We start from the raw sequence: 115343 nt of genomic DNA, 5'->3' as shown, positions 1-115343 counted from the left end.
GAGTACTTGTGTCGATGGAAACATGGGTAGAAAAAGAAATGCTTCAGGAAATAATACTCACCTATCAAAGTGTGAAAATGATGTCTCGTTTTATGAAGTAGATAGCTTTTTTCTTATCCTTGATTTTGCGCGTCTTATGGATGCGATATACAATGTCTTTGCACATTTGAAGCAATGGTTTTCAAAAATTAGCCACCTACATCTCCTTAAAATATGAAATTGAATTGATAGCGATCAAACTTGATAGCTTTTAAAGAATGGATTTTTGTTATAAAATCATCTAAGCTGCATTGCAAAGCGACACTATATTTTGTTTTAATGATTGTGGAATTTTTATTTTTGATGAAAAAACCATCAATTCTTGAGCTTGTCTCTTATTTTGTAGAGAATACCGTATATTAAATTCTATTTTAGGATATTGATTGTACAAGCATTTAATTTCTTCTACGTTGTCATAGGTAATTAACCAAGGCACATTTACATGTCGTGAGATGATATTTTCTAAATCACGATGATCTTTAGCTTGATAAAACGAAGTATACAACCCTCTTCCTTTCTTGAAATATGGAGGATCTATATAAAGAAAAGTGTTTTCGGTTCCATTCGTCGCATAACGTCGCAAAAATTCCTGCGCATCCAGTTGCGTTAAATGTATCCTCTCTTTTTGTTTACTTATGCGAAGAATGCGTTCAATTATATTCTCTTTATTAAACCGGCAATCTATTTTATAAGTACCGATTTGTCCTTTTCCTCCAATTGGACCAGCATTTTTAATGATTCCTGATCTATTTGTGCGATTCAAAAAAAGTGCTGCAAATCCTGTGCTAAGTACATCTGCGTTTTCAGGAGAAATTTCTTTTTGTGTGTACCATTCTTCTAAACTAATGGTAGTTGTGTTAATTTTTTCTATTAATTCTTCTGTCTTGTGCAAAACACAATGCCAAAAACTCCAAATGAATGGGTCAATATCGTTAATGTGAATATCTTTAACATCACCATTTAAAAGAAGCTTTAGAGCAAGCCCGCACCCACCAGCAAATGGCTCTCTATAGGAACAGCCATTTAATGCATTTTTCTCAAATATTTCTTTGACTTTTCCATAAAGTACAGCCTTGCCGCCCAGATACCTTAATGGAGAATAAGTGTAAGCCATCTCTGTGGACCCTACTAGAACAAAAATTATGTTATCATATTTTATTCGTATTGGACAGCATTAGCTATAAGATTTGAAGAGTTTTCTGCAACTTTTTTTTCATATACTTCATTAATTAATTGTATTAATATTGGCTTTAATATCTGGATATCATTAGCAACATCTGCATAAGTCAAAGGTACTGCAAGAAAAGCGTGTTTCGCTGTATTGGCTTGTTCTCTAATCTTTTTTAGAGTATCTGAAATACCTCTTTGATTTTCATTTATATACTGCGTATCACCAAGTTTGGTTGTTAATAATGAATGTCCCTTTAAAAAATCATCAAAAGGTAGCTTTCCTTGACGCCCTAAAAGACCTGTCAGCCCTTCAAATAAACAACTAAATGCTATATATATATAAGAGGTGTATCAGCATTGGCGCCTAATTTTTTGATTGAAGAATATATACTGATGGGTTTTATAATATCTAATTTCCGCAACTGATCTGCAATTTCTTCATCATAGATCTGACGAAATGATTTTTGTTTTTGATAATTTTTATCTTCATTCGCATCATTTGGAAATAGACTATATTGTCTTTTAGAATATTCTGTTTCTTTTTTACCGTTTTTAATCTTGGTTTTGTTAAAATCATTTTTAGAATAACTTGACTTAATCAAACCAAATTGCCGAGATAATATTTCAAAATATTTTTCTCTATTTTCTTTATTATTGTAGTCACGAGAATTTAACTTATTTCCAAGGATATCTCGTACAAATTGTTTCAGAAAATTATCAAGTGCAGAATTTTCTTCATATGAACATGAAAAGGTAACTTCGTCTATCTCCTTATTATAATAGATTCCAGTATATTCAAAAAAGTAGATCCGGAAATAAAACGCGTCACATTGGTAATCTTATAGAATTGTGAAACATCCTCCAACAAAAAATCAAATAATAGATACGCAAATCTATTCTCATTTTTTGGAAAATATCGTGCCTTATGTATGGCATTCCATGGCTTGACACCTTTTCCGTTGTTTTGCCCGGAATGTTTTGTCTCTATCCAATGATTAGCCTTTTCTCTATCGGAAACAATCACGCATTCTATAGAATTTATTTGAACTTTACGGCTTACACTAAATTTGCTAAATGTTTTTAAAAGAGGCTCTGGGGTTAAATTAGGATTATCAAGAAGTTTGAGCGCAACAAGCCGCCGATTACCTTCAGCAACAATGTACTTTTTTTCATCTTGCAATACTATAAGCTTTTCACATGGAGAAATCCCATTTTCAGCAATATCTTTGGCTAATTCTGATATCTGTTCTGTCTTGCAAAGAAAATTTATAGCATCCTTTTCTGTTGCACATCTAGGAATTCTAGGTTTTTTTAGATCAAGCTTAAGTTTTTTTAAAGAAATTTTTTTAGTATTTGCCATTGCATTCCCGGGATCAAAAATATCGAATCATAGTATTTACATAAAAACATACTATATTGGTATAAAATGTAATCTTTATATAAAACAATTTCTTCTCTAGCTTAAAGACTAGTAATGTTTTACGAACATCATCCAATCTCCTCCTTGTCCTTTAAGGCATAGGAAAAATGAATGCTGCAACAGCTGTCCTATTCAAATACTTACATAATTGGAAAAACTTTCCGAAAAATCCTCGAGGATAAGACATGCCATTTATAATTTTTATCCCTCCCTGCTTTTAAAGCGGGGAGATGAATTGTGTTTTAAGCTAAGCAGCTTCCACAACGAAACTTTCTAGAATACGCTTGGCTTCTTTTGTAACTGATTTGTAATGCTTAAGCTCTTTTTCGATTTCATCTATTTTCAAAAGACGACCAAAGATGATACCCATAATTTTAGGATAATTTGTCAAAACATATTGGCGAAGATAGTTAAGATCATCAAAGTCATGTCTCAGCTGTAAAGCTGATTGCACCTCAAGCTCTATCCAACAATCAATGATCTTAGAACGCAATACAGTACTGTATCCAGAAACAAGAATTAAACATTCACGCTTGGGAAGGTTGTAACAGTTTTGCGTCTTTCCCTGCCTATCTAAATAGGTGCCTCCAAATTTGGGGAAATCTCTTTCAGAGTATAATTCTTCAAGTATTTTCTTAATATCACACATAACATGGTCATGTCTTTTACCACATAATTCGGCAATCTCACGACTCGACAAAGTATTGTATAGTGTAACCACACCCGACAAGACCTTGATATGCTACAAAGCATGCAATGAGTCAAAGTTTTTAAATTTCGGCGAGAAGAGATTATTTCGGCAACCAATCCGCTTGGTATTTAAGGTGTTTCTTAGGCACCTGAATCGAAAATACACATTACAGAAATAATGTCAAGTCGCTCCTGATATAAAGGACGCCCACTGTTCTAAGAGGACACGTCGTTGTTCCAAAAAATCCGTTCGCATGTAGGCCTTTGTCACCGAACTCCCAACTGAATGTGCAAGAACAAATTCTGCAATCTCAAACGGTGTTGACGTTGTTTCTGCTATCCAATCCCGTAAGCTTGAACGAAAACCATGGGGTCTATAATTAAAACCTTTTTCTTTCATGAATTTAGAAAGTGTTACATCAGATATAGGCTTTCCAGAACTCCCTGAAAATAAAAAACCATTTTTTTCTATTTTTTTTGCTTTTTCAATAACAGCAAGCGCTTCAGCTGTAAGCGGCACACGAAAATCAGAAACCTTTCCAACAATCCCCTTCATATTTTCTTTTGGGATAATCCATATTGATCCATAAATCTCTTCTGACCGAATATGCCTAATTGGCATAGAACGAACACCCGTCAAAATAAGAAGTTTTAAAGCTAGGTTTGATACAAGCTCATCATCTAAAGATTGAAAAAACTTAGGCACTTCTTTCCATGGCATTGCTGGAATATTTTGGGTATTTTGAATAAACTTTCCTAATAAAGCTTTTGCTTTTGGTATCAATTGCATATCCACATCTATACCAAGTGCCGCTGCATGTTTTATAGCTATATTCAAGCGGGATAGAGCTTTACTTGCTGTTTCGTTTTTTGTCTTCCAAATAGGAGAAATGCATCCTTTTATATCAACTTGCGTCAGTTCAGTGATTGGCATATCACCAAGTTTAGGAAAAACATGTAACTCAAGAGGTGTTAACCACCTTGCTGCTTTTCCTTCATTTTTCAATTCGTTTTTTTTCGCTTCAAAAGCACTAGAGGCAATTTCTCGTAAAGAAATACCACCCCCTGCCCGACGCAAATTTTCTTTTTGTTTTTGGCGAATTGGGTCAATTCCTTGATCCAAAAGATCACGACAAGCTGAAGCCTTGAGCCGTGCTTCTTTTAAAGATACATTGCTACAAGAACCTAATCCCATTTCTCGTCGTTTTTTATTGAGATCAAACCTAAAAACCCATCGTCCTCGATCTGGGGCAGTTTTGATAAGCCATAAACCAGCTCCATCAGCATATTTGCCTTTAGATAGATTTTTTACAGATAAGACAGACAATCTATCACGTGTTCTTATTCTTCGAACCACCTTTTGAACCACCTTTTGAATTGCGCTTGGAGCGCTTTCATCTGGTACCAAGATTATATATAAAAGGCAATTTAATAAATAAAATAAAATAAAAACAAATAGTTATTAAACAGAAAAAAAGATAAACCGCGCTATCAGGTGATATTGTAGAAAGTTCTAAGGAAAGAAAAAATTGGTGCACAAACGGTGCACGCCCGCACCATTTCTAGAATTTTAAAATCAATAAGTTATCTACGATAAACAACAGATTTCCTTTTTTGCAGCTATTGCAACACTATTAAGTGGAATTGTAATTTTGCAAAATTGCGAATCAACTTAAATACAGTGAATCACTTTTGTATTTATCACGTATTATAAACATCTTTCATATCAGAAATAGCTTTGAACAATGATATTCGTTTCTAAAAATGATGGCATTTTGATTTTAACGATAAAATCACTAGCTTTGTAGTTTGCTCTTCCTTTTGCAAAGAATACTTTATACCAAATTCTATTTTAAGAGCTTGATTATACAAAAGCTAATTTTAACTACATTGTCATAAGTAATTATCTAAGATACATTTATGTACTGAGAAATAATATCTTTTAAATTTCGGTTGTCCTCAAATTGATAAAATGATGTGTTACAGTTTTTTCTCCTTTTTAATATAGAGAATCTATATAAAAACCATTTTTATTTGTTTCATAACGTAATAAAAAACTTCCACGCATTTAACTGTGTTAAACGAATTTTTTATACAGTTATATCGCGAACACATTCAATAATCTGCTCTTTTTTAATCTGCAATCTATTTTATAATCCTTTTCTTCCAATTGGACTAGCATTTTTTATGCTTCTAAATTTATTAGTGCAATTTTAAAAAAGCACTACAAATTCTACAAACAATACATAGTTATTTTAGAAGATTTTTTTTTGTTTGTACTATTCCTTTAAGTTAATGGCAATTAATTCTATTTTTTCTATTAACTTCTATTGATATAAAAATTCTGAAGAACTTACATGATTTTTTATTTTGTACTTCATCTACTACGCTCTTCAACAAGGAATTTGACATCTCCATGTCATTACAAACATTTAGATAATTCAACTACGCTGCTATTTTAGCGTATTTAATCATATTTGCTTGTTATCTAAAATTTTGTAGAGTATTTAAAACTCCTTTTTCTCAGTCATATATTGCTTATTGCCAATCATTAAATTAATATTGTAATAATGAACGATTCCTTTAAGAATTACTGATTTTTTTCATTATGACATCCTAAAAAATTAGTAAGTCCCTCGAATAAGCAATTCAATGCTACATACGCAAAAGATATATCGCGTTCGGAGGATAATTTTTAGAAGAGAGTATATAATAGAATATTTAATAATTTCTAATTTATTCAGTTTATTTTGAATTTCTTCATTGTAAAGTTTTTTACTAACTTAGGTTATTATTTCTGTTCTCATCACCTTTCCGACAATGCTTACTAGAAGAATTTTGTTTGATGCATTATTTTTTTTCTTAGTAGATCTTTGTGCTTTTCCTTTTTCAATAAAAAACAATGAGTTAAATAAAACATATTTCCGAAATAAGTTCTCTAAATAGCTTTTTAGTTCAGAGCACAGAAAATCACCTGCTTTTTAAGATATCTTGTATAAATTATTCAAGCATTCTCATAATGACTCGATCTAAAAGATCAGCAATATTTTTTCTGTATTCAGTTCAAAATCAATAGACTTTAGCAGTATAATTTCCCATTCTTTATACCAATTGATAATAATAGATACATCAGTATAAAAAAACTCCTTGAAGCGCTTCAAGTTACATACTCTCCCATGTGAGTTCGATTTTAGAAATCAGTTCTTTGTTTTGGCGATATATTTTTACCTAACAGAATCACTATATACTATAAGCATTCAATAGCTAAATTATGCAGGGAAGAAGTTGTTTCCATAACCCTTGCTAGTAATTCAATATTCCTTAGGCGCTTGCTTCTTAGCACATATATACATTGTGTATACTTTATCAAGTAATAAAATACCCCTTTAACAAGGGAGCTATAAATACCCCAAGAAGGCTTAAGCCCAAGTTTATATTTTTTTCAAAATTGATAATTTGATCAAAGATTTATATTTACCTTATCAAAGATTTATATTCATAAATCCTTTTTTTGTGTGGCGAACAAGATACTCTTTTATTATCTATCACGGCTGAATTCCGGTCAAACCTCTCAAAAATAACTTCACCCTTCTTGTTAATAATTTCTTGTTTAGCTTGCGGATTTGATTTTATATACTCATTAAGACGAGTTACGCTCTGCGTATGTTTGTAAAAAGTGACTGGAAGATACTTATCTAGCTGTTCATAAGATACAAAAAAAGTATCTGATTTACATAAGACACTGTTAATATTATCTCTGTGTAGTCTTTCTAATTTATCAGCTTCACAATAAAGCTTTTTAGCTATAGCCACACTAAAAATCCCACATTCAGAAGCACTCCGTTGAATATCCATTTCAGCCATAGCAAAATGACAATTAGGGAATTGACTCTCTTCAAGAATGTCTTTTACTCTCATTGCTAGTACTGCCGGCTTCATATGCTTGAACGCTGTAGGCTCAAATAATATTAAAGACATCCTATTATTGATAGTTTGATGATCAATTACTGCAAAATGGATTGCATCATCTCCTAAATTAACTATCAATCTAGAAGATTGAATCTTATTATCTATCGCATTTTTTATTAATATGGGAATATCCTCAGGTGTTGCAGAAAATTTAAGGCTCATCAATGGATATTTTTTGTTTGCTTCCTCTATCAAAGCGGGCATCATTGCAAGATCCAATCCTCCATAAATCATATCATACCAACTACCATGCTTAACGTCATTCTCTAAACGCATAATAGTGCTTTTTAATGGTTCAGCATTCCAAAATATAAAATTGTACTTTTTTCTAAGTACAGCTTTTTCTTTTTTTTCAAACACAACATCATTTTTATTTTTTGTTGAACGACGAATTTTGTTTAATAAATCTCTTAGTTTGGGCATATATTAATTTCCATATTTAGAATTATCATTCTATAACTAACCTTATTGAATGACTTTAAAATGTCGTGCATTAGTTTCTTTTTCATTCTTTAAAATGAGGCAATAAGATTATTTGGTAAAAACTAAGCTGCTTTTGCAATAAATTGTCTACGTTTTGTTCGTAAGCTTTTAATATGAGATCTATAATTTTAGGAAATGCTACCTTCTAAAGAAAGATCTGAATTTTCAGAATCTATCACTTAGTTTTCAATAGAAAACGCTACGGCTTTCGGTATTGAAAATTAAATCGCACGCTAGAACGTCTTTGTGCTCTTCTTCAAACGGTTTTTGACCATCCAATAAATGCCCCATCGCGCCAGAAAGTGTATAATGCAGAAGAGCTTGATGAATTTCTTTATCTTGAACTGTCGTGACAAAATTACCTAATGAACGCATATGCTTAAGCGTCTGCTTTATTTGCTGCATTGCACGACAAATTTCCATCTTTTGCTTTGGTATTGAGGAACGCCCTGTCTGAAGTTCGTAACAAATTGCAACCCATTCTTGAGCCCAGAGATTATCAGCCTCCCTATCAACATCCGCTAGAGGCATAAAAGCACTTAAACTACCATCACTTTCTCCAATATCATAGTGGCGGCCACTTACAGCATGACACAAAGTAAATAATGAACGACCTTTATCAAAAACTTGTTATATACGCCGGAAGATCTTGCCATTCTTATCTGCTGCTTTTGACCAATAACGACATGATTGCGCAAGTAAAAAAAGCAAGAAGGATTAATTTTCCTGCACCGCTTGGTCCAAAAATAAGAGTGTGCCCAACATCATCAACATGCAAATTAAGATGAAAAGGGGCAATCTGGTATTCGAAGAGTAACGGCTTCCCCTACAGATTCAAATTTGAAAAGTTCAAAAAAAATGATCTTCGGGGGAGCTCAGTGGATGAACATGAAACGCCTTGAAGATGTTTTTCCAAGCGATGGGGAAATAGTTATCGGGGAAAGGTATAGAGTTGATGAAGATATTGTCAAAGATGTATCCTTCAACCCACAAGATAAAACAACATGGGGAAAAGGAGGAAGTCATCCATTATTAACATATAAACTTGATTTTGATTCAACTCATATGCTCTTTTTTGCTGGTTCAGGAGGATATAAAACAACAAGCAATGTTATTCCAACTTGCCTTAAATATAGCGGTCCAATTGTTGTTTTTGATCCATCAACAGAAATAGCTCCAATTGTAAAAGAAAGACGGCAGCGCATCAACAAAAGGACCGTATATGTTCTTGATCCTCATGGAAAATCAACAAAAACTTTTAATCCTTTAGATTGGTTATTAGATGAAACTATCCCATACCGTCTGAGTGTCATTAGCATTAGCAGCTGCATCTGATTCAGCAAGATAAATAATTTCTTGATCTGCTCCTTGCGCTCGCAATTCCTCACGTTCAGCATCAGTCATATAACTTTTTGGCATTTTCTTTTTCATCAAAATCTCCTCACCATTATTTGGTATATAAATTTAAACAATATAAAATTTCATTTTCTACTTACTTAAAGCTCCATTTCTTGACTATTTTTTGCTCTATATGGAATTGCACTTGGCTTTTGAGATAACCTTTGTTCTTTGTCTTGCGAAAGACGAGATCTAACAGAAGAAATCCTCGTTTTATCATTAGAATTAATATTTCGACTATTAAGAGTTACTGCTCTTTGACGAAGTTGATTAGCAGCATAACGCTCATCATTAATATAGCGATCATCAAGTGAAGTAGTGGGATCATCAACAGCATATTGATCTTGAATATTAGCAAGCGTTTGAAATCGTTCAATAGTAATTCTTGCTTCTATTTCAGCTACTCTCATTTTTGATAAAAAATCTTTTTTGGCTTTTTTATTACCATGCACTCTTTTGTAATCATCCCAATCAGAAAAATCTCGTTCTTCTTCCTGAAACTCAGGATAAATCACTCCTCCACCAATATCTAACGCTGCACTATAAGCTGCTGTAATGCCAACATTCGTAGATTTTTTGCCATGAGAAAGAAATTTATCTTGTGAAGCATGATCATTATCTGCAATAAATAAAATCATACGATCTGGATATTGATCGCGCATCACTTTAGCTACATTTCTTAAATTTCCAGCGTCAAAAGCAGCTACAACAGGCATATGAATCATCTCTGCTACAGCAGAAGCTGTAGCATATCCTTCTGCAATAAAAATAGGTTTTTCTAAATCATCATTAAGAGCAGACATTCCACCACTCTCAGCCCCTACAATCGTAAAACTCTCATGCTTTTTGCCATCTTTCATAAAAGACTTAAAAGTAGGATTAACTATTTGCAGGGTTGTTAAATTGTTTTCTTTATCTCGTAATGGAATAATTAAATCGCCAACTAAAAATGTTCTAATATTAGGATGACTTTGCTTTATTTTCTTGGCCTCCTCAGGGGATTTCGCAACTCTCACACCTTGCTCCTTAAGATCATCTGGAAAATCCTCGGGAACTTCTCTTAAATCGTCTGTTTTCATAATGCCCTTAAGTTTGCAATAAGCATTATCTGGAGTTGCTCTTTTACTATTTTCCCATATACGTGAAGCAAATATCGCAGCATTTTTTTGTTTTTCAGCAATTTCTTTTTCTAAAATTTCTCTCCGTTCCTGAATTTCAATGGCCAATTTCTTTTTTTCTTCTACAGAAAGAGAGGAAACAATTTGCTTAGGTTTCCAATAAAATTTTTCGCCAGTGCGAAAATTTTGGATATATCCTCCTCCTGAAGGAGAGGAATAACCAACATAAGCCCCACTTTTTTGACTTTTTTTATCATTTTTAACAGAGACTCTATGCAATTTTCCATCCATAAGTGGATCATCAACAAGTAAACCTGCCGAGTAGAGTGCCTCTTTAAATTGTTGTTCAATTGATAAAATTGAGTTTGAGTGTGCATGCTCAAAAGAAAAACGGGAAAGACCTATTTCAGCTAAATTTGTACCAGCAGGAACATACCGAGATTTAGCTTCTTTATCCCATTGAGCACCAGCATTTTTAGCCTCTTCCTTTTGCGAATAAGGAACATTCAAGTAAATTTTCTTCTGATTATCCGGTCCATGTTTATGCCTTACTGGTAGCAATGACTCTTTTTCAACATCGACAACTTTGACAGTTTCTAATTCCATGATGAAAGTTTTAATTTTTTCAGCAGCATAAGAAGCTCTAAAAATTTCTTTTGGATCTTTTTGCATAATCTCAATCCATGAAGAAACATAGGAAGAGTGAGGTGCCGGATCATAACCTACATTAAACTGTTCACCGATCATAAGAGAAGCAATAGATGCCCGAAGTTTTTCCTTAGCATATCCAGAAGAACCAAAAGGATATATTATATCACGATTAAGTCTTGAGGGGTGGCCCGTCCAGTGTCCAATTTCATGTAATGCAGCAGCATAAAAATTATCCATTGAAATAAACTGATGTTTTTCTGGTAAATAAATAGTATCAACGTCACCACCACGATAAAAAGAACGGTTTCTAGTTCCTATATCAATTTTTGCGCCTGACGCTGCTAAAAGTGCTTCTATTCGTGCATACCTTGTTTTTTCTGAAGGAAGAGGATGTAATTCTAAGGGTGGGAGTCCATCAATTTGTTCAGCATTAAAAACTTTTCCGAAAAAAATACAGAATTGATCGACTGTCTCGCTCCGTTTCCAATAAAGAATGTTTGTAGCCTGCATTCCTTTTTTAATTTTACAGTCCATTTCATTCGCTTGCTTATATGTAAGCCAACGAGGGTCGGTATATTCTTGACTTAAAAGCCAAAGACTATTGACTCCCTTATAGATATCACCGGTTTTTGCATTATAAGGCATCTTCATACATCCTGGAGAGAATGATTGTTGCCATGGTGCTCTTCCTTGTTGAAGTTGCATAATTAAGCGATCTGTTACTGTTTTTTCATACTCAGAAATCATGCCTCATCCTCTGCATCTAAAAACATATCAATATTCGATATATCTGTAACATTGGATTCCCAAGCCTCTTCTTCTGAGAGAGCAGTTTCTTCAAAAACACCATAGCTTTCTGCTTCTTCTCGGCTTAATACAACTTGGACTCCAGGTACATAAATATCATTCATATTCCTAGAATAGACAGGACTTACTTTTATTGTTGTTTTTTTTGTCATAAAAATCTCTCTTTCAAAAAATTAAAATAGGTTCTGCTGAACCTATAATGTTGACTATTGGAACCGCTCCAAAATAACGGCTATCAAAACTGACAGGATCAAAACTTGAAATAAACCAAGCATATCCCTCTTGCACTTGGTATTCTCCCTTGGGGAAAGAGGATAATCCCTCTTTTTCTTGGCTATTTTTTAATAAGCTCCCATTAACACTCACACCTTTTTCCGTTATATGCACCACATCACCAGCAACAGCCACTAAAGGTTTTAAAAAAGGAATAGAACCACTAGGACAAACACCAGAGTGAAGATAACCTTTGTCAACAAACATCTTGACAAGAGGCACATCTGGAGGACAGACTTCCATAAACCTCCCCTTTTTCAAATCTTTTTGAAAATAATTAACCTTCCAAAGTCCTCTAGGCGCAGAATGTGAATAGTTAACTCTAAACCCTTGTGAAAGAGCAAAAAGGATACAGCAAGCACTTGCAAGAAAACACAAAGTAAAGCCAACAACAAATTGCTTAATCAAAAAACAAATCCTTCCTTGTCTTTTTTTACTTCATTTCTCTGATGTAAATAATCCGTAACAGGGGGAGGAATCTTTGAAGCGCTTGAAAAAAATGGATCCAAAAAATAAAGAATCTGAGTGCCTCTAATCACGCTATTCCCAGCAACAAAAATAAGTATTTCACCTGGCTCAATAATATTTCCTGAATGATCTTTTTTAGCACCCGGCAAGCGCATAATTTCATCAGGAGTCATTAAAGAACGACGTGTTTCTTCATAAGAGGTTGAAACTTGCTCAAGCGCCATACCAAAACGTTTTCCAGAAGTGGAAATTTTTTCCCTAACAATGGTTGTCTCCCCTGCCATTTTGCTCATCCACTCCGCTGTTTCAACCTTATTAGGGGCATAAGCAATGCGAATATGACAATTAGAAATGATGCTTTCATTCGTTGTGTAAATCTTGTAAAGCTGCTGTACATCTTGGGTAATAATGTAAGCTTTCAGTCCATATCCAGCAATATAAGCAAGGGCTTTTTCAAACACTTCCAACTTACCCAAAATTGGGAACTCATCAAGCATCAAAAGTAACCGATGTTTATGAATTGTCTTTGATCTTCCATCATCGAATTCCATTCGATCTGAAAGAGAGAGAACCATTTGTGTTAAAAGTAATCGTGCCAATGGCTTCATACGATCTAAATTACGGGGTGTAGTAATAAAATACAGGGATACAGGATCTTCTGAATCCATCAAATCGCTGACGTAAAAGTCGCAATATTTTGTATTCTCCCCCACAATGGGATCTCTATAAAGAGATAAAGCATTATTGGCCGTTGAAATAATTGATCCTAATTCACGTGCTGGTGTTCCAGCCATACGCCGACCAACACCATTAATAACAAGTTTTGCTTCCTGATCAGCTTGTTTGAAAAGAGGATTTTCACTTTTTATCTCAAGAGATTCCATTTCACGGAATAAAGAAGAAAGTGCTTTAGGATCCCCATCATAATCAAAATTATCATCGCCTTGAAGAACAGTTGAAAAATCTCCTACCCCCGTTAGCATGTGGGCACAATCTTGCAAACAAGGTAAGCGGCCAATCTCTTCTGATTTGTAAAGAGCATGAAGAATAAGACCATTTAAGAGTTCAAAAGCTGCAGATCTAAAATGATCTCCAGCAATCCCTTTACCATCATCATCAATAACCATTAACGCTATATTTTGAGTATCGGCCACCTGATGACGAGTTCTAAAGCGAATTTCTCCTAACGGATTCCATGAGCATCCAACATCTGGTTCTGCTGGATCAAATCTTAAAATCTTATTCCCAGCATATTGTTTCCGCCATCCTGCTGTCATAGCGTAATTCTCACCTTTTGCATCAAGAACAAAAAGACTATGCGGCCAACTCAAAAGAGTAGGAACCACAAGACCAACACCTTTTCCAGAACGCGTAGGCGCTAAAGCTATAATATGCTCGGGACCATCATGACGTAAATAATGTAAAACACCTGTTTTATGATCTTTAAATGCTCCACAATAAACACCCCGCCCTTTTTGCTTCTTTCGAGGCAGAAGACCCGTCTCTTGAACTTCATTAAAAGTCGCAAAATGCGCTGTCCCATGAAGATCGTTTGTACTTTTATTACTTCTTGACCAAAAACCTGCCCAAAGAGAAAAACCTGCAAGACCAATCAAAATGCCAATACAGAATAAAACAAATGTCAAGTTACATTGATGAGGTGCATAATCATAAAATTTAAAAATCCAAAAAAACCAAGAAAAAGATAAATAAAATCTAAAAAAATGAGAACCAAGAGAAGGATTATAATGAAAAACATGTGCTAAATACTGTGTACAACACTGATTAAGAGCAACAAAATATAAAGAAAATAAAAATACAAATATTAGCCGAGAAGCGCTTTTTGATGCGTGTGTAGACTGGCCCCCCAATTTTCCATCCCCATAAAATTCCAGTATTTACTGTACAATTCTATATACTAAAAATACAAACAAACCAAGTATAAAAACTACACTCCTTGCCGTTATCGTTTCACGCGGATGCATGAGCGCTCCTGTTCAAACAAATTAATATTTAATTATTTTATTGTATTTGTGGATACATTTTAATATACATTCGTTATGACAATAAATATCAAAATTCATGGCATAAATTGGGATGAAGGTAATTGGCCCAAATGTGCTAAACATGGAGTTTCTAAAAAAGAAATTGAGTATTTATTCACCGAACCTGGAAATCTCGTCATAAAGAACGACCCAAACGTTAAAGAAGAACGTTTCAGAGCCATTGGAAGAACCTATAATGAACGATATATTTTTTTAGTTTTTACCTTAAGAACAATAAAGAACGAACTATTTGTACGCCCTATTAGCGCTCGTTATATGCACCAAAAGGAGATTGATTTTTATGAAAACCTCTAAATTAAAACAAATGCCCGTTTTTAAGACAGATGAAGAAGCAGAAAACTTTGTTGATACTGCTGATCTTACAGATTATGACTTAACTGGTTTTAAGCCTGTTCATTTTGAATTCTTACCTAAAGAAGCGTCTATCAACATTCGATTGCCTCAAGCGCTTATGAAGGCTTTAAAGGAAAAAGCTAAAAATCAAGCTATTCCTTACACACGCTATGTTAGGCATCTGATTGAACAAGATTTACGAAAAAGTAATCGTGGTTAGTCTATCCTTTATAGAAAATAACAGAAAAGATAAAGCATGAACAATAATCATTATATGTATCGTGTTTTATGGTCACCAAAAGATATTATTTTACCTGCGTGGCAAGGTCATCCAATGGCAATTCTTCCTTTAAGATAAACAATTAAATATTTACTAAATATTTTGTACGTAAATAGTAAATAATTACTATTTATTATGCGCACAATTATTATTTACATAAACTTGAATGAGACGATTAAGAAAATCACCACCATCCTCATTAAGTTCATCAGCTAAAGACCAAAAGCTATCCTTTACTGCAGGTTCAAGCGCAAGTGTTAATCTCGCTGTTTTTAGACTACGTCGTCTACGTCCACTACCTTGTTTTATTTCTATGCTATGACGCGTTGTAAAACCATTTTCTTTGCTTATCGCATCTAAGCTTTGTTTGTTTATTTTTTGCGCTTTTGTGAATGGTTTTAAATTTTCAAAATTTGGCAACGAAATTTCCGCCCTTTTTGTCATGCTACTTGATCCTTTAATAAATTTTCACTATCCAATATTTGTATAACAGCATTAGCAAAAATCATTGCATTTTCTTGTGCTGCCTTAAGATTAGTTACATCAGAGGACGATAAATTAAAAAGTGATCCCCCTATCTGAAAAAGAGCGCTGTAAGCTCCTCTTTCAGTTAATGAAGCAGGTAAAACAGGAATATTAGCTTTTTCTAACGTTTTTTCTATATGTTGTGCTTCGCGACTATTCAAAGTATTTGTCATTGAAAAGACAATACGAAAGGGTATTTTTCTTTTTAAAAATTGACTCTGTTGTTCTATTAAAGCAATGATCTTACCTATTTGATCTCCATCAAGTTGCTTTTTTCTCATAGGAACTAAAACAAGATCAGCTCTTCCTATAGCAAAAGCAGCTGCAAGATTAGCAGAACCTTCAAGATCAACAATCACAAATGGAAATTTCTCTACAGCTTCATCAATGCATGAAATAATATTCTGTTCTGTAATATCTCCAGAAACTTCTATGTTATCTGGCATAATATCCATAGACCTTTTCATCCACATTACAAGTGGTTGATTTGGATCCGCATCAATCAATTTTACTTTAGATCCAGCTTTTGCAAAAACATTAGCTAACACTAATGCCATTGTTGATTTTCCAACGCCACCTTTTGTTGAACACATAGTAATGACTGGCATAAGATGTTCCTTATTCAATGAATAAACACTAAATAATTAACATATATTTATTACTTATTTATTAAATATTACGTATTTTGTACGTAAATAATAAATATTTATTGTTTATCTTAAAGGAAGAATTGCCATTGGATGACCTTGCCACGCAGGTAAAATAATATCTTTTGTGACCATAACACTAAAATTATAACCAGGACGGATAGTGATCGTTGGCTGAATATTGAGGTTTTTTACGGGTCATTTCAATACCAACCTCGCCCCATTGCCTACCAAGTTCTGCTGCTAATGTTTCTTTTGCTGTTTCTATTGTACTGTCATCACTCCCTATCTTATGTGTTTTTTGAGACATTTGTGAAGCTCCTGAAATAACAGAAAGCATGAGAGCGTTTCCAAAAACTTTTAAATAATGATTATTCACTTTATCCTTAAATCCTGCATAACCAGATTGATCAGATCCTGGCATATTTCCAAGTGATAATGAAGAGCCATCCGGATAAATAACTCTTGACCAAGCAATCAGTACGCGTTTTTGACCGGTAGATACTCGGCTATCATATGTTCCAATAAGCCTTGACCCCACAGGAATTAAAACATTTTGACCAGTAGCTGAATCATAAACGCTTTCTCTTACTTGCGCTATAATTTGTCCTGGCAAATCGCTATTCACACCACTTATCATAACGCCAGGAATAATAGTTCCAGCCTTAATTTCAAGGCTAGCTTGAATAGCTTCTTGCCTTGTATTTTTTAAATAAACTTCTGCTTCTGGGGATTGCGACAAAAAAGCAATTTTTTGCGCTTGCATGTTGGGATCAACTCCATCGTTTCCTGTATATGATGGTGAATTTTTCTCTGCCCCATATCTATTAAATAAACTTTCAGAAATTTTTGTTTGAGAATTATTATTTTGAGTTTTAGAAGCAAGTGTTGGCTTTGTATTCAATGTAAAGGAAATTGCAGAATCAGCTTCTAAAGCAGCTTCCATTTTAGTTAAACGTCGTTCTGTAAGATGTATTAAGAATCTTTTTTGCGCTTCTTCTGTTTCATTAACAACTTTATCAGATGTTTTCTGTTCTGAAGAATTGTCAACTAATTTTGATGTTTCTATAGGCTCTAATAATGGAGGATCCGGTAATTTTGCTTGAACATAATCATTGCTTTGTGGACGAATGGGTAAGGGTGTTTCATCTACCAATAAGATTTTTTATCCTCCACAATGACGGCGTTTGCCTTTTGGCGCAGTATAAAAGTATAAGTGATACCAATAAGTGCAAAAACAATAACTCCTATAGCACCTATCCATGGCATATTGTTAAGACGACGAATTTGTCGTCCATCCGATTTTGAAGTAAAAAAATTGGGAGAGTTTTCAGAAGAAAAGTCTATCTTTTCTTTCATTATTTCTCTCCGTCATTTACACGTGTTAAAAAAGCTGATGATGACACAATATCTCCCGCTAATGAACGAACATAATAACGTGTTACTTCCGTTAAACCATATCGAGCAACTAATATTATACCGTCATCCATTGACATCACTTTATAAGATAAAGTCATACCAGTGTTTTTAGATTTTTCTAATTGATCATTATAAATGACACCGTAACCATTTTGCTGTAAAATACTGATAAGCAGAGGAGTAAATTGATCCTGTGTGTTATTTAACTTTATAATAAATGTTGTTGATGCTGGTGGTAAGGGATCTTTAAGATAACTAACAAGATCATTAGCAATAAATTGAATATCTTTTTCCGTAATATTTTGATCAATATAATTTACTAACGATGTTTGTTTACTATGAATCCCCATCGTAGAACAACCAGCGACAAATACAAAGGAGAGGAATAAGAGATATTTAGACATTTAAATCCCCTTTGTAATTGTTACTCTTTGTTGTTGACTTCCTACACCGGAAATAAGGGCAACTTTGGTAATAACCGTATCAACAACATATCGATTGCCAATAATGCGGTAGTTGATTAGTTTTTCACTTGGTTTTCTAAAAAGACGACCATCGTTACCAATAGCAATTAAAGCAGGTGCTTCACCTCTAATTCCATCACCAGGCAATTCAATGTAGGTTTTTAAACCATCTGTATAAACCCGTTTTGGATACCATTTAATTTTTGGATCACTTATTTTTGGATCACTTATAGTAATACGAAAGTTGAAATCAAGTGCGGCCATATTTTGCCCTGTTGGCAATGTAGTACGGTGTTTATCTGTTGCTGCCTTATAAGCAGCCCAATCTTGATCTGTATCATCTGGATAAGAAAAAGAGAGAACAGGAATTGATGAATTTTGAGTACTAGCAAGTTTAATCATATAAGTCCGTCTATCTGTTGTGATAAAGAGATTTGTCGTCAGACCAGCATCTGTGGGCTTCACAACAACATAAGTTGTTTCTGTAGCTCCTGTTCGACTTATGCTGGGACTAATTTTCCATCGAGCTGTATCCCCTGCATGAAGACTATTGATGGTTTCACCAGCTTGTAACTGAATAGTACATATTTCTAAAGGCGTGCAAACAAGCGTAGGAAGAGTTGCCCCATACAGATATTTAACACTCCCATCACTAGAACGAATAGGCTTTGTTGGATTATTTTTCCATTGATTAGCAAGTTTAAGTCCTAAAGCTTCTTTTTCTGTAAGAGGGATTTTTTGTGGTGAAATAACACTAACATTAGATAATAAATCACTGGCTATTGCTGTCGATGTTACGAATGCAATTATTGTTACTATAATACATTTTTTTAACATAAAATCCCCGCTACATTGTTTTATTGCTATTTATTTTACATTTGCTAGAGTCTCGGCGTCCAAGCGAATTGTTTAACGAATAATCCAATTGGATTAGACATCATCTGTTGCTCAGTTTTAGGAGTTGCTAAAATAACTGTAGCTGTAGCTTGCCAGAGTTTTGTTTCATTAACAGCACCAGTTCGTGCTCTTGTCGTTTCGGTCCACTCGATTTGCCAAGTATCATTAGAAATAGCAATAACTGCATTCACTTGAACTTCGACTGTTTCATTAGCAGAACGAGAATAAGGATCATTTTGTTGATGATATTCAACAAGCATTCGATAAGCCGGTGATTGTGGCAAAGTCATTGAATATGTCTGGTTAATAAGATCTTGTTCCGCTCTCATATCTACATAGACAGTGCGTGCGCCAATTAACCAATTTCTCAATGCTGCTCGTATGTGCGTTTCATTGGGTTTTGATGCAATATTTGCTTTTGCAAAATGTGCTACTTCACCAACTGAATTGGTTTGTATGATATAAGGAACAACAGTTTGTTCATTTGCTTTCCAAATGAAAGCTCCTACCGACATACCTGTCACAATAATCATTCCAAAAGTTGCAAGACGCCAATTATTGGCAGCTTGAATATAGTCACCATACCTTTCCATCCACTCCTTACGTGCTGAAATATAAGGATTTAATGACTTTTCTTTTTCATGATTTTTTGTTTTCTTCACGTATGCCCCCCTAACAACGCAATATAATTTTTATTATGAATCATTTTTATCTGAATGGGAAGATGACAATATGTTTTTCCTCACTGAAAATTTTATAAAGCAACAGATTTACTTATAAAGAAGTATATTTAGATTTCTATTTCTTTGTTTGAGAGTTTTTGATAGCCATCTTTTGTAACTTTAATTTTTTCACCTATCTTCCAATATTGAGCTTGTATAAAAGCTCTTTTTGAGGCTTCTTTTATAAAAATTACCTTTTTAGCATTAATAGGCTCAAAAAGGAGAACACTTCTTTCTTCAATCCTCCTGCGCCCAACATATTTTAAAATATCTTCTTCTCCATTCCACATGACGTGTAGAAGATTTTTAGCATATTGATTACGCTTATTAAGCCATATCTTAATAGGATCATCAATATTGCTTTCACGAGACTTTTCTACCTTTTCTTTAAGTATATTAAGACGTGGATCAGAAAATATAGCATTTATACCATGAATACCTGCCAATTGAGCAACTTCTGTTTTAAATTTTTCGGTTCCGTTGAGGACAAGAGGTTGATCTTTAAATTTTTCAATGGCAATATTTAATGCTATATAAGCAGATCCTGTAGTAAATTTTTGCGCGTGAATTTTCTCCCCAGCATCAACAACAACGCCACCATCAACACTTTTGTACACAATGTTTCCGTTTTTAATAAAATGAGAAGTTAAGTTTTTATGTAAAAAATTTCCCGTCTTTTGAGCAGTTTTTGCCGTCAGCAAATTATTTGATAAAGAAGCACAACGCTCATTCATTGAGCACAGCACATCTACAGCATCTCTATTTCCAGAATTTGCTTGCTGATGAAGCCAATCACGCCAAGTTGGAAATCTAGTTTCCATTAGTCTTCTCTTAATTATTGCCTGCCTTTCTCTTAATTCTTTTTGACGAAGCTTTTTTTGCAGTTTTAATGCATTGCGTACTACAGCACGAAAATTTTTAGGAGCTAATCTCAGTAAAAAAGATTGTTGTTTGTACCAAACGGAAAGTTGATGATAGAAAAAAACTTTTTGCGCGTATAACTTTTTATATTGTTTTTGCCTTTCTAAATCACTGGCCTTTTTTTGTTTTTCATACCTAGAATATAAAAGAGCTTTAGTTTGATTATTTTTCCCATTAAAGAAAGGTGTATATTGTTTTTGCACATTTAGCGTCATACTCTGATAGGAGCCTAATTTTTTCTCAAGAGCAGATAAAGAAAGAGTTCTATTACAGCTACTTGCCTTAACCCATAAATCAAGATTGGTTGCTCCTATAACTAATCCGTTGCCTCTTTTTTTAAGAACGAGACCATGTTTTGCAAAATCTTTATGAAGTGCTGGCCAGTCCGAATAATGAAATTCTTTAATAATATTTCCGACATAAGTCGCGAGAGATTGCGTCCCTGTCTTATCTTCAAAATTCTTTATTTTTGACCGTTTTTTATTGTCATCATTTTTATCTTTGGAATATTGTTCTATTTCATGATCAAAACTGTGAGGAGTATTAATCAATCCATATTCTTGTTCAATTTGACGACACATTTTCATCAATGTACGTTTGTCAAAAAAAGGCTCATGATTACGAAAATTTTCAGGATTGATTTTATTAATAGCAATATGAACATGTAAATTATCTGTATCTTGATGAATTGCTGAAATTCGCTGATGCTTATTGTAACCTAAAGCGAGACAAAATTTGTCTTCAATCTCATAAAGTATTTCTCTTTCTGGTCTTTCTCCTATGGGAAAAGATAGAACCAAATGATATGTTTTATCTGCTTTTGATCTTTTATTTTGATGTTGAGTTTTTAAAATAAATTCAGTAGCCATAACAGGATCATCTGTATAACAATTTGTAACTCTTATCGCTGCTACTTTCTCACTATGTTGCGCATCTTTATCAATAATATAATCACATGTAAGTTTCCAATTCCTTGGCAAAACACCTCCATCGATATCCATAATATAGCGAGCTAAACGCGCCATATTTGATGTGGCTTTTTCTCTTTCAATACGTTTAGCAATCATAAAGAAGAGATTTTTTCAAAAATCTGTTTTTGAAGTTGACGAAAATCGCCCATCATTTGATTTATATCGCTTGGAACACCGCCTTTCCCATTATTTGTAACTAACCATAATTTCAATAAACCAGCTACTCGACCCAAATCACCTTGCCATACTTTTAAAATTAAAATTTTAAAAGTCTTTATAAAAACCAATATTAATATTTATTTTTTGGAAAAATTTAGTAAGATTTGGAAAGTTATTATAAGTTTTGGAAAAATTTGGAAAATAAATGAAACAAAAAAAAGAGTGGGGGAAAATGCGTGTGGTTTTTTTAGCCAACAAAGATTTAATCCTAAGCCTTATTGAAAAAGGGTATTCATTAAAAGAAATTTTAAGAAAAAATCCAACTTTAAATATATCTTATGATGCTTTAGCGTCGTATGTTCGAAAATATTTTAAAACTAAACCTGCAGCAATAATAACCCAAACCTCTCTCCCTATTTCTGTTGATCCTATTAAAAAAAATCAATGCCGCATGTATTTGAACACAACACAAACAAAAAACTAGAGGACATGATATGAGTAACATTCATATGACCTTACAAGGGAAAGGTGGTGTAGGGAAATCCTTTGTAGCCAGTCTTATGATGCAGTATCTCTTAGAAAGAAAAGTAGAAGTTAAAGGGATTGACACAGATCCAGTCAACCAAACTTTTGCAAGCTACAAAAACTTTAATGTAACGCATCTAAAACTTCTTGACCAAAGTGTAGTAATTCCACGTAATTTTGATACTCTTATGGAAGAACTACTTAATTCTAAATGCCAATATGTTATCGATAATGGAGCTACAACATTTTTACCTTTAGCCTATTATTTGAAAGAAAATGAAGCTTTTGATATGTTGGCTACTGCTAAAAAAAATGTAATCATTCATACAATTATTACAGGTGGTCAAGCATTGGGAGATACCCTCACTGGGTTATTTTCTATCTGTACACAAATTCCCCCCACAGCTAATATTGTTGTTTGGAAAAATGAATTTTTTGGTCCTATTGTCGCAAATGGAAAAAGTTTTGAAGAAATGAAAATATTTCAAGAAACGAAAGATAGAATCTCTGCGGTCATTACAATTCCACAGCAAACATCTAGTACTTTTGGTGAAGATATCAAAACAATGCTCGATAAAAAATTAACTTTTAATGAAATCACTGATTCAAACGAATTCAGCATCATGACTAAAAGCCGTTTAGCGCGTGTTAAAAACATGCTATTTGAACAAATATCTATTATTCCAGGAATTTAAAATGTCAATTGATATTGATGCCATTCGGCAAAAAGTAGCTAAAGAATTTAATCAATTGATTCCTCCAAATGATCCAATTCTTATGACCGTCCTTTTATCCGACACAGTTTTAAAAGCAGCTTTAAAAACACTTCATGAGCAACAAAGTATGATGATAAATCATATTCTAATAGCTCGTAATGCTATGGTAGAAGAGGAAAAAAAACGGCAGGAAAGTTAATAACTGAAGCGGCTACATACATAAAAAAAGAAATAAATGAAGAAATAAATAAAAATCTAAATTCTATTTCTAACCAAATACAATCATATGAAAAAAAATTATTTAAATTATCCAACAGTGAATTGAATATAAATAAAAATCTTAAAAGTTTTACAAAAGAAATAAAGCTTTATACAATATTTATTGGTGCTAGTTTATTTGCAAACATTTTATGTTTTTTTGCTATTTTAATTCACTATTACTTACCTTAAACTTTATCTTGTCTATGTTACTCTCTATAGTTGATAGTGCTAACGAAAACATCGTATCTGTTCTTTTTGGCTTCTTAAAGTGAATGACCTTTATCGTGTGAAAGATCTATACCAATAGCTTTGGCTTGCATTTTTTCGTAAAGTTTGCGCATCACTTTCATATTATCTCTTCGTACATCAATAATCGATTTTTCAGCTGATGTTAAACGAGATTTATCGAGATTTCCTAATCGTGTATAATGCGACGCCATAGCTTGGCGTGCCTCATCATAAGGTAAACCACCTTTACGATTTTTTGGTAAACTATAAGCCTCATTTATCGCCTTATATCGCATAGGATCACTAACAAGCTCCACATGCTTCTTAATAACATCTAATTCAGTTAATGCTGTTCTAAGACTAGCAAACATAGCTTTACTATTGGCATATCGAAATAAATCATTTTTTATGACTTTGTGTTCTGTATCAAGAAGTAACGATAAGTCACCACTACGACCAACATCACAAATATGATTATGCAAATCATTTCGTACATTACACAATTGCTTACTTACCAATGATTCATCAAGAATTTTTACATAGTTATTTTCACGAAAAAAAATCCGTTCTAACTTTTTAAACTTATCAGAAATGATGGCCTCCTATCGTCACACCTTTGTCTAACCAGTCTGGACCATATTCTTTATCCGCTTCTTTGGTGGAAAATCCCATATCGCGAATAAATTGTGCACCACATTGATGCTTAATAAATAAGAGTGTGTGAGCTGGAGGTTCAGTCATGGCCAACCATTCCCACGCGGTTTTGTCATCACCAACACGATCAGCTGCTTCTGATTCAGCGGTATAAATACCATCCTGAGGTAGTCCACCTGCTCTTAATTTTTCACGTTCAGCATCGGTCATATAACTTTTGGGTAATTTCTTTTGCATAGTAAAAGCCTCCTTATAGAGAAGATATAAAATAATTAATCTAAAAATTAAAAATGGACAACTGAATATTCATGACAGTTTGTCGGTAAAATCCTCAATATCCATTTGATATTTATTATCAATAAATGTTGGTTTTCTTTTTATTTTATCTTGTTTCATTCCATTTATTTGTTTTTTTAATCTGAAATAAGTAGCATGTGATATCCCTGTGTTTTCCTTAACAATTTTAGATGATACTCCTTGCTTAATCAGTGCAAACGCTATCTCTCTCTTTGGATGAGGTTTTCGACCAAATTTTATACCTGCTGCCATTGCAGCAACTCTTCCATCATTGGTTCGCTCTAAAATACGTGCACGTTCGGCTTCTGCTACAGCAGCCAAAATCTGAATAATCATTTTTCCCATGGTACCTTCGGTACTCAAACCATTTTCCAAAAAACGTATGGCAATCCCTTTTTTATAACAGGCATCAACAATATGAATCATGTCTGCAGTATTACGGCCAAGCCTATCCATTTTTGTACAAATGATTGTATCATCTTTCTCGGCACGGTTGAGAAGCCGTTGTAAGCCTTCTCGTTTATCTGTAGCTCCTGTCATCATATCAGTAAAAATACGATCGTCCCGTACCCCAACCTTTTTAAGTTCAGCTACCTGCAATTCTAATTTCTGATGATTAGTTGATACTCTCGCATAACCTAAAAGTGCCATTTTAGTCTCATAAATCGTTTTTGATACAGAATTAGTATCATAATATAAAACAATGATTTATGATACATCTTTTTGCTTCTTTTTGAAAAATATCAAATATTATAATATTTGACTTAGTACCAAAATGGTACTATAATTAATAAAAATCAGGATACAATCTATGAAAATTGTTAAAATCTCTACACTTCAAACTTTTTGTGTTCAATATCCTGATGCTGAACAACCATTAAAAGCATGGATAGATGAAGCTAAAAATGCACAATGGCGTTCTCCTCATGACATTAAAAAGAAGTATAAAAATGCAAGCATATTAAAAAATAATCGTGTTGTTTTTAATATTAGAGGTAATGACTATCGTTTAATTGTTTCAATCTTTTATCCAGCAGGTTGGCTTTATATAAAATTTATAGGAACGCATAAACAGTATGATGCTATTGATGCTAATACTGTGGAACTAAAGGAACTTAAGAAATGAATATCAAACCTATCCGCACTGAAACGGATTACCAAGAAGCTTTAGAAATTGTGTCTGCTATGTTTGACAATCAACCTAAAGAGAATACTCCAGAATTTGATCAAATGGAGGTTCTTGTGCTGTTAATTGAAGCGTATGAAGCAGAACACTATCCTGTTTATCCTCCTCATCCTATTGAGGCTATTAAATTTAGAATGGAACAAATGAACTTAAGTGCTAAAGATCTCGTTCCTGCAATTGGTCATTTAAATCGCGTTTATGAAATCTTGAGTGGAAAAAGAAAACTAACACTGCGCATGATTAAAAATTTGCACCAACAGTTTAATATCCCATTGGAAAGTCTAATAGCTTAACTTAATTATTTTCTTATGGAAACTGGCGTGTAATAGTTCGCTTTAACGATATGGATGTTGAATTAATTAATTATCTAGACTATCACTAAAAAGGAGTGCTTAACAATGATGAAAAATCCTCCACACCGTTCTATCAAACTCTCTGGACCGCTCACCAAAATCATGAATGAAAGGTGAGATCCTTAATGCAAAAACACTTTGAAAACATAATGCGGTAAAGAACACGTAAAAGAGACGTTTCCAGAACTTATTAAACTGTTAAACACATCAGGATTTAGTTTAGATGCTGAATAACTTACATATTACCAAAAAGTTCAATATTTTCAATTGCTTGATGTTGACAACATAATCAATAGTAACTATTATTATTTATGATAAATATAAAGGAAATACCGCTATGAAGACTGCTCTTTCTCCATTAGTTTCAGAGTTTGATACAATTGAGCAAGAACTGAGTTATACGGACTGGTTGCGTAACAAGGTAGAAAATAGTCTTTCTAATCCGCATCCTGTTATTCCGCATGATGAGGTTATGGCTGAAATGGAAGCGGTAATAGACCAGTTTGTTGCTAAATAGAAAAAGTTATAATGTTACCAATTGTTTGGTTAGATTCAGCTCGTAGCGATTTACGTCAAATTTTAACTTATATTGCACGTGAAAATCCATCTGCTGCACAACGAATGAAGAAACTGCTAGAAGCGTCTGTGCTGCCTTTATCTGAGCATCCATACTTGTATCAAAAAAGTGAAAGGGTGTTAGGTTTAAGAGAAATTGTAGCTCATCCAAATTATCTTATACTATATCGAGTAGCTGTAAACCAAGTTGAGATTGTTACTGTAGTACATGCTCGGCGTGAATTTCCTGTTTTTCTTTGATTTTTTATCTCCTTAAAGGAAAAGATTTTAAAATATATTTGTACAACGTCTTCTGAAAAAATCGAAGCAGAAGCAGGGAATGGTTGGCAATGGTGGAACTACCAGCTTATTCGCTATTAGGTCTTAAAAAATCGCATGGAGCACAATTTATTCGTGATATGGGTTTCCCTACCAAGGATGCTGATGAAGAATATGGTCCAGGCTGGTTAGATAAAGACATTATTATAGGTGGACAATATTATAGGTGGACAATATTATAGGTGGACAATATTTCTGATAAATTACAAAAGCTTTTCTTCCGGCAAAATATATATGTGTAAGATCTTGAGAAGACACTAACATCAAATAAAATAAATAATAAATATTTATTATTTACGTACAAAATATTTAGTGAATATTTAAAGAGTATTTAAATATTAAAATTGTTATCTTTTGTGCCATAAAAGTTTGTTTTTTTAAGTTAGAATGGATGTTCATTATACATCAACGGCAGATTTCTACAAAGAAGCTATAGGTATTTTTTATTGCTCAGATTCAATCATTATATTAAGATGCTTCTCTCTATCATGGTAAGGAGTTTTCTATGAAAAAAATGCCAAAAAGTTATATGACCGATGCTGAGCGTGAGGAATTACGTGCAGGCGGGCTTTCTCAAAATAGTATTTATATGGTTGAAGCAGAAGCAGCAGAAAAAGCTAATGATAATACAGCAACATGGCAGTGGTTGGCGATGGCTGAATATCCGGCGCATGCTCTTTTACATCTTAAACATCAACGTGGAGCACAATTTATTCGTGATATGGGATTTTCTACCAAGAGCGCAGATGAAGAATATGGCCCAGACTGGTTAGATAAAGGCGTTGTGATAGGGGGGCATCATTTCTGATAAATTACAAAAGCTTTTCTTACGGCAAAATATATACGTGCAAGATCTTGAGAAAACGCTAATATCTAAAAAATTACATGATGTCCGAAGTAATCTATATAATCATATTCGTGATGTTGGTAAAAGTAGCAATTTACCATTGCTTCTTGATACGGAACGTGATTTTATAAAAGATGATTTATTTCGTTATGCTAATAGCAAGGCTATGGTTAGCAGTCTTAAAATGGCTTTAGTTGAAATAGATGTTATTAAAGATCATGTAGTACTTGTTTCTGATCCTAAGCAATACCAATCAATAAATAGGGATCATAGCTTGCCAAAAAATCGTAAAGGTCGTTTACCTTATGATGAAGCGCGACAAGCCATGGCGTCGCATTATACACGATTAGGAAATCTCGATAAAGCGCGTTCAACAGCTGCTGAAAAATTGGTTATTGAAGTGCGTCGTGATAATATGAAGATCATGCGGCGGCTTTATGAGAAGATGCAAGCTAAGGCTATTGGTATAGATCTTAAAAATGATAAAGATTTTTCTCTTTAAAAAACCAAAGTGGGGATAAATTCTATCGAACAGGTATTTTTTGTTGCTCAGATTCATCTTGTAGATTAATATCTAAATTTCGCTTTATACGGGGACTTAGGCGTTATATTGGGGGGTAAATTGTCTATAACTGCATTGAAAAATGAGACGATTTCTGAACAAAAAAGACGGCTCATTGAGAAGATGCGTTTTGAATTTGGGCAGCAGGTATGCGGTTATCTGCAAGATCCAACAGTTATCGAAATAATGCTGAACCCTGATGGAACTTTATGGGTTGAACATTTAGGCGAAGCAAAAAAGCAGTAGGGATGATGGAAGCCCATTGGGCTGAAGCTGTAATGGGAACAGTAGCCACTTCTCTTGGTACTCAAATCACTAAAGAATGTCCTATTCTTGAATGCGAACTTCCGATAGATGGAAGCCGTTTTGAGGCGGTAATCCCACCCATTGTTGCAGCACCAGCATTTACAATTCGGAAAAAAGCAACACAAATTTTCACGTTAGATGATTATGTTGAAAAGAATATTCTTACTTCACAGCAAAGGTTACTTTTAAAGTATGCAGTGAAAAATCACAAAAATATCCTTGTTGTTGGTGGAACAGGAACGGGGAAGACAACTTTGACAAACGCAATCCTCAAAGAAATGACGGATACATTTCCGGAAGAGCGTTTTGTGATTATTGAAGATACTGCTGAGCTTCAATGTGCTGCACCTAATACAGTAACGTTTCGGGCTGTTGAATATATAGATATGACGCGATTACTCAAAGTAACGATGCGTATGGCGCCTGATCGCATTATTGTTGGTGAAGTAAGAGATGGTGCGGCTTTAGCCCTCTTAAAAAGCTGGAATACTGGTCATCCAGGTGGCATAGCAACGGTTCATGCTAATGATGCTTCAACCGGTTTAACAAGAATTCAACAATTAATAGCAGAAATAACGATCGCTCCTATGCAACACCTGATTGCTGAAACAATTGATGTTGTTTTAAGTATTGAAAAAACTTCTTCCGGTCGAAAAGTTAAAGAAATTATTGAAGTGTGTGGATACGACTACACAGCCAATAAGTATAAAACCAATCCAATTTATTAAAGGAGAAAACCATGCACGTATCTTCAATTTATACGAAGAATAATTTCTATAGTCAGATGACAGTTTTATTTACTATGGGAGTTGTTATTCTCCTATTTTTTCTTTTGGGAGATATTGCTTATGCTTCTGACGCGACAGCTGGAGGAGGTGCAGCTTTACCATGGGAAAAACCTCTTGAAACACTAAGGAAATCAGTTTCGGGACCTGTTGCTTTTGCTGTTTCCTTGCTGGGTCTTGTGGCGGGTGGAATTGCTTTGATTTTTGGGGGTGAAATTAGCGAATTTGTGAAGAGAATTATTTATCTTGTTCTTGTTATTAGTGTTATTGTTTTTGCAAATACTCTTCTTACAGGCGTTCTCTTTTCTGGTGCTGTTGTGCCTGCAAATGTAGTGGTTGGAGGATTATAATGGGGGGCAAAAGACAAACACAATTATTTCGTTCTCTTCATCGTCCTCAACAAATTATGGGAGGAGAGCGGGAATTAATGCTGCTTTCGATGCTTTTGACTGGTATTCTGATTGTTTCGGCTATGAATATTGTTGCAGCTAGTGTTGGTCTTTGTATTTGGTTTATTTGCCTTTATGTGCTGCGGAGAATGGCAAAGTTTGATCCTGTTTTGTCTCGAATTTATATCCGTCAATTGAAATATCGTCGCTATTATGCGCCTTTTTCAACGCCCTTTCGTGTTGCACAGTCAGTAAGGCCATATTAATGCTTAAATTAAAACATTTTCGTTCATCATTAGCAGGTCTTCCTGATCTTTTGAATTTTGCTGCATTGATTGATGATGGTATCGTTTTAGGCAAAGATGGTTCTTTGTTAGCTGGTTTTTTTCTTCGTGGGGATGACCCCATGTCAATGACAGATACAGAGAGAAATTACATAACGGGATTAGTGAACACATATCTTTCTCGTTTTCATTCAGGATGGGCAATATGGATAGATGCTATTCGTGTAGAATCCCCCAGTTATCCGGATGCAGCATTATCCCATTTTCCAGATCCTATTACGGCATTAATTGATGCAGAAAGACGTTCTTATTTTAAGCGTAGTGAGATGCATTATGAAACAGAATATGCTCTACTGATCCAATATCTTCCTCCGACGCGCAAATCATCTAAGTTAGGGGAAATTGTCTATGATGATGATAGCATCGAAACAACCACCCCTGCTGAGCGTTTGTTAGAAGACTTTAAAAAGAAAATAGAAGATTTCTTTATTGGTCTTGGTGATCTTCTTAAAATGCAACGCATGAAAACTATTACTTTTAATAATGGTAAAGAAACCTATAAAAGTGATCAGCTTGTTAATTATTTACATTATTCGATTAATGGGGAGGCCGTTACTCTTCGAATACCGGACTGTCCTATGTATTTGGATTCATGGCTTGGTTATAGAGATTTATGGCCAGGAGATACGCCACGGCTTGGAGATAAATTTATCACCTGTATTTCAATTGATGGTTTTCCAGCAGCGAGTTATCCGGGTGTTTTAGATGTTCTAGATGGTTTACCTTTACATTATAGATGGTCAAGCCGTTTTATCTTTATGGATCAGCATGAAGCTATTACAACCTTAAATAAATACCGATTAAAATGGCAGCAAAAGGTTAGAGGTTTTTTTTCTCAAGTCTTTAAAACCAATAAGGGAACCATTAATACGGATGCTCTATTGATGACCCAACAAGCTGAAGCGGCCATGAATGAAGCACGATCAGGTCTTGTTTCTTATGGTTATTATTCTCCAACTATCGTTTTGATGCATGAAGATCGTGAGGTTTTGGCGGAAAATGCCAGACTAGTAAAACGTGAAATTGAACATAAAGGCTTTGCTGCACGCATTGAAACAGTCAATACAATGGAAGCGTGGTTAGGATCAATTGCTGGGCAAACCTATCCCAATATTCGAAGACCATTAATTAACACGCAAAATCTTGCAGATATGTTACCTCTTTCGAGTGTATGGCCAGGATTACAAAACAATCCTTGTCCTCTTTATCCTGAGAACTCTCCTGCTTTATCTCAAGTGGTAACGACAGGGGCCACCCCTTTTCGTCTTAATTTACATGTTGATGATGTCGGCCACACTCTTGTTTTTGGACCAACTGGTGCAGGAAAATCAACGCTTCTCGCTTTTTTACTTGCGCAATCATGTCGTTATTGGTCAAAAGCGGCAGATAAGAATGGCAAGCATCTTCCGGCGTATATAACAGCTTTTGATAAAGGTCGTTCATTATTTACTTTGTGTCATGCTGTAAGTGGCCGCCACTATGATATTGGGGAAAGTGATGGGAGTTTAAGTGCTCTTATGCCTCTAGCAGATGTTGATACGGAGGCCGATAATCTCTGGGCTCAAGAATGGGTTGCAATTTGTTACGAACTGCAGACAGGGCGCTCTCCAACACCAAAGCAAAAGATGGAAATTCATCGTGCAATGCAGCAAATGAAGCAGACGCCTAAGCATATGCGTTCATTAGGCAATTTTGTCACGACAGTTCAAGATAAAGAAATTCATCAAGCTCTTCTGCATTATACACTTTCTGGTGCTATGGGGCACTTGTTAGATGGGCAAAAACCTCTTGAAGAAGAGCATAATTTCGTTGTCTATGAAATTGATGAATTGATGAAGTTAGGAGATAAAAACGCTTTACCGGTTTTGCTTTATCTTTTTAGGCGTTTTGAAAGAGGTTTAAAAGGACAACCCTCCATTCTTTCGCTAGATGAAGCGTGGGTTATGCTTGGCCATTCTGTTTTTCGTGAAAAAATCCGTGAATGGTTAAAGGAGTTGCGCAAAAAGAATTGTCTTGTCCTTATGGCTACGCAAAGCCTGTCAGATGCAGCACGTTCTGGTATTCTTGATGTTCTCCTTGAGCAATGTCCTACAAAAATTTTACTTCCTAATGAGGAAGCAGAAACGAGGGGTACTGAAGGAGCACCGGGAGCGATAGATCTCTACAGAATGATTGGTCTGAACGACAAAGAAATTCAAATTATCAAAACAGCCAAAAAGAAAAGGCAATATTATTATAAGTCTGTTCTTGGCCGTCGTCTTTTTGAATTAGGATTAGGAGAGGTTGCTCTCTCTTTTGTAGCGATTTCCAGTAAGGAGGACCTTGCTGAAGTTCAAAAACTTATCACTGAAAATACAGAAAACTGGCCTTTAAAATGGCTTACAACAAGGGGGATCACTTATGACCAATATTTGGAAAAAACTTAAACTTCTTTTTATTCTAAATTTTTTTTCTTTAATTTATTCTTCTCATACCTTTGCATTCGTTTGCACGAATTGTGCAACGGTTTGGAACCAAATGAATCAATATGTTGAAACTGTTCAAACGCAAATTAACACTGCAAAGCAGTTAGAACAACAACTCAAACAATATCAAGATATGATCAAGCAAGGGCTTTCCTATTCAAGTCCAGAATTTAGTGGTTTGCAAACCACCTTGCAACAATTGCAAAAAGTCTATCAAGACAGTCAGAGCCTTTCCTATAATATGAGTGATTTAAATAGCCGCTTTGAAAAGATGTATCCTGGCTATGAGAATTATTTAAAGAATACCGGAAAAATGAATCCTTCCCAAGATTATAAGAAGTGGGCTGAGAGTGGTCTTTCTAATTCACGTATTGCTATTGAAGCAGCAGGGATCAATACGAGTATGTTTGATGATGAAGATAAGCTGATGGAAAAACTCATTAATCGTTCAGCAAGCGCAGAAGGACGGATGCAAGCGATACAAGCAGGAAATGAAATTGCTGGCCAGCAGGTTAAACAATTGCAATTACTTCGAGAATTGGTGGCTAATAACACTACTTTGCAAGCAAATTACACAGCCAATGAAGTCGAGCGAAGAGCAAAAGATGATGCACATCTTGAAAGGTTTTTTAATGAGAAACCGACTTCTACAGATCGTGGACATGGATTTTAAGAAAGATATCGTGAAATGATAACAAACAATATAAAAAGCTATAAAATAGTAAAGAATATAAAATCTATTTTATTAATATTATTATTCCTTTGCATAGGATGTGTTTTTTCAGATCTCTCTTTGGCAGATTCTATAGATAATACAAAAGAATTTAATGGTTTTTTAGAGTTAATAAAACAACAGTCTGGCCAATGGTATTCAAAATTACACTATTATGGCTTTCGTCTTTTTTGGTTGCTAGCTGGGCTACAATTTCTTTTTACTTTTATCCCCCTCGTGTTTAAGCAAGCTGATATTGCTGAGTTTGTTGGAGAGCTTGTAAAGTTCATTCTTGTTATTGGTTTTTTTGCTGCTCTTTTAGAATATTCGCAACAATGGGGTACTGCGATTGTCGATAGTTTTCGTACTGCAGCAGCTCATGCAAGTGGAAGAAACAAAGAATTGTTTCCAGGAGATCTCTTGCATGAAGTCGTTAAAATTGTTGCAACTATGCTAAACACTAACACTTGGAATCCGCTAACTGCTGTATTAATTGCTCTTCAAGCATTTATTGTTTTCATATGTTTTGGTTTTATTGCTGCTTTTATGGCTGTTACGCTCGTTGAATCGTATATTATAATTAACGCTTCTGTTTTATTTATGGGTTTTGGTGCTTCACAATGGACGCGAGAAATAAGTATAACAACATTTCGTTATGCTGTTTCTGTTGGTGCAAAGCTATTTGTGCTGACACTTATAGTAACTTTGGTGACCGATTCTTTAGTGACATGGAGAAATGCTTATAATGATTCTGCAGCTTCAAGCTGGACATTGTTAGGACTCGCTTTATTGTGTGCGTATTTAACCAAATCTATTCCAGACATTATTGCAGGTTTAATTTCTGGTTCAAGCACTAGTGGAGGTGCAACGATTGGAGCAATGGCTGGTGTAGCAACTGGTGCAGCTGCTGGATTAGTCTCTGGAGGGATGATGGGTGCTGCAATGGGAGGTATGAAACAAGCAGGCAGTAGTGGTATGGGCGGAATAGGCGGTATGAGTGGTATGGACTCTTTGGGAGGTCTAGGTGGTATTTCCGGTAGCGGTATGGGAGGTATGGGAGGCATGGGAGGCATGGGAGACGCAGGAAATAGTATTAATGCTTCCCAAATGACGGGAAATCCTTTTAAAGAGAGTGGGAATAAACCTCAATATTATCCTGAAAATCCTCGAATAACAGGAGGAGGGAGATTGTCGAGAGGAACTGATCAAGTTAAAGATCAGTCTCTTACTCAAGGAATGGCCAAAGCTGTTGATGCTGGCTTAAAAGTTATAGGCACTTTATCGGCTCTCACAGTTCCAGGAATGGAAAATCCAGCCAATTTTAATTTCAATTCTTCTCCAAGTTTACCAGAAGATGATGATATGGAGAATTCTCAATCAAATGAAATAGAAACAAATGATATTGCTGCAAATACAATTTCAGCAGAACCAAATGAAGAAGATAAATGATAACTTTTGGGTTATCAATTAAAATAGAAAGAGGCTATTGTCTCTTTCTTCCTTCGCTTGCATTTTAGATTATCTCTTAAAATCCATGTCCACGGTCTGTAGAAGTCATCTCTTTTTCAGTACGCTTTAGGCGTTCTTGAAACGATTCTTTACGATTATCACATCCTACGACAGTTAATGTAAATAATGCCATTATACAGAATAAAATAATTTTTTTCATTTTTTCCCTCTTTATTATATTTTCACCAAATGAGACTTGGGCATTAATTATTTATAATAAAAACTTATAAAAACAGTACATAAGCTTTTTATAATATAGATTAAGCTTTTGATGACATATACTTAGAACGAAGAAAACAAAACTAGTTATGGAAACAACAAAAATAAAATATATCATTTCTTCTGTCCAACCTGTTGTGGACATTGATATGTGAATGGAAAATACTATTATTGCGACAAAGCTTACAGCCGATATGAAAGAGCTTAATATCGATAAAAAGGGAAAGAATATTTTTAATGGAGTATTAATCCATAAAAGAAAAAGTATAAGGAATTTCTTTATTGCTGAAAAAACGCTTCTTTTAATAACAGTTGTGATATTTTTCTTTTTATTTAAATTAAAAGCTTGGCTATTACTTTGGTTAAGCGCCATTCATCCCCCCGTATCATCAACTTATTTTTTAAATTCTAAGATTTCTCTCTCTTTATTATAGAGTTTTAAAATTTAGTTGTCACCATAATGTAACTACATTATAATAGCAAGAGAAAATAAGGTATTTTAGATGAAAGCTGATGCTATCGTACGTGCTCGTATTCCCAAAGAAATGAAAGAAAAAGCAACAAAGACACTGGAACAGATGGGCTTAAGTATGTCTGATCTCATTCGTTTAACATGTTTACGTGTTGCTGAGGAAGGTCGTTTACCGTTTGATATTACGATACCTCATCAGAGGATACATAAAGTTATTTCTGAACGAAAATAATAGTTGATATAAGAAGTATTTATTATTTACGTACAAAATATTTAGTAAATATTTAACTGTTTATCCATAACATTGTGAGATTTTATCATTTATGATGAGTTAAAGAAGGAAAATTAAAGTTTTAAATGTTGAGAACGTTTTTGAATAATATTGATGATTGCATCAAAGACTTCAGAACGCAAACCTTCACTCTCGAGTTCTTTTTTTAATTTTATTGCTTTATCATTGATTAAAACAGTCATTCTTTTTATTTGCTTTTTAAACGACAATTGAGCAGCTTTAGTATCCGAAACCAGTTTATAAAAATGACGCAAATATATATTTTTAGGTATATATTCTCCTCCTATTTTCATAGCCATTTTTTGAGATAAATTTGCATAAATAGCTGTGCTTAATAAATCATATGCAGGAGCAAGTTCTGGTTTTTTCCGTTTGTAAAGTAATGAAAAGTTTTTACCATGTGCATCAGCATTACCAATTAAATAATTAAAAATAACTATATTAAGGAAATTAAGTTGATCAACAGCAGGATGCAACGTGTGTTGAAAGATAATGTTTTGACACGCAGCAATACTAGGTCCTCCTTCACATTCATATTTAAATTCTGGAGAAATACTAAGTGCCTGACAAAAATCTTCTTGATGAATACGCAACACCACTCCATTGGAAGATATCTGACGATCATATCGAGTGATAAGATAATAAGGTGTATTATTTACAAAATGTAAATGCACTTCTGGCACATTAATGCCTACGATTTTTGCCAATTTCATACAGAAAAGTTCATTATGCGCACTATCATTAATATGTTCAATTAGCGGTTTCAAAATATGAGTAGTTGGTGCGCCTCCTTTAATGAGCTGAACATGGTTATCTTTAAAGCCAACTGCTAATTTATCTTGCGCTCCAGCAAGAGATAATCTGTAACCATCATCTCCAGCAAGCATTGGACGACGTTTAATACACTCAAGTATTTCTTTTAATTGAGCTTCATCGAGGGTTTCTATATCATTAGTTGGCAAATTTGGAACTTGTCCATGTGGATATAAAGCGAGAGCTCCAGCACAATCTCCACCAACAACTTTAAGTAAGGCAAAAGAATTTTGTTCAGAAAGACCTAAGTAAGTTGCTAGACGCTGTCTTACACTTTCATCAGGTAAGAGACCAGAAAAAAAAGCTTTTACTGGTTGACCTTTATAAGCTTCAACACGTGGAGGAAGAGAGACAGAAATACCTTGTAAGTCTTGTTGCAAATAGTCTCTATCGTAGAGAAAAATGAGATCTCCACTGTTTTCTTGATGCAATTGACCGATGCGTTTTGTATGCAAATAAACATCAAGTGTACGGGTCATAATTTTTCATTTCCAATTTTAATGTCAAGACCTAGCATTGCAAGCACATGTATGGCTTTTCCAACTTGACAAGATTCTTTTCCTTTTTCTAAATCACGTATAAATCGTACACCAACCTCTGATGTAGCGGCTAATTGCTCTTGCGTTAATCCTTGTTTTTTGCGTGTGTTTTTAACAATCAAACCCAATATTTTTATTTTGGTTTTCATCATAATCATCCCTTTCGGGATGATTTTATCATTTTTTGTTTTTATTGCAATAAAATAAACCCGTACGGGACGTTTTTTATTCTGTTTTAAAAAGCATCATATAAGTTTTGAAACAGCTATTCGTATTTTTGCGTGCTATAGCCATCCAATGGCAAATAAAATAAATAGTAATTATTTATTATTTACGTACAAAATATTTAGTAAATATTTAATGAATAATTATAGATAGTTGTTCGTGCTATTTACAGCTGTAGGTTCATGTCAATAACCTTAAACAGTATGTATGTTAAGCATATGTTAAATGTATGCTGTGTATACATATAGCATCTGTAAAACATAAGTAAGGCTTTTGTGTATGCCAACAATTGTATTTTGCTCAACAAAAGGTGGTGTTGGAAAATCAACATCAGCACTTATTCTTGCACAAGTTTTGGCTCAACATGGATCAAAAGTTAAAATAATTGATACTGATCCTAATCAACCTATTGCTGATGAGTGGTGGCAAAATGCTAGCACTCATGATCCACTTAATATAGATGTTCAAGGAGGGATTAATGAAAACACTATTCTGGACGTCATAGATGAAGCAGTTAGTACTCATAGTTTCGTTATTGTTGATCTTGAAGGATCAGCAAATATAACAGCGTCATATGCTATTAGCCGTTCCGATATGGTTATTATTCCTATGTCTGGAACAAAACTTGATAGTCGTGAAGCAGCAAAAGTTGTTTCTTTTATAGCTCGCGAGGGAAGAGCCAGACGGAGTAATATCCCTTATCGCATTATGTTCTCAAAAAGCTCTGTTATACAAACTCGAGAAGAAAAAGAAATTCGCAAAGAATTGACTGAAGCAAAACTTCCTGTTTTAGAACATGGAATGATGAATAAGGCTGCTTTTTCTTCTATCTTTAGTTTTGGATGTACTCTTTATCAGCTCAATAAAGAGGATGTATCAAATGTTGCGTCTGCTATAGAAAACGCTGAGCAAGTTGCTGCTGATATTGTGCAAGCATTAAAAATCGAAGGAATAATGTCATGATAAAAGAACGTAAGCCAACATTTTCAATTTTGAATAATTTATCCACTTTAGAACCTACAACAAAAGCTCTCAAACGCAATAAACAAGATATTGATAAGATTGCTCAACAAAGTGGTTTTACAACCCGTCATGGATCTTTTGAAAAGGTAAAAGAGTTTATTTTAACTAAATCTGGTTCTGTTGATGGACGTTCTAAGCGTCGCAGTATGAAAACAAACCGTATCACTCTTGCAGTACGGCCAGAGGTTGATGAAGAATTTCGTGCACTTGCTGAAGAATTGACGCCGCCCGGACAAAATCTTTTAACTCTCGGTGATGTTTTACAATTTTTAATCCATTTCTATAATAACTCTGGAAAAAATGATAAAAAGAAAAAATAGATTTTAAGTTTATCCTTTTCGATATAAAAATTCGTCCTTTATGATTGTAGAGGAGGTTGAAATGGAATATGACAAAGAGGACGTACTACGGGCTGGGTATTTTTTAGCGCCTGCGCTAAATCGTAGTTTGTTTGCATAGCTAGCCAAGCACGTGCAGTGCTTACACCAGCCATTTCAAGTCTAATAGCCAAATTATGGCTTTACCTATCCCAACAAATCTATCCATAATGCATATTATTACATAGATATAAGTAGATTACAAGTAAGCTGTTAAAGCCTTGAAATCGCAATTGTTCTCGCAGACGAACCCAACCAAGTTTGGGAATTCTTATCTTGGAACCTTGCAACTGTATTTGATCATTGGTTAAAGTAAAACGATCCTATCTATGAAAGAGAAGCTGGTTTAGTTGAAATAGCTAGACTCCTCCTCTCTGAAAACCATAGATCAACATCAACTGATCAATTTTTTACATCTATAGAAAAAAACAAGAAACGAAGCTTGAGATTATAGAGTCGATACTAATCTCATTGTGATTTTTAAAGGTCTTTACGGAATAATCAATGATGCGTGTTAAATAAGCGCCCCCCTACACTGATTCATGAGTTTGACACATGAGAACAATGAAGTACTTTAAGTAGTCTTCTCGCCATCAGCGCTATATTTTGTATCAATTTTTCTTTAACATAACTAAAAACTACCTTTGTCACGCTATTACACTGTTATTAAATAGATTCTAATCATGCAAATAAAATTGCAGACCAACACCTTCCTTAGTACTTCTAAATTTTTCCGCTTAAATACAAGCAAGAGCATTAACTAAGCCTTTCAAGCTTCCACACACTCTTTCTTTGAATTCAGCAATAAAAAACTAATCATAGCATTTTTCTTCATATCTCAAATGAAACAACATCTGACATTTAGACACCTCGATTTTGAGAGATCTTTTTCAAAATTCCTCCTATAAAATGAAATGAAAGAATATATTTTAACAAGCTATAGACATTGTATTTAAACGACTCATTCTAACTACCCGTAATTGCTTTTGTAATTCTTTGGCTTTCTTAACGACTTCTGTAATTTCTTTTGCTTTGCAGATTGGTATGTTAATATTTTGAGCGAGTTCTTCATAATTATTACTATCCATCGCTTCACGTTCATGTGGCGAAAGACGAGAATTAACTTTAACCATAAAATCACAAAGATCCGCATTAATAAGCAGATGAGCCTCTAATTTCAAAGCTTCTGGCCACATCTCTTCTGGCATATCAAGAAAGCGTTGCACTGTCTTGGCCGGCATTTTTACTACTTGCGCACAACGTTTTTGTCTTCTTTGATGCTCTTTAAGGATTTCACGTCTAGAAGCTTTTATAACACTTGCATAATTTTTAACTGCATCAACAAGTTTACACAAATTCTCAGTATGGTCAGTTTTTTTGCGTACGAAATTCTTTACACTAAATATTTTATTATTACGATACTCAGCGGAAGAATCCATAATCCATTTAGCAAACGTTTCTACCAAAATTGGCTGTATCCGAATTATGCGCATCACTCCATTCAATTCATCCGCATTTCCATAAATAATTCTTGCATAATGTTGGACTTTTTTTTGTTGCGCTTGCACAGAGATATGCTCTGTAAGCTTTTTAGTAATTTCATTTTTCGTCAAATTATCTAATTTTTCTCCTGGGATAAAAATTTCTTTAAATTCTTTAGTATCTAGAACTTTAAAAGTGACCTTATCACCAAGCTTGAATGTGCTGAATTGTTTCGGTGTAAAACAATCTTTACAGCAGCTTACATAAGCATTTTCTGTTTCTACTACAATGCGATCTAGATCAATGAATCTACAGACCCCCTTATAGAGCACACCTTCTCTTGCAGCTATAATAAGTTTGTCCTCCAACTGGACATTCCCAACTGCCTTCATCTCTTTCAAGTCTCTTATGCATTGCTTTAAAATTCCCACCTTTTTTAGATTGGAAATATCTTCAAACAAATGCTCCAAAGGCCTTATATCTTGATTTCTTATAGACATAACACTCACATATGTCATACGCTTTTTTGTCACAACAGAGAAATCAAGTTTATGGCCCGCAGCTCTGGCAAGCTTTACAAAAAACACTCGTTGTGTGCGTCCATTACCTTCTCTAAAAGGATGTATATAATTGATCATAGCAAACAGTTCTGCTGCTTCATGAATAAATTCCTCACGTGATAAGCCTTGTAAATTATTTTTCTGAGCAAGTGTTAGATCGAATAATTTTAAACTTTCCTCAATCTGTTTACCAGACGCAAACTTAACATCGGAATCGCTTTTTGACATGCCGAGCATCATAGCGGTCGTGCCATCTGAAAATGTAAATGGAACATTACGGGTGCACCCAGCCCATTCAAATGTATGCTGAAATAAACGACCATGCAAATACTTTAGATAGGAAGAATCAAATCGCTCTGGATTAGGCTCTTGCAGCAAATTAACAGCTTCTTTTGCTGTATCATGCGCATGTCTCACCTCTAACTTATCAAGGTCTGTGATTCCATATTTATTTTTCAGCACTACACTATTAAGATAAGTATAATGATAAGGCGAACACTCTTTACACATCTCAGGCTGTTCTAAGGTTACCACCATTTCACTTTTCTTCATAACAAATACCTTATAATTTATATCTGTAAAATTCCCCCATATATATCTTTATAAAATTTTAAATCTTTTAAGATAATAAAGCGCATCTTTCATTTACATAAAAATTCATGATTTATATCTCCTAATTCATAATACCATTGTAATTTCTTTGTGTTGAAAATTATAAAAATCATCAGATGATATTTTCATACACTCTGCTTCGCTTTTTAATACGCTGGTATAAAAAAGATACGTATCCTTATACTCTAATACTGTTTTGACACTAAACACTTATTATATCAGATTCTCTCTTAACTTATAAAAAATTGCATAAAATCAAATAAACTTCGCGAAATTAATAGACGTTAATCCATAATTTTCTTCATTCATATTAGCTAATAATACCTAAAAAATTTCATCATCTAATTAATGATTTATATTCAGTAATCCTTTTTCTGTGTATTGAAACAAATAACTTTTATAACATACACAGATAAGAGCCTCATCTTTGATAAAGCCTTTTAATAAGCTAATAAAATTCAAAATTTATAAGCTACACCAACAGAAAAGTCATTGATTTTATGGCTAATTTTAATCCTATTATTTATAATTTTCTTTTTACCAAAATCTGAATAATTGTATTCAGCACGTAAAACAAAATTATCAGTCATTGCAAAATCTAAACCACCACCAATTGTATAACCAGTCATTATCTTGGCATTAGAAACTGACTTAGAAACTCGTACTATAGAAGACTCTCTTGATTCTTCAGATAATGAATTACTTTTTAATGGCAAAGGAGACTTTGAATAAGTACTCTGAAAATGTGTATAAGAAACACCACCAGCAACATAAGGCATAACACGATCAACACCAAACCCGATACGCACCCGTGTAGCACCAAGCCATTTTTGTTGTAAAATTTGTTTTACAGCAAAATCTAGCTTAACAACATCCCTTACCTCAGCACCATCATAATTTTGTAAAAATTTATTAATATCAATAATTTTTATATCCTTTGCACCATACCAGCCTATATTTGTATCAAAGCCCAAAACAAACCCATTGTTAATATCAATATTTGAACCTGCATAAAAACCACTTACAATACCTGAAAGTTTAGGTAATGATTGATTTTTATTAATATCGTACTCTACGCCACTTTTGTCTATAAGATTGGAAGTAGTGTAACCTGAAAAACCACCAACTTTCCCACCAAAATAAAAACCCGTCCATGAAAAAGTAGGCAAAGAAATAACCGGTGCAATAATAGACGATTGATAAGGATACACAAAACCTGTCGCCTGCACTACAGATAGAAACTGACATATAAATAGATAAAATGCTATTAAATACTTCATAATACCCTCCGGTCACTAAAGCACAGAATGTTACATAATTTTTTCAAAGCCCAAAACAAACCTATTGTTAATATCAATATTTGAACCTGCATAAAAATCACTTATAATACCTGAAAGTTTAGGTAAAGAAATAACCGATGAAATAATAGACGATTGATAAGAATACATAAAACCTATTTTCTGCACTATAGATAAAAGCGGACATATAAAATTCTACATGATCACTAAAGCACGTAATGTAACATAGTTTTTTCAATGAATCTGCAGTAAAAATAATACAGTTATAAAAAATAATTAAAATATTGCTGAATTTATAACTTTCTATAGTTCTGTACTGAAATCATCAAGCATTAATTAATATTATTTTTTTTATTTTATTAATTACATATTGAGCTTTAAAAACTATAATCTAATAACAAAATAATTTTTTAAGTGATTGAGATAATTAAACAAAGCATTCCCTTATACTTTTAATTATTAAAAATTAGGAGCTTTTTTAATTTAAAATAAATATATTTATATTCCAACTGAAGTTAATTTACCTTTAGAAAAGACATTACCCACCAGATCTTAATTAAAATTGCAAAATTATTTTATTCAAATCTGATCTCAATTCATCTTTTCTAGATTTCTTTCCTAATATTGTTGTGCTTTTGCTGCAGAAAGCAATAATTTTAATAGCTAAGTAAGAATCTAAGCTATTGCATAATAAATAGTACTTTTCAACAATGACATAAAAGTCTTTAGATACTAAATACAATACATCGTTACAATTTCTTGAATAGATAATTTATACCAATAATTGAATGAAACGCTGAACAGTTTCATGCATCCCATATTCTAATGCATCAGCGATAAGCCCGTGACCAATAGAAACTTCATTAATCCAAGGAATTCGATTAACAAGAGCAGGAAGATTAGCAATTGTTAAATCATGACCTGCATTAATATTTAATTGTAATTGCCTTGCTTTTTGTGCTGCTAGAACTAATTTATCTAGCTCCTGTATTTGCTTTTCTTCATCATCAAACGCACCACCATAAGGTCCAGTATAAAATTCTACACGATCAGCGCCAATAGCTTTAACGATCTCAAGATCATCTAAAACTGTATTAGCGAATAATGACACACGAATATTTTTTGCTTTTAAGCGCTGAATAATAGGCGCTAAAAATTCTGCACTGCTAGCAAAATCCCAACCATGATCCGAAGTTGACTGATCTGGAGAATCAGGAACAAGAGTAATTTGATCAGCATATTTCTCTGCTAAATCTAAAAATGTATCACTTGGATAACCTTCAATATTAAATTCAGCACTAGGAAAAGCATTATTCATTAAAAAACGTATTTTGGGTAAATCAACAAAACGGATATGTCTTTCATCCGGACGGGGATGAACCGTCAAACCTGCTGCACCTGCAGAAAGTGCTATATATCCAATTTTTTCAATACTTGGCCATGGAAGATTACGCCTATTGCGCAAAACGGCAACAGCATTAAGATTAACTGAAAGTTTTATTGCCACACACTACCCCACTTCTATAATCTTCTGATATTAAGAAAAAACATATCTCAGCATAATATCAAACAATAAAATATTCTTGAGCTATCGAACAATTGTTAAGCGCTCTGCTGCCCGTGTAATTCCTGTATAAAGCCATCGTGCGTACATATCACGAAATGCAAAACTTTCATCAAATAAAACCACATTATCCCATTGAGACCCCTGAGCTTTATGGACAGTTAATGCATATCCATAATCAAAATCATCATATCGTTTTTTTAATTGCCACGAAATTTGATTATCAGGATTCTCAAAGATTGCTTTCAGAAGTTTAACTTTTGCCACACCACGTTCACTATCTTCTGGCTTAATAATAAGATTTATGCCTGGCTTAACAGTTTCTTTCTGTGAAGTCATAACTTTCCATAAAGAACCATTCAATAAACCTTTAGTAGGATCACTTCGTAAGCATACAAGTTTATCTCCAACCTGTGGACAATCGGTTGTAAATCCCTTTAATTCACGTAAACGTTTATTATAAAGATAACGCGTTCGATTAATACCTACTAAAAGTTGATCAGCTTCCAGTACTAATTGTTGGGTAACCTCTTTACGAGTAACAACACGCGCTAAACCATAATCTCCATAAGAAATATCGCGTCCCTCACGCACATCCATAGCCAAACGAATAATTGGATTATCACGCGCTTGTCTATGAATTTCTGATAACAGAAAATCTGGTGCACTTTCAGAGAAAAAACCTCCTCCTGATATGGGAGGTAATTGATCAGGATCACCAAGAACAAGAATTGGTGTTCGAAAACTCATTAAATCACGCGCTAATTGTTCATCGACCATTGAGCATTCATCAACAATAACAAGTTTAGCTTGTGCAACTGGACTTTGTCGATTCAATGCGAATGTTGGTGTAAGGGATGTTTTACCTGTTATTTCATCAGACACTTCTTCTTCGCCACGAGGACAATAAATTAATGAATGAATGGTACGAGCATTACTGGCTCCCTTAGAACGCAAAACTTGGGCTGCCTTACCTGTAAACGCAGTAAATTGAACAGGACCATCAACTGTTTCAGCAAAATAACGAGCAAGTGTTGTTTTTCCAGTTCCTGCATAACCAAAAAGCCGAAAAATAGGTGATTTCCCATTTTTCAACCACGCGGCTACAGCCTTTAATGCATTATCCTGTTCTGGTGAAAACTGCATAACCTATAAAATAAGATTCGTACAAAAAGTGCAAGCGCTCTAAAAACCAACATTACTTTAAGTAAAAAATTCTTATATGTATGACATTTCGTAAAATAAAACCTATTATTACTAAACCTGTAAGTATACTTACAACAGTTAAACATATTACACATACATAATTAAACAATTCTGAAATCTTCTCAATCATTTCACAAATAAAGCTACTAAAATAAAATATTTTAAATTTTAATTGTCACGCCTTTCTGTCTTCATACAATTATCTTTAAAAGAAATTTCGTCTAAAATATTCTCTTCTTTTTAAGCTATCTTCAAGCTTTCAATATTTTTATGCAGCGATAATCTTCCATTCCCCATTTAATTGGTTACGAAACCACGTCATTTGCCTTTTTGCATATCTCCTAGTTTTTGTTTTCACCGTCTCAATAGCATTCTCAAAACTTAAATATCCGTCTAAATAAGCGATAAACTCAGATAAACCAATAGCTTTCATAGCTGGCAATAAAGGAGAAAGCATAAGCTGCTTTATAATAAAAACCTCTTCTAAAACTCCTTGTTCAAGCATATGATCCAGTCTCTTATTAATGTTCTCATAAAGCTGTTGACGTGGTGGAATGAGAAGAATCTTTTCTGAACAATCCTTTGCAATCAAAGATGTAGTTTTTTGTTTTTGCCACCAACTAAGTGTTTTACCCGTCACATCATAAACTTCCAAAGCACGTATAATGCGTTGACCATCTTGCGCACAAATACGCTTAGAGAGTGCAGAATCAACCTGTAATAACTGACGATATAGATTCTCAGCACCTTCTTCTTGAAGTCGACGCCGCCATTTTTGTCGACAAACATCTGGAATATCAGGAATTTCTGAAATTCCTTGCAAAAGAGCACGAAAATAAAGACCTGTTCCACCAACAAAAATAAGTGACTTCGATGTTATTACATTTAAAAGCTTTTCTACATCACGTAACCATTGTCCCACAGAATAACTAAGAGAAGGACTTATATAACCATAAAGATAATGGGGAAAAATTATAGTATCATCTTCTGTTGGTCGTGCTGTCAAAATATTCAAGGTATCATAAATTTGCATTGAATCAGCATTAATAATAACAGCATTTTTTTCTTGAGCTATTTTTAATGCAAGTTTTGACTTACCACTTGCAGTTGGGCCCGCTATCAATGTGATTGTCCTTTGTATCATGACAAGCAATGCCTTCATTTTTTTCTGCAAACATCGCTGTTATAAGCAATAACAGACAAAAATATTAAACATCAATCCATTTGGATTAATACAACCCGCAATTCGCCATCCGGACGAGCAACAACAAATAAAGCATTTTTACGCCCAGCTTCACGTAATTTACGAAAACGTTTTTTAGCATCTTCAATTGTTGTGATCATGCTTTGATTAATATCAACAATCACTTCACCAACGCGAAGACGTTTTTTATCAGCTACACTATTTTGTGCAACAGATGTTATAATCAACCCATTAAGCTTCTCTGCAATTGAGTAACGTTGACGCAAATCAGCTGTCAGTTCCGATAACGTCATTCCCATAAATTGCATTTCGATCTTTTTAGGTACATTATTATTTTCTTTATCACCAGACTTTTCTATTATATTTTCATCCAAATCTGTTTCCACCAAACGACCAAGCTTAACTTTCACTGTTTTCTCTTGCCCATCACGCAAAACTATAACATTGACTACTTGCCCTTCTAAACCTTCTGCTATTAAACGCGGCAAATCATGTATATTTTTAATTTTGGTATTTCCAAAGCAAAGAATAATATCACCAACATGTAGCTGACTATTATCAACTTCCGCATTTTCTATTTTACCTGCAACTAATGCTCCAACAGTGTTATCGAGTTTTAAATTTTTCGCAATATCATCTGTAACCGGTTGAATTCGGATAGCTAACCAACCACGTTTTACTTCTCCAAAATTACGTAACTGGTTAATAACAGAAAGAGCCATATCAGAGGGTATAGCAAAACCAATACCTATCGATCCACCAGAAGGAGAAACAATTGCTGTATTAATCCCAATCACCTCACCATTTCTATCAAATAATGGACCTCCAGAATTACCTCGATTAATCGCTGCATCTGTTTGAATAAAGTTATCATAAGGACCAGCATTAAGATCACGATTACGTGCAGAAATAATTCCAACCGTTACACTACTACCAAAACCAAAAGGATTTCCTATAGCCATAACCCAATCGCCAATACGTGCGTTTTCTGATCTACCAAAACGTACAGCCGTTAATTTTTTTCCTTTTGGCTCAACCTGAAGTAAAGCTAAATCTGTTTTGCTATCTTTCCCAAGCAATTTTGCCTTTAACTTTGTGCCATCAGCAAAATTAACTTCAATATAATCAGCATCAACGATAACATGATAATTTGTAACAATAAGGCCTTTTTGTGCGTCAATTACAAAACCCGATCCTAAAGAACGCATTTTTTGAAATTGGCTACCTTTCTTATCATCTCCAGGTGTAAAAAAATCATCAAAATATTCTTGCAATAATGAATCTTTTGGAATGATTGGCAAAGAGGTATCTTCATCCTGCTCAGTCCCATCAATTGTTTGCGTTGTAGAAATATTCACCACAGTATCTAAAAGCGTTGTAACTAAATCAGGCACTGATAATGGTCCATCTTGTTGCAAAACAACATTAGACCAACTTATTGATCCCGATAAAAACACAACTATAGAAATAGCAGCTACCGTAGTAAAACGCTTGAGAAACATATTTTTACCTATAATACACATTTATATGAAACTAGCACGCCCTCTACAATATCACACCACTTTCATCATCAAAGGAAGAATTCATAGATTGAATTTTTCATGAAATAACATGATCTTACGATGACTTTACCTATTTATCAATCACCATCTTATTATCCAATACCTCTACAGGCGCAAATATCTTATTTGCTTGTGGCGGATTACGGAAATAAAAAAAGAAGTCTTCTTGTGGAGAAATCACCATCGAAGTATTCTCTAAATTCTTGTACTGTTCCATTGCTAACCAAAAATCGTAAAATGCCGGATTAACTTTTCGTGCATTCAATAAAAGACGAATACTTTCGGCTTGCCCTTCACCACGGGTAATTTCAGCGTCACGTTTCGCTGTTGCTACGATTTCCTCATATCTACGATTAGCTTCTGCAATAATGCGATCCCGTTCTTGCTGACCACGAGCACGAATATCTTCTGCTGCAGCCTCACGTTCAGCTGCCATTTGTCGATACACATCCTCTGAAACAGCATCAGTTAAATCAGTTTTGCGAATCCGCACATCAACAATAGTGATACCCAAAGAGCCTGCATCTACAGAAAATTGGCGTTGTACCTCAGCCATCATCGCCCCACGTTCATCGGATAAAGCTGCTCTAAATTCTCGCTTACCATAAACAGCGCGCAAAGCATCAATAAAACGGGGTGCAAGATTTTCACGCGCAGCAATCTGTGGACGACCAGATGCAATGCGCTGTAAAAATAGTTTCGGATTTGTAATACGGTAAATAAAAAATGCATCCACTTCATAATATGCACCACCACGAACCTGAACAGACTGTGTAGGTAAGTCATAACGCAACAACCGATTATCAATAATAACAGTATGATCAAAAAAAGGCACTTTAAAATAAATACCCGGCTTAGGTTCTACATTAACAATTTGTCCAAAGCGCTTAATCGCTATCTGTTGACGAGGATAAACAATAAAAACAGACATCCATAAGGTTACAAAAACAAATATGACAGTCCCTAAAATAAAAAAGAAACGAGATTGCTGCATAATTAGTATCCCTTAGAAAGGTCAGAGTCCGATAGTATTACAGAATGCTTTGATTTTGTTATTGTTTTATTTGATGAACTGCCTAGCAATTCATTTAAAGGTAAATAAGATACCGTTGGAGAAGCTGTTTGATCCAAAATTACCTTTCTTGGAGAAGAAAGAATACGCCCCATCGTCTCCATATAGAGACGATAGCGAGCAGCCTCTGGTGCAGTCGCAGCTTCACGCGCTATAGCTTGAAAACGTTCAGAACGTCCTATTGCTTCTTCAATCATCTGCGCTTTTTCACCTTTTGCGACTTCCCGTGTGCGAGAAGCCTCACCATTTGCTAAACCCATCTTAGTAAAATGCACACGATTACCCTCTTCAATCATTCGCCCCCGTTCCTGCTCTGCCTGTTGAACAGAGTTAAACGCAGCAGCAACTTTAGTAGGAGGAGCAGCCTCACTGATTGACACACGATTTATTTCAACACCAAGTTGATATTTATCTGAAGTCAATTGGATGATTTTTTTGACGTCATCAGCAACTTCTTCTTTCTTATCACGCAAAACATCATCAACTGGCCGTGAACCAATCACCTCACGCATTGCACTTTCAGCAACTTGACGAACCGTACCTTCTTGGTCATTCACATTAAACAAAAACTGGCTGGGACTTGAAATTCGATAATACACAGAAAAATTAACATTAACGATATTCTGATCACTAGAAAGCATCAAACCTTCACCTTGTTGTAATTGACCAGACTGGCCACCAATAGCAATGGTTTTTTCTGTTAAAGGTACTTTCATATAAGTTTCAATTGGCCAAAAATGAAAATGTAGACCATCACTGATAATGCCTTCTTTAGGAACGCCAAAACGCAATTCCACAGCTTGTTCATTTTGTTGAACGATATAAATAGATTGAAAACACCAAAAACAGAAAGCAAGAAAAAACAATATAATAAAAACAGAACCGCCACCAAACTGCTTAAGCTGATCCTGCCCTTTACGAAAAATATCATCAATATTAGGACCATTACTACCACCAGAACCGAAAGGTTTTTTAGGCGATAGTTTTTTATCCCCATCGGATTTATTTCTATCGCCACTCCATGGGCCACTACCGTTTTGATTTGTCCAGGGCATTATTACCTCATTTAAATTAATGTTTTTAATCAAATTTTAATAATTTACAAAACTTGATCTTTGATTTCAGTTTAAAGCGCTTATTATTTTTTTACAATGTAAACAATAAATACTTTCAATATCTCAAACGATCATTTCCGCTCATAAATCACAAAACGCGTCGGATAATCGTCTTTATCACCTTCTGGAATATATTGTGTTTTAATAATAGTCCACTTTTCTTTATCAAAAAAAGGAAAAAAACTATCGCCCTCAATAAAAGCTAGGATCTCCGTGAAAAATATTTTATCAGCTATCTGTAACCCTTGTTGAAAAATTTCACTACCCCCAATAATAAAAACTGCATCTGCACCACTCTGGAAGGCCACCTGTTCTGCAACATGATGAGCCTGAGATAAAGAATGAACAATAACGGCACCTTCAGAGGCTAACGTACGATTGCGAGTAATAACAATATTCGTGCGGTCTGGTAAAGGGCGTCCAAGAGAATCCCAAGTTTTCCGTCCCATAATAATAGGCTTATTTAAAGTTAAAGCTTTAAAACGTTGCAAATCTGTTGATAAATGCCAAGGCATTGCACCCGCACAACCTATAACATTATTTTGTGACACAGCTGCAATCAAACAAACTGGAAGAGTCATACTGCCACCGGTGCTTTGATATGTGGAAAAGCTTCATAATTCAGCAACTCAAAGTCCTTAAATGTAAAAGAGAAAAGATTTTTTACTTCTGGATTGATAAGCATTGATGGTAACGCTTTCGGTGTACGAGATAATTGCTGTTCTGCCTGTTCAAAATGATTCAAATAAAGATGAGCATCACCAAGAGTATGAATAAAATCTCCTACTTGTAAATGGGTTATTTGAGCAATCATCATTGTCAATAATGCATAAGAAGCAATATTAAATGGAACACCCAAAAAGACATCTGCTGAACGCTGATACAATTGACAAGATAATTTGCCAGCAGCAACATAAAATTGAAACAAACAATGACAAGGAGGTAAAGCCATTTCTTCTATCGCTGCAGGATTCCACGCTGATACAATTAAACGACGTGAATCAGGATTCTGTTTAATCATAGCTAAAAGATTTTTTATTTGATCAATACTACGCCCATCCGGTGTAGGCCACGAGCGCCACTGATAACCATAAATAGGCCCAAGATCCCCCTTTTTATCAGCCCACTCATCCCAAATGGATACACCATGTTCTTTTAACCATGCAATATTTGTATCACCTTTAAGAAACCATAAAAGCTCGTAGATAATTGAACGCAAATGCAGTTTTTTTGTTGTCAACAGTGGAAATCCATCCTGTAAATTAAATCGCATTTGATATCCAAAAACCGACCTCGTCCCAACACCGGTTCGATCCAAGCGATCAATACCGTTTTTTAAAACATGGAATAAAAGATCAAGATATGCTTTCATATTAATGTTTATGCCCGATTCTGCCTACTGCATAAAATAGAAACTTAAAATTCACAAAAATGCAATGTAATAAGCATCAAAATGATTTACTTACAAGAAATTACCATTATACGATTGAATTTTAATGATTCAAATTGTAAGAAGCAAACTGTAAGCAACTTAATTAAAGAGGGACGATCTCCATGGAGAATGAAGGAACTTTAGTACTACATGATACAAAAAAACGTATTCGGTCTATCATATTTAGCGCCTCAGGTAATTTAGTAGAGTGGTATGACTTTTATGTTTATTCATTTGCTTCAATTTATTTTGCATCGCAATTTTTCCCTTCAGACGGCAACACTACACTCCAGCTTTTTAAAGCTGCTGTAGTTTTTGCTATTGGCTTTCTTATGCGTCCGATCGGTGGATGGCTCTTTGGCTTCATTGCTGATCGTTATGGACGCAAGCGTTCAATGCTTATTTCTGTTTTTATGATGTGTGGCGGTTCATTCCTCATTGCCATACTTCCTACTTATGAAACTATTGGAGCCTTAGCAGCAGTTTTTTTGCTTTTACTCCGAATGCTTCAAGGACTTTCTGTTGGCGGTGAGTATGGAACAACAGCGACTTATATGAGCGAAATTGCTATCAAAAACAAACGAGGATTTTTTAGCTCTTTTCAATATACTACATTGATTGGTGGTCAACTTCTTGCCAGCCTTGTTATATTTATTTTAGCGCTTTATCTCACAGAGGAACAACTAAAAGCATGGGGTTGGCGTATCCCATTTGCTATTGGTGGATTAGGAGCCATTGTTGCGATTTATCTTCGTCGTTCACTTCATGAAACAACAACTAAAGAGAGCCGCTCTAAAGAACAAGCTGGTAGTATTAGAGAACTTTGGCGTAACCATCGAAAAGCCTTTTTTCTAGTGATTGGTTTTACAGCTGGAGGATCACTAACATTTTATACCTATACAACTTATATGCAAAAATATCTCATTACAACTACTGGATTTGATAAGCATACAGCTACAACTATAATGACTGCTGCACTTTTTGTTTTTATGTTAATTCAACCAGCATTTGGTGCTTTAGCTGACAAAATTGGAACAAAAACTTCACTTCTTATTTGGAGTGTATTATCTGTGATCTTCACAATTCCTGGGCTTCAAATGATTGGTAATACTAACAATTCATGGGTTGCGTTATTAATCCTTATTGGAATGTTATGTATTATTAGTTTTTATACATCCATTTCTGGTATCGTTAAAGCAGAAATGTTTCCAGCTTCAATACGAGCAATGGGTGTTGGTTTATCTTATGCTGTCGCCAACGCATTATTTGGTGGCTCCGCTGAATCTGTAGCACTTTTATTAAAAGATATTGGATATGAATCTATTTTTTATCTTTATATAACTGGCATGATGGTTATTGCATTCATCGCAGTTCTTTTAATGCCTGATGCCAGAAAAAGTGGATACCTCCAAGGTGATGATATTCACTAAATATTTTCATAGTAAACAAAAAAAAGTCTAAAGAAATTTAGGCTTTTTTGAAATTATAATATAAGATTTAGTTTTAAATATTCAAATTTTACCAAGCGCATTAACCTGCTTGGCAATCAGATAATAAAAAGTCACACGATTTTTTTTGCGATCTCCCGACATCATTTCAGCAACTTTTGAAACAGCTTTTTTTGCGTTTTCCTTATCAACATCCAATACACTTTGGGCCCATTTTTCAACACGCTCTAACTCTTTTTGATCGGATGTGGAAACTAGCGATGCATCTTGATGACTCATTACCAAAGTTAAACGACGTCTAAGTCGTTCTATTACAGCTTCATCAGGATTTACATCATACAATTTAATATCTTCTAGATCATACATCATTTTGCAGTCCTTCTAACAATCAGTAACTATATACAACCACATCATATCTCTATCTCAATAATTAGAGGATTTAAAATATTAACAATCCCCCCTTTTCTAAAAACTGTTATTCGTTTATATTTAAAAGGCTGTCTTTTCAGCTATGGTAATAAATGGACAATGAAATAAACCAATTGGACCCGGGGGCGGTACCCGGCGCCTCCACCAAAATATAATCAAACAAAGATTATATTTTTATGGGGGCGAAACAGGATCGACAAGGGTGTAAAGATTGCTCTTTTACTCGGCATTGTACCACCGTTATCGGGCTAAATGAGTAGTTGCAAATGACAACTATGCGGAAGCACGTCTCGTTGCTGCTTAAGCAATGCGAAAGCTTCAAACTAAGTCTTAAACCGTCGCAGGTCTAAGCGGGGTTCGAAGGCACCTGGCAACAGAAGCCTTCACTTTTATGACTTATATATTTTGACCTGCCAGACGATATTTGAAATAAACTCGTGTTTTTCTTGATTAATTAGGTGCGCAGTAAATAAAATGTTGCTAGCTTTCAAAAACATGTTATTGCACTGTATTATTCATATTTAATCACTGCATATTAAGAGGAATAACCTTCGATGGTTCAAGATCAGATCCGTTACGACATTCTCGTTCAGGATGCACTTCGCGGAGTCATCCGAAAAGTTTTATTGGAAGTAGCCAAAGCAGGACTTCCAGGTAATCATCATTTTTTTATCACTTTCTTAACAAACGCACCAGGAATAAAAATTTCTCCTCGGCTTCAAAAGCGCTACCCTGATCAAATGACCATCGTATTGCAACACCAATTTAGAGATCTAAGTGTATCAGAAACTGCTTTTGAAGTAACACTTTCCTTTGGAGAAATTACTGAAAAACTGGTTATCCCTTTTAATTCTATCCAAGTTTTTTATGATCCTATAGCAGCTTTTGAAACAGCGTTTGATCTTCCCTCTAACCTCACTTCAGGAGAGAGTAAAAATCTAGAAAATGCTTCATGTTCCTCTGTTATGCCTTCAGATAAACAAAAAAAGGAAAATATATCGACAAAAATATCAACTCTCAAAACGGAAAAAGAATCATCAAGCAATGATTCTAAGCAGAGTGCTAATATTGTTTCTTTGGACTCCTTCCGAAAAAAATAAATGAATTACTCTATGGTTGTACTAATTAATCTTCGTCAATTTCGAAAACAGAAAAAACGTATAGAACGAGCCATTCATGCAGAGGAAAATCGCTATCGTTTTGGACGGACCAAACTTGAAAAACTTTTTGATAAAAAAGGAACTCTAAAAGCCCAAAAATTTCTTGATCAAAATCGTCTCTCTAGCGATGAATGAAAACAGATAAGAATGATATTATTCATTAATCAAAAGCTCTTTTCTCCAAGAAATCTTTTTTGATTTCATCGCAAAATATGATTTTTCTATAATTTCAATGTAAGCTTATTTTGAGAAATAACCCTATTCGCTTTTACATTGCAACTTTTATGCATCCATTATAATTGAAAATAAAAGTAAGCTTGCAACTTTATTACATATATGTATCTTTGATAGCCCCTTATTTCATACACTGTATCTTTATCTTTTCTTGTAATCTCTATACTTTATGTATTGTGTTTTTAAGCAAATAATTTTTATCTAGCGTTCAAATCAAAAAAATACTAGATAAAGTTATAATGAGTGATTTTTCTGATCATATAACGTCTCTTAAAAATGGCGTGTCTTCTTATAAACCTGAAAATAAGTCTAGGTTAGTTACGCATACTTTAGCAGAAAACAAAAACACGCAATATGAGCCTGACTATTTAGAAAAGCTGAATCCAGAACAAAAACAAGCTGTCATAAATACAGAAGGACCCATTTTAGTTCTTGCAGGTGCTGGTACTGGAAAAACTCGCGTTCTTACTACTCGTATTTCTCATATTTTGCATCTCGGGCTTGCACATCCTAAACAAATATTAGCTGTTACTTTTACCAATAAAGCTGCACATGAAATGAAAATACGTATTGGTGAGCTTGTTGGTAAAACTGTTGACGATATGCCTTGGCTTGGAACATTTCATTCTACTGGAGCAAAGATTCTACGTCGTCATGCAGAACTTGTTGATTTAAAAAGCAATTTTACCATTCTTGATCGTGACGATGTTACCCGTCTTTTAAAACAGCTCATTCAAGCTGAAGGATTAGATGATAAACGTTGGCCAGCACGTAACTTAGCAGCGATGATTGATTCTTGGAAAAACCAAGGACTTTTGCCGAATCATATCTCAGAGGGCGATGCTCATTCCTTTGGCAATGGAATAGGACGAGAACTTTATCGTAGTTATCAGGATCGACTAAAAAGTCTTAATGCTTGTGATTTTGGCGATCTTTTGCTGCATTCTATTTCCATCTTTCAAAATAACCCAGATATTCTTCACGAATATCATAATAAATTTCGCTATATTCTTGTTGATGAATATCAAGATACAAATACAGCACAATATCTCTGGCTCCGTCTTTTGGCTCAACGCCATGAAAAACAAATTAACCTTTGTTGTGTAGGGGATGATGATCAATCTATTTACGGGTGGCGTGGTGCAAAAGTCGATAATATATTACGCTTTGAACAAGATTTCTTTCCTGCAAAAATCATCCGTTTAGAGCGGAATTATCGCTCTACATCACATATTTTAAAAACTGCTTCTCATTTAATTTCTCATAATCGAGATAGACTTGGAAAAACGCTTTTTTCTGATCAGATAAATAGCGATGATGAAAAAGTAAAAATTCATGCCGCGTGGGATTCTGCAGAAGAAGCTCGTGCTATTGGACAAGAAATTGAACAAGCACAACGGGCTGGTCATTCATTAAATCATATAGCTATATTGGTGCGCGCATCATTTCAAATGCGTGAATTTGAAGATCGCTTTGTCACACTTGGTCTCAATTATCGCGTTATTGGTGGCCCTCGCTTTTATGAACGAATGGAAATACGTGATGCCTTAGCTTACTTACGTGTTGTTGTCCAACCAGCTGATGATCTAGCCTTTGAACGTATTATCAATATACCCAAACGCGGCCTAGGAAATGCAACGCTACGTCATCTTTATAATAGCGCACGTGCACGCTCTATTCCCCTCTTTGTTGCTGCAGCTGAAATAATTTCAACTGATGAGCTAAAACCTAAAATACGCAATGCTTTGCGAGATGTTGTAGAAAACTTCTACCGCTGGCAAAACATGTTACAACACACACCACATACAGAGCTTGCTGAAATAATCCTTGATGATTCAGGCTATACAGCAATGTGGCAAGAAGATCGTTCATCAGAAGCACCAACACGACTAGAAAATCTTAAAGAAATGATCCGTTCTATGGAACAATTTGAAAGTCTTCGCAGTTTTTTAGAACATGTTTCACTAGTAATGGATTCTGAAAGCAGTGAAAAAATGAATGCAGTTAATATCATGACTCTTCATTCCGCTAAAGGTCTTGAATTTGAAACTGTCTTTCTTCCTGGTTGGGAAGAAGGTCTCTTTCCTCATCAACGCTCATTAGATGAAGGTGGTCGTTCAGGATTAGAAGAAGAACGACGTCTTGCTTATGTAGGAATAACAAGAGCAAAAAAATACTTGCATATATGGTGTGTGTCCAATCGGCGAATTCATGGACTTTGGCAATCTACAATCCCTTCTCGTTTCCTCAATGAATTACCAGAAGAGCATATAAAAGTAACAGAAATTGAAACATCTTATGGTGGTTATAGCCAAGCATGCTTCAAAAAGCAAAGTTCTTTTCATAATAATTATTCAATACCAAGATGGCAACGCGCTCAAAAAAATCAAACAGAAACAACACGCAATAATTGGAGAAAACAATCTGCTGCTCATGTTGAGCGAATTTGCCACGGTGATATCGATTTAAACCCTGGAATTACCCAACTCCGCCAACAAAAAAATATTGAAGGAAATATCATTGCAAAATCAGTCTCTGATAAATCCTCAGCTTTCTCTATAAATGATCGGATTTTTCATATAAAATTTGGTTATGGTCAAATTAAAGCAATAGATGGTAATAAATTAACTATCTTCTTCGATAAAGCCGGAGAAAAACGTGTTATTGATAATTTTGTAACAAAAGCTTAGTGTAATGTACTACATGTTATCTTTCCAAATAGAAGTTTAATTTTCAAACCATTTCATCGTATTGCAGTTATAAATTGTTGATTTATAAAGACAATCTGTTATTTTTCATGTTGATCAAAACAGAAAGATATTATGTGCGCTTTGCTCATAACCATTGCTTAAATTGCAAATTAAGTAAAATAAAAAAACCTTTGTTTTTTCTTAAATAATTTCGGATTAAAATCACTGCTTAATCAGAGTGATATCTGTTCTGTTTTAAGAAGAAATTTTTGACTCAATTTCTCACTAATTTTTGGCATAAAAAAACTGCAAAACTGCATTTTACTTTATAAAACTCTGACGCTCCATTTGTACAGCGAAAAGTACCCTAAATCATAACATTATTGCAAACTATAGCTTTTAGCCGCTTTAATATTATCACAACCCCAGAGAACTCCCTTTAAACTTAGTTCTACGAATTTTGATATCACTATAAATTTTCTTTTCGTTAATTTGATTATCGTTAGAAATTTCCATGTTATCTAGAATCTCAACATCACCATATACTTTAATATCCCCGAAAACTCGTGCTCCATCATAAACTTTGACATTATCATAAATTTTGGCATTCCCGTAAATCTTAGAATTGCCCCTAATCTGAGCTTTACCACAAATGTATGCATTACCAGAAATCATCGCATTACCAGAAATCATCGCATTACCAGAAATCATCGCATTACCAGAAATCCTAGCACATTCAAAAACTTCAGCATTACCAGAAATTTGAACACGATTATAAATCTTAACACCACCGAAAATCTTAGCATTACCAAAAATCTCAATATCACCTTCAATCACAGCATTATCATAAACCTTAGCATTTCCATAAACTTGAGTATTGTTGCAAATCTTGGCATTTCCATAAACTTCAGTATCTCCATAAACCTTGGCGTTATCTTGAACTATAGCTGTACCGTAAATTACAGCATTACCCCAAATCATCGCATTACCAGCAATCTCAGCATCATCATAAACTTCAGCAGCCTTTGTAACCATAGCACAATCACAAACACGAGCAGAACCATGAATCTTAGCATTGCCATAAATGCAAGCCTTATCCTCAACTAAGGCATCATCATAAATCTCAGCATTTCCGAAAATCTTAGCATTATTCCAAATCCGAGCTTGACCATAAATTCTAGCACTATGCAAAATCTTAGAATGACCACGAACTTCGGCTTCCCCATAAACCCTTGCATTATGACCAATCTGAGCACTCTCCATAACCTCAGCCTCACCATAAATCTCAGCATTGTCAGAAATTGTAGCATCATCGACTACAGCATTTTCATAAACCTTGGCATGACCATAAACCTTGGCATGACCATAAACCTTGGCATTATCATAAACCTCAGCATTACCATAAACCTTGACCTCTCCATGAAGATTGGCCTTACCATAAACCTCGGCATCATCAAAAACCTCAACATTGCAACACAAAACGGAATTACCATAAACCTTGGCATTACCATAAATTTTAACCTCGTAAGAAACTTCGGCCTTACCATAAACCTCGGCATTACCATAAACCTTGACATCATCAAAAACTCTGGCATTACCATAAACCTCGGCATTTTCATAAACCTTGGCATTACCATAAACCTCGGCATTACCATAAACCCTGGCATTACCATAAATGTGAGCTTTGTTGTAAACCACAGCAAAACCACCAACCCAACAATCGCCTTCATGGGATAAATTAGATTCAGCTTCAATAAAACCACCCAGATCACCTGCTTTTACAGATCCAAAATCCCTAAGAGCTATAATGCGATAAAGTTCATAAGAATCGAATTCTATTTTCTCGTCTGTAAGTTCATACTTTCTGAGTTTATCATGATCTTTTTTGTCGTATATTCGAGCCTGAACAGTAGCAATCTGAAGATTTTCATCCGACAAATTCTTAGTATCTTCAACAAAATCACCAAAATCATCCGAACTGATACGTTTAGAGAGCTTAAAAAGCTTAGTACGATCAAGTTCTTTATCGTTAACTATTATATTTCCATCTATTTTTTTAGACATAAAAAAATTCTTTATTTAATCTCTAAACTCTAAAAAATTTTATTTCCATACGTTCTATTTTTTACAAAGTTTTTGTCCAAAGTGTCAAGATGTTCTTTACGCAGTACAAATTTTTTAAAAGCTTGTACTTCAAAAAAAGTACAAAGCTTATAACAATGCTAAATGATTAAAATTAAAAAAGCTAAGATTTATGGCATAGGGATAAAATTTATTAAGATGATGCTAAAACTTTAGATAAAATAGAAATTTTCAAAAATGATCGAATCGACGATAAGAAGGTTTAACAGTAATGTGAAATTTTATAAATATTTACTTTGATTTTTCATATATATAAAAATATTTCCTCATAAGTACATAATTTATTGTCTATAAAACAAAAAAATTTTCTTAACACATATTCATTTTTTCATAAAAATATACGAAATGACAGTATGCAATCCTTTATCTAGATAAAATATCTTTTATAGTTATATTTTTGCATACTCATCAACATACATGCTTTTTATCCAAACGGTGATTGCAAAATTAAGTTATAAGCATTATAACTCTTGTATACTTGTATATAAGAGAGCCAATCTATGAAAAATGTAATACGCATACTGGGGCTAACAGTTGTATTTCTCGCTAGTGTTTTTACCTATGACGCGTTTAGAAATAAGCCTTTGGGTGAGAATTTTATACTCACTGCTTCTAATGGTAAAATCGTCACTGAAGCTGACATCCGAAGCAAACCTGCAGTAATCTTCTTTGGCTATACTATGTGCCCTGATACTTGCCCTACTACGCTTATGGATCTCAGTCGGTGGCTTTCAGCAATTGGTCCAGATGCTGACAAATTAGGTGTATGGTTTGTCACTGTTGACCCTGAACGCGATACACCAGAGATGCTTCGTGAGTATTTAAGCAATTTTACTGATAAAATTATTGGTATAAGTGGAGATCCTAACGCAGTTCATAAAATGGTTACTTCTTTTAATATTGTTTCTGAAAAAGTACTCGGAACAAATGATGATAACTATACCTATAATCACACAGCCGCAATTTTCTTGCTTAAAAAAGGTGGGAAATTAGCTGGGATCATTCCATATAATGTTGAAGAAAACGAGAATAAATTAAAAGACGATATCGCTATTACACGGCTAAAAAAACTCGTTTCAAATTCCACTAATTTAAAATAGCATGTCACAACAAATTCGTCTGTATTGGACCGCTCTTAAAAATGAGGCAGAAAAATTTTATGCTCTTATGGAAGTAGCCTTTGAGGAGGAAGGTTATCCTCTTGCTCTTACAGAAATAGATGACAAAAATGCTATTTATGAAATTTCACTCTATGTTGATCAAAAAAATCAGAAAAGTGCTTCTGAATGCTTTTCACGTATTCTTGCAATAGATCCAAATAAAATTAACATAGAAATCTTACCCAATATCGATTGGGTAAAACAAAGTCTTGCAGAGTTAAAACCGGTATGTGCTGGTCCTTTTTTTCTTCACGGTAGCCATGAACGACAAAACATTCCACCTAATGTTTTGCCTATTGAAATTGAAGCTAATCAGGCTTTTGGTACAGGTCATCATGGAACAACATTTAGCTGTTTAGAAATGATTACCAAAGTAATACAAAATGAGAACCCACAAAATGCTCTTGATCTCGGCACAGGTAGTGGAGTATTAGCTATTGGTATCGTGATGCTCAAACCTATTCCTGTGCTTGCAGCTGATATAGATCCAATCGCCATTCAAGTTGCAAAACATAATATTAGATTCAATGGTGTGACAGAGCATGTTACAGCTGTTGCAATTACGGGTTTTAGCGATGATAAAATCGCATCATGCGCTCCCTTTGATCTTATTGTTGCTAATATTCTTGCCAACCCTCTAATCGAGCTTTCACACGATATGGTGAAAGCATTGCAAAAAGGTGGATCTATTATACTATCCGGAATTCTTGAAGAACAGCACGATGATGTTTTAAAAGCTTATGTAAAACAAGGTTTAAAACATATTGAAACATATCTCCGACAAGGATGGGTTACTTTGCATCTGAAATAAAAGAAAAGAACGTCTTTATGTACCAATCTTTTGAAACAATAACAAACCCTACTTATGCCGCAAAACGTGTTGCAGCTCTGCGTCAAAAATTGGATCACTTTGGACTAGATGGCTTTCTAGTTCCGCATACAGATGAACATCAAGGAGAATATGTTCCTAAACATGCTCAACGTCTTGGCTGGCTAACTGGATTTACTGGATCATCTGGTATAGCATTGATTTTAAAAGATAAAGCTATTATATTTACAGATGGACGTTATAAACTTCAAGTTCGTCAGCAAACAGATTCTTGTATCTTTGATTATGAAGATTTAGCAATCTGCTCACCAGCACAATGGCTGGAAAAAAATAGACAAAAACTTTCAATTGGCTTTGATCCGTGGCTTCATACTATTAATGCTACAGCCATATTAAGACAAGCATTAGAACTGAAAATAGGTGGAAAACTTATAGAAAGTCAACCCAATCTTATTGATCTTATTTGGAATGATCAACCTAAATGCCCGCAAACCCCTTTATCAATTCATCCTCTCAAATATGCAGGATGCAGCACGAATGAAAAGCTGTCACAAATTCGCAAAAATATAAAGCAATCTGGTGCAAATGCTTTTATTTTTACAGATCCATCTTCTATTGCATGGACATTCAATATACGTGGCAATGATATTTCTAATTCACCCTTTTCCCTTTGTTTTGCTATCATTTCAATTAAAGAAAAACCAAGCTTATTTATTGATAGTAAAAAAATTGGTAGTGAACAAAGACAATATCTGAAATGTTATGCAAAACTATATAAACCAGAAGAATTTATTTCAAATATCAAAGATCATGTTCAACAAGGTACTGTTTTTGCTTTAGATCCATTTTTAACGTGCGAAAAGTTACGCACCGTTATTGAAGAAACAGGAGGATCTTTCATTGCACTAACGGATCCTGTTGTCTTACCACGTGCCATTAAAAATACTACAGAGCTCAATGGCTCACGCAGAGCACATTTATGTGATGGTATAGCACTTACTCGTTTTTTGTCCTGGCTTGATAGACAAATACCAGGTACAATTAGTGAAATTTCAGCTGCTAAAAAATTAGAAAAATTTCGTATCATAACTGCACAAGAAATGGGAATAAAACTCGAAGATCTTTCCTTTGACACGATTTCAGCAGCAGGTAAAAATGGTGCAATTATTCATTATCGTGTAACCACTAAGACAAATAGACTACTGAATGCAGGTGAGCTTTATCTTGTTGATTCAGGTGGACAATACCGAGATGGTACTACAGATGTCACCCGTACGGTAGCAATTGGAAGTATTGAAGAAGAAGAAAAACGCTGTTTTACCCTTGTTCTCAAAGGCATGATTGCTCTTTCAAGTGCAAAATTTCCTAAAGGTACACGTGGACAAGATATTGATGTTTTAGCACGCAGTGCTTTATGGAAAGCTGGTTTTGATTATGCACATGGTACTGGCCATGGAGTTGGTTCTTATCTCTCTGTTCACGAAGGACCACAAAATTTTTCACGCTATGGAAACCAAGAACTTATTCCCGGTATGATTATCTCTAACGAACCTGGATATTACCGTGAAAAAGCTTTTGGTATTCGTATTGAAAATTTGATGATTGTCAAACCAGCTCAAAAAATTACTAATGGCGATATAGATATGCTATCATTTGAAACACTTACAAAGTGTCCTATTGATCGACAATTAATTTTAATAAAACTTTTAACGGCACAAGAAAAACAGTGGCTTAACGACTATCATGCCTGTGTTTATCAAGTTAATGCCCCCTATCTTAATAAAGAAGATAAAAAATGGCTAAAAAAAGCTACCATGCCTCTTTGATTGTAAATGCACCCTTAAATTAAATATCTAAAAACCAGCTTAAGATAGAGTACAAAACACAATAAAATACTCTAACTTCTGGAAATTAGAGATAAGAGCCTATCAAGCAATTTTTTTATGGTTTTAACGAAACTGACAAACAGTTGTTCAAAACAAAACAGACTAATTTTAAAGGACTAAAATTGATAGCGTACACCGCCAGAAATGCTTGTGCCAGAAAAGCCAGCTTTGGTTAATTTATGTTTGTATAACAAATCGCCATGCAGTGCTATAGTATTAGATAATTGGGCATGAACACCCATACCTGTTTCAACTGTAGAACCAAATGCACCTAACTGAAAAGCATCTTTAAAATATACTATCCGCTTCTTTTCATAACTATGTGCAAGATGAAGTTTGCCATAAAAGGAAACGACACGTACCTTTTCAAAAGAAGTAACAGCTTTTGTTAAAGAACCACCAACGCGCGCTATCAATTGATCGTGCTTCCCTAGCTCAATATCAAACCGATCAATATCACGAGCTTTATCAAACATGATAGACTGATAAATAACTTGAAGCTGCGGCTCAATAATAAAACCATTATAGCCTGTGATAATAGCCTGACCTCCCATCAAAGAGGTACTCAAAAGTCTCCCTTGTAATGCTGCCGTTTTACCTCGAGCAAGAGTTATAACATCGCCCTTTAAAAGATCGTAAGAGAGAAATCCATTCACATAAAAGCCTGCATCATGCTGTAAATGAGCATAAAGCTTGCCCGACCATTTATTAAAAACACTCTTCTGACTTTGTTTAACAGCAAGAGGCTGAAGAGAGAGCCTACCATACGTCCCCATCATTCCAAAAGACAAAGCACTCTGTTTATTCTCTAATGTCTTTAAGACAACACCTGCTGTCATACTATTATAGTCAAGATCAGCTCCATACCCATGTTCAAAAACAGACAAATTTGAAGTATAGCGATGATTACTCCCATAACCGCGTATAAAAAAGCTTGTCTTTCTATTGTTATCAGCTTCGTTGGAAGCATTGTGTATAATTTCCAAAAGTTCGTGTTGATTGCTCATATCTACCACACCTGCGTGAAATAAAGCATGAGGTAAGAGCAAATAACTTGGTAGTTGTGGCACAACTGCTGGCACTCTTGGACCTGGTTCTGGCGCTGGTGGCATTGGCGCCGGCGCTGGTGATGGTGGTAATGGTTCCGGTTCCGGTTTTGCTGGCACTGGTTTGGGCGCTGGTGCTTCTGGCCTTGGTGCCGGTGCTGGCTCTGGTGCCGGTGGCACTGGCGCTGGTGTTTCTGGTGTTGATTCCGGTACTGACTCTGGTGATACTGGTTTTGGTTCCAATGTTGATCCTGGCACTGGTTGTGGTACTGCTGGTTCTAGTGGTGATGCTGGTGTTTCTTCTTCTGTTGGTATTGGTAATGGCACTGTCTCTGGCGTCGGTGCTAATGGTTTTTTTTCCGGCACTGTTTCTTGTTTTGGCTCTAGTGCTGGGGTTGGCGGTGAAATATATTCACGCTGTAGACGATAATCCCAAAAATTACTTCCATCACTATCAACTAACTTTTGCTGAGAATTAGCCTGACCACGAGAAGAACCTGGACCATAAGAAAAAAGACCATATCTATAAGGTGAACCACCAATTGTAATATAATCACCATTCAGTTTGAAAGAATGTTCTTGTGCTGTACCGGAAACCTGAATAAGCGAAATACCCTGAGTATTCCCGTTCTCCCCTATAGCACCTTTCGAACTTCCATTTTGATCAGTAACATAAACAGTGGTCGTACCAGATACATTGCCATGGATCAAAACTCTATCAGTTTTCTGACTATCAAGCGAACCATCAGGGTTCAAACTTGTGTTTAAATGGATCTGCGCATTATCCTTTGCAATATAAACATTGCCTTCTCCATCTCCAATGCGAAGTGTTTTATAAACATCGGATGTTGGCTTTTCAAAAGTAATACTACTCTTTTCAAGAGTCACAGTAGAAACAGATATAAAATTATTGCTACTTTTTAAAGTCCAGGTTGAATTATTTCTCAACTCGAAATTCACTTTAGCTGTACCGGTAATGAGAGTACCCCCTTTGAGCTGAGAATTATCAGCTTTAATGTCTATAGTCCCACTATCAGCTTCTAATAAAAGATCACCAGAGAGTTCTGTTTGTTCTGATAAATTAAAGATAAGCTTTTGATTAACCTTATTATAAATAACCGTATGTTCAGGAACAGTAAACTTTGCCTTCTTTAAAGAAACAACCATATCACTTGTACTGTTTTCAATTATTTGAGCATCAGAAGATTTTACATACACACCATAAGATTGTTCACCATTTACTTGAATATTTACATTTTCAATATTTACTTGAGTACTTTTTGTTTCTGCGCTGTCTTCTTTTTTCTCTCCTTTTTCAAGGTTGAATACCAATCCATGTGCATTATCTAGAGAAACATTTCCCTCCTTCATATTCAAAACACTCTCTGGATACATATAAATGGCTGCATTATGAATAACATCATTCCCATTATAAGGATTCTTCATCACAATGATTGTGTCCTTAATGTTAACTTTTTCTAAAGAAATATTTCCTTCCTTTATACGAACCGCAGTACCCTCCGTAAAAGTAATGCTTTTACCCTTCATTTGAATTACGGATCCTTTTTGACTGAAAAGACCCATCCCCCTATCAGCTACTGTAATATCTACATCATTTAGATCAACCGTAGTAGCACTACCATGAGCCTGAACAGCAATCTGACTATTCTTAATCATGCCCCCTGTCATGCTTATTGCACTATTGTCTGAAGCATAAAGACCTACTGTTAGCTCCTCTAAATTCAACTCATCAGCATTAACTGATCCATGTGTTCCGGTATACACACCCAAATATTTAATAGTTTCATCAATCTCGTCTGATGGACCTTTAATCTTTACATTTTGTATATCCAACGACTGATAATTACTTGTATATACACCAATTATTCCATGATCTTTATTATAGATAATACTAGAGATATTAGAAATTGGCTTTCCTTTCCGTTGAGCATTATTCTCTATAATATAGTTTTTATTTTTCAACGTTGTTTCAGTACTTTTCAATGTTGTGCTACTTTGAGCAACTAGCGCAATAAAAGTATCTTCTGTATACTCATTTAAGGTTATTACTGCTATGAAATTTGCTTTCACTGCATCATTTTCACTGCAAACACCGTTAGCTAAAATAAGGCTAACTAAAATACAAATGAGAAAAAAAAGAGTGCGAGAAGAGTGCGAGAAGAGTGCGAGAAGAGTGCAAAAAGAAGTGTTATTTAGCATAGTTAAACGTATGAACAAAAAATGATGAAACTAAATAATAAAAAAACGCCATAATACTAATTCTTTCCACAGATCTGTATTAGCTATTTTATTATACATTTCGATACCAAATCGGTCTTGATTCGCCAATTTTTGTAGTTTTTTAACGAAACTAACAAAAAGTTTCAAATATAAAAGTAATTCTTTTCTTTTATTTAAAATTGATAGCGTACACCGCCAGAAATGCTTGTGCCAGAAAAGCCAGCTTTGGTTAATTTATGTTTGTATAACAAATCGCCATGCAGTGCTATAGTATTAGATAATTGGGCATGAACACCCATACCTGTTTCAACTGTAGAACCAAATGCACCTAACTGAAAAGCATCTTTAAAATATACTATCCGCTTCTTTTCATAACTATGTGCAAGATGAAGTTTGCCATAAAAGGAAACGACACGTGCCTTTTCAAAAGAAGTAACAGCCTTTGTTAAAGAACCACCAACGCGTGCTATCAATTGATCATGCTTCCCTAGCTCAATATCAAACCGATCAATATCACGAGCTTTATCAAACATGATAGACTGATAAATAACTTGAAGCTGCGGCTCAATAATAAAACCATTATAGCCTGTGATAATAGCCTGACCTCCCATCAAAGAGGTACTCAAAAGTCTCCCTTGTAATGCTGCCGTTTTACCTCGAGCAAGGGTTATAACATCGCCCTTTAAAAGATCGTAAGAGAGAAATCCATTCACATAAAAGCCTGCATCATGCTGTAAATGAGCATAAAGCTTGCCCGACCATTTATTAAAAACACTCTTCTGACTTTGTTTAACAGCAAGAGGCTGAAGAGAGAGCCTACCATACGTCCCCATCATTCCAAAAGACAAAGCACTCTGTTTATTCTCTAATGTCTTTAAGACAACACCTGCTGTCATACTATTATAGTCAAGATCAGCTCCATACCCATGTTCAAAAACAGACAAATTTGAAGTATAGCGATGATTACTCCCATAACCGCGTATAAAAAAGCTTGTCTTTCTATTGTTATCAGCTTCATTGGAAGCATTGTGTATAATTTCCAAAAGTTCGTGTTGATTGCTCATATCTACCACACCTGCGTGAAATAAAGCATGAGGTAAGAGCAAATAACTTGGTAGTTGTGGCACAACTGCTGGCACTCTTGGACCTGGTTCTGGCGCTGGTGGCATTGGCGCCGGCGCTGGTGATGGTGGTAATGGTTCCGGTTCCGGTTTTGCTGGCACTGGTTTGGGCGCTGGTGGTGGTGGTGGAATATATTCACGCTGTAGACGATAATCCCAAAAATTACTTCCATCACTATCAACTAACTTTTGCTGAGAATTAGCCTGACCACGAGAAGAACCTGGACCATAAGCAAAAAGACCATATCTATAAGGTGAACCACCAATTGTAATATAATCACCATTCAGTTTGAAAGAATGTTCTTGTGCTGTACCGGAAACCTGAATAAGCGAAATACCCTGAGTATTCCCGTTCTCCCCTATAGCACCTTTCGAACTTCCATTTTGACCAGTAACATAAACAGTGGTCGTACCAGATACATTGCCATGGATCAAAACTCTATCAGTTTTCTGACTATCAAGCGAACCATCAGGGTTCAAACTTGTGTTTAAATGGATCTGCGCATTATCCTTTGCAATATAAACATTGCCTTCTCCATCTCCAATGCGAAGTGTTTTATAAACATCAGATGTTGGCTTTTTAAAAATAATCTTACTATTTTCAAGAGTCACAGTAGAAACAGACATAAAATTACTGCTATTTGCTATATCTGACAATCTTGCTGTTTCTGTTAAAGTCCAGGTTGAATTATTTTTCAACTCGAAATTCACTTTAGCTGTACCGGTAATGAGAGTACCGCCTTTGAGCTGAGAATTATCAGCTTTAATGTCTATAGTCCCTTTATCAGCTTCTAATAAACGATCACCGGAGAGTTCTGTGTATTCTGATAAATTAAAGATAAGCTTCTGATTAGCCTTATTATAAATAACCGTATGTTCAGGAACAGCAAAATGTGTTTTCTTTAAAAAAACAATTGTATCACTTGTACTGTTTTCAATTGTTTGAGCATCAGAAGATTTTACATACACACCATAAGATTGTTTACCATTTACTTGAATATTTGCACCTTCAATATTTACTAAATGGGGAGTAATTTGACTAACTTCAGTTGCACTTTTTTTACCTTCATTGTCTTGATTGTTGAATAATACCAATCCGTGCACATTACCTAGAATAACATGTCCATTTTTCATATTAAACGCACTGCTTGGATACATATGAACGAAAGCGCTAACGTTTTTACTCTCACTCTCCTGATTTTCCATAACCGTGTTAATAATGTTAACTTTTTCTAAATTAATCTCGCCTTCCGCTATATGAACCGCAGTGCCTTTTGTAAAACTAAGGCTTTTATTCTCCATTTGAATTATGGATCCTTTTTCACTGAAAAGACCTATCCCCCCATCAGCTATTGTAATATCTACACTCTCTAACTCAATTGTAGCAGCTTCACCAGAAGCGTGAACAGCAGTCTGACTACTCTTAATCGTGCCACCGATTACGTTTATCGCACTATTTTCTAAAGCATAAAGACCTGTTGTTAAGTTTTCTAATTGCAATTCCTCAGCGTTAACTGATCCATATTCTTTGACATACACACCAATATATTTAATAGTGTTATCACTCTCGCTTTGGGGACCTTTAATTGTTATATTCGTTGCATCTACCCAACCAACTGAATAGATGCCAATTACTCCATGTTCCTTATTCTTCAAGTCATTACAAGAAGAGTTTTTAAACGTTTTTTTCCGTCTAGCATTATTCACCATAGTATAGGTTTTATTGTTTATTTTTTTTATCTTTATCTCTCCGTCGCCTTCCTTATTAAGTTCAGAAAATTTCATAATGAAATTACCTTCCAGTAATTCTATTGTTTCTATTTTCTGCTCTCTAACAGTTACATCGCAAGTGCTAGCAAATAAAATAGAGCTTGTTAAAAGATTAAAAATGAGAAAAAAGAGGGAAAAAATAATCATAAGCATTGATTACGGTAACATAAAAATAACATAAAAATAACTATTAAGAAATTATGGCGAAATTAAGCTCAACACAAAAATATCGTCATTATGATTATCATTTCTTCTAGAATGTAAGTTAGTAAATTTTCTATGATTTATTTTACAATCATACCCTTGTTGTATGATTTTATACTATAAAAATTGATTTTGTATCGAATGTATAATCAAAATATAAGTTAAGTACAAATCTGCAAAAGAAAACGTGTAAAAATTCTATTAGTATTGCGAATACAATGTTGCTAAGAAAATTGTAGTGTGTTTTTTCCTTAACTTAATTTAGCCATTTTTTTGTTAATACTTATTGTTATCAGTACGCTTATTCAGATTATAAAATTGTTAGCAAGTGTATCTTCATATTAAGTGTAGGATCTGATCCTATCTATTAAATAGTTTTCGTTTAGTAAAGGCGGGAGAATGCTTTAATGTAGTTGTGTATTAAACATTTATGATGTGCCTATTTATATTATATTTCGCGGGGTGATCGGGGCAATGTTTTAAATTTGTTTTGAGATGCTATTTTTCTTTCATATTAAACGTACTTTTTTTCTCTCATATTTATTTCTCATTTGTGTTTTAGCTAGCTCTGTTTTAGCTAATGCTAATAAACGGTGCGAGATAGTTGTTAATAAGCAAAAAAAAGTAATGGAAACAGTAGAATTGTTGGAAGGTACTTTCGTTGTAAGAATTTCTCTTAATGGAAGTAGTAATGACAAACCAGCAACTAAAACTGTAGAGAATGAAGAGCATACTATAGCGAATAGTGTGAGACGAAAAAAATTGATGATCTCTCAAGAAGCTTGTAAGCCTTACTCTAATAAAGATCATGGAGGAATTGGCATCTATTCGCTTGGTTGGCTTGATGCAAAAAAGATAAAGATTAAAGGTCCAATAAAGGAGGACAACAAAACTATTAAATATATTGGTGTGTATGTCAAAGAATATGGATCAGTTAACGCTGAGGAATTGCAATTAGAAAACTTAACAACAGGTCTTTATGCTTTAGAAAATAGTATAATAACCATGACGGAGGGCGCGATTAAGAATAGTCAGATTGCTGTTCACGCTTCTGGTGAAGCTGCTACAATTGAGTTAGAGAGTGTAGATATTACAGTAGCTGATGGGGGAATAGGTCTTTTCAGTCAAGGAGAATCCATAATTCAAATGGAGGGTAAAAGCCTTAGTTTTACGAAGGGTACTGCGGTTCGTATAGAGGAAGGAGAGATTTCTTTAGAAAAAGTTAACATTACTAACACGGTTACGGAAAATCAGGAGAGTGAGAGTAGTGATGTTGATAACGCTTTCATTGATATCTATCCAAAGAGTACTTTTAATATGAAAAATGGAAATGTTTTTCTAGATAATGCACATGGATTGGTATTCAACATTGAAAAAGGAGAGCAAGAAGAAAACAGCGCAGAAGAAAAAGTTACTCAAGTAAATATTGAAGGTGTAGATATTCAAGTAAATGGTGAACAATTTTATGGTGTGTATGTAAAATCTTCTGATGCTCAAACAATTGAAAACAGTACAAGTGATATAATTGTTTCTTTAAAGAAGGCAAAGTTTACTGTTCCTCAACATGCAGTTATTTATAATAAGGTTAATCAGAAGCTTATCTTTAATTTATCAGAATACACAGAACTCTCCGGTGATCGTTTATTAGAAGCTGATAAAGGGACTATAGACATTAAAGCTGATAATTCTCAGCTCAAAGGCGGTACTCTCATTACCGGTACAGCTAAAGTGAATTTCGAGTTGAAAAATAATTCAACCTGGACTTTAACAGAAACAGCAAGATTGTCAGATATAGCAAATAGCAGTAATTTTATGTCTGTTTCTACTGTGACTCTTGAAAATAGTAAGATTATTTTTAAAAAGCCAACATCTGATGTTTATAAAACACTTCGCATTGGAGATGGAGAAGGCAATGTTTATATTGCAAAGGATAATGCGCAGATCCATTTAAACACAAGTTTGAACCCTGATGGTTCGCTTGATAGTCAGAAAACTGATAGAGTTTTGATCCATGGCAATGTATCTGGTACGACCACTGTTTATGTTACTGGTCAAAATGGAAGTTCGAAAGGTGCTATAGGGGAGAACGGGAATACTCAGGGTATTTCGCTTATTCAGGTTTCCGGTACAGCACAAGAACATTCTTTCAAACTGAATGGTGATTATATTACAATTGGTGGTTCACCTTATAGATATGGTCTTTTTGCTTATGGTCCAGGTTCTTCTCGTGGTCAGGCTAATTCTCAGCAAAAGTTAGTTGATAGTGATGGAAGTAATTTTTGGGATTATCGTCTACAGCGTGAATATATTCCACCACCACCACCAGCGCCCAAACCAGTGCCAGCAAAACCGGAACCGGAACCATTACCACCATCACCAGCGCCGGCGCCAATGCCACCAGCGCCAGAACCAGGTCCAAGAGTGCCAGCAGTTGTGCCACAACTACCAAGTTATTTGCTCTTACCTCATGCTTTATTTCACGCAGGTGTGGTAGATATGAGCAATCAACACGAACTTTTGGAAATTATACACAATGCTTCCAATGAAGCTGATAACAATAGAAAGACAAGCTTTTTTATACGCGGTTATGGGAGTAATCATCGCTATACTTCAAATTTGTCTGTTTTTGAACATGGGTATGGAGCTGATCTTGACTATAATAGTATGACAGCAGGTGTTGTCTTAAAGACATTAGAGAATAAACAGAGTGCTTTGTCTTTTGGAATGATGGGGACGTATGGTAGGCTCTCTCTTCAGCCTCTTGCTGTTAAACAAAGTCAGAAGAGTGTTTTTAATAAATGGTCGGGCAAGCTTTATGCTCATTTACAGCATGATGCAGGCTTTTATGTGAATGGATTTCTCTCTTACGATCTTTTAAAGGGCGATGTTATAACCCTTGCTCGAGGTAAAACGGCAGCATTACAAGGGAGACTTTTGAGTACCTCTTTGATGGGAGGTCAGGCTATTATCACAGGCTATAATGGTTTTATTATTGAGCCGCAGCTTCAAGTTATTTATCAGTCTATCATGTTTGATAAAGCTCGTGATATTGATCGGTTTGATATTGAGCTAGGGAAGCATGATCAATTGATAGCACGCGTTGGTGGTTCTTTAACAAAGGCTGTTACTTCTTTTGAAAAGGCACGTGTCGTTTCCTTTTATGGCAAACTTCATCTTGCACATAGTTATGAAAAGAAGCGGATAGTATATTTTAAAGATGCTTTTCAGTTAGGTGCATTTGGTTCTACAGTTGAAACAGGTATGGGTGTTCATGCCCAATTATCTAATACTATAGCACTGCATGGCGATTTGTTATACAAACATAAATTAACCAAAGCTGGCTTTTCTGGTACAAGCATTTCTGGCGGTGTACGCTATCAATTTTAAATAAAAGAAAAGAATTACTTTTATATTTGAAACTTTTTGTTAGTTTCGTTAAAAAACTACAAAAATTGCTTGAATCAAGATTGATTTTGTATCGAAATGTATACAAAATATCAGCTAACTACAGATTTGCAAAAAGAAACGTGTAAAAATTCTATTAGTATTACAAATACATTATTTCTATATGGGAATTATTGTTTGAAATGAAAACCCTAAATATAATGTCCATCAATCAACTTGAGCCAGTTTTTTTCATCCAGAACCTCAATACCTAATTGTTGTGCTTTAGTTAGTTTCGATCCTGCTCCAAAACCTGCAACAAGGAGATCAGTCTTTCTAGAAATAGAATTGGATGTCTTAGCACCTAACCGTTCTGCTAAGAACTTTGCTTCATCCCTCGACATATGCTCCAAAGTTCCTGTAAAAACAATAATTTTCCCTACTATTGGCGAATAATCTATTGCCACAGGCATTTCATGAAGAGGAGTTACTTCTTTAAGCAAGGCCAATAAAACCTTGCGATTATGCGCCTCTTGATAAAAATCAATAATTGCTTCACCAACACGAGAACCGATTCCCTCAATATTGGTTAATTCGATCCACATCTCATTACCTTCAATGTTTTTACTACTCGGCATAATGGCTGACATCGCCGCGGTTTCAAAAGCAGCATAATTTTGGTAAGCACGAGCAAGACGTTGAGCATTAACCTCACCAATGTGACGAATGCCTAATGCAAACAAAAAACGACTTAAAGAAATTTCACGGCGAGCATTAATAGCATTATAAAGTTTACGAACTGAAACAACTCCAAAACCTTCCATATTTTCCAAACGTCTCAAAGAATTTTCTTGACGTCGTTGTAAAGTGAAAATATCCGCTGGCGAATGAATACAAAGCGTTTTATCTTGAATATGAAAGAAAAATTCCACTTGTTTTCTACCAAATCCTTCAATATCAAAGGCATTGCGCGAAACAAAATGGCAAATACGCTCAATTGCTTGCGCTGAACAAATAAGCCCACCCGTACACCGACGAATCGCTTCACCCTCTTCACGAACAGCATGACTTCCACAAACAGGACACACGTGAGGAAAAACAAAAGTAGGAGTATCTTTTGGACGCTTTTCAACAAGAACATCAACAATCTGGGGAATCACATCGCCAGCACGTTGTATAATCACAGTATCACCCACACGAATATCACGTCCTTCACGAATTAACTCACCCTTATGACCGATTCCTTTAATATAGTCTTCATTGTGCAAACTTGCATTTGTAACAACAACCCCACCTACAGTAATAGGTGTAAGACGAGCAACAGGAGTTAATGCTCCAGTTCGACCTACCTGAATATCAATATTTTCTAAAAGTGCTATAGCTTTTTCTGCTGGAAATTTATGCGCAATTGCCCAACGTGGCGAACGAGAGACAAATCCCAAACGCGTTTGAAGCATTAAATCATTAACTTTATAAACAATCCCATCAATATCATAATTTAATGATTGACGACATTTTTCAATAGAATGATAATATGAAATAAGATCTTCTACTTTTTCAAAAACCTTTGTTAATGGATTAATAATAAAGCCATATTCTTTAAGCTTTTCCATCATTTCTATTTGGCTTTCAGCAGGCATTTCACTCACTTCACCCCAAGCATAAGCAAAAAATTTAAGATTTCTGCTAGCGGTTATCTGTGAATCAAGCTGACGTAAAGAACCAGCTGCTGCATTTCTAGGATTTGCAAAAGCTAACTTCCCTTCTTTCTGTTGGCTAATATTGAGTAGCTGGAAATCTTTCTGTCCCATATAAACTTCACCACGAACCTCAATAATATCAGGAAATTTACCCTGTAAAATCTGTGGAATATCAGCAATTGTTCGCGCATTTGTAGTGACATTTTCACCTATGTATCCATTTCCACGCGTTATAGCACGTACAAGTTTTCCTGCCTCATAACGTAAAGATAAAGATAAACCATCAATTTTCGGTTCAGCTGTCATTTCTATTATCTGTGTTTCTGGAAATCGTAAAAAACGACGAATACGCTCAATAAATTCACTAACATCTTTAAAATTAAATGCGTTATCCAAAGACAGCATTGGCTGTGCATGAATAGACTTTTCAAACTTTTCAGAAATCGGCGCACCAATTTTAGATGAAGGAGAATCCGCACGAACTAATTCAGGAAAGAGAGCTTCAATTTCCTCATTACGACGACGGAGAGCATCATATTCTGCGTCAGAAATTTCAGGCTGATCATCACGATGATAAAGCACATCATGACGTGCAATTTCTTTTGCCAACCATTCCAACTCACCTTCTGCCTCAAGAGCGGTTAAGTTTTTAATCACATTTTTGTCCATAAATTCTATTCCAAATCTTGAGTGATGACCATACACAAATCCCACTGATTATTATCAAGAGAATCTAAATGAACATATGTGTGTTAGTATTTTCATTACTTCTTAATTATGCCTGTATTAAAAGCTTTTGGGCTGCTGCACGTGCTTCTTCAGTAACTTGTTCTCCTGCTAACATGCGTGCAATTTCTTCTGCGCGTTCATGATTTTCTATTTTATTAATACTCGTAAAAAAGCAACCTGTATCACCGCTTTCAACCTTTGAAATAAGAAAATGATTATGCGCTTTAGATGCTACCTGGGGTGCATGTGTGACAGAAAAAACTTGAATATTTTTTGATAAACGCAGCAACCGTTGTCCAATTGCAGCAGCAACAGCTCCACCAACACCTGTATCAATTTCATCAAACACCAATGTTGGTGCTGATCCACGATCAGCTAATACAACTTTCAATGCCAACAAAAAACGAGACAATTCACCACCAGAAGCCACACTTAATATCGGCCCTGCTCGTGTTCCAGGGTTTGTGCGCACCCAATATTCAACACGATCTATACCATCTGGGCTATACTTTTCAGCATCACTCTGCATTTCAACGATAAATTCTGCCTTCTCCAATTTCAAAGCTGGTAACTCATCCGTAACACTTGCAGATAAACGACGCGCTACTTCTTGACGTTTTATCGAAAGCGCTTGTGCTAATATGTCATAATCTTTTTGCGCTTTTCGAGCCTCAGTCTCTAAATGAACTAATGTTACTTGAGAAGAATCAAAATCAGCAATTTCAGCACACATTTTATCGCGTAACTGAGCAAGTTCATCTCCAGCAACATGGTATTTACGAGAAAAACCTCGAAGTGCAAAAAGACGCTCTTCTATTCGTTCCAATTCGTTAGTGTCAAAATCCAATGCTTGCATTGCAGATTCGATACCATCACGCGCCGTTGCAAGTGCATGCAATGCATCGTCAATAGACTTGACTACAGGTGTAAGTAAAGCCTGTGCTTCAGGAATTTTCCGCTCCAAACGTCTTACCAAATTGGCAAGAACAGGGATTGGTGATTTCGAACCTCCTAAAAGATCATCAGCCTCTCTAATATCCGTTGCTATCTTTTCTAATTTAAGCATATCAGCACGGCGAAGAGACAAAGTATCTTCTTCATCAACTTTGAAATCAAATTTATCAAGTTCTTCTACACTTGCACGAAGATAATCAACTTCACGTGCAGCATCCTCGACTTTCACACGTTGTTGTTGCACACGTTCTTTTAATGTATGCCATATACGATAGCATTCACGCAAATTTTCCACTTCACTTTCAAGACCACCAAAAGCATCTAATAATTGACGATGTGTACCAATATCAACAAACGCACGATCATCATGTTGCCCATGAATTTCAACCAACATACGGCCAATACTGCGCATCAATGCAACGCTAATCACTTGATCATTCAAAAAACCGCGACTACGACCATCACTCGACTGTACACGCCTTAAAATGATATCACCTTCATCATCAAAACCATTCTCATATATTAGCCGGCGCACAGGATGTGAAACAGGAACATTAAAAATAGCTGTTACTTGCCCCTGTGTCATACCATGACGCACAAGGGAAGAATCTCCACGTCCACCAAGAGCTAATGATAAAGAATCAAGTAGAATAGATTTCCCTGTTCCAGTTTCTCCAGTTAAAACTGACAAACCTTCTGTAAAATGAATATCAAGTTTTTCGATCAAAACAATATTATGAATCGAAAGCTGCACCAGCATATGAAATCAATTCACCTTGCTCTTATTACCACTCAAAGCACGAGAAATCCAAGAAGATTTATGCTCTTTAGGCGACATACTATTTTTTTGCAGTAAATCATAAGAAAATTTATACCATTTACTTTCTGGATAATTTCGCCCTAAAATGGCTGCTGCCGTCTGCGCTTCCATAGTTAAACCAAGAGCAAAATTAACTTCTGTTAATCGGAAAAGAGCTTCTTCAATTTGATTTGTATCTGGATACTCTTCAATCACAGTACGAAATCTTTTACTTGCTGCTAAATATTGCCGACCTTCTTCATAATAACGACCAATCTGCATTTCTTTACCAGCTAATTGCTCTCGACCAAAACGTATTTTAGCCTTAGCATCGCTGACATACTCTGATTGTGGATAGCGCTCTATCAAAAGCTGCATCGCAGCAATAGCACGCTTAGTATCCTGCTGATCACGTGTAACATCAGGAATCCGACGAAAAGAAGAGAGACCAATAATATAGTAAGCATAAGCAGAATCATCCGCTAGCGGATAAAGAGAAATATAATGCTGTGCCATACTAATTGCATCATCATACTTAGCCAACCGATAATTTGTAAAAGCACCCATTATTAAGGATTTACGACCCCATTCAGTGTAAGCATATTGTTTTTCAATAACAGAAAACTTTTTTGCTGCTTCACTAAGCCGCCCCACATCAAGATTAGCAAGCGCTTGATTATATAAAACATCTGGCGGATCTATTTTTAAAACATGCATAGATGGATCGAGGATATTTTTTCCTTTACCTAAACAGCCTGCTAAAAAACACATTCCTCCTAAAAGAATCCCAATAAAGACTTTGCGTACAATGGTCAATTTTCTATGCGCTATATTCCCAATATACGTATCAGGTTTTTTCATAGTTTCTCAGCCTCCAGAAAATGTCATTTTATAGAAAAATACTCTTTAAATTTTATATCATATCACTTTTAAACCAACTACCAGAATTTATATACTCTAAATCTATCATTCGCTTTTAAATTATATCAAACTAAAGTAAAGTTTTTAAATTTTATTTTTATTCTATTTAAACATTACTTTTTCGTAACACGATTCATCCTGTAAAACAGCCTTAACTAATTTTGAATTAAGCGCATGTCCACTACAATAAGAATGGAATAATCCAATAAAAGGTGCACCAAGTAAAGCAGTATCACCAATAGCGTCAAGCATTTTATGTCGAACAAATTCATTTTCAAAATAAGTGCCAGTTGGATTAATAATTTGATCATTAAGACCAATAATAAGAGAGTTTTCTAAAGAAGAGCCTATCCCTTTTCCAGAAGACCATAATTTTTCTACATCCTTAACAAAACCAAAAGTACGCGCACGAGATAAATCATCTTTAAACCCTTGTGCAGTAAGATCAAAACTCAAGTGTTGTTTGCCAATAACAGAAGTAGGAAAAGAAATTGTAACATCAAAACGACACCCATTAAATGGCAAAAATTCAGCCATACCATTTGCTGTTTCGACACGTACTAGTTTTTTTATAACAAAATAAGATCGCAATGCTGTCTGCTGGATGATACCTACTTTTTCAAAACCTTGACAATACTGCCATGAAGCACCATCCAAAATAGGCACTTCATTACTTGACACCGTAATGATGAGATTATCGAGATCATAAGCAGCAATTGCTGCCATCAAATGCTCAATTGTCTCAACTCTTATATCTCCATGTCCAAGTACTGTTGATAATTCAGTTGCTCCGATTTGTGATGCATGCGCTGGAAATATTTGCTCTTTCCCATCTATGCCATAACGCTTAAAAACAATACCACACTCAATATCAGCTGGATCAATCTTCATGACAGATAAATGTCCGCTATGAACACCACGTCCCTCAAATATTACTGTATCTTTAAGAGTCGATTGATATTTCTGCTCCAATTAATCATACCACTTCATTAATAATCTTAATAACTTTTTGGAATCCTCATAAAATTATCAAAAATTATCTTTACAATAAATAATAAACCCATCTAATAAGTGAGTTTATTATTTTCTATAAAAACTCCATAAGTTTCACTATAATAAAGCTTCCATTATATTATGAATAGAAATATAGAGCTTTCTTCTTTTAATTTTTCTATACATTAATTTGCTTGACGACGCAAAAATGCTGGTATTTCCAATTCATCCTCTTCATTGGCACAAATGTTTTGATCTTGCGGTGCATGTTGCTGTAACTCAGTAGAGTGACGCGGCATATAAACAGAAATATCTTGAGATAATTCCTGAGAATTTGCACTAGAAATATGAAAATTTTTATCCGAAGAAGAATTGACAGCAGGCTCTAACCGAGCTTCTGGTTCAGTTTCTTCACGATACGTCAAACTTTGTTTCAAACGCTGCCAAAGATTACGTGGTCCTTGATCGATACTAGAAAAATTTGCACTTTGAGTACGAACAGAAGATGGAAAATCTTTTAACTCAGGCATACGCACTGGCATCGAATAAGGTTGCGTTTGCGCTTGTTTTTTCTTCTGTTCTGCAATTCCAGTCTTGTCATCAAGAACATGTGCTGTTGCTTCCATACTCATTGCTTTAGCCACAGGCTGTTGAGAAACACAACCAACTTGCATACGTAATGCATTTGATGTCTTTCCATGTACATTTTGCCCATAAGGAGCGGTATTTACAGTCCGCGGAGTATATGCATCTGCACTCTGCACAAAAAATTGACTTTTGGGGCAAAATGGCTCTTCAATTGGCTGTTTCATTTCTACTTCTAGCGCTTCTATAACTTCCACCATTGCCTCAGAACGCAATGATGATGACTGAGAAGTAGTCTGCGTTACTCCACCATCATTTTTACGCATTGAAGCTGCAGGCCGATGAAATTTAGGATGTGTAGGCTGTATTACATCATTAATTTCACGATCAATACCAGTAGCAACCACCGATACACGAATAACACCCTCAAGTGACTCATCGTCAATGGCACCAAAGATAACATTTGCATCAGCATCAACTTCTTCCCTAATACGATTAGCCGCCTCATCCACCTCAAACAAGGTCATATCACGACCACCCGTAATGGAAATCAAAAGGCCGCGAGCCCCACGCATAGAAGTATCATCTAACAATGGATTTGCAATAGCAGCCTCAGCAGCAGCTAAAGCACGTCCATCACCAGACGCTTCTCCAGTTCCCATCATTGCACGACCCATTTCATGCATAACAGAGCGAACATCTGCAAAATCAAGGTTAATTAGTCCCTCTTTAATCATCAAATCCGTAATAGAAGCAACACCAGAATAAAGAACTTGATCAGCCATAGCAAAGGCATCAGAAAATGTTGTTTTCTCGTTTGCAATACGAAAAAGATTTTGATTCGGAATAACAATTAAGGTATCAACCGATTTTTGTAGCTCTTCTATGCCAGCTTCTGCCGTCTTCATCCGACGTGCACCTTCAAATTGGAAAGGTTTCGTCACAACACCAACAGTCAAAATACCTTTTTCACGCGCTGCATTAGCCACAACAGGTGCAGCTCCGGTTCCCGTACCTCCACCCATACCCGCTGTAATAAAAACCATATGAGAATCTGCAAGATGATCGATAATTTCATCGATACATTCATCGGCAGCAGCCTGACCAACTTCTGGTAAAGCACCAGCACCTAAACCTTCTGTTACTGCTGCACCAAGTTGGATCACACGTTCAGCTTTTGACATAGCTAAAGCCTGTGCATCTGTATTAGCAACAACAAAGTCAACCCCCTGAAGGCCAGCATTTATCATATTATTCACGGCATTTCCGCCACCACCGCCAACACCAAAAACGGTAATACGTGGCTTTAATTCCGCGATATCTGGCCGGTGCAGATTAATTGTCATGTTTTTTTCCTTCTCATAAAACACCGCAAGCCAAAGCGATGAAAATTAATACCCAAATAGACTTACTAAAAACTCTCACGCAACCACTGACCAACACGTTGAAAATATCCACCTGTGCCGGTTGATAACTGTCTCACTGTCGTGTGAATTATTTTTTCTTCAAAACCCGCTAGTTGCGGATAGATTAACAATCCAACGGCAGATGAAAACGCCGCTCCCTTTGCAGGAGCAGGAAGCCTAGAAACACCTAAAGGCCGCCCTATACGAACATTTCTTCCTAATATATTACGAGCCATCTCTGGCAACCCAGTTAACTGGCTTGCTCCTCCAGTTAAAATAATACGCTTACCAACAATATGACTGAACCCAGAACAATTCAAACAATCACGAATCATTTCTAATATTTCTTCAACACGCGCCCGAATAATACGACCAAGAACTGCACATGGATATTGAGTTTGCTCATTCCCAATTTCAGCAACATTAATCATATGATGAGAATCAGTACTTTCTGAAAGTGTTGAACCATATTTAACTTTTAAACGCTCTGCTTCTTCAATAGACATAGATAATCCCCGTGCAACGTCAAGAGTTATATGGTGCCCACCAACTGCAAGTGTACCTGCGTGAACAAACTTTCCTTCAGAAAATATTGAAAATGTTGTTGTTCCAGCACCAAAATCAATACATGCAGCTCCTAAACGTGCCTCATCATTAATCAAAACTGCGAGACCACTCGCAAAAGGTGTTGCGACCATCGCCTCAACGCTTAAATGAGCACGATTAATACAAGCTTCCAAATTACGTAAAGATGCTGTTTCTGCCGTCACAACATGCACATCCACCCCAAATAATTCACCTACCATTCCAATAGGATCAGAGATTCCTTTATCCCCATCCAATACATAAGATACCGGAACTGAATGCATAATATGCCGTTCAGCATCAAAAGCTTTACGCGAAACATTTGCCAATGCCATACGCATATCACGTGCAGTAACTTCACGCCCACCCAAATGTACTGTACCGTTAACAAAAGTACTTTTTAATCGGTGTGAGGAAAAATTTACAATAACTGAATCCACCACCAAACCAGCCATTTTTTCTGCAGCATTAACAGCTAAACGTATTGATTGCTCCGCTGCAAGCATATCCATAACAATACCAGATTTAATTCCACACGAACGCTGTACACCAAAACCCAAGACTTCCATAAAATGTGTACGACCATGTAAATGTTGCGGATACTTCAAAGGACGTAAACAAACAATAAGACAAACAACCTTACTTGAACCCACATCAAGAACTGTTAGAAAACGCGTTTTGCGCCCCCTCCCATGATGTGATTTCAAAAACATCATATACTCCTTTCTCTTAATTCCTTTAAAATACGTTCTTCTTCCATTACCGTAGCACGATGCCGTGCTAACACTTCATCTGATAAAGCAATCGTTATTCGATCAGAAAGACGTAAATCAATGCTTAAAGCGTCGCGAGAAAAAAGATCTTTTGCCGTATTCGTCTCAATAAGAGCAACAAGCCTTTCAATAGCGCCTTGTTCAGGCAACATAATACGGACCCCATTTTCTAAAAAAATATCCCAACGCCGATCACCTACACGCACATAAGCACGAATACGATTACGAAATTGCGAATATGTTGATAACGACTGAATAAACAACTTAGCTGCATTTTGCGCTCCCTGCCCAACAACAAGTGGTAAATTCTGAACTAAGCCTGCCTGAAATGGTAAAATAATACTCCCTGTATCATCAATCACATCCATTACACCATCATGTTGCCAAATTGCATATGGCTCACGCTCTACTATTGAAATACATATTCGGTTAGGATAAATTTTCCGAATATCAGCTGATTGAACCCAAATCTGTTGTTCTAAAGTAGAACGTGCTTTATCCACATCAAAGCTAATAATTGATGGATAACCATCAAGCCCTAAAAGCTTTACAACATATTGTTCCGTCATATTTTTATTGCCACTCATATCGACATGAGTAATCACGAAACCAAAATTCAATGTCACAAGTCTTATAATTTTGTTCATATGTCCGCTGAAAACAATTCCATAAAATAAGGAAAGCAAGAAAAAAGAAAAAACAGCAAAAGAGCCAAAATAACGCGGCACATGAATATCAACAAATAAAAATTGCAATATAAATCGGAAAAAACGACGATAAAAACGTGGGAAAATTGGCACTGATAGCCCCCTAAAAATTCCTATTTTACCAACATTTAACGCATACATGACGCGTCCTCCACTATCCATTTAACAATGTCGCTATAAGTACGACCACTTGCTTTTGCAATATCCGGCACAAGAGAGGTTGGCGTCATACCAGGCTGCGTATTAATTTCAAGCCAAATCAGTTCTTCCGTTTCTTCATTAAAACGAAAATCAGAACGACTAACACCTCGACAACCTATCGCTTGATGTGCTGCTAAAGATATTCTTTGCACTTTTTGGTAAATATTTAATGAAAGTTGTGCAGGACAAATGTGAATAGAACCACCAGACTTGTATTTTGAATCATAATTATAAAACTGGAAATGTTGATCAGGTATAATTTCACAGACATCTAGAACTTCATTACCTAAAACAGCGCAAGTAAGCTCCCGACCAGGAATATATTTTTCAACCATTACCTCATCTTCATGCATCCACTCAGAGCTTGCAATATTATGAGGTGGAAATGCTTCATCGCCACTCACAATAATAACGCCAAAGCTTGATCCTTCATGCACAGGTTTAATTACATAAGGTGGCTCCAAAGGATGTTTTGATCCAATTGCAAAACGACTCATCGTATAAGAAGGAGCAACAGGAACACCAACACTAGCAGCAATAATTTTTGCCCGTCCTTTATCCATTGCTAATGCTGACGCCATCACTCCAGAATGCGTATAAGGAATTTTTAAGTATTCAAGAATGCCTTGAATACATCCATCTTCACCAAATGAGCCATGCAATGCATTAAAAGCGATATGTGGTTGTAATTTCTCAAGAATAGAAGCAATACGGCTATCAACATCTACACGAGTTACATAATAGCCATGAGATTCAAGAACATCAGCACAAGCAGAACCAGAAGATAAACTTACAGACCGTTCTGATGAAAGCCCTCCCATCAACACAGCTATATGCTTACCTTTCATAACAACTTATCCTTCTTTATATACTAAATACAGAATATATAAAAATAAAAAATACTATATATAGGAAAGAACTAGATTTATCTTTGCGAATCAATAACCTAGCATTTGCCCTAATGAATCAGACTCAAGAGCTTGATGCAAGAGCTTCTCTGTTAATTTATTGATTTTTAATAGAAATTTTTTCTTATCTCTTTGAAATGACTCAATTTTTTAATTATATAAAAAATCAATTATCCTGATTTAAAGAAGAGACTATACGACCTTGTTCAAATTGGCCAATACGTTGTATTTCCCACTGTAATAAATACCCTGAATGAGCAAAAACACGAGCACGTACTGTTTCACCTAATTTTTCAAGATCATAACCTGTTGCTTGATCGATATTAATCATAAAATTACAGTGCATTTCACTCATTTGAGCACCACCAATCTTTAAGCCACGGCACCCTGCCTCATCAATAACACGCCACGCAGACGTCCCTACAGGATTGCGAAAAGTGGATCCCCCTGTTTTTTCACGAATAGGTTGCACCTTCTGCCGATGAAGAGCAACTTCATCCATAGCCGTACGAATATCATTTCTATTCCCTTGCTCTCCTTCCAATAAGGCAGCAATAAAAACAAAATCATCAGGAACATCGCAACAACGATAAGAATAATGTATATCGTTCACACTCAATATATGGCGTTGTCCTTTACGATCAAGGGCATAAACTTCAACAACACGCTCAGCAGTTTCAACACCATTAGCTCCAGCATTCATTTTTAATGCTCCTCCACAACAACCAGGAATACCATGATAAAAATGAAAACCAGAAAGCTCCGCTTCTAAAGCTGCTGCTGCTAAATGCTTACCCGCTACCGCAGCACCAACCAAAAAGCGCTTCGATGACACTTGCTTCAACTGCCGAAAACCTTTTGCTGAAAGGCGAATAACAATACCAGGGATACCCCCATCACGTACCAAAAGATTAGAGCCAATCCCCACAATCGTTACAGGAATGGATTCAGGCAAAGATTGAAAAAATAAAACTAAATCTGCTTCATCAGAAGGTTCATAAAAAATCTCAGCGAGTCCACCAGTGCGAAACCATGTCACCTTACGCATATCGACATTGGGTGTTAATTTGCCCTGTATACCACGTAACGCTGGCTGTAATTTCTTTAACAGGCCTTCACCATCAATTGGCTGAAAATTTATCATTGTTATCAAGTACCACTAATTGATTGGGCAATGCATAAGCCCATTGTGTGATGCTACCAGCACCCAGAAAAACCACATAATCACCAGATTTAGCTAATGTAGATACAATAGAAATAACATCTTCCAAAGTATTAATCAGACGCACATCGCGGTGGCCAGCCATCTGAATATGCTCGACTAATTCTTTAGAACCAAAACCAGCTATTGGCTCTTCACCAGCTGCATAAACCGGTGTAATCATCACTGTATCAGCATCATTAAAACAAGTAGAAAAATCATCAAACAAATGATATAAGCGCGTATAACGATGTGGTTGTATAACCGCAATGATGTTTCCTTTTGCGCTCTCACGTGCTGCATGCAAAACTGCTTTTATTTCGACTGGATGATGCCCATAATCATCAAATATCTCAACTCCATTCCAATTCCCTGTTTTCGTAAAACGCCGTTTTACACCCTCAAACTCTGCTAATCCTTTTTTTATAGCTTCAGGTGAAATGCCGAGTTCATGTGCAATAGCAATCGCTGCAGTAGCATTAGAAACATTATGCTTCCCCGACATCGGTAAAATCAAATTGTTAATTTCAATTTTTTCGCCTGTTTTTCGTGATCGAATAAGAATATCGAAACACGCTTTTTGGCCTTCCATCGAAAGATTAAGAAAACGGACATCTGCTTGTGGATTTGCACCATACGTAATCACCCAACGATCATGTATACGACTAGCTAACGTCTGAACTTCTGGATGATCAAGACACATAACGGCAAAACCATAAAAAGGCACATTTTCTACAAACTGCCGAAAAGCCTCACGTACGGCATTAAAATTGCCATAATGATCTAAATGCTCAACATCGATATTCGTAACAACAGCTATATCAGCCGGCAACTTTAAAAATGACCCATCACTTTCATCAGCTTCAACCACCATCCAATCCCCGTCTCCCATACGTGCATTGGTCCCGTAAGCATTGATAATACCACCATTAATGACTATCGGATCAAAACGACCTGCATCAAGAAGCGCAGCTACCATTGACGTAGTCGTTGTTTTTCCATGTGTACCACCAATAGCGATTGTCCGACGAAAACGCATTAACTCAGCAAGCATTTCTGCACGCTTAACAACGGGTAAGTGCCTTTTTTGGGCAGCAATATATTCAGGATTTGTTTTCTTAATGGCAGTAGAAATAATAACAACTTCTGCTGCTCCTAAATTTTCAGCACGATGCCCTATACAAATATTAATTCCCTTATTCTGTAAGCGCTCAATATTTGCATTATAAGTTTGATCGGATCCTTGAACTTTATAACCAAGATTATGAAGAACTTCAGCAATCCCGCTCATACCTATACCTCCAATTCCTACAAAGTGAATAAGGCCAATATTAAGCGGCATTTTCATCGAAAAACTCCTTTTTAATATCTAATAATGATCGTTCTAGAATCAATGCCTCAACCATATTTGCCAAAATAACGGTTGCGTAAGGTTGCCCAACTTTTTTCGCAGATAGCGCTTGTTTTTCCAATAAGTGTGGCTCACAACAGACTTTTGTCAAGAGAGAAGCAAGTATTTGCGTATCTAAATTTTTTTCTACTATAATCTGCGCGCCTCCTACTTTAGAAAGTTTAGCCGCATTCTCTGCTTGATCGTGATCTAGAGCGTAAGGGTATGGAATAAATAAAGCTGGCCGACCAATTACAGCTATTTCACAAACTGTTGAAGCACCAGCACGTGACATAATAAAATGGGATTGAGCAATATGTTCAGCCATATTATCAAAAAAACGTGCAATTTCTGCCTGTACTCCAATATCATGATAAATTTTCATGAGATCTATGGTTTCATCATAAACCTGCTGAACAATGCGTAAACGTTTCCGTATATTTTGATCAAGTAAAGCAACTGCTCCAGGAACAACTTGTGAAAAAAAAGCTGCTCCTTGACTCCCACCAAAAACCAAAAAATGAAATGGTTGTTCGCCTGTAGAAGGACAATAAGGAATCTTTGCGGCTTGAAGAATAGCCTTACGAACAGGATTACCTGTCATGAATGTTTTATGAGCATAAACACTGTTCGCCGATAATAAACCACCGGCAATAGCATTAACCCTAGATGCCAATAATCTATTAGCACGTCCCATAATAGCATTTTGCTCATGAATAAATGTCTTATATCCTATTAAGGTAGCAACTAAAACTGGTGGAAAGGTTGGATAACCACCAAACCCACCAACAAGAACAGGCCGCAATTTACAAAAAAGCATCCATGACTGAAACATTCCCTTCAGCAAATACCAAAATGTTTTTATAAATCCAAAAGGACAACGTCTTATAAAAGTTGCTGATGAAATAATATGAACGTGTTCCTCATCAAAATGGCGTACAAAACGCTTAGCTCTTTTATCTGTCATCAAATGAACATCATATCCACGCTCTCTCAGTTCAACAGCAAGCGCTTCAGCAGGAAAAAGATGCCCACCTGTACCACCAGCAGATAAAACAATAACTTTCTTATGCGTCATCAGCAGCATCCGGAACAGAAGTTGAAAGAAAAGTGGAAATACGCGCTTCTGGCCAACGGCGTGTCAAACTCAGTAAAATACCTATCGAAATTGCAATCGCTACCATAGATGAACCACCATAAGAAATAAATGGCAGCGTCATACCCTTTGGAGGCATTAGATGAAGATTAACTGCCATATTAATGGCTGATTGAAAACCAATTATCATTGCTATGCCAGTAATACCAAAACGTGTAAATATATCACGAGTGTTTAATGCTATATAAAAAGAGCGGATAACAATAAAACCAAAAAGTGCTGTAATCAATAAACAAAAAACAATACCATATTCTTCAGCTGCAACAGAAAATACAAAATCTGTATGGCTATCAGGAATAATACGTTTCACCGTCCCCTCACCAGGACCTCGACCAAACCATCCACCATTTAAAATAGCCTCACGTCCTACATCAACCTGGAATGTATTACCTTCCCCTGTTAAAAAACCATTGATACGTTCACGTACATGATGAACAAAAAAATAAGCTAAAAAGCCTCCTAAAATACCTAAAATAAGAAATAAAAAAACGACAATAAGAGGCACACCTGCAATAAAAAACAAGCCACCCCATGTTGCACTTATTAAAAGTGTTTGACCAATATCTGGTTGCAAAACAAGAAGCGTACAACAAATCACATACAGTGCAATAACCAATATATAAATAAGAACACCTTTACGCTGTACCTGCTCCGCAAAAAGCCAAGCAGATATAATAATAAAAGCCGGTTTCATAAACTCCGATGCCTGTAAAGAAATACCAAACACTGAAATCCAACGCCGCGCCCCTTTTAACTCAAGACCAAACAATAAAGTTGCAATCATAAGTACGAGCGTTGCAATAAATAACAGAATACATAAACGACGAATATTACGAGGCGAAAAAAAAGAAACAGTGATCACAGTCACAAATGCAAGAATACTAAAAATAATATGCCAACGAACAAAATAAAAACTATCAGAAATCCCAATTTTTTTTGCAACAGAGGGACTAGCTGCAAAAGATAGCATGATACCAATTCCCATAAGGATCAAACAAGCAGTAAAGATAGAGCGATCAATTGTCCACCACCAATTAGAGATTGGGCCTCGATCTGCACGAGTTATCATCATTTTCACTGTACCTTTTATAATCGCATCTAAAACAAAATAATATGCTTTTCCTAGTATCTTTGATAAGCACTTTAAAGTTTAAATTACATCCACCAAGATTCTCGATTGCTAATGTAAAATAACTTTTTACAATTCTTGCTTCTTTAACTGCATAACAAGAGAAACAAAAGTCTCCCCACGTACCTCATAATTCTTAAATTGATCATAACTTGCACAAGCTGGAGAAAACAAAATCACAGATTCTTGCTTTATATCACGGGTTGCATCATTAACCGCTTCGCGAACTGCATTTTCTAAAGTCAAACTCATCGAAAAAGGAAAAGCAGAGCCAATAATGCGTGCAAAATTTTCCGCCGCATTACCAATTAAATACGCTTTACGAATCTTATAAAAGAATCCTTTAAGAGCATCAATCCCACCTTCTTTTGCCTGCCCTCCAACAATCCAAAAAATATTATTAAAAGTAGCCAGTGCAGGCATAGAGGCTTCTGCATTAGTAGCCTTACTATCATTAATAAACAAAATAGATCCAATTTTACACACCTGCTGCATTCGATGTGCAAGTCCTAAATAGCTTGCTAAATGCTCTTCTATGTTTAAGGTAGCAATTTTTAATATCTGCAAAGTTGCTAAAGCCATAAGAGCATTTTCCGCATTATGACTTCCACGTAACGAAGTTATATTTGCCAAATCTGCGAGCAAACGATGTTGCCCATGCCGAATAGAAAAAAGCTTTGTCCCTTCTACATAAAAACCATTTTTCACAAAATGCTCTTTAGAAACCGGATCGATTTGATAACCTTCATCGAAAAGCTTCTGATATAAAGCACGACAAACCAAACTATCAATTGAAATAAGAGCACGAGAAGCTCTAGAAATGACACATTCTTTGATCTGCACATAACGTTCAAAGCTACCATGACGATCGATATGATCGGGTGTTAAATTCAACAAAAGACCAACAGTTGGCTGAAGAGAAGGAGCTAATTCTATTTGAAATGATGAACATTCAATAACATAGATACGTTTCTTTACAAATGGCTTAAGCGTTAATATTGCTGTTCCAATATTCCCTCCCATTTGCACATCATAACCCATTTTTTCTAAAAGATGAGCAAGTAAAGCGGTGGTTGTTGATTTACCATTTGTACCTGTAATAGCAATAAATGGAACATCCTGGTCATCAAAACCATGTTGCTGTAAAAAAAGATTACGTGCACGAACAAATAGCTCAATATCACCGATAATTTCGATATTCTCTTGACGTGCTTTTTCAACAACCCAATGTGGTCTTGGATAAATTAAAGGCACCCCAGGAGCTAAAATCAACGCAACAAATTCTGACCAATCCTCATGATACAGATTCTTTGTGGGAATATTTTCTTTACAAGCAGCTTCCACACTAGAATAATTATCATCCCAAGCAACTACTTCTGTACCACAAGAAATCAAAGCTTTTGCTGTAGCTATTCCTGATTTTCCTAATCCAAATACAGCCACTTTTTGGCCTTTATAACACTCAACGAAAATCAAGATGGTCACCTCAATTTAAGTGTTGAAAGACCAATCAATGCTAAAACAATCGTAATAATCCAAAAACGTATCACGATCTGACTTTCTGTCCAACCTTTTTTCTCAAAATGATGATGAATTGGTGCCATAAGGAACACACGCGTTTTCGTTAGTTTGAACCAACCCACTTGAATAATAACTGACATCGCTTCTAAAACAAAAAGTCCACCAATAACAGCTAAAACAATTTCATGCTTCGTTGCGACAGCAATAACGCCTAACAACCCTCCAAGAGCCAAAGAACCAGTATCTCCCATAAAAATAGCCGCTGGAGGTGCATTATACCATAAAAAACCCAGTCCAGAACCAAAAACTGCTCCGAGTAAAACAGCTAACTCACCTGTACCCGCTATATAATGAATTTGTAAATAATCAGCAAAATTCATATTGCCAGACAGATAAGCAATCAATGCAAAAGATAAAGAGACAATCATCACAGGAACAATAGCAAGCCCATCAAGACCATCGGTCAAATTAACAGCATTACCAGTACCTACAACAACACAAGCGGTAAAAGGAATAAAAAACCAACTCAAGTTAATAAAATAATCCTTTACAAAAGGTAAAGCTAATTTTGGTGAGCCAACTTCTAAAATAATAAAACAAGCAACGATAGCAATTACAAATTCCAAACTTAACCGCGCTTTTCCAGAGAAACCTTTATGCGTTTGCTTTGTCACCTTAAGATAATCATCATAAAAACCAATCATCCCAAAAGAAAGCATAACAAACAACGATACCCAAAAATAAATATTTAATAAATCACACCATAAAAATGCGGATACCATAATACCAATTAAAATCATTAATCCACCCATAGTAGGTGTTCCAGCTTTTTTAAAGTGAGTTTGAGGACCATCAGCTCGAATTGGTTGTCCTTTCCCCTGCCGACTTTTAAGAAAAGCAATAATACTTGGACCAAACAAGAAAACAATCAAACCTGATGTTAAGATAGCTGCAACGGTTCGGAAAGTAATATACCGAAAAACATTAACACCTGGAATCCAATCATTCAGCAAGGAAAAAAATAGCATCATAGTGAAAAAACCTAAAAAATTATAAAGAAATTACTTTATAGCGACTAAGAATTTCATTCACAATATTTGATAAATAAATACGATGAGATGATTTAATCATAATAAGATCTCCATTTGAAATTTCTGAAAAAACAAGTGGAAAAATTTCTTCAATATCTTGAGCATGATAAACAGTAATATGAGCAGAAAGATCACTAGCTAAAGCTCTCATTTCTTTACCAACCAAAAAAACCAAATCAGCACCAGAAACACGTATGGGTTCTAACAAATCACGATGCAATTTTTCACTATGATCTCCTAATTCAAGCATATCACCCAAAATAGCAATTCTTCTACCGTCTACACCTATTGGTCCTGTTGCAAGAAGATCAAGAGCAGCCCGCATAGAAGCAGGATTAGCATTATAACTTTCATCGATTAAACGAAACATACCACCATTTGATAAGGACAGCTTATAAAGAGCTCCACGGCCTTTTTGAAGAGAAAAACGACCTAGAGCGAGCGTAACACGTGCCAAATCAGCACCAACCGCATCACAAGCTGCAAGAACACTTAAACCATTTTGTACCATATGTTGACCAGGTGCACCGATTTTAATCATCACATCTTTCTGACCAAGATTCACAATCATACAAGAGCAATTTTCTAAAAGACAAACCTCTTTCGCTTGATAATCAGCATAATTAGACTGGCCAAAACTCCGAATTTCGTTCACACCACATTGTTTTGCTTTTTTAAGCAAATAAGAAAAAAAATGATCATCTGCGTTTAAAAGAGCTATACCGTTTTTGTCTAATCCTTCAAAAATTTCAGCCTTAGCATCTGCAATTTCTTCAAGATTTTTGAAAAATTCCATATGCCCAGCTGCAATACGAGTGACTAATACCACATGCGGACAAACCAACTTCACTAAAGGACGAATTTCATCTTTATGATTCATACCAATTTCAAAGATACCATAATCACTATCTATAGGCATTCGTGCCAAAGTCAGTGGAACGCCCCAACAATTATTCAAAGAAGAAAGATTAGCATGAACCTTTCCTGCAGTTTCAAGTGCTTGTTTAAGAGCTTCTTTTGTTGTTGTTTTCCCTACAGAGCCTGTAATAGCTATAATTTTAGCTTTTGAACGTTTACGTGCTGCTTGCGCGAGTTTTTCTAATGCCTGAAAAACATCAGGAACAACAATCAATGGAGCTGTTGTTTCTTTCATTTCGTCTAAACGATTTTGTGCAACCACCAAAACTCCAGCACCTTGTGCATAGGCATGCGCAGCAAAATCATGACCATCAAGATGGTGCCCTTTAATACAGAAAAAAACATCACCTTCTACAAGAGTTCGGCTATCAATAGAAATCCCAGAAAAAACTTCTGGTAAACATCCAACTGTAAAACCATCCATTGCAGAAATGAGTGCCTGTTTATCCCATAAAGCTATCATTTATCTCGTTCCTTTAAAGCAGCAATCACTTTCAAACGATCTGAAAAAGGGTATGTCTCTCGCCCTATTATTTGTCCATTTTCATGACCTTTTCCTGCAACAATTAATGTATCTCCAGCTTTCAGTAATCCCACCGCATAATCAATTGCTTTACCACGATCTGCTATTTCTATTGCTTCGGGCACTACCTGTAAAATATCTTTTCGAATTTTCTCTGGTGCTTCTGTGCGAGGATTATCGTCAGTTACAATCACAATATCAGCTTTATTTGCTGCAATTTTTCCCATCAAAGCTCTTTTTCCTTGATCGCGATCACCACCACAACCAAAAACAAGAATTAAACGCCCTTGTGTAAAAGGACGAACAGAAAGCAATACCTGCTCTAAAGCTTCTGGCTTATGCGCATAATCGACGTAAACAGGTGCACCATCTTTTGTTTTTCCAACCAATTCTAAACGGCCAGGTGCCCCTTGTAATTTTTCAAGAGAGCGAAAAACCATATCTGGAGGTGCATTTGTCGCAATGGCTAAACCTGCAGCCATAAGTGCATTAGCCACTTGAAAATCGCCAGCAAGTGGCAAATCAAATGTATAAATATTATTTCCCATCCGACATTCAACACGTTGTTTTAATCGTTGATGTTCAACACGATTCAGTGTGATGAATTTCCCTGTGCGCCCAATTGTCAAAACTTTCCGGTGAGCTTGTCTAACAATATCGATAACTTTTTGTGAATAAACATCATCCGCAAAAATAAGAGCAGGCGCATCTTGTGGTAAAAGCGTATTAAATAATCTCATCTTAGCATGGAAATAGTCCTCTATGCACCTGTGATAATCCATATGATCACGCCCTAAATTGGTAAAAGCAGCTGCTGCTAAACGTACTCCATCAATCCGACATTGATCAATCCCATGTGAAGAAGCTTCAAAGGCTGCATGTGTAACACCTTCATCATTAGCAATTTCACATAATAAACGCTGTAACATTACTGGATCGGGTGTAGTTAGAAAACCAATATCATGACGTTTAGGTGATACAACACCTACTGTTCCTATACTCGCAGCACAAAAACCAACATATTCCCAAATCTGCCGAATAAAAGACACAACCGATGTCTTACCGCTTGTACCTGTAACAGCAACCATTATTTCAGGTTGAGAATTATAAAAACGGGCAGCTGCTATAGCTAATCTATGACGTACATCCGAAACATGAATAACGGGAATAGATGAATTCTCAAAAACAAAATTATTGTCTGTAATAATTACCCGTGCACCACGCTTTATGGCATCATTTACATACTCTCTACCATCTTTTTGATTTCCCTTAAGTGCCACAAAAACATAACCTGGCAATACTTGACGAGAATCAGCACTTATCCCTGTAATTTCAATTGAGGCAAGATAATCATCTTTAATACACTCTATAAATAATTCTCCAAGCAGCATGGCTATTTACCTTTATATTAGTTTTTCACTGTTATTTTCGGTAACCTCACATTGCTTTTTGTTCCTATAATTGGTTCATATTCTTTTTTAAGATCCGGTTCTATTCCAAGAAAAATAGCTGAACGGCGAATAATGTTAGCAAGCATTGGAGCTGCATTCATCGCTGCTGTTGCTGAATGTTTTCCATCTTCAGGCTTAGGTTCGTCAATAACTGTTAAGACAATATAAGAAGGATTATCTATAGGAAAAGCAGCTAAAAAACTATTAAAGTTTTTTACTTTAGAATATTTTCCATTTTCAACTTTTTCAGATGTTCCTGTCTTACCACCAATGCGATAACCTACTACCTTTGCATTACGGCCTGAACCAATATCACTATTTAACTTATAAAGATAACGCATATCTTGACTTGTTTGAGGATGGAGAATCTGTTTGGCATATTTCAAAGCCTCTTTTTTAGAACGCTTTAAAAATGTAGGATCAATTAACAAACCACTATTCATTAAAGCAGCAGCAGCTACTGCTGTTTGCAGTGGTGTTGTTGCCATGCCATGTCCAAAAGAAATCGTCATAGAATTGATGTCCTTCCAATAATGGGGATAAATCGGTTGAGCAACTTCAGGCAATTCCGTTGATACACGATCAAGTAAACCAAGTCGTTTTAAAAAATTGCGGTGTCCATCTACTCCTATTGCCAATGCCTCTTTAGCAGAACCAATATTAGAAGAATAAATAAAAACTTCCCACAATGTTAAAAGGCGATTTTTCCCATGAAAATCACGAATAAAATGATTACGACTTGCTTGAATTGGTTGGGAAGCATCAATAATACTGTTTAAATGAAAAAGCCCTGAATCAAGTGCCATTGCTGTGGTGAAACTTTTAATAATTGACCCCATTTCAAAAGTTCCAGCAGTCATCCGATTAAAGCGATCACTTTTAAGAGCATCAACAGGATTTGCAGGAGAAAAATCTGGTACTGATGCCAACGCTAAAACTTCACCTGTATAAATGTTTAGAATAATAGCCCCTGCAGCAATTGCTTTATAACGTTTCATGGCTTCCATCAATTCATCATGCACAATTGCCTGAACCCGTATATCAATCGAAAGTTGCACTGGCTTCAATGTTTCCTCAGTAGCAAGACCAGTAGCACGAAGAATACTCAATCCATTATCATCAATATATTTTTCCATGCCAGCTAGGCCTTGATTATCAACATTAACCATACCAAGAATATGTGAAGCTATAGATCCTCCTGGATAAAAACGACGTATTTCAGTACGAAAACCAATACCTGGAATGCCAAGTTCCATAATTTGCGCCTTTTGCGTTGGAGTTAACCCACGTTGGATCCAAGAAAAACCAGAATTCCTTTTTAAACGTTTATGTATTTCCTGCAAATTCAGTTTTGGCAAAACTGTTGAGATTAATTCGATCGTCTCATCTACATCAATAATACGGCGTGGTTCAGCAAAAAGCGAATAAGTTGTAATATCTTTTGCTAATAAACGCCCATTACGATCAACAATATCAGGTCGAGAAGCTAGTTGCACTATCAACGGTCCTTTTGCTTCTTCAATTTGACCACCTTTAATCCCATAGGAAATAAGACATTTCCCTATAAGTCCGTAAAGAAAAAGGAAACACAATAAAGCAAAAATCAAGCGTGGACGATTAGAAAACGGCTGACGCATAGAAGGAGGTAAAATTTTCAACTGATTATTTGAATAATTCTTCTTTTGTGAAGATAAGAACGATAATTCCATCAACGCCCACCTTTTTGAGCAAAACTATTTCTATGAACACTATGATTCTCAGTGAAAAAAGCTTTATCATCATCTTCCAAAGTATTCTGCTTAATCAATTCTTCAATTTTATCTTGTAAACGCATTGGAATATCTTTTAATTTTACAACTTGACGTGGCTGTATTACCTCTAAACTCAGTTCTTTTTTGTAACGTTCTGCAAGTTTTTTCATTCGTGAAGGATCAATCATTACAGCCCATTCAGTATGAAGCAAATTAACCATATTTTTTTCTGCTGCAATTTCTCGCTCAATACGATGCACTTCACCAATCTGTTTTTGGACATCATATTTTACCTTATAAGTAAGACCCGCTATACAAATCATAATCACCACTAAAATCACATCGAATGTGCGAAAAATTATCATTTCTTACTGCCTTCAAAATGAGCAATTTCTGCCAAACTAAATAATTTCATATCTGCTGCAATAGCAGCTTCCTGAGTCCGTACACCAATACGCAACCTTGCAGAACGTGCACGAGGATTTTTCTGTAACTCTTCCTGAGTTGCAGTTTTCACACCTTTAAACAAAGGAATAAAGGTCGCTGGAACTGATTTTATTTCAGGAAGATAACGTGACCCCTTTTTATGACCCGAACGAGCAGATAAAAATTTTTTTACCATGCGATCTTCAAGAGAATGAAAGCTAACGACTGCCAAGCGTCCTCCTGCTTTTAAAACGCGCTCAGCAGCGAATAAACCACATGCAAGCTCGTTAAGCTCATTATTAACATAAATGCGCAATGCTTGAAATACACGCGTTGCAGGATGAATATGATTACCTGGTTTTCTTCCTATTAAAGCTTCAATAGCATGAGCAAGGTCAATTGTGCGCAAAAAAGGGCGAATACAACGACGTTTCTCAATCATCCGCGCAATTCGAACTGCGTAACGCTCTTCTCCCAATGTTTTAAATAATTGCGCCAAATCATCCACCTTTAAATAATTAACAACATCAGCTGCTGTAAAACCAGTCTGCGCCATTCGCATATCTAATGGACCATCTTTTTGAAAAGAAAAACCACGTTCGGCTTCATCAAGTTGCATGGAGGAAACACCAATATCAAGAATAACTGCGTCTACTTGCCCTTCCACTATATGATCCAATTGTGAAAACTCTGCTTGAACTAAACGGAGACGTGGAAAAAATTGATCGACAAGTGCTTGTCCTTCACGAATTGCCTGAGGATCACGATCAAGCGCGATAACTTCTGCACCTGCGTTCAATAAAGCACATGAATAACCTCCAGCACCAAAAGTGCCATCAATCACTTTTGCTCCAGCTAATGGTGCAAGCCCAGCTAATACTGACTGCAACAATACTGGAATATGGCGCTCAGCTCCACTATCCTGCCTTCTCAAAATGCCTCATCTTGATCTATGTTTTTCCAAATTCAGTAGCCATCGATCACATATGGCATCATCATATGCCAAAACTTTAACTCTCATTTTTACTACAAAAAGCAAATCAAATTAAAGCTGAATCACTCTACACATTGGCTTATTAATACTTAACAAAATATTATAATTTTTTTAAAAAATGCTTTATTTTTGAGCGTAAAAATTCCAAAAACAAAAATACGCGCTTTTATCAAAATATATGTAATCTTTTTTATTATATATCAAATATCAGTCGGCCTATAAGCCGGGTTCTGTTAGTAAAGCTTACGCTTTACATGGCAGCCATTCATCTAGGACGAATGTTACCATCCGCCTCATGCAACCTACCCAAATGACTCGCCTGGAAATTGGCTGCAAGTCAAACCTTGCGCATCATTTCTATTCGGTCTTGCTCCCGATGGGGTTTACCTTGCCACACTCATTACTGAGTGTGCGGTGGGCTCTTACCCCACCCTTTCACCCTTACCTATTAAAATAGGCGGTTTGCTTTCTGTGGCACTTTCCCTAGGGTCACCCCCGCCGGGCGTTACCCGGCATCGCTTTTCCACGGAGCCCGGACTTTCCTCACCTATCACTTTTCAATACTGAATAGGCGCGACTGCCCAGCCGACTGACTTCTTATTTATACAATATTTTTCATAAAGTGAAAATAGCAACAAAAAGATATTTTATAAGTCTTGTCAAAATAAGTAAACCACTTACAAAGCACATTACTGTTTTAATGAAGCTAAATATGTTTTAACTTTTGAGCAATATCTTGCTGAAATAGAATTCATTTTTTTTGCAGAATGACCTGCATTATATTTAAGAACTGTACGACACGTATCTCCTCTACTTAGTTTATGTGCCCGCGCCAAATAACGCATACCATATTCAAGATTAATTGCAGGCTCATAAAGATCTTTTACAGGACCGTTAAAACCCAACCATCGCGCAGTAGACGGTTTAATTTGCATCAATCCTATTTCACCAGAAGAACCTTTTGTGTGAGCATTATAATTGCTCTCAACACTGATAACAGCATGTACCAAATTTATAGGAACTTTATGCTTAATCGCAATTTTTTGTATAAGATCCTCATAAGGACGAACAGGCACCTTAGAATTAGAAGAAGTAACCTCTGAATTCTTACCTGAATCTACAATACTAATTACTGCAAGAGCTATTTTGATATTTAACACAAAAAATACAGCAAATGCTGTACTTAAAAATATTTTTAAAAATTGCATTCTTTCTCTCTTCACTAATACATTCGTAACCCTAACCATAATGATTTTGAAAATATATTTTATTGAGAAAAAAAGCTAAAAAACGTCATAAAAATGAAAATATTAAGATAATTTCAAGATATCTCTAATATTAGCGAAGGATTTTTTAAAATTTCGATTATATTTTTTTGTTTTATACAGTAAAAAATATAATGCATTTATCATTGATATCTTATGATAAGAAATTTTAATTAGAAAAAAATAGCACCGAGAAAATTCGATTACTTACAACACAAGATTATCAAGGTTTCATTAATATTAACTTCATAATTCTATCGTGATAATATAAACTGAAATTTTGCATTCAATAACAAAGACTAGTGCTCAAAAGATTACACATTGCAATCAATATTTTTAAATACACATTCACATAAAAATATAATTGAATTTTATTTTAAAAGAATAATATATGCTTTTTATATATTACTTCCAAAATAGTAGACATAGAATTATAATTAAAAAATTATGTAATTTAGATGCAATCTTATATGTGACAATCTTAGGATTTTAAAATGATCAAATTCCGCAGACATAATATTATTCTGATTTTGCTATTTATCTTTGCAGCTAGTTTATTAGCTTATCACCTTGTACTTAATAGCACGATTTTTTCTCACCAAATGAATACAACAAAGGATATGCAGTTAGAAAAAGCAATATCTTTCCCAAATGTTACAATGAGTCTTTTCAAAATGAATGATCAACAAAAAAGAAAAATTGTTTATCAAGCGCGTAAAGACGCGATTGCTGCTGCTCTTGTAAGTGGACAAAATAATGAACAAGCGCAAAAATTTGCTGAAATCGTGATCAGAACTGTATCAGAAGAAATTTTACGTCCTCCTGTTGTAAATTCTTATTAATTATTTTTTGTATAATTTTGAGACAATTATATGTTTGCAAATGGCTTTAAATCTATTTTGCCATATTCTTCACTAATTCTAAAAATCATAGCGAAACAGTGGACGCAAAATTTTAATGCTTATATTAAGAAAGTACAACCAGGATACGACATGTACTAAATATTCAAAACTCATTTTATAATCCTCTTCTTTTCTTTCTAGACATGAAGTTGACTAGTCACATTTTTACTCTGTTTATCGTTTACGGTTCTCTATACAGATTGAATACTATGTTCTATAAACCGATATATTAAAAGAAACAAAATCTATCCACTGCCAAATATCGAAGTCTTATATCATTTAAACTTCTTCTATTTTTTTTGTGAAATTAAAGACTAACCTTGTAAGGACACTTTAATACGAGCCTATACCTTTTGCGCTTAATTAATGTAATTGTCTTGTTATACTCCCCAAAATTCTCAGATATTCTATCTCTTCTGTGAGAAACAAAGTTTAGAACCTATATAATTAAAAAAAAACCGACTGAAGTACTCTTCAGTCGGGTCAGACAATCTAAGGAATCCACGCGGGGGGGGGGGGAGAGGTTCCCTGACTGCCTGCTTGCATCACCCATTAAGGTGAATGACACAATGCTTTTTATATGAAATAAAATATTTTAAACGGCAAGAAATTCTTATAAAAAAACATTAAAAAGATTAAATTTCGTATGAAAATGGAAAAATTAAGGCAAAAAATATTCAAAAAATGATCCAATTTGGAGCAAACCTATTTAAAAATTTGTCATCAGATTCTCTCTAATCATCTTAATTTTTATTAAAATTTCACCGAAATCTTTTCATAATTCAAAATTGTTATCAATAACTTCTAAACCAGTAATAAGCTGTAATGAAATACTGATCAATATACACATACTTCCTCTCTATTCCTATAGAATTATAAAATGGCAAATCCCTACTAAATAAGCTTAACGATAAACACGCTATAAAAGTATCTTTATTTCTATAAAAATACATTTGATTATGTACTCTCTGTTCTTAAGTGCTCAATTACTGATACCATATCATAAATAAAATGTGGGAATCAAAACGCTAACTATTCAATGATCAATTACAAGCATCATTTTTGTGTTATCAAATAAAATGAAAATAACAAAGTAGTATGAAAACGAGACTTATGATAATTCGCAGAAAACAGATAATTTCTAAAGAACTAATAACCCTTATCCCACAGGTTCCATACCGTGATAGCCAATGTATTTGTACTGCTGCCACACACGCCTCGATGAAATATCTTCCTCCTTCCATTGCAGTTTGGCTCGCAACAATTGCTCATATACGCCACCAGCATACAGAGTATGATAATTTACTTTGTGAGGGTTATGATCGAGATTCAGCACTCTTTTTTGTCTTTGATGCAATTAACAAAACACTTATTGAATGGGGTGCAAATCGCCTTTTGAAACGTGAAGAAACATGGATGACATCAACATCTGCTCAGTAACAATTCAAAAAAAATAATTTTAACGTGTAAGAGGTTTGTAACTGAAACGCCTAAAACTCATAGAATCCGGGCCAAGACGACTAACCTTATCTGCTTCGTATTCAGAAAAATTACCTTCAAACCATTCCACATGACCATCCCCCTCAAAAGCCAAAATATGTGTTGCCAATCGATCAAGAAACATACGATCATGGGATATAATAACTGCACAACCAGCAAAGCTCTCCAACGCATCTTCTAAGGCACCCAATGTTTCTGTATCGAGATCATTTGTTGGCTCATCAAGAAGAAGAACATTTCCTCCTTCTTTCAAAAGCTTAGCTAAATGCACACGATTGCGCTGCCCTCCTGACAACTGTGCTACTTTCTGCTGTTGATCTGCACCTTTAAAATTAAAAGCACCACAATAAGCACGACTATTTACTTCATGTTTGCCCAACTTAATGATGTCATTTCCACCGGAAATTTCTTCCCAAACAGTTTTATCACCTGCCAATGCATCACGGCTTTGGTCAACATAACTCATCTGAACTGTTTCTCCAATACGGATCTGCCCTGAATCAAGTTTCTCTTGCCCAGTCAACATTTTAAATAAGGTCGATTTTCCCATACCATTAGGACCAATAACCCCAACAATACCACCTGCAGGTAACTTGAAAGAAAGAGAATCAATCAATACACGATTACCATATGCTTTTGACAGATTATCAACTTCAATAACAACCTGTCCCAATCTTTCACCAATAGGAATAATAATCTGTGCATCCCCAGAACGACGCTCATGCGCCGCCTGAACTAATGCATCATAAGCTTTAATACGCGCTTTCGATTTTGCCTGACGCGCCTTTGGGCTAGAAGCTATCCACTCTTTCTCGCGTGATAATGCACGCTGACGAGCAACTTCTTCGCGACTTTCTTGCGCTATACGTTTAGCTTTAGCATCCAAATAAGCAGAATAATTACCTTCATAAGGAATTCCTTTACCGCGATCTAATTCTAAAATCCAACCTGTTACATTATCGAGAAAATAACGATCATGGGTAATTAAAAGCACTGCGCCTGAATATTCACGTAAATGCCTTTCAAGCCAAGCGGTCGTTTCAGCATCTAAATGATTTGTTGGTTCATCTAAAAGCAATAAATCAGGCTTTGACAAAAGCAATCTACAAAGTGCAACACGCCGTTTCTCACCTCCTGAAAGTTTTGTCACATCCTCATCCCCTGATGGACAACCAAGAGCAGCCATAGCCATTTCTACTTGGCTTTCTAAATCCCATAGATTCTGACTATCAATAATATCCTGAAGTCGAGCGCTCTCATCAACAGTCTCATCACTATAATTCATCATCAGTTCATTATAACGATCTACAATTGCTTGCTTATCAGCAAGCCCTTCCATCACATTTCCACGGACATCTTTACTTGTATTGAGAACAGGTTCTTGCGGAAGATAGCCACAACGCGCTCCCTCAGCAAGCCATGCTTCTCCTGTATATTCTTTATCTAATCCAGCCATAATACGTAAAATGGTTGATTTACCTGCACCATTTGGACCTAAAATGCCGATTTTTGCATCTGGATAAAAAGACAAATGGATATTTTCCAAAATTTTTTTATTGCCATAAGCTTTATTAAGCCCAGCCATATGATAGATAAATTGACGTGCCATAAATTTCTCTTTATATCGTGCAATATTATTAAAATTTGTAGTATGAAGCTTTTATTAAATTTTGTAACTTGTAATATTTAATTCTTGCCCTGATAACTCTTTGCTCTATATTGGTATATTTTTTCTGATCTCACAAGCCCTACTGCGACTCTAAATGCAAAAAAACACTCCTTTAAAGAGAAAAAATCAAATACTCTTAGCTATACCTGATACGTGTTATCAAAAATCATTTCTTTTTTCTATACCAGATCTAAAATTATGTTTTTATCGTATCAAACCAATCTATCAATGCCATACAGAACCCAAAAATAAACCCATCCTTTATGCCCCTTCTTTCCTTATCCTATGGGCTGTAAAATATGCTGCAAAAAATCCTCATCTCTTTTCGGCACTTTTGTGTTATAGACCAAAATGGTATTCACCTTTTCTTTTAATGTTGTACAAACTATGTTTAAAAAATGAACGCCGTCTCATAGGATCTGATGTTCAAAGCCCTATGATCACTAAGGCTCTGCGCAAACATATAGCAATTGTTGACTACCACTCTCTGCCCATTGGCAAATGGCTACAATTGATGAAAAATTATCACAATTACTGTAAAGATTTATCTATTCCTCTCTTTTGGTTTGATGATGATAAAATGAGTACTGATATTCATCAGATTATTTCAAAACTTCAAAATGAAACAGCACCTTAAAAAAGCAAACCATCCACCAGATTACTGGAATAAATTCATGAAAAAGCAAGCTTTAATCGTTATTGATGTTCAAAATGATTTCTTACCAGGCGGAGCACTTGCAATACCACAAAGTGATGCCATTCTCCCTGCTGTCAATAACCTTATAACTCGTTTTGATCATGTTATTTTAACCCAAGATTGGCACCCCAAAAACCATTGCAGCTTTGCTTCTTCTCATCTAGAGAAAGCTCTTTATGATACTGTGAGTCTTGACTATGGTCTCCAAATACTTTGGCCTGATCATTGTATACAAGGAACACAAGGAGCGGAATTTCATCCATCTCTCAAAATTGAAAAAGCGCAACTTATCCTTCGGAAAGGTTACAATAAACAAATTGATAGTTATTCCGCCTTCTTTGAAAATGACCAGAAAACACCAACAGGTTTACACAGTTATCTTAAAGAACATGATTTTACAACATTAGTTATGTGTGGCTTAGCAACTGATTTCTGTGTTGGATTTTCTGCAATGCATGCTGTAAAATGTGGTTTTAAAGTTAGTGTTTTGTTGAATGCTTGTGCTGGCATTGATCTGAATGGCTCACTTAATACGATGCTCAAAGCTATGAATGATGTTGGTATAGAATTATTGATGGTCTCTTAAATCCCTTTTCTAACTGCTATGATAACAACCATGAAGTCTTCATAACTATTGCAATGTAATCTGTTCATCTGAATGATTAGATTTAAAACGAATAGAAGAATAAAATGCCATTCCAATAATACATACGCCAATGAATCCTGTTAATACTTCTGGAATCGACATAATAATTTGCATATACATAATCATGGCCAAAATTAAAATTGCATAAAAAGCGCCATGCTCTAAATAGCGATAATGCAATAACGTTCCTGTTTCAAACAACATAATCGTCATAGCTCGCACATAAAATGCACCAATACCGAGACCAATAGCAATAATAAAAAGATTATGAGAAAAAGCAAAAGCACCCACCACACCATCAAAAGAAAAACTAGCATCTAGAACTTCTAAATAAAGAAATGAACCTGCTCCTCCTTTAGCAACTGCACTCAAAGTGTTTTTTTGAGAATCCAAAAGTGAACAAATCGCTTCGACAAGCAAAAACGTCACAAGCCCATACAGCATTGCGAATAAAACAGTTAACTTATTTTCTGCCACAATCTGTTCTGAAATAAATAACATAAGAATCAAAATAATTATAATATCAATCTTCACAAATGAACCAAGCTTTTGAGCTGGTTTTTCTATAAAAACGAACCAATGTATTTTTTTTTCAGAATCAAAAAAATATTTTAAACCAACCATCATAAGGAAGGTAGCACCAAAAGCTGCAATACCTTTATGAGCATCCATTAAAATTGCAGCATATCGATGGGGATCCCATATTGCCAATTTAATTGCAGCAATTGGATTAATCCAAGCAGCAATAGCAACTACTAACAATGGAAAAATAATTCGCATGCCAAACACTGCAATCAAAATGCCCCATGTCAAAAAACGACGGCGCCATAGCTGATTCATTTCTTTGAGAAAACGAACATTGATAATAGAATTATCAAAAGATAACGAAATCTCTAAAATTCCCAAAACACAGCAAATAAAAAAATATTTAAGACAACCAACAATAGTTCCTGTTTCGAGCCAACCAATGAAGCCACCCAAAAAGATACCAATAACTGTGAAAAAAAAAGCCCACTTAAAATAACCTAATAGGGCCATGATTGTTCCTCAAAATCCATCTCTTCAACCTACATTTGTATAATCGAAGTATTGCATCCATTAAGATGCAAAATAAAATGCATAATGCATATAGAAAAAGTTATATGAAATCTTTTTAAGAAAAAACAAGAGAAAATTTGAAAAATTTATTTTTTTCAAGATAAATTATAGAATACCAATAAAAATATACGGTTTTTTTTAAAATTTTTACTAAAAAAATTAAAAAAATAAGAGGACTAAAATTATAAATGTTGACTACAAATGTTATTATAAAGTAATGATACTCTAGTACATTGTGTGCCTTTATGGACAAAAACCCACACCATAATGATTTATTTGAGGGAGATAATTTATGGCGCGTCCTGAAACAGAAGCGAAAACTATATTTGGAAAACGTTTACGTCATATACGTATTGCCTTAGGTGACCCGCCACGTGAAACATTAGCCAAACAGTTTAATATGACAAAAAACTCTATCGCTTTTTATGAGCGTGGAGAAAGAGAACCTAATCTCAGTGTATTACAAACATATCGTATGTTGTATGGAGTCAATATCAATTGGCTTTTAACTGGGCGAGGTAAAATGTTCGATACGGAATATACTAAAGGGGAATTTGACTGGGAATATTTCATTAAAAAGATTGAAGGGCTTGAGGATATCCTCTTAAATAGTGCTCATAGTGATGAGCCGAATCAAGAGAAAATTGAAAGCTCTTATGAGAAATTACAACAATACTTACTATCACAAGGTATCACTAACGGCCTAAATCCTAAAGCAGCAACTTCCCTTGTTAATATGAAAGCAAAGCTCGCTAACTCTTATGCTCTTAGTTTATTTATCGATTTACTTATTCGAAGCATAGCACACAAAGAAACGCTTTCTAAGCAATAGCTTTTATATGATAAAAATACGTAAATCTTATTATCAGGTAATAAGGCACTTTTAATCTTTATTATCTGGTAAAATTAGCTTATTTTATGGCATCTGTTGATAATTATGTAAAAAAATTACGTGTGATAATTCTATCAAAAAATTGCAACCTTAAATTTATTAGCGTAGAAATAAAAAACTTTATCCTATGTATTAGATTTGTACTACACTTTGATTTTGAAGAAGAGTATTAACTTCTTCCCACAATGGGGAATGGAATCAAGTGCTCTTTTTTTGTAATTGCCAAAGCAGCGCATGTAGCAGCTAAACGGATACTTTCTGCAAAAGACATATCTATTGTTGAACCAAAAACCAAATCATCATTACAGCTATCGTCAGCTGTAACAGTATCAACTGTCTTCACCTGAAAAGGAGGAATAAAATCGGCTATATTTTTGTGAAAAATAGGCTCCTTTTTTCCCATAAAAACATCACTAATCCATACTCTAAAAATACTTTACCGCTAAATGAGCTGCTTTTATATCCACCGAATAAATACTTGTTAATTTCTCGGTGTCCGTTTCATCAGGTGTCATAATGTCATAATATGAGCTAAATGATAAAGTTTTTGAGGAAGTCAGATCCAGGTACTAGATCTAATAATATAATATTCCAACATCACACCCAACTTAGCTGCAGCCAATATTATATATCCATTAGAATTTCTAGTTACATCATCAAAGTCTCAGAATAACAAATGCTTCTCTTACCTGCTCAATATATTCTAACTTATAGCCATATTAGATTCCTCTACAATAATAATTGTATTTTCTCCATTTTCGGATTAATATGCAACCTTCTCAAATCAAGAGAAGTTCTTTCAAGGTACTAATAATCAAACGTTCCCAGAATATCATTACCAACCCAGCCAGTAAACCTGACAGCAAGATCTAATTTACTCACCATAACTGCTTTTGATTGGCTACCGCCTCTCCTACTCCTACAGAAAATTTTTTACATGAAGTTTCTCCCCTATATCGATTACCAGTTCTGGGATTCATTGGCATATAGCCGCCACCCATCGCTGCTCTCCATGATACTTGCCAAGGGGCCGTACCAATTTTAATTTGTTCAATCAGTTGTTTAGCGACAAGTTCTGTAAATAATTCTTTTTTATCAATCATGTCTTATCTTTCTCCACTATCGCAAACAACAGCATCCACTAGATCTATAGCGCCATCAAGCGCATCTTCCTCAGACAATGTATCCTCAAAAAATGCACCAAGCCGCTCTGCTTCTTCTGGATCAAATTCAACTTTTAACCCTGGTATCATAAGTGCTCTCAACTTCTCGTTCAGCACTTCATCAGCATATTTTTGCTCATTAGAAATCGTTTCATCAAAATTGATATTGTTGTGTTTTATCATGGTGTTTCCCCTTCGGTTAATATCGTCATTCTGACGACAATTGGTTTTCGAACGATAAAAGTTTCACATGTAAATCCCATTTTTACCAAGTAATGATTGGACGAATGACAGTCTTAATTTGAGAGCAATTGATTGGACCAAAGTAGCGACCATCAAAAGAAATATCGCTAATATCCGACATGAGAAGAAACTCACAATTACCTAGTGTATAGTTATCGGCTTGATAACGTGGCAACGATCTGCCATTCGTATCTATGGAGCGCAGCTTGCTATGCAGCAAAAGATTGCCGTTAACAAGGATACCATCTGGCATGATAGTTATAATATCTCCTTTAGAAGCCTCAACTTTCTTCATCATGTAACCATAACCACCAAGACAAAAACCACCTGTGATATACCCTCTTTAAGAGAAAAGCAGAAAACTAGCATATAATATCAATGTTAACACTACTAAAACAGTAATAGAAGGTGTAGGCATATACAAATTTCTTTACATTATTTTTCTAGAAAATTCTCTATTAGAAGCAATATGCACCACAACTTTAGCTCCATTAATAGAACGACAAAAAGTAAGTAATAATAAGAATGTTAGCATAATTAGCTACTGAAATTAAACTACGCATAGAATCGGACCCTCTGTAAATTCCGCTAAAAAACTTAACGAAACTGACAAACAGTTGTTCAAAACAAAACAGACTAATTTTAAAGGACTAAAATTGATAGCGTACACCGCCAGAAATGCTTGTACCAGAAAAGCCAGCTTTGGTTAATTTATGTTTGTATAACAAATCGCCATGCAGTGCTATAGTATTAGATAATTGGGCATGAACACCCATACCTGTTTCAACTGTAGAACCAAATGCACCTAACTGAAAAGCATCTTTAAAATATACTATCCGCTTCTTTTCATAACTATGTGCAAGATGAAGTTTGCCATAAAAGGAAACGACACGTGCCTTTTCAAAAGAAGTAACAGCCTTTGTTAAAGAACCACCAACGCGTGCTATCAATTGATCATGCTTCCCTAGCTCAATATCAAACCGATCAATATCACGAGCTTTATCAAACATGATAGACTGATAAATAACTTGAAGCTGCGGCTCAATAATAAAACCATTATAGCCTGTGATAATAGCCTGACCTCCCATCAAAGAGGTACTCAAAAGTCTCCCTTGTAATGCTGCCGTTTTACCTCGAGCAAGGGTTATAACATCACCCTTTAAAAGATCGTAAGAGAGAAATCCATTCACATAAAAGCCTGCATCATGCTGTAAATGAGCATAAAGCTTGCCCGACCATTTGTTAAAAACACTCTTTTGACTTTGTTTAACAGCAAGAGGCTGAAGAGAGAGCCTACCATACGTCCCCATCATTCCAAAAGACAAAGCACTCTGTTTATTCTCTAATGTCTTTAAGACAACACCTGCTGTCATACTATTATAGTCAAGATCAGCTCCATACCCATGTTCAAAAACAGACAAATTTGAAGTATAGCGATGATTACTCCCATAACCGCGTATAAAAAAGCTTGTCTTTCTATTGTTATCAGCTTCATTGGAAGCATTGTGTATAATTTCCAAAAGTTCGTGTTGATTGCTCATATCTACCACACCTGCGTGAAATAAAGCGTGAGGTAAGAGCAAATAACTTGGTAGTTGTGGCACAACTGCTGGCACTCTTGGACCTGGTTCTGGCGCTGGTGGCATTGGCGCCGGCGCTGGTGATGGTGGTAATGGTTCCGGTTTTGCTGGCACTGGTTTGGGCGCTGGGGTTGGCGGTGAAATATATTCACGCTGTAGACGATAATCCCAAAAATTACTTCCCTCACTATTAACTAACCTTTGCTCAGGATTAGCCTGACCACGAGAAGAACCTGGACCATAAGCAAAAAGACCATACCTATAAGGTGAACCATCGATTGTAATATAATCGCCATTCAGCTTGAAGGAATATTCTTGTGCTGTACCGGAAACCTGAATAAGCGAAATACCCTGAGTATTCCCGTTCTTCCCTATAGCACCTTTCGAACTTCCATTTTGACCAGTAACATAAACAGTGGTCGTACCAGATACATTGCCATGGATCAAAACTCTATCAGTTTTCTGACTATCAAGCGAACCATCAGGGTTCAAACTTGTGTTTAAATGGATCTGCGCATTATCCTTTGCAATATAAACATTGCCTCCTCCTTTCCCAATGTGAAGTGTTTTATAATTATAGGCTTCATTAGACTTTAATTTTTTAAAATTAATGGAACTGTTATCAAGACCGAGTACTGAAATATACAAATTGTTTGAATCTAAATTTCGAGAATTTTTCTGTTTTTTTTGTGTCAAAAACCACATAGAATTACCGCTTAAATAAAGTTCAGCAGTAGAGCTAGCATCAACATAACTACCCCCTGTCAATAAAGAATTATCAGCTAAGACAAGTACAGAGGATTTCTTTTCAGCCATTAATAATAAATGATCAGCACTAATAGAACTATTGAATAAGCTAATATTACCTCCTGCTGTACCGGCACTATAAATAGCTGGACCTCCTGCAACAGTCAGTTTCGTATTTTTTAAATTAACAAGTCGCACTGCAAATTTAATGTCTGTAATATCTAAATTTTTCTTACCCTCTTCGACTACACCTATTGCATTGTTTTCTGCCTCTATTGTATTACCTGCTGCATTCTCTCCTTTAAAATATATACCATAGAATTCATCTCCTTTTATCTCAATAGTTGTTCCTTCTATATTGGCTTTCGTCATGTCAATATTACTTTTATCGCTTTGTAAATCTTCACCCAATGAATTCAAAGAAATGGAATTAGAAGTAGCAACTGTATTGTCCATTAATAGGCCATAAGCGCCAATAACGTTAATATTGCCATTCTTAAAATCAAGATCACCACCATGATCTATATAAAAAACAGCGTAATTTTTTTGTTCTTTTATCGCACCTGTTCCGGTAATATATGTACCATCGAACGTAACTTTCCCTGCCAGCGCCGCATAAACCGCATTACTGTTTGTAAAATTAATTACCCCACCATTTTTAACTTCAACACTTGCCCCTCCCATACTCACAAGACTTGCTTTCCCCTCTTTCGTCTCAATCTGTGGATTGACTAAAATAACATTCGTTGGTCTCCCCAACGCCTGAACAGCTATGTTGCTTTCTTTAATTGTACCATTATACATTCCAATTATTCCATTGCTCACATTAAGAGCTACATGTGTATTACTCACAACCGAGTGCGTTAAAACGACTTTTCCTTCTTTTAATACATCGACACCATATATATTATTTTTAATGTTCTCAGCCTTTTTAGGCATTTTATCTACACCACCAAGCGTTATATTTGTCCCATTAATATCTACACCTTTTCCCTCTGCTATTATTGTCTGAAAATTCTTATTGTTGACTATTTTTTCCTCACCATTACTACATTTATAAATTGACGTAGGACCTACCTTATTTTCATCACACTCAGATGATTGATTAGGTTTTGATTTCACATTATCTTGAAAAAAACAAAAAATAGCTGCTGTAAAGAGATATAAATAACTATTAAATACTTTGATCATAATTCATTTCACACTTTCTCCCCTGCATTTAAATATGAAAAGCACCCACTTAAAATGAGAAATACAAAACTAAGTAAATCTTACATAATTTAATACATTTTGTGTTTTATGTAAAGATAGGTAAATTAGAATTGATAAAACACTCCATGCAAAGATCTCTCCCTAGAAAAGCCTGCTTTAGTAAATTTATGCTGATATACTAGCTTACTATGAAATACTATATTGATAGATCATTGGACCAAATATTTAAAAATACTTCTATTATTGAAGTGAAACCTCTCAACTAGAACGCATCTTAAAATGCACAACCCATCTTGTTGCATCACTATGTGCATAATGAAATTTTCTATAAAAAGAAACAGCATGCACCTCTTTGATCATTGTAAAAGCTTTTGTCAAATGGTAACCAAGAGGCTAATATAACCTACAACTGCGTTTCAAAAATAAAACCATCACAGATCATCATAAAATTTATTCTCATTAAAGAAGCACTCACACAGTTACCTTTTAATATTGCTTTTTATCACCCCTTTAAACTTCATATTCCTCTTAAACAAATCATAGGAAAAAGTTCATTCATATAAAAGTGCATGCTACAGGATAGCACACATTATTCCTGATCACTTTTAAAAGTACTGTTTTGGCTTTTTTCATATCCTAAGATTAAAGAAGTAATTTGTCACAAATTCCTAGTCTCGCAAAGGATATGATATACAAATTATGTGTCACTCTCTAACGTATTTAATACAATATCTGTTATTATAGCATTACAGTTAGAATCAGCTTCATCCCCATATTCAAAGATAAGATAGATTTGAAGCATAGCAATACTTCCGACTATAACTAAATATGAAAAACTTGTCTTCTCATTTTCTCATAATTACTAGTAATATGTAGAAAAATATATTCACTCTGAAAACGATAATTCCAAACATCCTTATTAAATCTATTTTCTCACTTCTCATTATTTCCCAACAATCTTTGTGCACCATCTGTTTATTTTAGATAAATTTTAAACTATAAGAATAAAGTGTATATTTATAAGATGTTTTCTTGTTACCAAAATCCATGTTGAGCTATTTTCAAATGAAAATTTACTGTAACTCTATTTAAAATAGCAGCACTTTTAAACGTAAATTAATCAACCTTAACTTTCACAATACAAATCTCATCTTTTAACAAAAATTATCAGATAAAATTTTATTATTCAATGTCTTATACAGTTTCTCTCATCTTAATCATAAAGTATAAATATAAACAATAACCACATTATGCAATAACTACGAAATTATCTTTGATAATCAATAAATTCAAATTCATATAAAAGTTTATTTTCAATACTTTATATAATTTATTTCATCTTAATTATAAAGTACAATATAAACAACAGCCACATTATTCAATAACTGCGAAAATTATCTTTTAAATTAATCAATTCTACTTGTGCTTCATTCTACTTTTTTAGCTTTTCTATTTCGATTATAAAATCATCCTCATTATTTAAACAAAAATAATCAATTTTTGTAAGATACAAAGAAATTTCTGTCTTTCAAATATATAAATACGCATTACTTTTAGAAGCATAATTATATCCAGAACATTTGATACTCATTAGAATTAATTACTCTAAAAAACAATGAACTCATCTAAATAATTCATAACACCACTTCCAATAAAGTTTTGATTTTACTTCATACATATTTCGATACAAAAAACACTCTATATTTGCGTTTCTTCTATATATGGACTAAAGTTGAAGAAAATTACTTACATCATATTGTATCATGTGAATCTATTTACTTCTTTTTTGGCAATGAATTTATGGTATCCGATATCCCTACCCTCGCCCTTTTACCTCTGGGTGCACATGAGTATCATGGCAATCACCTTCCCTTTGAAACAGACTGGATTATTGCTGAATCTTTTGCAAAAGCACTTACCTTAGCAACAAAAGAGCAATTTCAAATTACACTCTTACCAGTTGAAAAAATTGGTTATTCAGTAGAACATATGGATGTTATTGGAACACAAACATTGACCTTTTCTAAGGCTATAGAGCGCTGGATCCACATTGGTGAAAATTGTTATCATAAAGGCATCAGACGTTTTCTTATCCTCAATGCTCATGGAGGTAATGCGCCTTTAATGAACATCGTTATTACAGAATTAAGAAGACGTTTTGCAATGCTTGCAGTGGCTACAAGTTGGAGTCGTTTCGGTTTACCAGAAGGCTTAATGGAACCATCTCAGACACATCTTGACATCCATGGCGGATTTATTGAAACCTCCTTAATGCTATATTTAGCACCAGAAAAAGTACATATGGAGAAAACAGAAAATTTTCATAATAAGCAAGCTGAGATGATTCAAAATTATCGATATTTACGAGCCTATGGACCTCATGCTTTTGGATGGATGATGCGTGATCTTAATGAGAAAGGAGCAGCCGGAAATGCAAGCCAAGCAACAGCACAAGCAGGTGAAGCAATCTTTTCCCATGTTCTCCGAGAGCTTCGCGCTTTACTTGATGATATCAAGAAATTTAAAATAGATTCATTATAATGAAAGATATAATTATGGAAAAAATACACAATTCTCCCCTCAAAATTCCTGTTACAGTCCTAACAGGATATCTTGGATCGGGAAAAACTACTCTTCTCAATCGTATTTTAAATGAAAATCATAACAAACGTTATGCAATTATTGTCAATGAATTTGGTGAGATTGGTATCGATAATGATCTGATTGTTGAATCAGAAGAAGAAATTTATGAAATGAATAATGGTTGTGTTTGCTGTACAGTACGTGGCGATCTTATCCGCGTTTTGGAAAGTCTAATGCAACGTTCTAACCGATTTGATGCTATTATTATAGAAACAACAGGAATTGCTGACCCTACTCCAGTGGCACAAACTTTTTTTATGGACGATACTATACGTGAAAAAACAGCCCTTGACAGTGTTATTACGTTAATTGATGCAAAACATCTACCTCTTCAACTGAAAGAAAGCCCTGAAGCAGAAGATCAAATCGCCTTCGCCGATATAATTTTGCTCAATAAAATCGATCTTGTTAGTGCAGAAGAACGAGCACATATTGAATCGCTCATTTATGCCATTAATTCTAATGCCATTATTTATGCAACAGAACGTGCAAACATTCCTCTTAATAAAATTCTTAATCGTGGTTCATTTGACTTACAAC

General features: G+C 35.2%; 101 protein-coding genes, 2 other RNA genes and 6 pseudogenes (1 of these 109 cut by a window edge). 40 read left to right on the top strand and 69 right to left on the bottom strand.

All coding sequences use genetic code 11. The features are described from left to right. Window positions 1-14: 14 nt before the first annotated feature. Window positions 15-217: pseudogene (locus tag ACJTDF_RS01660) on the top strand (hypothetical protein). A gap of 63 nt (window positions 218-280) precedes the next feature. On the opposite strand, the gene ACJTDF_RS01655 reads toward ACJTDF_RS01660, so the two are convergent. The 7 genes and pseudogenes from ACJTDF_RS01655 to ACJTDF_RS01625 all read right to left on the bottom strand — a co-directional run bounded on the left by ACJTDF_RS01655 (window position 281) and on the right by ACJTDF_RS01625 (window position 8368). Further along, complete coding sequence (locus ACJTDF_RS01655) at window positions 281-1153, bottom strand: DNA adenine methylase (protein WP_407965871.1); 873 nt, start codon at window positions 1151-1153, stop codon at window positions 281-283. A 385-nt stretch (window positions 1154-1538) separates the two neighbouring features. Continuing rightward, the gene (locus ACJTDF_RS01650; protein ID WP_407965870.1) at window positions 1539-1811 is read right to left on the bottom strand and encodes a hypothetical protein; all 273 of its coding nucleotides are present in this window, start codon (window positions 1809-1811) and stop codon (window positions 1539-1541) included. Window positions 1812-1972: 161 nt separating this feature from the next. Next, window positions 1973-2569, bottom strand: coding sequence for a ParB N-terminal domain-containing protein (locus ACJTDF_RS01645; protein ID WP_407965869.1), 597 nt, complete (start codon window positions 2567-2569; stop codon window positions 1973-1975). Between the two features lie 505 nt (window positions 2570-3074). Continuing rightward, window positions 3075-3368: pseudogene (locus ACJTDF_RS01640) on the bottom strand (Rha family transcriptional regulator); the annotation flags it as partial. 132 nt (window positions 3369-3500) lie between these two features. Then, window positions 3501-4676, bottom strand: a complete 1176-nt coding sequence (locus tag ACJTDF_RS01635) for a tyrosine-type recombinase/integrase (protein ID WP_407965868.1) — start codon at window positions 4674-4676, stop codon at window positions 3501-3503. Between the two features lie 2117 nt (window positions 4677-6793). Next, window positions 6794-7711, bottom strand: a complete 918-nt coding sequence (locus ACJTDF_RS01630; protein WP_407965867.1) for a YopJ/AvrA family T3SS effector serine/threonine acetyltransferase — start codon at window positions 7709-7711, stop codon at window positions 6794-6796. Window positions 7712-7957: 246 nt separating this feature from the next. Further along, entirely contained in the window at window positions 7958-8368 is a 411-nt protein-coding gene (locus ACJTDF_RS01625; protein WP_407965866.1) for a hypothetical protein, read from the bottom strand. Window positions 8369-8587: 219 nt separating this feature from the next. Between ACJTDF_RS01625 and ACJTDF_RS01620 the strand changes: the two are divergent. Further along, window positions 8588-9067 (top strand): annotated as a pseudogene (locus tag ACJTDF_RS01620) (type IV secretory system conjugative DNA transfer family protein); the annotation flags it as partial. Here ACJTDF_RS01620 and ACJTDF_RS01615 read toward each other — a convergent pair. From ACJTDF_RS01615 to ACJTDF_RS01595, 5 genes are all read right to left on the bottom strand, one after another. Then, window positions 9050-9202: a hypothetical protein gene (locus ACJTDF_RS01615; RefSeq protein ID WP_407966250.1), complete on the bottom strand. Its 153-nt coding sequence runs from the start codon at window positions 9200-9202 to the stop codon at window positions 9050-9052. The pseudogene ACJTDF_RS01620 and the gene ACJTDF_RS01615 overlap by 18 nt on opposite strands. A gap of 65 nt (window positions 9203-9267) precedes the next feature. Continuing rightward, on the bottom strand, window positions 9268-11685 hold the full coding sequence (locus ACJTDF_RS01610) for a zincin-like metallopeptidase domain-containing protein (protein WP_407965865.1): 2418 nt from the start codon (window positions 11683-11685) through the stop codon (window positions 9268-9270). Beyond that, window positions 11682-11897, bottom strand: a complete 216-nt coding sequence (locus ACJTDF_RS01605; RefSeq protein WP_407965864.1) for a conjugal transfer protein TraD — start codon at window positions 11895-11897, stop codon at window positions 11682-11684. The genes ACJTDF_RS01610 and ACJTDF_RS01605 overlap by 4 nt, the downstream gene beginning before the upstream one ends. A gap of 13 nt (window positions 11898-11910) precedes the next feature. Beyond that, a complete protein-coding gene (gene traF / locus ACJTDF_RS01600) occupies window positions 11911-12426 on the bottom strand; it encodes a conjugative transfer signal peptidase TraF (protein ID WP_407965863.1) in 516 nt (171 codons plus the stop codon). Next, window positions 12423-14357, bottom strand: coding sequence for a type IV secretory system conjugative DNA transfer family protein (locus tag ACJTDF_RS01595; protein WP_407965862.1), 1935 nt, complete (start codon window positions 14355-14357; stop codon window positions 12423-12425). The genes traF and ACJTDF_RS01595 overlap by 4 nt, the downstream gene beginning before the upstream one ends. Window positions 14358-14546: 189 nt before the next feature. On the opposite strand from ACJTDF_RS01595, the gene ACJTDF_RS01590 reads away from it, so the two are divergent. After that, window positions 14547-14846, top strand: coding sequence for a BrnT family toxin (locus ACJTDF_RS01590; protein ID WP_375642672.1), 300 nt, complete (start codon window positions 14547-14549; stop codon window positions 14844-14846). Then, window positions 14833-15105: a CopG family antitoxin gene (locus ACJTDF_RS01585; RefSeq protein ID WP_249678022.1), complete on the top strand. Its 273-nt coding sequence runs from the start codon at window positions 14833-14835 to the stop codon at window positions 15103-15105. The genes ACJTDF_RS01590 and ACJTDF_RS01585 overlap by 14 nt, the downstream gene beginning before the upstream one ends. Before the next feature lie 186 nt (window positions 15106-15291). Here ACJTDF_RS01585 and ACJTDF_RS01580 read toward each other — a convergent pair whose 3' ends face one another. The 9 genes from ACJTDF_RS01580 to ACJTDF_RS01540 all read right to left on the bottom strand — a co-directional run bounded on the left by ACJTDF_RS01580 (window position 15292) and on the right by ACJTDF_RS01540 (window position 21964). Further along, window positions 15292-15609 carry a hypothetical protein gene (locus ACJTDF_RS01580; RefSeq protein WP_407965861.1) on the bottom strand — a complete coding sequence of 106 codons (318 nt, stop codon included), beginning with the start codon at window positions 15607-15609 and terminating at the stop codon, window positions 15292-15294. Further along, window positions 15606-16298 (bottom strand): AAA family ATPase, encoded by a 693-nt coding sequence (locus ACJTDF_RS01575; RefSeq protein ID WP_407965860.1) that lies wholly within the window; start codon window positions 16296-16298, stop codon window positions 15606-15608. The genes ACJTDF_RS01580 and ACJTDF_RS01575 overlap by 4 nt, the downstream gene beginning before the upstream one ends. Window positions 16299-16482: 184 nt before the next feature. Then, entirely contained in the window at window positions 16483-17493 is a 1011-nt protein-coding gene (locus tag ACJTDF_RS01570) for a TrbI/VirB10 family protein (protein WP_407965859.1), read from the bottom strand. Then, entirely contained in the window at window positions 17487-17696 is a 210-nt protein-coding gene (locus ACJTDF_RS01565; RefSeq protein WP_407965858.1) for a hypothetical protein, read from the bottom strand. The genes ACJTDF_RS01570 and ACJTDF_RS01565 overlap by 7 nt, the downstream gene beginning before the upstream one ends. Then, on the bottom strand, window positions 17696-18160 hold the full coding sequence (locus ACJTDF_RS01560; protein ID WP_407965857.1) for a hypothetical protein: 465 nt from the start codon (window positions 18158-18160) through the stop codon (window positions 17696-17698). Before ACJTDF_RS01560 ends, ACJTDF_RS01565 begins: the two co-directional genes overlap by 1 nt. After that, window positions 18161-19057: a P-type conjugative transfer protein TrbG gene (trbG, locus tag ACJTDF_RS01555; protein ID WP_407965856.1), complete on the bottom strand. Its 897-nt coding sequence runs from the start codon at window positions 19055-19057 to the stop codon at window positions 18161-18163. 44 nt (window positions 19058-19101) lie between these two features. After that, complete coding sequence (locus tag ACJTDF_RS01550; protein WP_407965855.1) at window positions 19102-19779, bottom strand: VirB8/TrbF family protein; 678 nt, start codon at window positions 19777-19779, stop codon at window positions 19102-19104. A 128-nt stretch (window positions 19780-19907) separates the two neighbouring features. Beyond that, entirely contained in the window at window positions 19908-21827 is a 1920-nt protein-coding gene (gene traI, locus ACJTDF_RS01545) for a TraI/MobA(P) family conjugative relaxase (protein WP_407965854.1), read from the bottom strand. After that, window positions 21824-21964 carry a hypothetical protein gene (locus tag ACJTDF_RS01540; protein ID WP_407965853.1) on the bottom strand — a complete coding sequence of 47 codons (141 nt, stop codon included), beginning with the start codon at window positions 21962-21964 and terminating at the stop codon, window positions 21824-21826. The genes traI and ACJTDF_RS01540 overlap by 4 nt, the downstream gene beginning before the upstream one ends. Window positions 21965-22095: 131 nt before the next feature. On the opposite strand from ACJTDF_RS01540, the gene ACJTDF_RS01535 reads away from it, so the two are divergent. From ACJTDF_RS01535 to ACJTDF_RS01525, 3 genes are read left to right on the top strand one after another with little or no spacing between them, the layout of a single operon-like run. Next, window positions 22096-22374, top strand: a complete 279-nt coding sequence (locus ACJTDF_RS01535) for a TraK family protein (protein ID WP_236829056.1) — start codon at window positions 22096-22098, stop codon at window positions 22372-22374. A gap of 10 nt (window positions 22375-22384) precedes the next feature. Continuing rightward, complete coding sequence (locus tag ACJTDF_RS01530) at window positions 22385-23110, top strand: conjugal transfer protein TraL (protein ID WP_407965852.1); 726 nt, start codon at window positions 22385-22387, stop codon at window positions 23108-23110. Between the two features lies 1 nt (window position 23111). Then, entirely contained in the window at window positions 23112-23330 is a 219-nt protein-coding gene (locus tag ACJTDF_RS01525) for a hypothetical protein (protein ID WP_407965851.1), read from the top strand. Between the two features lie 325 nt (window positions 23331-23655). Here ACJTDF_RS01525 and ACJTDF_RS01520 read toward each other — a convergent pair whose 3' ends face one another. From ACJTDF_RS01520 to ACJTDF_RS01510, 3 genes are all read right to left on the bottom strand, one after another. Continuing rightward, window positions 23656-24123: a hypothetical protein gene (locus ACJTDF_RS01520; protein WP_407965850.1), complete on the bottom strand. Its 468-nt coding sequence runs from the start codon at window positions 24121-24123 to the stop codon at window positions 23656-23658. Window positions 24124-24205: 82 nt separating this feature from the next. Then, window positions 24206-24511, bottom strand: a complete 306-nt coding sequence (locus ACJTDF_RS01515; RefSeq protein WP_407965849.1) for a hypothetical protein — start codon at window positions 24509-24511, stop codon at window positions 24206-24208. Window positions 24512-24580: 69 nt separating this feature from the next. Further along, on the bottom strand, window positions 24581-25222 hold the full coding sequence (locus ACJTDF_RS01510; RefSeq protein ID WP_407965848.1) for a recombinase family protein: 642 nt from the start codon (window positions 25220-25222) through the stop codon (window positions 24581-24583). A 160-nt stretch (window positions 25223-25382) separates the two neighbouring features. Between ACJTDF_RS01510 and ACJTDF_RS01505 the strand changes: the two genes are divergently transcribed. The 15 genes and pseudogenes from ACJTDF_RS01505 (at window position 25383) to ACJTDF_RS01435 (ending at window position 35846) form a co-directional block, all read left to right on the top strand. Next, window positions 25383-25697 (top strand): type II toxin-antitoxin system HigB family toxin, encoded by a 315-nt coding sequence (locus ACJTDF_RS01505; RefSeq protein ID WP_078688293.1) that lies wholly within the window; start codon window positions 25383-25385, stop codon window positions 25695-25697. Next, window positions 25694-26050 (top strand): type II toxin-antitoxin system HigA family antitoxin, encoded by a 357-nt coding sequence (locus ACJTDF_RS01500; RefSeq protein WP_407965847.1) that lies wholly within the window; start codon window positions 25694-25696, stop codon window positions 26048-26050. Before ACJTDF_RS01505 ends, ACJTDF_RS01500 begins: the two co-directional genes overlap by 4 nt. 397 nt (window positions 26051-26447) lie before the next feature. Next, a complete protein-coding gene (locus ACJTDF_RS01495; RefSeq protein ID WP_249677919.1) occupies window positions 26448-26627 on the top strand; it encodes an antitoxin in 180 nt (59 codons plus the stop codon). Window positions 26628-26638: 11 nt separating this feature from the next. After that, complete coding sequence (locus ACJTDF_RS01490) at window positions 26639-26926, top strand: type II toxin-antitoxin system RelE/ParE family toxin (RefSeq protein ID WP_407965846.1); 288 nt, start codon at window positions 26639-26641, stop codon at window positions 26924-26926. A gap of 77 nt (window positions 26927-27003) precedes the next feature. After that, a pseudogene (locus ACJTDF_RS01485) lies at window positions 27004-27186 on the top strand (hypothetical protein); the annotation flags it as partial. Window positions 27187-27509: 323 nt separating this feature from the next. Continuing rightward, window positions 27510-27812 (top strand): hypothetical protein, encoded by a 303-nt coding sequence (locus ACJTDF_RS01480; protein WP_407965845.1) that lies wholly within the window; start codon window positions 27510-27512, stop codon window positions 27810-27812. A gap of 37 nt (window positions 27813-27849) precedes the next feature. Beyond that, window positions 27850-28353: a hypothetical protein gene (locus ACJTDF_RS01475; protein WP_407965844.1), complete on the top strand. Its 504-nt coding sequence runs from the start codon at window positions 27850-27852 to the stop codon at window positions 28351-28353. A gap of 120 nt (window positions 28354-28473) precedes the next feature. Beyond that, window positions 28474-29447 (top strand): annotated as a pseudogene (gene trbB / locus ACJTDF_RS01470) (P-type conjugative transfer ATPase TrbB). Between the two features lie 11 nt (window positions 29448-29458). Further along, window positions 29459-29854 carry a TrbC/VirB2 family protein gene (locus ACJTDF_RS01465; protein ID WP_407965843.1) on the top strand — a complete coding sequence of 132 codons (396 nt, stop codon included), beginning with the start codon at window positions 29459-29461 and terminating at the stop codon, window positions 29852-29854. Then, window positions 29854-30159, top strand: coding sequence for a conjugal transfer protein TrbD (locus tag ACJTDF_RS01460; RefSeq protein ID WP_407965842.1), 306 nt, complete (start codon window positions 29854-29856; stop codon window positions 30157-30159). Before ACJTDF_RS01465 ends, ACJTDF_RS01460 begins: the two co-directional genes overlap by 1 nt. Beyond that, the gene (locus tag ACJTDF_RS01455; RefSeq protein ID WP_407965841.1) at window positions 30159-32663 is read left to right on the top strand and encodes a transporter; all 2505 of its coding nucleotides are present in this window, start codon (window positions 30159-30161) and stop codon (window positions 32661-32663) included. The genes ACJTDF_RS01460 and ACJTDF_RS01455 overlap by 1 nt, the downstream gene beginning before the upstream one ends. Further along, window positions 32638-33375 carry a P-type conjugative transfer protein TrbJ gene (gene trbJ, locus ACJTDF_RS01450; RefSeq protein ID WP_407965840.1) on the top strand — a complete coding sequence of 246 codons (738 nt, stop codon included), beginning with the start codon at window positions 32638-32640 and terminating at the stop codon, window positions 33373-33375. Before ACJTDF_RS01455 ends, trbJ begins: the two co-directional genes overlap by 26 nt. Before the next feature lie 120 nt (window positions 33376-33495). Further along, window positions 33496-34863: a P-type conjugative transfer protein TrbL gene (trbL, locus tag ACJTDF_RS01445; protein WP_407965839.1), complete on the top strand. Its 1368-nt coding sequence runs from the start codon at window positions 33496-33498 to the stop codon at window positions 34861-34863. A gap of 434 nt (window positions 34864-35297) precedes the next feature. Further along, the gene (locus ACJTDF_RS01440; RefSeq protein WP_407965838.1) at window positions 35298-35576 is read left to right on the top strand and encodes a hypothetical protein; all 279 of its coding nucleotides are present in this window, start codon (window positions 35298-35300) and stop codon (window positions 35574-35576) included. Window positions 35577-35645: 69 nt separating this feature from the next. After that, on the top strand, window positions 35646-35846 hold the full coding sequence (locus ACJTDF_RS01435) for a type II toxin-antitoxin system RelB/DinJ family antitoxin (protein ID WP_407965837.1): 201 nt from the start codon (window positions 35646-35648) through the stop codon (window positions 35844-35846). 113 nt (window positions 35847-35959) lie between these two features. Here ACJTDF_RS01435 and ACJTDF_RS01430 read toward each other — a convergent pair whose 3' ends face one another. Both ACJTDF_RS01430 and ACJTDF_RS01425 read right to left on the bottom strand, forming a co-directional pair. Then, window positions 35960-37198: a type II toxin-antitoxin system HipA family toxin gene (locus ACJTDF_RS01430; RefSeq protein WP_407965836.1), complete on the bottom strand. Its 1239-nt coding sequence runs from the start codon at window positions 37196-37198 to the stop codon at window positions 35960-35962. Further along, the gene (locus ACJTDF_RS01425; RefSeq protein ID WP_407965835.1) at window positions 37195-37410 is read right to left on the bottom strand and encodes a type II toxin-antitoxin system Y4mF family antitoxin; all 216 of its coding nucleotides are present in this window, start codon (window positions 37408-37410) and stop codon (window positions 37195-37197) included. The genes ACJTDF_RS01430 and ACJTDF_RS01425 overlap by 4 nt, the downstream gene beginning before the upstream one ends. Before the next feature lie 352 nt (window positions 37411-37762). On the opposite strand from ACJTDF_RS01425, the gene ACJTDF_RS01420 reads away from it, so the two are divergent. Both ACJTDF_RS01420 and ACJTDF_RS01415 read left to right on the top strand, forming a co-directional pair. After that, window positions 37763-38446 carry a ParA family protein gene (locus ACJTDF_RS01420; RefSeq protein ID WP_407965834.1) on the top strand — a complete coding sequence of 228 codons (684 nt, stop codon included), beginning with the start codon at window positions 37763-37765 and terminating at the stop codon, window positions 38444-38446. After that, window positions 38443-38826, top strand: coding sequence for a hypothetical protein (locus ACJTDF_RS01415; protein ID WP_407965833.1), 384 nt, complete (start codon window positions 38443-38445; stop codon window positions 38824-38826). Before ACJTDF_RS01420 ends, ACJTDF_RS01415 begins: the two co-directional genes overlap by 4 nt. Before the next feature lie 38 nt (window positions 38827-38864). Here the strand turns inward: ACJTDF_RS01415 and ACJTDF_RS01410 are convergent. The 11 genes and pseudogenes from ACJTDF_RS01410 to ACJTDF_RS01360 all read right to left on the bottom strand — a co-directional run. After that, window positions 38865-39026 (bottom strand): annotated as a pseudogene (locus ACJTDF_RS01410) (transcriptional regulator); the annotation flags it as partial. A 786-nt stretch (window positions 39027-39812) separates the two neighbouring features. Continuing rightward, window positions 39813-41477 (bottom strand): BID domain-containing T4SS effector, encoded by a 1665-nt coding sequence (locus ACJTDF_RS01405; protein WP_407965832.1) that lies wholly within the window; start codon window positions 41475-41477, stop codon window positions 39813-39815. 518 nt (window positions 41478-41995) lie between these two features. After that, entirely contained in the window at window positions 41996-42817 is an 822-nt protein-coding gene (locus tag ACJTDF_RS01400; protein ID WP_407965831.1) for an outer membrane protein, read from the bottom strand. Window positions 42818-43607: 790 nt separating this feature from the next. After that, window positions 43608-44342 (bottom strand): pyridoxine 5'-phosphate synthase, encoded by a 735-nt coding sequence (locus tag ACJTDF_RS01395; RefSeq protein ID WP_407965830.1) that lies wholly within the window; start codon window positions 44340-44342, stop codon window positions 43608-43610. Window positions 44343-44423: 81 nt separating this feature from the next. Further along, on the bottom strand, window positions 44424-45545 hold the full coding sequence (locus tag ACJTDF_RS01390) for an ATP-dependent RecD-like DNA helicase (protein WP_407965829.1): 1122 nt from the start codon (window positions 45543-45545) through the stop codon (window positions 44424-44426). 328 nt (window positions 45546-45873) lie between these two features. Next, window positions 45874-46749, bottom strand: a complete 876-nt coding sequence (gene miaA / locus ACJTDF_RS01385) for a tRNA (adenosine(37)-N6)-dimethylallyltransferase MiaA (protein ID WP_407965828.1) — start codon at window positions 46747-46749, stop codon at window positions 45874-45876. A 71-nt stretch (window positions 46750-46820) separates the two neighbouring features. After that, entirely contained in the window at window positions 46821-48311 is a 1491-nt protein-coding gene (locus ACJTDF_RS01380; RefSeq protein WP_407965827.1) for a Do family serine endopeptidase, read from the bottom strand. A 130-nt stretch (window positions 48312-48441) separates the two neighbouring features. Continuing rightward, window positions 48442-49365, bottom strand: a complete 924-nt coding sequence (gene hflC, locus ACJTDF_RS01375) for a protease modulator HflC (protein ID WP_407965826.1) — start codon at window positions 49363-49365, stop codon at window positions 48442-48444. A gap of 2 nt (window positions 49366-49367) precedes the next feature. After that, on the bottom strand, window positions 49368-50498 hold the full coding sequence (gene hflK / locus ACJTDF_RS01370; RefSeq protein WP_407965825.1) for an FtsH protease activity modulator HflK: 1131 nt from the start codon (window positions 50496-50498) through the stop codon (window positions 49368-49370). Window positions 50499-50629: 131 nt separating this feature from the next. Next, entirely contained in the window at window positions 50630-51139 is a 510-nt protein-coding gene (locus ACJTDF_RS01365) for a dihydrofolate reductase (RefSeq protein ID WP_407965824.1), read from the bottom strand. Continuing rightward, window positions 51136-51930, bottom strand: a complete 795-nt coding sequence (locus ACJTDF_RS01360; RefSeq protein WP_407965823.1) for a thymidylate synthase — start codon at window positions 51928-51930, stop codon at window positions 51136-51138. Before ACJTDF_RS01360 ends, ACJTDF_RS01365 begins: the two co-directional genes overlap by 4 nt. A 182-nt stretch (window positions 51931-52112) precedes the next feature. On the opposite strand from ACJTDF_RS01360, the gene ACJTDF_RS01355 reads away from it, so the two are divergent. After that, complete coding sequence (locus tag ACJTDF_RS01355; RefSeq protein WP_407965822.1) at window positions 52113-53420, top strand: MFS family transporter; 1308 nt, start codon at window positions 52113-52115, stop codon at window positions 53418-53420. Between the two features lie 81 nt (window positions 53421-53501). Here the strand turns inward: ACJTDF_RS01355 and ACJTDF_RS01350 are convergent, their stop codons facing one another. Beyond that, window positions 53502-53807, bottom strand: a complete 306-nt coding sequence (locus tag ACJTDF_RS01350) for a DUF2853 family protein (RefSeq protein WP_407965821.1) — start codon at window positions 53805-53807, stop codon at window positions 53502-53504. A gap of 88 nt (window positions 53808-53895) precedes the next feature. Between ACJTDF_RS01350 and ssrA the strand changes: the two genes are divergently transcribed. The 4 genes from ssrA to ACJTDF_RS01330 all read left to right on the top strand — a co-directional run bounded on the left by ssrA (window position 53896) and on the right by ACJTDF_RS01330 (window position 57951). After that, window positions 53896-54255, top strand: a transfer-messenger RNA (tmRNA) gene (gene ssrA, locus ACJTDF_RS01345). Window positions 54256-54421: 166 nt separating this feature from the next. After that, a complete protein-coding gene (locus tag ACJTDF_RS01340; protein WP_407965820.1) occupies window positions 54422-54967 on the top strand; it encodes an SspB family protein in 546 nt (181 codons plus the stop codon). A gap of 12 nt (window positions 54968-54979) precedes the next feature. Next, complete coding sequence (locus ACJTDF_RS01335) at window positions 54980-55162, top strand: DUF4169 family protein (RefSeq protein ID WP_407965819.1); 183 nt, start codon at window positions 54980-54982, stop codon at window positions 55160-55162. Between the two features lie 338 nt (window positions 55163-55500). Beyond that, entirely contained in the window at window positions 55501-57951 is a 2451-nt protein-coding gene (locus tag ACJTDF_RS01330; RefSeq protein ID WP_407965818.1) for an ATP-dependent helicase, read from the top strand. Window positions 57952-58368: 417 nt separating this feature from the next. Here ACJTDF_RS01330 and ACJTDF_RS01325 read toward each other — a convergent pair whose 3' ends face one another. Then, entirely contained in the window at window positions 58369-60015 is a 1647-nt protein-coding gene (locus tag ACJTDF_RS01325; protein ID WP_407965817.1) for a hypothetical protein, read from the bottom strand. A gap of 578 nt (window positions 60016-60593) precedes the next feature. Here ACJTDF_RS01325 and ACJTDF_RS01320 point away from each other — a divergent pair. The 3 genes from ACJTDF_RS01320 to ACJTDF_RS01310 are packed head-to-tail and all read left to right on the top strand — an operon-like array spanning window position 60594 to window position 63908. Next, window positions 60594-61193, top strand: coding sequence for an SCO family protein (locus ACJTDF_RS01320; protein WP_407965816.1), 600 nt, complete (start codon window positions 60594-60596; stop codon window positions 61191-61193). 1 nt (window position 61194) lies between these two features. After that, the gene (locus ACJTDF_RS01315; RefSeq protein WP_407965815.1) at window positions 61195-62064 is read left to right on the top strand and encodes a 50S ribosomal protein L11 methyltransferase; all 870 of its coding nucleotides are present in this window, start codon (window positions 61195-61197) and stop codon (window positions 62062-62064) included. A 17-nt stretch (window positions 62065-62081) separates the two neighbouring features. Beyond that, window positions 62082-63908: an aminopeptidase P family protein gene (locus tag ACJTDF_RS01310; RefSeq protein ID WP_407965814.1), complete on the top strand. Its 1827-nt coding sequence runs from the start codon at window positions 62082-62084 to the stop codon at window positions 63906-63908. 176 nt (window positions 63909-64084) lie between these two features. Here the strand turns inward: ACJTDF_RS01310 and ACJTDF_RS01305 are convergent, their stop codons facing one another. Continuing rightward, the gene (locus ACJTDF_RS01305) at window positions 64085-67234 is read right to left on the bottom strand and encodes an autotransporter outer membrane beta-barrel domain-containing protein (RefSeq protein WP_407965813.1); all 3150 of its coding nucleotides are present in this window, start codon (window positions 67232-67234) and stop codon (window positions 64085-64087) included. Window positions 67235-67428: 194 nt separating this feature from the next. Beyond that, window positions 67429-70161 carry an autotransporter outer membrane beta-barrel domain-containing protein gene (locus ACJTDF_RS01300; protein WP_407965812.1) on the bottom strand — a complete coding sequence of 911 codons (2733 nt, stop codon included), beginning with the start codon at window positions 70159-70161 and terminating at the stop codon, window positions 67429-67431. Between the two features lie 816 nt (window positions 70162-70977). Between ACJTDF_RS01300 and ACJTDF_RS01295 the strand changes: the two genes are divergently transcribed. Beyond that, on the top strand, window positions 70978-73737 hold the full coding sequence (locus ACJTDF_RS01295; RefSeq protein ID WP_407965811.1) for an autotransporter outer membrane beta-barrel domain-containing protein: 2760 nt from the start codon (window positions 70978-70980) through the stop codon (window positions 73735-73737). 209 nt (window positions 73738-73946) lie between these two features. Here ACJTDF_RS01295 and ligA read toward each other — a convergent pair whose 3' ends face one another. The 21 genes from ligA to ACJTDF_RS01190 form a co-directional block, all read right to left on the bottom strand. Further along, window positions 73947-76103, bottom strand: a complete 2157-nt coding sequence (gene ligA / locus ACJTDF_RS01290; protein ID WP_407965810.1) for an NAD-dependent DNA ligase LigA — start codon at window positions 76101-76103, stop codon at window positions 73947-73949. Window positions 76104-76209: 106 nt separating this feature from the next. Continuing rightward, on the bottom strand, window positions 76210-77877 hold the full coding sequence (gene recN / locus ACJTDF_RS01285; RefSeq protein WP_407965809.1) for a DNA repair protein RecN: 1668 nt from the start codon (window positions 77875-77877) through the stop codon (window positions 76210-76212). Between the two features lie 6 nt (window positions 77878-77883). After that, window positions 77884-78777 (bottom strand): outer membrane protein assembly factor BamD, encoded by an 894-nt coding sequence (locus ACJTDF_RS01280; protein ID WP_407965808.1) that lies wholly within the window; start codon window positions 78775-78777, stop codon window positions 77884-77886. A 162-nt stretch (window positions 78778-78939) separates the two neighbouring features. Continuing rightward, window positions 78940-79809: a UDP-3-O-acyl-N-acetylglucosamine deacetylase gene (gene lpxC / locus ACJTDF_RS01275; RefSeq protein WP_407965807.1), complete on the bottom strand. Its 870-nt coding sequence runs from the start codon at window positions 79807-79809 to the stop codon at window positions 78940-78942. Window positions 79810-80015: 206 nt separating this feature from the next. Then, window positions 80016-81761: a cell division protein FtsZ gene (ftsZ, locus tag ACJTDF_RS01270; RefSeq protein WP_407965806.1), complete on the bottom strand. Its 1746-nt coding sequence runs from the start codon at window positions 81759-81761 to the stop codon at window positions 80016-80018. A gap of 65 nt (window positions 81762-81826) precedes the next feature. Further along, window positions 81827-83122, bottom strand: coding sequence for a cell division protein FtsA (ftsA, locus tag ACJTDF_RS01265; protein ID WP_407965805.1), 1296 nt, complete (start codon window positions 83120-83122; stop codon window positions 81827-81829). Further along, window positions 83119-84027: a cell division protein FtsQ/DivIB gene (locus tag ACJTDF_RS01260; RefSeq protein WP_407965804.1), complete on the bottom strand. Its 909-nt coding sequence runs from the start codon at window positions 84025-84027 to the stop codon at window positions 83119-83121. The genes ftsA and ACJTDF_RS01260 overlap by 4 nt, the downstream gene beginning before the upstream one ends. Further along, window positions 84015-84935 (bottom strand): D-alanine--D-alanine ligase, encoded by a 921-nt coding sequence (locus ACJTDF_RS01255; protein WP_407965803.1) that lies wholly within the window; start codon window positions 84933-84935, stop codon window positions 84015-84017. The genes ACJTDF_RS01260 and ACJTDF_RS01255 overlap by 13 nt, the downstream gene beginning before the upstream one ends. Window positions 84936-85161: 226 nt before the next feature. Then, window positions 85162-86139, bottom strand: coding sequence for a UDP-N-acetylmuramate dehydrogenase (gene murB, locus ACJTDF_RS01250; RefSeq protein WP_407965802.1), 978 nt, complete (start codon window positions 86137-86139; stop codon window positions 85162-85164). Next, window positions 86117-87544 carry a UDP-N-acetylmuramate--L-alanine ligase gene (murC, locus tag ACJTDF_RS01245; RefSeq protein ID WP_407965801.1) on the bottom strand — a complete coding sequence of 476 codons (1428 nt, stop codon included), beginning with the start codon at window positions 87542-87544 and terminating at the stop codon, window positions 86117-86119. Before murC ends, murB begins: the two co-directional genes overlap by 23 nt. After that, window positions 87528-88664, bottom strand: a complete 1137-nt coding sequence (locus ACJTDF_RS01240; RefSeq protein ID WP_407965800.1) for a UDP-N-acetylglucosamine--N-acetylmuramyl-(pentapeptide) pyrophosphoryl-undecaprenol N-acetylglucosamine transferase — start codon at window positions 88662-88664, stop codon at window positions 87528-87530. Before ACJTDF_RS01240 ends, murC begins: the two co-directional genes overlap by 17 nt. After that, window positions 88654-89811, bottom strand: coding sequence for an FtsW/RodA/SpoVE family cell cycle protein (locus ACJTDF_RS01235; protein ID WP_407966195.1), 1158 nt, complete (start codon window positions 89809-89811; stop codon window positions 88654-88656). Before ACJTDF_RS01235 ends, ACJTDF_RS01240 begins: the two co-directional genes overlap by 11 nt. A gap of 129 nt (window positions 89812-89940) precedes the next feature. After that, the gene (gene murD / locus ACJTDF_RS01230; protein ID WP_407965799.1) at window positions 89941-91347 is read right to left on the bottom strand and encodes a UDP-N-acetylmuramoyl-L-alanine--D-glutamate ligase; all 1407 of its coding nucleotides are present in this window, start codon (window positions 91345-91347) and stop codon (window positions 89941-89943) included. A gap of 5 nt (window positions 91348-91352) precedes the next feature. Continuing rightward, on the bottom strand, window positions 91353-92423 hold the full coding sequence (gene mraY / locus ACJTDF_RS01225; protein WP_407965798.1) for a phospho-N-acetylmuramoyl-pentapeptide-transferase: 1071 nt from the start codon (window positions 92421-92423) through the stop codon (window positions 91353-91355). 19 nt (window positions 92424-92442) lie between these two features. After that, window positions 92443-93864, bottom strand: coding sequence for a UDP-N-acetylmuramoyl-tripeptide--D-alanyl-D-alanine ligase (gene murF / locus ACJTDF_RS01220; RefSeq protein WP_407965797.1), 1422 nt, complete (start codon window positions 93862-93864; stop codon window positions 92443-92445). Beyond that, a complete protein-coding gene (locus ACJTDF_RS01215; RefSeq protein WP_407965796.1) occupies window positions 93861-95315 on the bottom strand; it encodes a UDP-N-acetylmuramoyl-L-alanyl-D-glutamate--2,6-diaminopimelate ligase in 1455 nt (484 codons plus the stop codon). Before ACJTDF_RS01215 ends, murF begins: the two co-directional genes overlap by 4 nt. A gap of 17 nt (window positions 95316-95332) precedes the next feature. Then, window positions 95333-97084: a peptidoglycan D,D-transpeptidase FtsI family protein gene (locus tag ACJTDF_RS01210; protein WP_407965795.1), complete on the bottom strand. Its 1752-nt coding sequence runs from the start codon at window positions 97082-97084 to the stop codon at window positions 95333-95335. Beyond that, a complete protein-coding gene (locus ACJTDF_RS01205) occupies window positions 97084-97491 on the bottom strand; it encodes a hypothetical protein (RefSeq protein WP_407965794.1) in 408 nt (135 codons plus the stop codon). Before ACJTDF_RS01205 ends, ACJTDF_RS01210 begins: the two co-directional genes overlap by 1 nt. After that, the gene (rsmH, locus tag ACJTDF_RS01200; RefSeq protein WP_407965793.1) at window positions 97488-98486 is read right to left on the bottom strand and encodes a 16S rRNA (cytosine(1402)-N(4))-methyltransferase RsmH; all 999 of its coding nucleotides are present in this window, start codon (window positions 98484-98486) and stop codon (window positions 97488-97490) included. Before rsmH ends, ACJTDF_RS01205 begins: the two co-directional genes overlap by 4 nt. A 263-nt stretch (window positions 98487-98749) precedes the next feature. Continuing rightward, window positions 98750-99139: RNase P RNA component class A (gene rnpB, locus ACJTDF_RS01195), an RNA gene on the bottom strand. A 96-nt stretch (window positions 99140-99235) separates the two neighbouring features. Then, complete coding sequence (locus ACJTDF_RS01190) at window positions 99236-99754, bottom strand: lytic transglycosylase domain-containing protein (RefSeq protein ID WP_407965792.1); 519 nt, start codon at window positions 99752-99754, stop codon at window positions 99236-99238. A gap of 551 nt (window positions 99755-100305) precedes the next feature. Here ACJTDF_RS01190 and ACJTDF_RS01185 point away from each other — a divergent pair. Next, window positions 100306-100653: a hypothetical protein gene (locus tag ACJTDF_RS01185; protein ID WP_407965791.1), complete on the top strand. Its 348-nt coding sequence runs from the start codon at window positions 100306-100308 to the stop codon at window positions 100651-100653. A 1158-nt stretch (window positions 100654-101811) separates the two neighbouring features. Then, window positions 101812-102153 (top strand): DUF2293 domain-containing protein, encoded by a 342-nt coding sequence (locus ACJTDF_RS01180; protein ID WP_407965790.1) that lies wholly within the window; start codon window positions 101812-101814, stop codon window positions 102151-102153. Window positions 102154-102172: 19 nt separating this feature from the next. On the opposite strand, the gene ettA is transcribed toward ACJTDF_RS01180, so the two are convergent. Beyond that, window positions 102173-103822 (bottom strand): energy-dependent translational throttle protein EttA, encoded by a 1650-nt coding sequence (ettA, locus tag ACJTDF_RS01175; RefSeq protein WP_407965789.1) that lies wholly within the window; start codon window positions 103820-103822, stop codon window positions 102173-102175. A gap of 154 nt (window positions 103823-103976) precedes the next feature. Here ettA and ACJTDF_RS01170 point away from each other — a divergent pair, with 154 nt between their 5' ends. Both ACJTDF_RS01170 and pncA read left to right on the top strand, forming a co-directional pair. Further along, window positions 103977-104519 carry a hypothetical protein gene (locus ACJTDF_RS01170; protein ID WP_407965788.1) on the top strand — a complete coding sequence of 181 codons (543 nt, stop codon included), beginning with the start codon at window positions 103977-103979 and terminating at the stop codon, window positions 104517-104519. A gap of 37 nt (window positions 104520-104556) precedes the next feature. After that, the gene (pncA, locus tag ACJTDF_RS01165; protein ID WP_407965787.1) at window positions 104557-105165 is read left to right on the top strand and encodes a bifunctional nicotinamidase/pyrazinamidase; all 609 of its coding nucleotides are present in this window, start codon (window positions 104557-104559) and stop codon (window positions 105163-105165) included. A 45-nt stretch (window positions 105166-105210) separates the two neighbouring features. Here pncA and ACJTDF_RS01160 read toward each other — a convergent pair whose 3' ends face one another. After that, window positions 105211-106263 (bottom strand): DUF475 domain-containing protein, encoded by a 1053-nt coding sequence (locus ACJTDF_RS01160; RefSeq protein WP_407965786.1) that lies wholly within the window; start codon window positions 106261-106263, stop codon window positions 105211-105213. Between the two features lie 352 nt (window positions 106264-106615). Between ACJTDF_RS01160 and ACJTDF_RS01155 the strand changes: the two genes are divergently transcribed. After that, complete coding sequence (locus ACJTDF_RS01155) at window positions 106616-107155, top strand: helix-turn-helix domain-containing protein (protein WP_407965785.1); 540 nt, start codon at window positions 106616-106618, stop codon at window positions 107153-107155. Window positions 107156-107384: 229 nt separating this feature from the next. Here the strand turns inward: ACJTDF_RS01155 and ACJTDF_RS01150 are convergent, their stop codons facing one another. The 5 genes from ACJTDF_RS01150 to ACJTDF_RS01130 form a co-directional block, all read right to left on the bottom strand. Further along, window positions 107385-107618, bottom strand: a complete 234-nt coding sequence (locus ACJTDF_RS01150) for a PfkB family carbohydrate kinase (protein ID WP_407965784.1) — start codon at window positions 107616-107618, stop codon at window positions 107385-107387. Window positions 107619-108093: 475 nt separating this feature from the next. Then, window positions 108094-108318, bottom strand: a complete 225-nt coding sequence (locus ACJTDF_RS01145; RefSeq protein WP_407965783.1) for an ArdC-like ssDNA-binding domain-containing protein — start codon at window positions 108316-108318, stop codon at window positions 108094-108096. A 3-nt stretch (window positions 108319-108321) separates the two neighbouring features. Then, window positions 108322-108561 carry a hypothetical protein gene (locus ACJTDF_RS01140; protein ID WP_407965782.1) on the bottom strand — a complete coding sequence of 80 codons (240 nt, stop codon included), beginning with the start codon at window positions 108559-108561 and terminating at the stop codon, window positions 108322-108324. Between the two features lie 82 nt (window positions 108562-108643). After that, window positions 108644-108916 carry a S26 family signal peptidase gene (locus ACJTDF_RS01135; RefSeq protein ID WP_407965781.1) on the bottom strand — a complete coding sequence of 91 codons (273 nt, stop codon included), beginning with the start codon at window positions 108914-108916 and terminating at the stop codon, window positions 108644-108646. Between the two features lie 355 nt (window positions 108917-109271). After that, complete coding sequence (locus ACJTDF_RS01130; RefSeq protein WP_407965780.1) at window positions 109272-112139, bottom strand: autotransporter outer membrane beta-barrel domain-containing protein; 2868 nt, start codon at window positions 112137-112139, stop codon at window positions 109272-109274. Window positions 112140-113960: 1821 nt separating this feature from the next. Between ACJTDF_RS01130 and ACJTDF_RS01125 the strand changes: the two genes are divergently transcribed. Continuing rightward, a complete protein-coding gene (locus tag ACJTDF_RS01125; RefSeq protein ID WP_407965779.1) occupies window positions 113961-114701 on the top strand; it encodes a creatininase family protein in 741 nt (246 codons plus the stop codon). A gap of 14 nt (window positions 114702-114715) precedes the next feature. Next, window positions 114716-115343, top strand: partial view of a CobW family GTP-binding protein gene (locus ACJTDF_RS01120; RefSeq protein ID WP_407965778.1) — the 5' portion only. It continues 407 nt past the right edge of the window; 628 of the gene's 1035 nt are visible here — the first part of the coding sequence; its start codon is at window positions 114716-114718; its stop codon lies beyond the right edge, outside the window.

This window comes from Bartonella bennetti (genome assembly GCF_045945445.1).
GTDB lineage: Bacteria > Pseudomonadota > Alphaproteobacteria > Rhizobiales > Rhizobiaceae > Bartonella.
The sequence above is the reverse complement of the archived record's forward strand: the minus strand, read 5'-3'. Positions and strand labels throughout refer to the sequence as shown.

What these genes read in the sequence shown, in the direction of transcription:
- ACJTDF_RS01630 (WP_407965867.1), bottom strand. Translation starts at nt 7,711, where the DNA reads ATGCCCAAACTAAGAGATTTATTAAACAAAATTCGTCGTTCAACAAAA.
- ACJTDF_RS01500 (WP_407965847.1), top strand. Translation starts at nt 25,694, where the DNA reads ATGAATATCAAACCTATCCGCACTGAAACGGATTACCAAGAAGCTTTA.
- ACJTDF_RS01140 (WP_407965782.1), bottom strand. Translation starts at nt 108,561, where the DNA reads ATGATAAAACACAACAATATCAATTTTGATGAAACGATTTCTAATGAG.
- ACJTDF_RS01495 (WP_249677919.1), top strand. Translation starts at nt 26,448, where the DNA reads ATGAAGACTGCTCTTTCTCCATTAGTTTCAGAGTTTGATACAATTGAG.
- murB (WP_407965802.1), bottom strand. Translation starts at nt 86,139, where the DNA reads ATGATAAATTTTCAGCCAATTGATGGTGAAGGCCTGTTAAAGAAATTA.
- ACJTDF_RS01330 (WP_407965818.1), top strand. Translation starts at nt 55,501, where the DNA reads ATGAGTGATTTTTCTGATCATATAACGTCTCTTAAAAATGGCGTGTCT.
- ACJTDF_RS01155 (WP_407965785.1), top strand. Translation starts at nt 106,616, where the DNA reads ATGGCGCGTCCTGAAACAGAAGCGAAAACTATATTTGGAAAACGTTTA.
- ACJTDF_RS01360 (WP_407965823.1), bottom strand. Translation starts at nt 51,930, where the DNA reads ATGAAAGCATATCTTGATCTTTTATTCCATGTTTTAAAAAACGGTATT.
- ACJTDF_RS01440 (WP_407965838.1), top strand. Translation starts at nt 35,298, where the DNA reads ATGGAAAATACTATTATTGCGACAAAGCTTACAGCCGATATGAAAGAG.
- ACJTDF_RS01430 (WP_407965836.1), bottom strand. Translation starts at nt 37,198, where the DNA reads ATGACCCGTACACTTGATGTTTATTTGCATACAAAACGCATCGGTCAA.
- ACJTDF_RS01535 (WP_236829056.1), top strand. Translation starts at nt 22,096, where the DNA reads ATGAAACAAAAAAAAGAGTGGGGGAAAATGCGTGTGGTTTTTTTAGCC.
- murF (WP_407965797.1), bottom strand. Translation starts at nt 93,864, where the DNA reads ATGATAGCTTTATGGGATAAACAGGCACTCATTTCTGCAATGGATGGT.
- ACJTDF_RS01420 (WP_407965834.1), top strand. Translation starts at nt 37,763, where the DNA reads ATGCCAACAATTGTATTTTGCTCAACAAAAGGTGGTGTTGGAAAATCA.
- ACJTDF_RS01645 (WP_407965869.1), bottom strand. Translation starts at nt 2,569, where the DNA reads ATGGCAAATACTAAAAAAATTTCTTTAAAAAAACTTAAGCTTGATCTA.
- ACJTDF_RS01490 (WP_407965846.1), top strand. Translation starts at nt 26,639, where the DNA reads ATGTTACCAATTGTTTGGTTAGATTCAGCTCGTAGCGATTTACGTCAA.
- ACJTDF_RS01400 (WP_407965831.1), bottom strand. Translation starts at nt 42,817, where the DNA reads ATGAAGTATTTAATAGCATTTTATCTATTTATATGTCAGTTTCTATCT.
- ACJTDF_RS01315 (WP_407965815.1), top strand. Translation starts at nt 61,195, where the DNA reads ATGTCACAACAAATTCGTCTGTATTGGACCGCTCTTAAAAATGAGGCA.
- ACJTDF_RS01560 (WP_407965857.1), bottom strand. Translation starts at nt 18,160, where the DNA reads ATGTCTAAATATCTCTTATTCCTCTCCTTTGTATTTGTCGCTGGTTGT.
- ACJTDF_RS01320 (WP_407965816.1), top strand. Translation starts at nt 60,594, where the DNA reads ATGAAAAATGTAATACGCATACTGGGGCTAACAGTTGTATTTCTCGCT.
- ACJTDF_RS01455 (WP_407965841.1), top strand. Translation starts at nt 30,159, where the DNA reads ATGCTTAAATTAAAACATTTTCGTTCATCATTAGCAGGTCTTCCTGAT.
- ACJTDF_RS01255 (WP_407965803.1), bottom strand. Translation starts at nt 84,935, where the DNA reads ATGAAAGGTAAGCATATAGCTGTGTTGATGGGAGGGCTTTCATCAGAA.
- ACJTDF_RS01525 (WP_407965851.1), top strand. Translation starts at nt 23,112, where the DNA reads ATGTCAATTGATATTGATGCCATTCGGCAAAAAGTAGCTAAAGAATTT.
- mraY (WP_407965798.1), bottom strand. Translation starts at nt 92,423, where the DNA reads ATGATGCTATTTTTTTCCTTGCTGAATGATTGGATTCCAGGTGTTAAT.
- ACJTDF_RS01185 (WP_407965791.1), top strand. Translation starts at nt 100,306, where the DNA reads ATGATCAAATTCCGCAGACATAATATTATTCTGATTTTGCTATTTATC.
- miaA (WP_407965828.1), bottom strand. Translation starts at nt 46,749, where the DNA reads ATGATACAAAGGACAATCACATTGATAGCGGGCCCAACTGCAAGTGGT.
- ACJTDF_RS01460 (WP_407965842.1), top strand. Translation starts at nt 29,854, where the DNA reads ATGGGGGGCAAAAGACAAACACAATTATTTCGTTCTCTTCATCGTCCT.
- ACJTDF_RS01335 (WP_407965819.1), top strand. Translation starts at nt 54,980, where the DNA reads ATGGTTGTACTAATTAATCTTCGTCAATTTCGAAAACAGAAAAAACGT.
- ACJTDF_RS01615 (WP_407966250.1), bottom strand. Translation starts at nt 9,202, where the DNA reads ATGAAAAAGAAAATGCCAAAAAGTTATATGACTGATGCTGAACGTGAG.
- ACJTDF_RS01305 (WP_407965813.1), bottom strand. Translation starts at nt 67,234, where the DNA reads ATGCTAAATAACACTTCTTTTTGCACTCTTCTCGCACTCTTCTCGCAC.
- ACJTDF_RS01145 (WP_407965783.1), bottom strand. Translation starts at nt 108,318, where the DNA reads ATGATTGATAAAAAAGAATTATTTACAGAACTTGTCGCTAAACAACTG.
- ACJTDF_RS01190 (WP_407965792.1), bottom strand. Translation starts at nt 99,754, where the DNA reads ATGCAATTTTTAAAAATATTTTTAAGTACAGCATTTGCTGTATTTTTT.
- ACJTDF_RS01340 (WP_407965820.1), top strand. Translation starts at nt 54,422, where the DNA reads ATGGTTCAAGATCAGATCCGTTACGACATTCTCGTTCAGGATGCACTT.
- hflC (WP_407965826.1), bottom strand. Translation starts at nt 49,365, where the DNA reads ATGCAGCAATCTCGTTTCTTTTTTATTTTAGGGACTGTCATATTTGTT.
- ACJTDF_RS01480 (WP_407965845.1), top strand. Translation starts at nt 27,510, where the DNA reads ATGAAAAAAATGCCAAAAAGTTATATGACCGATGCTGAGCGTGAGGAA.
- ACJTDF_RS01465 (WP_407965843.1), top strand. Translation starts at nt 29,459, where the DNA reads ATGCACGTATCTTCAATTTATACGAAGAATAATTTCTATAGTCAGATG.
- ACJTDF_RS01605 (WP_407965864.1), bottom strand. Translation starts at nt 11,897, where the DNA reads ATGACAAAAAAAACAACAATAAAAGTAAGTCCTGTCTATTCTAGGAAT.
- ACJTDF_RS01125 (WP_407965779.1), top strand. Translation starts at nt 113,961, where the DNA reads ATGGTATCCGATATCCCTACCCTCGCCCTTTTACCTCTGGGTGCACAT.
- ACJTDF_RS01350 (WP_407965821.1), bottom strand. Translation starts at nt 53,807, where the DNA reads ATGATGTATGATCTAGAAGATATTAAATTGTATGATGTAAATCCTGAT.
- ACJTDF_RS01565 (WP_407965858.1), bottom strand. Translation starts at nt 17,696, where the DNA reads ATGAAAGAAAAGATAGACTTTTCTTCTGAAAACTCTCCCAATTTTTTT.
- hflK (WP_407965825.1), bottom strand. Translation starts at nt 50,498, where the DNA reads ATGCCCTGGACAAATCAAAACGGTAGTGGCCCATGGAGTGGCGATAGA.
- ACJTDF_RS01130 (WP_407965780.1), bottom strand. Translation starts at nt 112,139, where the DNA reads ATGATCAAAGTATTTAATAGTTATTTATATCTCTTTACAGCAGCTATT.
- ACJTDF_RS01575 (WP_407965860.1), bottom strand. Translation starts at nt 16,298, where the DNA reads ATGCCAGTCATTACTATGTGTTCAACAAAAGGTGGCGTTGGAAAATCA.
- ACJTDF_RS01235 (WP_407966195.1), bottom strand. Translation starts at nt 89,811, where the DNA reads ATGATAACTCGTGCAGATCGAGGCCCAATCTCTAATTGGTGGTGGACA.
- traI (WP_407965854.1), bottom strand. Translation starts at nt 21,827, where the DNA reads ATGATTGCTAAACGTATTGAAAGAGAAAAAGCCACATCAAATATGGCG.
- ACJTDF_RS01425 (WP_407965835.1), bottom strand. Translation starts at nt 37,410, where the DNA reads ATGATGAAAACCAAAATAAAAATATTGGGTTTGATTGTTAAAAACACA.
- recN (WP_407965809.1), bottom strand. Translation starts at nt 77,877, where the DNA reads ATGCTGGTGCAGCTTTCGATTCATAATATTGTTTTGATCGAAAAACTT.
- ligA (WP_407965810.1), bottom strand. Translation starts at nt 76,103, where the DNA reads ATGGACAAAAATGTGATTAAAAACTTAACCGCTCTTGAGGCAGAAGGT.
- ACJTDF_RS01580 (WP_407965861.1), bottom strand. Translation starts at nt 15,609, where the DNA reads ATGACAAAAAGGGCGGAAATTTCGTTGCCAAATTTTGAAAATTTAAAA.
- murC (WP_407965801.1), bottom strand. Translation starts at nt 87,544, where the DNA reads ATGAAAATGCCGCTTAATATTGGCCTTATTCACTTTGTAGGAATTGGA.
- ACJTDF_RS01135 (WP_407965781.1), bottom strand. Translation starts at nt 108,916, where the DNA reads ATGAAGAAAGTTGAGGCTTCTAAAGGAGATATTATAACTATCATGCCA.
- ACJTDF_RS01205 (WP_407965794.1), bottom strand. Translation starts at nt 97,491, where the DNA reads ATGATAATTTTTCGCACATTCGATGTGATTTTAGTGGTGATTATGATT.
- ACJTDF_RS01390 (WP_407965829.1), bottom strand. Translation starts at nt 45,545, where the DNA reads ATGCAGTTTTCACCAGAACAGGATAATGCATTAAAGGCTGTAGCCGCG.
- ftsA (WP_407965805.1), bottom strand. Translation starts at nt 83,122, where the DNA reads ATGATGTTTTTGAAATCACATCATGGGAGGGGGCGCAAAACGCGTTTT.
- ACJTDF_RS01215 (WP_407965796.1), bottom strand. Translation starts at nt 95,315, where the DNA reads ATGCTGCTTGGAGAATTATTTATAGAGTGTATTAAAGATGATTATCTT.
- ACJTDF_RS01655 (WP_407965871.1), bottom strand. Translation starts at nt 1,153, where the DNA reads ATGGCTTACACTTATTCTCCATTAAGGTATCTGGGCGGCAAGGCTGTA.
- ACJTDF_RS01160 (WP_407965786.1), bottom strand. Translation starts at nt 106,263, where the DNA reads ATGGCCCTATTAGGTTATTTTAAGTGGGCTTTTTTTTTCACAGTTATT.
- ACJTDF_RS01365 (WP_407965824.1), bottom strand. Translation starts at nt 51,139, where the DNA reads ATGACTCTTCCAGTTTGTTTGATTGCAGCTGTGTCACAAAATAATGTT.
- ACJTDF_RS01380 (WP_407965827.1), bottom strand. Translation starts at nt 48,311, where the DNA reads ATGTTTCTCAAGCGTTTTACTACGGTAGCTGCTATTTCTATAGTTGTG.
- ACJTDF_RS01405 (WP_407965832.1), bottom strand. Translation starts at nt 41,477, where the DNA reads ATGAAGAAAAGTGAAATGGTGGTAACCTTAGAACAGCCTGAGATGTGT.
- ACJTDF_RS01240 (WP_407965800.1), bottom strand. Translation starts at nt 88,664, where the DNA reads ATGACGCATAAGAAAGTTATTGTTTTATCTGCTGGTGGTACAGGTGGG.
- ACJTDF_RS01515 (WP_407965849.1), bottom strand. Translation starts at nt 24,511, where the DNA reads ATGCAAAAGAAATTACCCAAAAGTTATATGACCGATGCTGAACGTGAA.
- ettA (WP_407965789.1), bottom strand. Translation starts at nt 103,822, where the DNA reads ATGGCACGTCAATTTATCTATCATATGGCTGGGCTTAATAAAGCTTAT.
- trbJ (WP_407965840.1), top strand. Translation starts at nt 32,638, where the DNA reads ATGACCAATATTTGGAAAAAACTTAAACTTCTTTTTATTCTAAATTTT.
- ACJTDF_RS01295 (WP_407965811.1), top strand. Translation starts at nt 70,978, where the DNA reads ATGGAAACAGTAGAATTGTTGGAAGGTACTTTCGTTGTAAGAATTTCT.
- ACJTDF_RS01325 (WP_407965817.1), bottom strand. Translation starts at nt 60,015, where the DNA reads ATGTCTAAAAAAATAGATGGAAATATAATAGTTAACGATAAAGAACTT.
- ACJTDF_RS01260 (WP_407965804.1), bottom strand. Translation starts at nt 84,027, where the DNA reads ATGTATGCGTTAAATGTTGGTAAAATAGGAATTTTTAGGGGGCTATCA.
- ACJTDF_RS01310 (WP_407965814.1), top strand. Translation starts at nt 62,082, where the DNA reads ATGTACCAATCTTTTGAAACAATAACAAACCCTACTTATGCCGCAAAA.
- ACJTDF_RS01435 (WP_407965837.1), top strand. Translation starts at nt 35,646, where the DNA reads ATGAAAGCTGATGCTATCGTACGTGCTCGTATTCCCAAAGAAATGAAA.
- ACJTDF_RS01415 (WP_407965833.1), top strand. Translation starts at nt 38,443, where the DNA reads ATGATAAAAGAACGTAAGCCAACATTTTCAATTTTGAATAATTTATCC.
- ACJTDF_RS01180 (WP_407965790.1), top strand. Translation starts at nt 101,812, where the DNA reads ATGAAAACGAGACTTATGATAATTCGCAGAAAACAGATAATTTCTAAA.
- ACJTDF_RS01210 (WP_407965795.1), bottom strand. Translation starts at nt 97,084, where the DNA reads ATGGAATTATCGTTCTTATCTTCACAAAAGAAGAATTATTCAAATAAT.
- ACJTDF_RS01530 (WP_407965852.1), top strand. Translation starts at nt 22,385, where the DNA reads ATGAGTAACATTCATATGACCTTACAAGGGAAAGGTGGTGTAGGGAAA.
- pncA (WP_407965787.1), top strand. Translation starts at nt 104,557, where the DNA reads ATGAAAAAGCAAGCTTTAATCGTTATTGATGTTCAAAATGATTTCTTA.
- ACJTDF_RS01150 (WP_407965784.1), bottom strand. Translation starts at nt 107,618, where the DNA reads ATGGGAAAAAAGGAGCCTATTTTTCACAAAAATATAGCCGATTTTATT.
- ACJTDF_RS01280 (WP_407965808.1), bottom strand. Translation starts at nt 78,777, where the DNA reads ATGAAAAAACCTGATACGTATATTGGGAATATAGCGCATAGAAAATTG.
- ACJTDF_RS01585 (WP_249678022.1), top strand. Translation starts at nt 14,833, where the DNA reads ATGAAAACCTCTAAATTAAAACAAATGCCCGTTTTTAAGACAGATGAA.
- ACJTDF_RS01590 (WP_375642672.1), top strand. Translation starts at nt 14,547, where the DNA reads ATGACAATAAATATCAAAATTCATGGCATAAATTGGGATGAAGGTAAT.
- ACJTDF_RS01355 (WP_407965822.1), top strand. Translation starts at nt 52,113, where the DNA reads ATGGAGAATGAAGGAACTTTAGTACTACATGATACAAAAAAACGTATT.
- ACJTDF_RS01170 (WP_407965788.1), top strand. Translation starts at nt 103,977, where the DNA reads ATGCAAAAAAACACTCCTTTAAAGAGAAAAAATCAAATACTCTTAGCT.
- ACJTDF_RS01300 (WP_407965812.1), bottom strand. Translation starts at nt 70,161, where the DNA reads ATGAAATTTTCTGAACTTAATAAGGAAGGCGACGGAGAGATAAAGATA.
- ACJTDF_RS01610 (WP_407965865.1), bottom strand. Translation starts at nt 11,685, where the DNA reads ATGATTTCTGAGTATGAAAAAACAGTAACAGATCGCTTAATTATGCAA.
- ACJTDF_RS01510 (WP_407965848.1), bottom strand. Translation starts at nt 25,222, where the DNA reads ATGGCACTTTTAGGTTATGCGAGAGTATCAACTAATCATCAGAAATTA.
- ACJTDF_RS01505 (WP_078688293.1), top strand. Translation starts at nt 25,383, where the DNA reads ATGAAAATTGTTAAAATCTCTACACTTCAAACTTTTTGTGTTCAATAT.
- trbG (WP_407965856.1), bottom strand. Translation starts at nt 19,057, where the DNA reads ATGTTAAAAAAATGTATTATAGTAACAATAATTGCATTCGTAACATCG.
- ftsZ (WP_407965806.1), bottom strand. Translation starts at nt 81,761, where the DNA reads ATGACAATTAATCTGCACCGGCCAGATATCGCGGAATTAAAGCCACGT.